At 67.6% G+C, this 115343-nt stretch carries 84 protein-coding genes and 2 pseudogenes (1 of these 86 only partly in view); 53 read left to right on the plus strand and 33 right to left on the minus strand.

All coding sequences use genetic code 11. The annotated features are described in order from the left end of the window. Positions 1 to 17: 17 nt before the first annotated feature. The 5 genes from SOM39_RS10325 (at position 18) to SOM39_RS10345 (ending at position 5569) form a co-directional block, all read left to right on the plus strand. A complete protein-coding gene (locus tag SOM39_RS10325) occupies positions 18 to 1076 on the plus strand; it encodes a LacI family DNA-binding transcriptional regulator (RefSeq protein WP_093535383.1) in 1059 nt (352 codons plus the stop codon). A gap of 219 nt (positions 1077 to 1295) precedes the next feature. Further along, positions 1296 to 2144 (plus strand): 5-dehydro-4-deoxy-D-glucuronate isomerase, encoded by an 849-nt coding sequence (kduI, locus tag SOM39_RS10330; RefSeq protein ID WP_184126326.1) that lies wholly within the window; start codon positions 1296 to 1298, stop codon positions 2142 to 2144. 33 nt (positions 2145 to 2177) lie between these two features. Continuing rightward, positions 2178 to 2933 (plus strand): 2-dehydro-3-deoxy-D-gluconate 5-dehydrogenase KduD, encoded by a 756-nt coding sequence (gene kduD, locus SOM39_RS10335; protein ID WP_320458270.1) that lies wholly within the window; start codon positions 2178 to 2180, stop codon positions 2931 to 2933. A gap of 157 nt (positions 2934 to 3090) precedes the next feature. After that, positions 3091 to 4197 carry a GDSL-type esterase/lipase family protein gene (locus tag SOM39_RS10340; RefSeq protein ID WP_320458271.1) on the plus strand — a complete coding sequence of 369 codons (1107 nt, stop codon included), beginning with the start codon at positions 3091 to 3093 and terminating at the stop codon, positions 4195 to 4197. A 169-nt stretch (positions 4198 to 4366) separates the two neighbouring features. Continuing rightward, on the plus strand, positions 4367 to 5569 hold the full coding sequence (locus SOM39_RS10345) for a Fic family protein (protein ID WP_320458272.1): 1203 nt from the start codon (positions 4367 to 4369) through the stop codon (positions 5567 to 5569). 29 nt (positions 5570 to 5598) lie between these two features. Here the strand turns inward: SOM39_RS10345 and phhA are convergent, their stop codons facing one another. Continuing rightward, a complete protein-coding gene (gene phhA, locus SOM39_RS10350) occupies positions 5599 to 6495 on the minus strand; it encodes a phenylalanine 4-monooxygenase (protein WP_068848113.1) in 897 nt (298 codons plus the stop codon). 128 nt (positions 6496 to 6623) lie between these two features. Between phhA and SOM39_RS10355 the strand changes: the two genes are divergently transcribed. Further along, positions 6624 to 7106: an Lrp/AsnC family transcriptional regulator gene (locus SOM39_RS10355; RefSeq protein WP_068848115.1), complete on the plus strand. Its 483-nt coding sequence runs from the start codon at positions 6624 to 6626 to the stop codon at positions 7104 to 7106. A gap of 129 nt (positions 7107 to 7235) precedes the next feature. Here SOM39_RS10355 and SOM39_RS10360 read toward each other — a convergent pair whose 3' ends face one another. Both SOM39_RS10360 and SOM39_RS10365 read right to left on the minus strand, forming a co-directional pair. Further along, entirely contained in the window at positions 7236 to 8237 is a 1002-nt protein-coding gene (locus tag SOM39_RS10360; RefSeq protein WP_320458478.1) for a patatin-like phospholipase family protein, read from the minus strand. Between the two features lie 74 nt (positions 8238 to 8311). After that, positions 8312 to 8728 (minus strand): hypothetical protein, encoded by a 417-nt coding sequence (locus tag SOM39_RS10365; RefSeq protein ID WP_320458273.1) that lies wholly within the window; start codon positions 8726 to 8728, stop codon positions 8312 to 8314. Between the two features lie 243 nt (positions 8729 to 8971). On the opposite strand from SOM39_RS10365, the gene SOM39_RS10370 reads away from it, so the two are divergent. After that, positions 8972 to 11239: a TonB-dependent receptor gene (locus SOM39_RS10370; RefSeq protein WP_320458274.1), complete on the plus strand. Its 2268-nt coding sequence runs from the start codon at positions 8972 to 8974 to the stop codon at positions 11237 to 11239. 366 nt (positions 11240 to 11605) lie between these two features. Here the strand turns inward: SOM39_RS10370 and SOM39_RS10375 are convergent, their stop codons facing one another. Then, positions 11606 to 12451, minus strand: coding sequence for a phosphatase PAP2 family protein (locus SOM39_RS10375; protein ID WP_320458275.1), 846 nt, complete (start codon positions 12449 to 12451; stop codon positions 11606 to 11608). Positions 12452 to 12670: 219 nt separating this feature from the next. Between SOM39_RS10375 and SOM39_RS10380 the strand changes: the two genes are divergently transcribed. Continuing rightward, positions 12671 to 13552: a hypothetical protein gene (locus SOM39_RS10380; protein ID WP_320458276.1), complete on the plus strand. Its 882-nt coding sequence runs from the start codon at positions 12671 to 12673 to the stop codon at positions 13550 to 13552. 10 nt (positions 13553 to 13562) lie between these two features. Then, positions 13563 to 14771 (plus strand): DUF4785 domain-containing protein, encoded by a 1209-nt coding sequence (locus tag SOM39_RS10385; protein WP_320458277.1) that lies wholly within the window; start codon positions 13563 to 13565, stop codon positions 14769 to 14771. Positions 14772 to 14805: 34 nt separating this feature from the next. Here SOM39_RS10385 and SOM39_RS10390 read toward each other — a convergent pair whose 3' ends face one another. Continuing rightward, on the minus strand, positions 14806 to 15636 hold the full coding sequence (locus tag SOM39_RS10390; protein WP_217537837.1) for an ABC transporter ATP-binding protein: 831 nt from the start codon (positions 15634 to 15636) through the stop codon (positions 14806 to 14808). 149 nt (positions 15637 to 15785) lie between these two features. Between SOM39_RS10390 and SOM39_RS10395 the strand changes: the two genes are divergently transcribed. The 6 genes from SOM39_RS10395 (at position 15786) to SOM39_RS10420 (ending at position 23435) form a co-directional block, all read left to right on the plus strand. Further along, a complete protein-coding gene (locus SOM39_RS10395; protein WP_320458278.1) occupies positions 15786 to 16988 on the plus strand; it encodes a DesA family fatty acid desaturase in 1203 nt (400 codons plus the stop codon). 42 nt (positions 16989 to 17030) lie between these two features. Further along, positions 17031 to 17360 carry an EF-hand domain-containing protein gene (locus SOM39_RS10400; RefSeq protein WP_068848130.1) on the plus strand — a complete coding sequence of 110 codons (330 nt, stop codon included), beginning with the start codon at positions 17031 to 17033 and terminating at the stop codon, positions 17358 to 17360. A 27-nt stretch (positions 17361 to 17387) separates the two neighbouring features. Continuing rightward, entirely contained in the window at positions 17388 to 18200 is an 813-nt protein-coding gene (gene mutM / locus SOM39_RS10405) for a bifunctional DNA-formamidopyrimidine glycosylase/DNA-(apurinic or apyrimidinic site) lyase (RefSeq protein ID WP_320458279.1), read from the plus strand. A 65-nt stretch (positions 18201 to 18265) separates the two neighbouring features. Further along, positions 18266 to 18832, plus strand: a complete 567-nt coding sequence (locus SOM39_RS10410; RefSeq protein ID WP_217537838.1) for an ECF-type sigma factor — start codon at positions 18266 to 18268, stop codon at positions 18830 to 18832. 78 nt (positions 18833 to 18910) lie between these two features. After that, entirely contained in the window at positions 18911 to 21784 is a 2874-nt protein-coding gene (locus SOM39_RS10415; protein WP_320458280.1) for a protein kinase domain-containing protein, read from the plus strand. A 49-nt stretch (positions 21785 to 21833) separates the two neighbouring features. Beyond that, positions 21834 to 23435, plus strand: coding sequence for a glucan biosynthesis protein (locus tag SOM39_RS10420; protein WP_093535567.1), 1602 nt, complete (start codon positions 21834 to 21836; stop codon positions 23433 to 23435). Between the two features lie 39 nt (positions 23436 to 23474). Here SOM39_RS10420 and SOM39_RS10425 read toward each other — a convergent pair whose 3' ends face one another. Both SOM39_RS10425 and SOM39_RS10430 read right to left on the minus strand, forming a co-directional pair. Continuing rightward, the gene (locus SOM39_RS10425; protein WP_068848139.1) at positions 23475 to 24095 is read right to left on the minus strand and encodes a thymidine kinase; all 621 of its coding nucleotides are present in this window, start codon (positions 24093 to 24095) and stop codon (positions 23475 to 23477) included. A gap of 21 nt (positions 24096 to 24116) precedes the next feature. Next, positions 24117 to 24866: a sel1 repeat family protein gene (locus tag SOM39_RS10430; protein ID WP_320458281.1), complete on the minus strand. Its 750-nt coding sequence runs from the start codon at positions 24864 to 24866 to the stop codon at positions 24117 to 24119. Positions 24867 to 24973: 107 nt separating this feature from the next. On the opposite strand from SOM39_RS10430, the gene SOM39_RS10435 reads away from it, so the two are divergent. Next, positions 24974 to 26950, plus strand: a complete 1977-nt coding sequence (locus tag SOM39_RS10435) for a UvrD-helicase domain-containing protein (RefSeq protein WP_068848141.1) — start codon at positions 24974 to 24976, stop codon at positions 26948 to 26950. Positions 26951 to 27123: 173 nt separating this feature from the next. Then, positions 27124 to 27657 carry a GNAT family N-acetyltransferase gene (locus SOM39_RS10440; RefSeq protein WP_320458282.1) on the plus strand — a complete coding sequence of 178 codons (534 nt, stop codon included), beginning with the start codon at positions 27124 to 27126 and terminating at the stop codon, positions 27655 to 27657. Here the strand turns inward: SOM39_RS10440 and SOM39_RS10445 are convergent. Further along, entirely contained in the window at positions 27654 to 28313 is a 660-nt protein-coding gene (locus SOM39_RS10445; RefSeq protein WP_320458283.1) for a YceH family protein, read from the minus strand. The two genes, SOM39_RS10440 and SOM39_RS10445, sit on opposite strands and share 4 nt — an antisense overlap. Before the next feature lie 109 nt (positions 28314 to 28422). On the opposite strand from SOM39_RS10445, the gene SOM39_RS10450 reads away from it, so the two are divergent. The 5 genes from SOM39_RS10450 (at position 28423) to plsB (ending at position 34864) form a co-directional block, all read left to right on the plus strand. Next, the gene (locus tag SOM39_RS10450) at positions 28423 to 29346 is read left to right on the plus strand and encodes a 5'-nucleotidase, lipoprotein e(P4) family (protein WP_184126310.1); all 924 of its coding nucleotides are present in this window, start codon (positions 28423 to 28425) and stop codon (positions 29344 to 29346) included. Next, entirely contained in the window at positions 29343 to 30062 is a 720-nt protein-coding gene (gene pyrF / locus SOM39_RS10455) for an orotidine-5'-phosphate decarboxylase (RefSeq protein WP_320458284.1), read from the plus strand. The genes SOM39_RS10450 and pyrF overlap by 4 nt, the downstream gene beginning before the upstream one ends. Before the next feature lie 204 nt (positions 30063 to 30266). After that, positions 30267 to 31088: a serine protease gene (locus tag SOM39_RS10460; RefSeq protein ID WP_320458285.1), complete on the plus strand. Its 822-nt coding sequence runs from the start codon at positions 30267 to 30269 to the stop codon at positions 31086 to 31088. A 114-nt stretch (positions 31089 to 31202) separates the two neighbouring features. Further along, positions 31203 to 32189, plus strand: a complete 987-nt coding sequence (locus SOM39_RS10465; protein ID WP_414715869.1) for a hypothetical protein — start codon at positions 31203 to 31205, stop codon at positions 32187 to 32189. Next, positions 32189 to 34864, plus strand: coding sequence for a glycerol-3-phosphate 1-O-acyltransferase PlsB (gene plsB, locus SOM39_RS10470; protein ID WP_320458287.1), 2676 nt, complete (start codon positions 32189 to 32191; stop codon positions 34862 to 34864). The genes SOM39_RS10465 and plsB overlap by 1 nt, the downstream gene beginning before the upstream one ends. Positions 34865 to 34955: 91 nt before the next feature. Here the strand turns inward: plsB and SOM39_RS10475 are convergent, their stop codons facing one another. Then, entirely contained in the window at positions 34956 to 35159 is a 204-nt protein-coding gene (locus tag SOM39_RS10475) for a YdcH family protein (protein WP_068848155.1), read from the minus strand. A 96-nt stretch (positions 35160 to 35255) separates the two neighbouring features. Here SOM39_RS10475 and ttcA point away from each other — a divergent pair, with 96 nt between their 5' ends. From ttcA to SOM39_RS10495, 4 genes are all read left to right on the plus strand, one after another. Continuing rightward, the gene (ttcA, locus tag SOM39_RS10480; RefSeq protein ID WP_320458288.1) at positions 35256 to 36128 is read left to right on the plus strand and encodes a tRNA 2-thiocytidine(32) synthetase TtcA; all 873 of its coding nucleotides are present in this window, start codon (positions 35256 to 35258) and stop codon (positions 36126 to 36128) included. Positions 36129 to 36161: 33 nt separating this feature from the next. Next, positions 36162 to 37067, plus strand: coding sequence for a recombination-associated protein RdgC (locus SOM39_RS10485; RefSeq protein ID WP_068848158.1), 906 nt, complete (start codon positions 36162 to 36164; stop codon positions 37065 to 37067). A 78-nt stretch (positions 37068 to 37145) separates the two neighbouring features. Beyond that, on the plus strand, positions 37146 to 37925 hold the full coding sequence (locus SOM39_RS10490; RefSeq protein WP_320458289.1) for a SprT family zinc-dependent metalloprotease: 780 nt from the start codon (positions 37146 to 37148) through the stop codon (positions 37923 to 37925). A gap of 151 nt (positions 37926 to 38076) precedes the next feature. Next, positions 38077 to 38679, plus strand: a complete 603-nt coding sequence (locus SOM39_RS10495; RefSeq protein WP_320458290.1) for a hypothetical protein — start codon at positions 38077 to 38079, stop codon at positions 38677 to 38679. Here SOM39_RS10495 and SOM39_RS10500 read toward each other — a convergent pair. Further along, positions 38598 to 39476 carry a methylglyoxal synthase gene (locus SOM39_RS10500; RefSeq protein ID WP_320458291.1) on the minus strand — a complete coding sequence of 293 codons (879 nt, stop codon included), beginning with the start codon at positions 39474 to 39476 and terminating at the stop codon, positions 38598 to 38600. The genes SOM39_RS10495 and SOM39_RS10500 overlap by 82 nt on opposite strands. Positions 39477 to 39610: 134 nt before the next feature. On the opposite strand from SOM39_RS10500, the gene SOM39_RS10505 reads away from it, so the two are divergent. Next, positions 39611 to 39883, plus strand: a complete 273-nt coding sequence (locus SOM39_RS10505) for a hypothetical protein (RefSeq protein ID WP_095362439.1) — start codon at positions 39611 to 39613, stop codon at positions 39881 to 39883. A gap of 56 nt (positions 39884 to 39939) precedes the next feature. Here the strand turns inward: SOM39_RS10505 and SOM39_RS10510 are convergent, their stop codons facing one another. The 3 genes from SOM39_RS10510 to SOM39_RS10520 form a co-directional block, all read right to left on the minus strand. Next, positions 39940 to 41385, minus strand: a complete 1446-nt coding sequence (locus SOM39_RS10510) for an FAD-dependent oxidoreductase (RefSeq protein WP_095362440.1) — start codon at positions 41383 to 41385, stop codon at positions 39940 to 39942. An 18-nt stretch (positions 41386 to 41403) separates the two neighbouring features. Beyond that, positions 41404 to 45858 carry a glutamate synthase large subunit gene (gltB, locus tag SOM39_RS10515; protein WP_320458292.1) on the minus strand — a complete coding sequence of 1485 codons (4455 nt, stop codon included), beginning with the start codon at positions 45856 to 45858 and terminating at the stop codon, positions 41404 to 41406. A 165-nt stretch (positions 45859 to 46023) separates the two neighbouring features. After that, positions 46024 to 46431 (minus strand): I78 family peptidase inhibitor, encoded by a 408-nt coding sequence (locus SOM39_RS10520; RefSeq protein WP_068848170.1) that lies wholly within the window; start codon positions 46429 to 46431, stop codon positions 46024 to 46026. Positions 46432 to 46566: 135 nt separating this feature from the next. Between SOM39_RS10520 and SOM39_RS10525 the strand changes: the two genes are divergently transcribed. Beyond that, a complete protein-coding gene (locus SOM39_RS10525; protein WP_184126301.1) occupies positions 46567 to 47637 on the plus strand; it encodes a DNA topoisomerase IB in 1071 nt (356 codons plus the stop codon). A gap of 22 nt (positions 47638 to 47659) precedes the next feature. Here SOM39_RS10525 and SOM39_RS10530 read toward each other — a convergent pair whose 3' ends face one another. Then, positions 47660 to 48001, minus strand: coding sequence for a hypothetical protein (locus SOM39_RS10530; protein ID WP_093535333.1), 342 nt, complete (start codon positions 47999 to 48001; stop codon positions 47660 to 47662). A 176-nt stretch (positions 48002 to 48177) separates the two neighbouring features. On the opposite strand from SOM39_RS10530, the gene SOM39_RS10535 reads away from it, so the two are divergent. The 3 genes from SOM39_RS10535 to SOM39_RS10545 all read left to right on the plus strand — a co-directional run bounded on the left by SOM39_RS10535 (position 48178) and on the right by SOM39_RS10545 (position 51660). Beyond that, positions 48178 to 49278: an SDR family oxidoreductase gene (locus tag SOM39_RS10535; protein WP_320458293.1), complete on the plus strand. Its 1101-nt coding sequence runs from the start codon at positions 48178 to 48180 to the stop codon at positions 49276 to 49278. A 132-nt stretch (positions 49279 to 49410) separates the two neighbouring features. After that, a complete protein-coding gene (locus SOM39_RS10540; RefSeq protein WP_093535329.1) occupies positions 49411 to 49797 on the plus strand; it encodes a BlaI/MecI/CopY family transcriptional regulator in 387 nt (128 codons plus the stop codon). Between the two features lie 3 nt (positions 49798 to 49800). Then, the gene (locus tag SOM39_RS10545) at positions 49801 to 51660 is read left to right on the plus strand and encodes a M56 family metallopeptidase (protein ID WP_320458294.1); all 1860 of its coding nucleotides are present in this window, start codon (positions 49801 to 49803) and stop codon (positions 51658 to 51660) included. Positions 51661 to 51748: 88 nt separating this feature from the next. Here the strand turns inward: SOM39_RS10545 and SOM39_RS10550 are convergent, their stop codons facing one another. Beyond that, entirely contained in the window at positions 51749 to 52081 is a 333-nt protein-coding gene (locus SOM39_RS10550) for an I78 family peptidase inhibitor (protein WP_320458295.1), read from the minus strand. A gap of 186 nt (positions 52082 to 52267) precedes the next feature. Between SOM39_RS10550 and SOM39_RS10555 the strand changes: the two genes are divergently transcribed. Together SOM39_RS10555 and SOM39_RS10560 are read left to right on the plus strand one after the other, a co-directional pair. After that, entirely contained in the window at positions 52268 to 52642 is a 375-nt protein-coding gene (locus tag SOM39_RS10555; protein ID WP_320458296.1) for a DUF6508 domain-containing protein, read from the plus strand. After that, complete coding sequence (locus SOM39_RS10560) at positions 52639 to 53817, plus strand: ADP-ribosyltransferase domain-containing protein (protein WP_320458297.1); 1179 nt, start codon at positions 52639 to 52641, stop codon at positions 53815 to 53817. The genes SOM39_RS10555 and SOM39_RS10560 overlap by 4 nt, the downstream gene beginning before the upstream one ends. Before the next feature lie 8 nt (positions 53818 to 53825). Here the strand turns inward: SOM39_RS10560 and SOM39_RS10565 are convergent. Both SOM39_RS10565 and SOM39_RS10570 read right to left on the minus strand, forming a co-directional pair. After that, positions 53826 to 54650 (minus strand): annotated as a pseudogene (locus tag SOM39_RS10565) (ribonuclease H-like domain-containing protein); the annotation flags it as partial. A 200-nt stretch (positions 54651 to 54850) separates the two neighbouring features. Beyond that, positions 54851 to 57331, minus strand: a complete 2481-nt coding sequence (locus SOM39_RS10570) for a DEAD/DEAH box helicase (RefSeq protein WP_320458299.1) — start codon at positions 57329 to 57331, stop codon at positions 54851 to 54853. A gap of 207 nt (positions 57332 to 57538) precedes the next feature. On the opposite strand from SOM39_RS10570, the gene SOM39_RS10575 reads away from it, so the two are divergent. Then, entirely contained in the window at positions 57539 to 57964 is a 426-nt protein-coding gene (locus SOM39_RS10575; RefSeq protein WP_320458300.1) for a hypothetical protein, read from the plus strand. Positions 57965 to 57979: 15 nt separating this feature from the next. Here the strand turns inward: SOM39_RS10575 and SOM39_RS10580 are convergent, their stop codons facing one another. The 9 genes from SOM39_RS10580 to SOM39_RS10620 form a co-directional block, all read right to left on the minus strand. Beyond that, a complete protein-coding gene (locus tag SOM39_RS10580; RefSeq protein WP_320458301.1) occupies positions 57980 to 59809 on the minus strand; it encodes a hypothetical protein in 1830 nt (609 codons plus the stop codon). Beyond that, a complete protein-coding gene (locus SOM39_RS10585; RefSeq protein WP_320458302.1) occupies positions 59806 to 61962 on the minus strand; it encodes a hypothetical protein in 2157 nt (718 codons plus the stop codon). Before SOM39_RS10585 ends, SOM39_RS10580 begins: the two co-directional genes overlap by 4 nt. Continuing rightward, complete coding sequence (locus SOM39_RS10590; RefSeq protein ID WP_320458303.1) at positions 61959 to 63080, minus strand: BatA domain-containing protein; 1122 nt, start codon at positions 63078 to 63080, stop codon at positions 61959 to 61961. The genes SOM39_RS10585 and SOM39_RS10590 overlap by 4 nt, the downstream gene beginning before the upstream one ends. After that, positions 63077 to 63967, minus strand: coding sequence for a DUF58 domain-containing protein (locus SOM39_RS10595; RefSeq protein ID WP_320458304.1), 891 nt, complete (start codon positions 63965 to 63967; stop codon positions 63077 to 63079). The genes SOM39_RS10590 and SOM39_RS10595 overlap by 4 nt, the downstream gene beginning before the upstream one ends. Positions 63968 to 63974: 7 nt before the next feature. After that, complete coding sequence (locus SOM39_RS10600; RefSeq protein WP_068848196.1) at positions 63975 to 64961, minus strand: AAA family ATPase; 987 nt, start codon at positions 64959 to 64961, stop codon at positions 63975 to 63977. A gap of 61 nt (positions 64962 to 65022) precedes the next feature. Continuing rightward, positions 65023 to 65724, minus strand: a complete 702-nt coding sequence (locus SOM39_RS10605) for a DUF4159 domain-containing protein (protein WP_320458305.1) — start codon at positions 65722 to 65724, stop codon at positions 65023 to 65025. 16 nt (positions 65725 to 65740) lie between these two features. Beyond that, positions 65741 to 67075 carry a TldD/PmbA family protein gene (locus SOM39_RS10610; RefSeq protein WP_249833429.1) on the minus strand — a complete coding sequence of 445 codons (1335 nt, stop codon included), beginning with the start codon at positions 67073 to 67075 and terminating at the stop codon, positions 65741 to 65743. Positions 67076 to 67096: 21 nt separating this feature from the next. Beyond that, positions 67097 to 68731, minus strand: coding sequence for a TldD/PmbA family protein (locus SOM39_RS10615; RefSeq protein WP_068848202.1), 1635 nt, complete (start codon positions 68729 to 68731; stop codon positions 67097 to 67099). Positions 68732 to 68855: 124 nt separating this feature from the next. Further along, entirely contained in the window at positions 68856 to 70484 is a 1629-nt protein-coding gene (locus SOM39_RS10620) for a TldD/PmbA family protein (RefSeq protein WP_320458306.1), read from the minus strand. A 113-nt stretch (positions 70485 to 70597) separates the two neighbouring features. Here SOM39_RS10620 and SOM39_RS10625 point away from each other — a divergent pair, with 113 nt between their 5' ends. Continuing rightward, positions 70598 to 71215 (plus strand): DUF938 domain-containing protein, encoded by a 618-nt coding sequence (locus SOM39_RS10625; protein ID WP_320458307.1) that lies wholly within the window; start codon positions 70598 to 70600, stop codon positions 71213 to 71215. Between the two features lie 48 nt (positions 71216 to 71263). Here the strand turns inward: SOM39_RS10625 and SOM39_RS10630 are convergent, their stop codons facing one another. The 3 genes from SOM39_RS10630 to SOM39_RS10640 all read right to left on the minus strand — a co-directional run bounded on the left by SOM39_RS10630 (position 71264) and on the right by SOM39_RS10640 (position 77706). After that, on the minus strand, positions 71264 to 72838 hold the full coding sequence (locus SOM39_RS10630) for a phospholipase effector Tle1 domain-containing protein (protein WP_320458308.1): 1575 nt from the start codon (positions 72836 to 72838) through the stop codon (positions 71264 to 71266). 74 nt (positions 72839 to 72912) lie between these two features. After that, positions 72913 to 73608, minus strand: coding sequence for a hypothetical protein (locus SOM39_RS10635; RefSeq protein ID WP_320458309.1), 696 nt, complete (start codon positions 73606 to 73608; stop codon positions 72913 to 72915). A 399-nt stretch (positions 73609 to 74007) separates the two neighbouring features. After that, positions 74008 to 77706 (minus strand): indolepyruvate ferredoxin oxidoreductase family protein, encoded by a 3699-nt coding sequence (locus SOM39_RS10640; protein WP_320458310.1) that lies wholly within the window; start codon positions 77704 to 77706, stop codon positions 74008 to 74010. 160 nt (positions 77707 to 77866) lie between these two features. On the opposite strand from SOM39_RS10640, the gene SOM39_RS10645 reads away from it, so the two are divergent. Next, a complete protein-coding gene (locus tag SOM39_RS10645) occupies positions 77867 to 78505 on the plus strand; it encodes a tetratricopeptide repeat protein (RefSeq protein ID WP_320458311.1) in 639 nt (212 codons plus the stop codon). A gap of 66 nt (positions 78506 to 78571) precedes the next feature. On the opposite strand, the gene SOM39_RS10650 is transcribed toward SOM39_RS10645, so the two are convergent. Next, positions 78572 to 80056, minus strand: coding sequence for an AAA family ATPase (locus SOM39_RS10650; protein WP_068848215.1), 1485 nt, complete (start codon positions 80054 to 80056; stop codon positions 78572 to 78574). Positions 80057 to 80187: 131 nt separating this feature from the next. Here SOM39_RS10650 and SOM39_RS10655 point away from each other — a divergent pair, with 131 nt between their 5' ends. The 9 genes from SOM39_RS10655 to SOM39_RS10695 all read left to right on the plus strand — a co-directional run bounded on the left by SOM39_RS10655 (position 80188) and on the right by SOM39_RS10695 (position 89101). Beyond that, positions 80188 to 80817 carry a ParA family protein gene (locus SOM39_RS10655; RefSeq protein WP_217538716.1) on the plus strand — a complete coding sequence of 210 codons (630 nt, stop codon included), beginning with the start codon at positions 80188 to 80190 and terminating at the stop codon, positions 80815 to 80817. A gap of 16 nt (positions 80818 to 80833) precedes the next feature. After that, the gene (locus SOM39_RS10660) at positions 80834 to 81310 is read left to right on the plus strand and encodes a SixA phosphatase family protein (protein ID WP_068848219.1); all 477 of its coding nucleotides are present in this window, start codon (positions 80834 to 80836) and stop codon (positions 81308 to 81310) included. Between the two features lie 117 nt (positions 81311 to 81427). Beyond that, complete coding sequence (locus SOM39_RS10665) at positions 81428 to 81925, plus strand: YceI family protein (RefSeq protein WP_083214025.1); 498 nt, start codon at positions 81428 to 81430, stop codon at positions 81923 to 81925. Further along, entirely contained in the window at positions 81922 to 84015 is a 2094-nt protein-coding gene (locus tag SOM39_RS10670) for a phospholipase D family protein (protein ID WP_320458312.1), read from the plus strand. The genes SOM39_RS10665 and SOM39_RS10670 overlap by 4 nt, the downstream gene beginning before the upstream one ends. Positions 84016 to 84042: 27 nt before the next feature. Next, on the plus strand, positions 84043 to 84480 hold the full coding sequence (locus SOM39_RS10675; RefSeq protein ID WP_217538713.1) for a hotdog fold thioesterase: 438 nt from the start codon (positions 84043 to 84045) through the stop codon (positions 84478 to 84480). A 73-nt stretch (positions 84481 to 84553) separates the two neighbouring features. Beyond that, the gene (locus SOM39_RS10680) at positions 84554 to 85345 is read left to right on the plus strand and encodes a lysophospholipid acyltransferase family protein (protein WP_095362459.1); all 792 of its coding nucleotides are present in this window, start codon (positions 84554 to 84556) and stop codon (positions 85343 to 85345) included. Between the two features lie 4 nt (positions 85346 to 85349). Further along, positions 85350 to 86342 carry a YheT family hydrolase gene (locus SOM39_RS10685; protein WP_068848229.1) on the plus strand — a complete coding sequence of 331 codons (993 nt, stop codon included), beginning with the start codon at positions 85350 to 85352 and terminating at the stop codon, positions 86340 to 86342. A 64-nt stretch (positions 86343 to 86406) separates the two neighbouring features. Further along, complete coding sequence (locus SOM39_RS10690; RefSeq protein WP_320458313.1) at positions 86407 to 88476, plus strand: tetratricopeptide repeat protein; 2070 nt, start codon at positions 86407 to 86409, stop codon at positions 88474 to 88476. 13 nt (positions 88477 to 88489) lie between these two features. Beyond that, positions 88490 to 89101: a YbhB/YbcL family Raf kinase inhibitor-like protein gene (locus tag SOM39_RS10695; RefSeq protein WP_249833439.1), complete on the plus strand. Its 612-nt coding sequence runs from the start codon at positions 88490 to 88492 to the stop codon at positions 89099 to 89101. Positions 89102 to 89178: 77 nt separating this feature from the next. Here the strand turns inward: SOM39_RS10695 and SOM39_RS10700 are convergent, their stop codons facing one another. Then, positions 89179 to 90015, minus strand: a complete 837-nt coding sequence (locus SOM39_RS10700) for an META and DUF4377 domain-containing protein (RefSeq protein WP_320458314.1) — start codon at positions 90013 to 90015, stop codon at positions 89179 to 89181. Between the two features lie 71 nt (positions 90016 to 90086). Next, entirely contained in the window at positions 90087 to 90881 is a 795-nt protein-coding gene (locus SOM39_RS10705) for an undecaprenyl-diphosphate phosphatase (protein WP_249833440.1), read from the minus strand. A 246-nt stretch (positions 90882 to 91127) separates the two neighbouring features. On the opposite strand from SOM39_RS10705, the gene glnA reads away from it, so the two are divergent. The 6 genes from glnA to SOM39_RS19280 all read left to right on the plus strand — a co-directional run bounded on the left by glnA (position 91128) and on the right by SOM39_RS19280 (position 112555). Next, entirely contained in the window at positions 91128 to 92537 is a 1410-nt protein-coding gene (gene glnA / locus SOM39_RS10710; RefSeq protein WP_184126272.1) for a type I glutamate--ammonia ligase, read from the plus strand. A gap of 362 nt (positions 92538 to 92899) precedes the next feature. Next, complete coding sequence (locus SOM39_RS10715) at positions 92900 to 93238, plus strand: P-II family nitrogen regulator (RefSeq protein WP_068854487.1); 339 nt, start codon at positions 92900 to 92902, stop codon at positions 93236 to 93238. A gap of 18 nt (positions 93239 to 93256) precedes the next feature. After that, positions 93257 to 94690, plus strand: coding sequence for an ammonium transporter (locus tag SOM39_RS10720; RefSeq protein ID WP_320458315.1), 1434 nt, complete (start codon positions 93257 to 93259; stop codon positions 94688 to 94690). Between the two features lie 270 nt (positions 94691 to 94960). Beyond that, on the plus strand, positions 94961 to 96685 hold the full coding sequence (locus SOM39_RS10725; RefSeq protein WP_414715870.1) for a ShlB/FhaC/HecB family hemolysin secretion/activation protein: 1725 nt from the start codon (positions 94961 to 94963) through the stop codon (positions 96683 to 96685). 70 nt (positions 96686 to 96755) lie between these two features. Next, positions 96756 to 112100, plus strand: a complete 15345-nt coding sequence (locus tag SOM39_RS10730; protein ID WP_320458317.1) for a hemagglutinin repeat-containing protein — start codon at positions 96756 to 96758, stop codon at positions 112098 to 112100. Next, positions 112097 to 112555, plus strand: a complete 459-nt coding sequence (locus SOM39_RS19280; protein WP_399638617.1) for a DUF6911 family protein — start codon at positions 112097 to 112099, stop codon at positions 112553 to 112555. Before SOM39_RS10730 ends, SOM39_RS19280 begins: the two co-directional genes overlap by 4 nt. Positions 112556 to 112590: 35 nt before the next feature. On the opposite strand, the pseudogene SOM39_RS10735 reads toward SOM39_RS19280, so the two are convergent. Next, positions 112591 to 112779 (minus strand): annotated as a pseudogene (locus tag SOM39_RS10735) (integrase core domain-containing protein); the annotation flags it as partial. 144 nt (positions 112780 to 112923) lie between these two features. On the opposite strand from SOM39_RS10735, the gene SOM39_RS10740 reads away from it, so the two are divergent. Together SOM39_RS10740 and SOM39_RS10745 are read left to right on the plus strand one after the other, a co-directional pair. After that, positions 112924 to 114255: a hemagglutinin repeat-containing protein gene (locus tag SOM39_RS10740; RefSeq protein ID WP_249833442.1), complete on the plus strand. Its 1332-nt coding sequence runs from the start codon at positions 112924 to 112926 to the stop codon at positions 114253 to 114255. A gap of 22 nt (positions 114256 to 114277) precedes the next feature. After that, positions 114278 to 115343: the 5' portion of a cytidine deaminase-like fold-containing protein gene (locus tag SOM39_RS10745; RefSeq protein ID WP_249833443.1), read on the plus strand. It continues 230 nt past the right edge of the window; only the first 1066 of its 1296 coding nucleotides appear in the window; the start codon lies at positions 114278 to 114280; its stop codon lies beyond the right edge, outside the window.

Consider the following 115343-nt stretch of genomic DNA (forward strand, 5'->3'; position numbering starts at 1 on the left):
TCTCATGGTTTGAACACATGTCACTGCGCAGCAAGACCGACCCGTCACCGCACGGGTTGACCAAGGGCAAGGCCGCCACGATCAATGACATCGCGCGGCTGTCGGGTGTATCCAAGAAAACGGTTTCGCGGATCATCAACAACTCGCCACTGGTGCGCAAGGACACCCGTGAGAAGGTGGAAACGCTGATGCGCGAGGTGGGCTACACGCCCGATCCGCTGGCGCGCGGGCTGGCCTTCCGCCGCTCGTTCCTGATCGGCATGGTCTACGACAACCCCACCGCGCAGTACATCGTGGACATGCAGTACGGCGCGCTGGACGCGCTGCGTGGGTCCAGCTTCGAACTGGTGGTGCACCCGTGCGATTCGCGCAGCCCCGGCTACATCGAAGGCGTGCGCCGCTTCGTGCAGCAGCAGAAGCTGCACGGCGTCATCCTGGTGCCGCGTGCCTCGGAAGACCAGGCGCTGGTGGACATGCTCGATGAGATCGGCTGCCGCTTCACCCGCATCGCCGCGCTGCCGCTGGATGACACCTCGCAGATGGTGGTGACCCATGACCGCGACGGCGCCGCCGAAGCGGCCGATTACCTGCTGTCGCTGGGCCACCGCGACATCGCGCTGGTCACCGGCCCCAGCGCCTACCGGTCGGCGCACGAGCGCACCGCCGGCTTCATCGATGCCCTCGCCCAGCGCGGTATCGAGCTGCCGCCCGGGCGCATCGTGGAAGCCGGCTATACCTTCGAATCCGGTGTGGCCGCCGCCGAAAAGCTGCTGCTGGGCAAGCAGCGCCCCACCGCGATCTTCACCGGTAACGATGAAATGGCGGCCGGTATCTACAAGGTGGCGCTGCGCGCGGGCATCAACATTCCGCGCCAGCTGTCCATCATCGGCTACGACGACAGCCCGCTGGCCTCGCGCCTGTGGCCGTCGCTGACCTCGGTGCGCCGCCACACCCGCGACACCGGCCGCACCGCCGCCGCGATGCTGGTCCAGCCCGACGGCCAGGCCGCGCTGCAGATCGCCAGCGTGCGCCCGCACCTGATCGTGCGCGATTCGTGCCAACCGCCGGAGGACTGACGGGACGGTGAGGGTCACGACCAACGGTCGTGACCTACCGGCAAGGCAGCCCATCCGGCCGAACGCCCCACGAGATGATTCCACGCGGTAGGTCACGACCGTTGGTCGTGACTTCCCACCGATCCCGCAATGCAAAATGACACCGGTTTCCTCCTTGGCTAGAATGGGGGAAATCGCGCCGGGGCCGCCCCGTCGGCCCACCCCTGCTCTGGAGACGCCATGTACTGCAAGACCCACTACGCCACCCATCCCGACGCCATCAAGGGCGCCAGCAACGACGACCTGCGCGAGCTGTACCTGCTCGACGGCCTGTTCAATGCCGACGCGGTGACCCTGAAGTACACCCACTACGAGCGCTTCGTGCTCGGCGGTGCCGCCCCGGTGAAGGGCCCGGTGTCGCTGCCGAAGCAGACCGAACCGGCCTCCGCCGCCGGCCACGCGTTCCTGGAGCGCCGCGAGCTGGGCATCATCAACGTCGGCGCCGGAAGCGGCACCGTCACCGTCGACGGCACCGTGTTCACGCTGGGCCCGAAGGACGGCCTGTACGTGGCCATGGGCAGCGAAGAGGTGGTATTCGCCTCCGACGACGCGGCCAACCCCGCGCAGTTCTACCTGGCCTCGACCCCGGCGCATGCGCGCTTCGAGACCAAGCAGCTGTCCATCAAGGATGCGGTTGCGCTGGAGCGCGGCGCGCTGGAAACCAGCAACGAGCGCACCATCTACCAGTACATCGTGCCGGCCACCTGCCAGTCCTCGCAGCTGCTGCTGGGCCTGACCGTGCTGAAGCCGGGCAGCGTCTGGAACACCATGCCGCCGCACCTGCATGACCGCCGCAGCGAGGTCTATTTCTACTTCGACCTGGGCCAGAACGACCGTGTCTACCACTTCATGGGCGAGCCGGACGCGCAGCGCCACATCGTGATCCAGAACAACGAAGCGGTGGTGTCCCCGCCGTGGTCGATCCACATGGGTGCCGGCACCAGCAACTACGCCTTCATCTGGGCGATGGGCGGCGAAAACCTGGATTACACCGACATGCACGTGCTGGACATCTGCCAGCTCAAGTAACCCACACCGCATTGGATAAGGACCGTAACTGCAATGGCTAATCCGTTCAGTCTGGAAGGCAAGGTCGCCCTCGTTACCGGTGGCAACACCGGCCTGGGGCAGGGCATCGCCGTGGCGCTGGCCCAGGCCGGCGCCGATGTGGCCGTGGCCGGCATCGCGCCGCCCACCGACACCATCGCAAAGATCACCGCGCTCGGCCGCCGCTGCCTGGCGGTGGAAGCAAACCTGATCAGCATCGAGCCGGTGGAGCGGGTGATCCGCGAAACCATCGAAGGGTTGGGTGGCCTGGATATCCTGGTCAACAACGCCGGCCTGATCCGTCGCGCCGATGCGGTGGACTTCAGCGAGCAGGACTGGGACGACGTGATGAACGTCAACATCAAGTCCGCGTTCTTCATCTCGCAGGCCGCCGGCCGTCATTTCATCGCGCAGGGCCGCGGCAAGATCATCAACATCGCCTCGATGCTGTCCTTCCAGGGCGGAATCCGGGTGCCGTCGTACACCGCCAGCAAGAGCGGCATCGCCGGCATCACCCGCCTGTTGGCCAATGAGTGGGCCAACAAGGGCATCAACGTCAACGCGATCGCCCCGGGCTACATGGCCACCGACAACACCGCCGCGCTGCGCGCCGACCAGGACCGCAACAAGTCCATCCTCGACCGCATTCCGGCCGGACGTTGGGGTACCCCGGAAGATCTCGCAGGTACGGCGGTGTTCCTGGCGTCGAGCGCGTCAGACTACGTCAACGGTTCGATAATTCCCGTTGACGGTGGTTGGCTGGCTCGGTGATGCATGGGTATCGACCAACGGTCGATACCTACCGGGATCAGATCGTCGGCCGCGAACCCGCGGCGCAAGACCGGTAGGTACCGACCGTTGGTCGGTACCCCCGCCAAACGTCCTGACGGTAGCGCCGGCCGTTGGCCGGCCCTCCTGGAGCCCGAACATGCACCGCTTCCTGCTCCCGATGCTTTTGTTGTTCGCGGCGGTCACCACACACGGGGCGCCGCACCGTGTTTTCATTGCCGGCGATTCCACCGCTGCCGACTACGGCCCCGAGCGCGCGCCGCTGATGGGCTGGGGCCAGGCCCTGCCGAGTTATCTGGACCCCGCGGTCTGGCAGGTCCGCAACCACGCCAAGGCGGGCCGCAGCGCGCGCAGTTTCATCGAGGAAAAACGTCTTGACGCGATCGCGGCCGAGATCCAGCCCGGCGATGTGCTGCTGATCCAGTTCGGCCACAACGACGCAAAATTCGAAGACCCCACCCGTTACGACGACCCGGACACCGCCTACCCGCAGTACCTGATGCGCTACGTGCAGCTGGCCCGCGACAAGCGCGCCACGCCGGTGTTGATCACTCCGGTGGCGCGGTTGCTGTACGACTTCGGTTCGCTGCTGGACACGCACGGGCTGTACACCCAGGCGATGAAACAACTGGCCGCGCGCGAACAGGTGGCGCTGATCGACCTCAACGCCAGCTCCACCCGCTGGATCCGCGCGCTGGGCGAGCAGGGCGCCAAGCCATACTTCATGTTCGTACCCGAACAGAACAAGGCCGACGGCACCCATTTCAGCACCGCCGGTGCCACGGCCGTGGCCTGCCTGGTGCTGCGTGACTGGGTGGCGTTGCAGCCAACGCTGAAGCCGGCGTTGAAGCGCGACATCGATTGCGATGTCAGCCAGGCCGCAGGGCAGGGCGCTGACCCGGCCAAGCCGTCGAAGGTTGTCCATGAGCGCGATATCGCCATTACCCAGCCCGGTCCGCATGGCGGTGCCGGCCCGACCACGGCGTATCCGTTCTTCGCCGACGACAAGGACCTGCCGTTCGTGCTGCGCAAGCGCGTGCTGCACAAGGGCGCCGGCATCGGCCTGCACCCGCAGCACAAGGACGAGATCTATTACATCGTCAGCGGGCAGGGCAGCTACGTACTGGATGGCAAACAGTACGACGTGGCAGCCGGCGACGCGCTGCTTACCCGGGTGGGCAGCCTGCACGCGCTGCAGCAGCGGGGTGAGCAGGATCTGGTGGTGCTGCTGGCGTACCCGCGGTGAAGGCGCAGCCGGGCAGGGCGCGGCTCTACAGACGCTAACCTTCAAAAGCGCCTGGAGCTTTTGAAGGTTAAACGACTAAACTTCAAAAGTATCCAATGCTTTTGAAGGATGGCGCGTTAAACTTCAAAAGACTAAAGTGCATTTGAAGTTTAGGCCTTCGGAGGATTCCGTGCGACGGGAAGACATAGCGGTGCCGCTCCGCCAATACCTGGTGCCGGTGGAAGGCCGCCCGAATCTGGTGGCCATGACCGCTCCGCCCACGCCGCGCAGGCTGCCCCCAGGCCAGTCAGGCAACCGACAGTTGTTCGCCGACGCCAACGCAGGCCTGGCCCGGCTGGAACAAGCCATGCGGCAGTGGCCGACCCCTGATCTGGTCACCCGCACCCTGGCCCGACGCGAAGCCGTGCAGAGTTCCCAGATCGAAGGGACACAGACCGATCTGGACCAGTTGCTGGTGTACGAAGCCACCCTTGGCCTCGACGGCCTGCCCGCCGACGTCGTTGTCACCGAGCGCTACGTGCAGGCGCTGCAGGACGGATTGGAAGCGGTCAGAGTGCGGGGTAGATCCGCCATCGACCTTGCACTCGTCAACCACTTGCACTCGGTTCTTATGCAGGACACGCCGGAGGACTTCCCGAAGGGCCGCTACAGGCAGGAACAGGCGGTCATCGGACCGTTGGGAGGACGCCCTGAAGACGCGCGCTTCGTTCCTTCGCCGCCGGATCGGATCGGCGAGGCGATGCAGGAACTGGAACGTCAGATGCTGCAGTACCAGGCGGCGGAAGACGAACAGTTCGAACTGAACATCCTTGCGCAGCTCGCCATCGCGCACGCCCAGTTCGAAACCATCCATCCGTACAAGGATGGCAATGGACGCACCGGTCGGCTGCTGATGCCGCTGATACTGGCGGCAGAAGGGTATCCACCGCTGTACCTGTCCGGCGCATTGCTCCGAAGCAAGGACACCTACTACGACGCGCTCAGCCAGGTGCAGATCAAAGGCAACTGGGTACCGTGGATGGACATGGTCTCCCGGGCCGTGGTGGAGTCAGCGAACGATGCGATCGCCATCGCCGAGGACATGCAGCGCCTCGTGGCGGAGTGGTCGGTGAAGGTCAGCCGCTATCGCGGCGACTCTGTCGCGCGTCGACTTCCGGCGCTGCTGGTGGGCCATCCGGTGGTCACGGCATCACAGGTTGCTTCGTTGCTGGAGGTATCTGACCGGTCAGCGCTTACCGGGATCTATGCGCTCGAGGAAGCCGGAATCCTGTCGAAGGGCAATGAGAAGAAGTGGGGCAGGACTTACCACGCCCACGCCGTCGTCAAGCGACTCAACCAGCTACCGGTGCGCGTGGCCCAGCGACCGCGGTGAACGCAGCCGGGCAGCGCCCGGCGCTACGATCACACGTCGCCGCCTTCCGCCCAGCCCTCGCCGGTGCCCTTCTGGAACACGCGGTCGCCGTCCTGCACATCACCGGCCGGCAGGTGCTCCTGCGTTTCCAGCGCGGCGTAGATCGGGGTGAAGTCCGGCGCAGTCGCTTCCATCAGCTGCTCGTAGCTGTCGATGACGAAGTAGGTCTTCTGGAACGTGTCGATGCGGTAGCGGGTGCGCATGATGCGCTCCAGGTCGAACCCGATCCGGTTCGGCGCAGCCGATTCCAGCGAGTACAGCGATTCGCCCTTGGACGAGACGATGCCCGCGCCGTAAATGCGCAGCCCTTCGGGCGTGTTGATCAGGCCGAACTCCACCGTGTACCAGTACAGGCGGGTGAGGTGCTGCAGTGCTTCGGGGCCGATCGCGTGCGCCTTGACGCCGCCGCGGCCGTAGGCGGCCATGTAATCGGCGAACACCGGGTTCATCAGCAACGGCACGTGCCCGAACAGGTCGTGGAACATGTCCGGTTCGGCGATGTAGTCGATCTGGTCCGGGCGGCGGATCCACCAGGTGACCGGGAAGCGGCGGTTGGCCAGGTGGTCGAAGAAATCCAGTTCCGGCAGCAGGCCTTCCACGCCAACCAGGGTCCAGCCGGTGGCGGCGCCCAGCACTTCGTTGAGCTGGTCGAAGCGCGGAATCATGTGCGCGTTCATGCCCATCTCGTCCTGCGCCTGCAGGAACTCCTTGCTGGCCCGGCCCACCAGCAGCTCACGCTGGCGCTGGTACAGGGTGCTCCAGGTGGCGTGGTCGTCGGCGGTGTAGCTTTCCCACGGCTGTTCCACCACGGCGGTGGTGTACACCGGCACGTAGCCCTTGTCGGTCTGCTGGTGTTCGACGCGGCGGGGGGCAGTGGCGGTTTCCATCGAGGTGGGCTCCTGGGAAGTGACCCCCTTGATGCTAGGGCAGGGCGCGCGCAAGAGGATTGCAAAGTTGCGCGGATCTGGCGACCTGGCGCAATATCGTTGCGTCCAATCAATGTTGCGGAGCAGCAATGTCCGGAGATGCCCAGTTCGACCGCACGGATCTGCGTCTTCTGGCGGAGATCCAACAACATGGCCGCGCCACCAACGCCGAACTGGCGGCGCGGGTGAACCTGTCCCCGTCGGCCTGCCTGCGGCGGGTGCAACGGCTGGAAAGCGAAGGGGTGATCGCCGGCTACGGCGCGCGACTGGAACCGCGCCGGATCGGGCTGGGACTACAGGCCTTCGTGCGCGTGCAGCTGGAAAAGCACGACCAGCACGCCATCGGCGTGTTCGCTGACAGCGTGGTGGACTGGGATGAAGTGGTGGCCTGCCATGCGCTGACCGGCGACATGGATTACCTGCTGCACATCTACGTGCGCGACCTGGAGCACTTTTCCAGCTTCCTGCTGGACAAGCTGCTCAATGCAGCGGGCGTGGCCGATGTGAACTCCAGTTTCGTGCTGCGCACGGTGAAGGATTTCAGGGCGTTGCCGTTGTCGCAGCTGGAATGACGCAATTCGTCATCCAGCGGTAGAGCCGACTGTTAGTCGGCTGCCCTTTGCGCAGACTCCGCCGCCCGTGCGGAGAGCAGCCGACTAACAGTCGGCTCTACCGCGGGCGGCGACCAGAGATGACGCGGTTTACCCCTCGCACTTTTCCTTGCGGCCCATCAGCTTGCCCACGCGCGAGGGTTCGTCGCACTTCGGCTTGGGCGGGGGCGGCGCCGCTGCCGCCGCGCGTGCCTTCTGCAACTGCTGGATCTTGGCGCGGATCTGCGGCATTGCCGTCATCGCGGCCTTTTCGCCCTCCAGGATCGCGTAACCGCGCTGGCTGAAATCGGCCGCACCGATGTCCAGCACCTTCGGGCGGATGATGATGTCGGCGCGCGCCAGTTCCTGTTCGCCCAGGCGCTGGCCCATGATCGAGATGGACTGGTTGACGATGCCCAGCATCCCGGTCGGCGATTTGCCGCTGGCCTTGCTGGAGATATCCACCGCGATGACGAAGTCCGCGCCCAGTTGGCGCGCGGCATCCACCGGCACCGGGCTGACCACGCCGCCGTCGACGAACAGGTTGCTGCCGATCTTCACCGGTTCGAACACACCCGGGATGCTGCTCGATGCACGCACCGCCTGGCCGACGTTGCCACGCACGAACACCGCGCGATCGCCCGTATCCAGGTTGGTAGCCACGGCCGCGAAGGGCTTCTTCAGCTTTTCGGCCGGCTTGTTGTTCACCTGCGCGTTGACGTAATCCTGCAGCTTCTGGCCCTGCACCAGGCCGCCGGAGAACAGGCGCACGTCGCGGATGCTGGCCTCATCCAGGGCCACGGCCTTGGACTGCATCTGGAACGCGTCCATGCCGCTGGCATACAGCGCGCCAACCACGCTGCCGGCGCTGGTGCCGGACACCACGACCGGCTCGAAGCCATTGGCTTCCAGCATCTTGATCACGCCGATGTGCGCGAAGCCCTTGGCCGCACCGCCGCCGAGTGCGATGCCGATCTTCACCGGCTTGGCCGGTGCGGCAGGCACCGCCACCGGGGTAACCGGGGTGGGGCGGGCGTTTTCGCCGCCGCAGCCAGCCAGCAGGCCGAGCAGGGCAACGGACAGCGTGAGACGGGTGCGGCGGAAGGCGGTCATGGCGTCGGCGGAAAGTGAATGGGCAATAGCATAGCGGTAGCGCCGGCCCATGGCCGGCAGTGTGCATTGCGTGGTCATGCAGGGTTGCCCGTCGGCCGCCGCGCCTGGCGGAGGTGCCAGACACACAGGTAGAGCGCCAGAAGAACGCCGGGCAGGACAAACAGCGCCGCAACGAAATGGGTTCCCAGCAGTATCGGTAGTGTCACCGCAGTGCCTCCCAACGGCCACGCCCAGTGCACCGGTCGGTCCTGGATCCACGCGAGGCTCATCCAGGCCAGGGCGAGCCAGGACAACGTGCTGAGCAGGATGAGCAGCATCACCCCCAGTTCCGGCAGGTCCAAGGGAGCCAGCCATTCGCCCGAAAACAGACCCACCAGCGCGACCGACCCAAAGACCACCACGTGGTAAAGCAAGCCCGGGAGACAGAGAACCCAGGCCATCACCGTCATCCAGACCCGCCACCCGCTTACGGACACGGCGTCGTCGTCCATGGGCCTCCCTCTGGTGTCCTCTGACAGCATTGCATCATCCGCGTGGCGTCAGCAGTCTTTGGCTGAAGACGTTCATCCTGCCATATCGGGCGAGATCCATGAAGCGATGCCCGGGGCCATGCCTTCACATCTGGGGGCGCGGATCTTGGTAATGAAAGATCCGTATTTGCGACGCTGTTGTTGTACTGCAACAATTGTCTGGTAGCGCCGGTCCACCACCCTTCCCAACACAGCCTAATCGCCATGTTCCCGAACCGCACTGCCCACGGCCGTACTCCGTCCGTGCATCCCCTCGTCGTCGCGCTTGCCGCCCTGCTGCCATTGACGGCCGCAGCCCAGGACGCCCCCGCCACCAAGGATCCGGTAGCACTCGACACCCTGCAGGTCACGGCCCAGCGCCGCGTCGAAAACGCCAAGGACGTGCCGGTTTCGATCTCGGCCATCCAGGGTGAAAAGCTCGACGTGCTCGGTTCGGCCGGCGACGACATCCGCTTCCTGTCGGCCCGCGTGCCGAGCCTGAACATTGAATCGTCCTATGGTCGTGCCTTCCCGCGCTTCTACATCCGCGGCCTGGGCAACACCGATTTCGATCTCAATGCCTCGCAGCCGGTGTCGCTGGTGTATGACGATGTGGTGCAGGAAAGCCCGCTGCTGAAGGGCTTCCCGCTGTTCGACCTGGCCGGCGTGGAAGTACTGCGCGGCCCGCAGGGCACGCTGTTCGGGCGCAACACGCCGGCCGGCGTCGTGAAGTTCGATTCGGCGCGCCCGTCGCAGGACGCCGATGGTTACGTCAAAGTTTCCTACGGCACCTATGACACCTGGAACACCCAGGCTGCCTACGGTGGCCCGCTGACCGACCGCTGGTCCGCGCGCGTGTCGGCGCTGTACCAGCGCCGCGACAACTACGTGGACAACACCCGCCCGAACGCACCGGCCGAAGGCTTTGAAGGCTACGACGAAGCCGCCGGCCGCGTGCAGTTCCTGTACGAAGGCGACGAGTTCGAAGCGCTGTTCAACCTGCACAAGCGCAAGCTCAACGGCACCGCGCGCCTGTTCCGCGCCAACATCATCCAGCCGGGCAGCAACGCGCTGGTGGAAAACTTCGACCGCGACAAGGTCTCCAACGACGGCGAGAACTTCTCGGAACTGGAAACCTGGGGCGGCAGCGCGCGCCTGCAGTGGAACCTGGGCAGCGTGACGCTGCACTCGATCACCGGCTATGAAACCGCCGAATCGCTCAATCATGGCGACATCGACGGCGGCTACGGCGCCAGCTTCCTCGGCGCCGGCAACTACGGCCCGGGCTTCATTCCGTTCCCGTCCGAATCGGCCGACGGCCTGCCGCACCACCGCCAGTGGACCCAGGAATTCCGCGTGGAATCCAACGAGTGGGGCCGCTTCGACTGGCAGGCGGGCGTGTTCTACTTCGATGAAGACGTCACCATCGACAGCTTCAACTACGATTCGCTGACCCCGGGCAACCCGCAGACCGGCCATGCCGTGCAGAGCCAGCGCAACAAGGCGTGGGCAGCGTTCGCGTCCGGCGATTTCGACGTGACCGACAAGTTCAAGCTGCGCGGCGGCGTGCGCTACACGCAGGACAAGAAGGACTTCACCGCCAGCGTGCTCCAGGCGGTGCCGGGTGGCACGCCGGTGAGCGGTCCGTACATCGCCAACACCGATGTCGACGATGTCAGCTGGGACCTGAGCGGTGTGTACCAGGTCACCGACAACTTCAACGCATATGCACGCGTGGCCAAGGGTTTCCGCGCGCCGTCCATCCAGGGCCGCCTGGCCTTTGGTGGCGTGTCGCAGGCCGATTCGGAGAAGGTGATTTCGTATGAGATCGGCGTCAAGGCCGACCTGTTCGACCGCCGCGCGCGCCTGGGCTTCAACATCTTCCGCTACAACGTCGATGGCCAGCAGTTGATCGCGGTGGGCGGCAGCAACAACACCGCCACCCTGCTCAATGCCGACAAGACCATCGGCCAGGGCGCGGAGCTGGACTTCGAAGCCTACCTGACCGACCACGTGCTGCTGACCCTGGGCAGCAGCTACAACGACACCGAGATCAAGGACCGCGACCTGGCGGTAGCGATCTGCGGTGGCGGCTGCACCATCACCGACCCGACCACCGTGATCAATGGTGGCACCTACGCGCTGGTCAACGGCAACCCGTTGCCGCAGGCGCCGAAGTGGATCCACAACCTGACGCTGCGCGCCGGCTTCCCGATCAACGATGCCAGCGAGCTTTACGTCTACACCGACTGGGCCTACCGCAGCCCGGTGAACTTCTTCCTGTACGAGTCGCCGGAATTCCGCAGCCGCTCGTCGCTGGAAGGCGGCCTGCGCCTGGGCTACAACTGGGATTACGGCCAGTACGACGTGGCCGTGTTTGGTCGCAACCTGACCAACCAGACCCGCGTGGTGGGTGCGATCGACTTCAACAACCTGACCGGCTTCCTCAACGAGCCGCGTACGTTTGGCGTGGAGTTCACGGCGAAGTTCTGATCGGGGTGCGCAGCATGTAGACGAAAACGGCGCGGAGCAATCCGCGCCGTTTTTTTTGTCGATCACAAACCGGTAACGCCGACGTTAACGCCGACGGTGGCGCCGACGGTAGTGCCGACTGTTAGTCGGCAGCTCTCCCTTCCGAGGTCATGAACGCCGGACGGGTGGCTTCGGCCGGGCGTAAACGTCGGTGCCGCTTCCACAATGGCAGTCATTCGACTTCGGATGCTTGCGCCGCGCTGCGCGCGGTCGCCGACTAACAGTCGGCGCTACGAATTGCTGGCGAACGTCCGCGGATCTGGATACGTCGCGAATTGCTGGCGAACGCGATCAGATCCGGATGCGTCACCATCGGGCGACCCAACGTCACAGCGCGCTGGCGGGTCGGACCTTCAGTATCGTTTCCTCGGCCGCGCAATCGCGGCTCACGGTTGCGCCTGCCTTTCGAGCTGCTGCGATTTCCTTTCGGGCGGCCAGCAGGTCGCGGTTGAAGTCGGCGTTGTCGTGCAGCCTTGCCACCGCCGCCGCGCCCATGAAGCGCCCTTCGAGAATGTCGCTCTGCCAGTGCACGTTGCACACCAGGCGGCTTTCGCCGTAGTTGCGGCCGCGGGCCTGGATGGCGTCGGCGCGCTCGGGGACGATTTCCGACAGGATCAGCGCCCACGCCCAGCCGATCGAGGTGTGGCCGGACGGGTAGGAGCCATTCTTGCGCAGGCCTTCTTCATCCTCCGGCGTGCAGGTCGGTTCGCCATTGACCATGAACGGGCGCGCGCGCTGGTAGTGGTGCTTGGCGGCGCGGGTGGCGGCGCTGGCATCGATGCGGCTGCGCTCGAGCAGGCGGTACAGCGCGGGGGTCTTCTGTGCATCCACGTCCAGCCCGATCGCGCAGGCGAACTGGTTCGCCCCTTCCGGGAAGCCCAGTTCGGCATCGCGGTGGGCCTGGGCGAAACGCGGGCTGTCGCGCAGGGCGCGCGCTTCGCGGCTGACCTGCTCGTCCAGCGCGAACCCGGCCGAGCCGGCCGCCGGCGGGGCCGGCACCAGCGCCAGGCTGTCCGGTACCGCGTCGGCCGCCAGGTAACCCACCGCCTTGGTCACCACCGAGGCCTCCACCGGCGTGGCCGGCGCGGCCACCGTGGTACAGCCGGCCAGGGCCGCAATCAGGGCGGTGGCCAGAAGGGGGCGCAGGAACGGGGCGGAAGCGGCAGCGTGCATCGGCAGGTCTCAAAAGCGTGAAGCCCGCATGATCGCAGCTTCCCAGGCCCCTGCCAGCGGCCACTGGTCATGCCGCCAGACCCGGCATGGCGCAGTGAAGGGCCGCGTTGGGAGTCGTTTCAAATGATAGGAATCCTCTACTGGTTCACGGAAACCGATTCGCAGGCGGAATAGCTTCTGTCGGCAATCAGGGGGATCACCGGAAAAGGGAGTCACAGGATGCAAAGCACTGCAGTGGGGAAGGGCGCGGGCCTGGCCCTGGGAATGATGCTGGCCTGCGCCAGCGCGCACGCCGCCGACGTGGTGGGCGTGGCGTTCGTGCACGGCACCGGCAAGCAGACCGATGCGCGCGCCGATTACTGGCAGCCGGGCATCATCGACACGGTACGCCAGGGCCTGCCCAACAGCGCCAACTACACCGTGGTCAACTGCGATTTCGAGCAGTACATGTGGAAGCCTGAAGCGGCCGGTTGCCTGGCCGGGCAGCTCACCACCTTCATCAACACCCGTGGCATCACCAAGCTGGTGGTGATCACCCATTCCAACGGCGGCAACGTGGTGCGCTGGATCCTGTCCAACCCCACCTACGACAGCCGCTATCCGAAGCTTATCCAGACCATCAGCAAGGTCACTGCGCTGGCGCCCTCGTCGGCCGGCACGCCGCTGGCCGACGCGGTGCTCAACGGCAACGCCTTCGAAGCGTCGGTCGGCTGGCTGCTGGGTTACCAGAACGATGCGGTGCGCATGCAGCAGGTGGGCTGGATGGCCACCTACAACGCGCAGAACCTGTACGGCACTTCCGGTCGCCCGGCGCTGCCCAAGCCGTTCCGCGCGGTGGTGGGTTCGGATGTGGAATCGGCGGTGTGGGACAGCAACAGCTACTGCGGTGGCTATGCGCAGAACGTGGGGCTGGAGCTCACCCAGAACTGGCTCGACAGCTGTTCCGATGGCTTCCTGGAATGCAGCAGCCAGAAGGCGGCCGGCAGCGTGCTGTTCACCGACAAGGCGCGTACCAACGGCGCCGAACCGCTCAGCCACAACCAGAGCCGGCGCGAATGCTTCGGCCTGGGCGCGATCCTGCGCAACGACCTGACCCTCTGAGGAGCACGCCATGACGTCACGATTGATGCTTGCCATGGCCGTCGCGTCGGCGCTGTTCGCGCTGCCGCTGCACGCCGCCCAACCGCTGCAGGCCGCGCGCGGCACCGACCAGGTGGCCCCACGCGTGGACCGCGCGCCGATGCCCGATGCCACGGTGGAACGCGCCCCCGTGCGCTTTGCCTGGGCGCTGGACCCGACCCGGGCGCTGAGCGCGCCGGCCCCGTTCGTTGCACTGAGCCGCAGCTACTGGGACACCGTGGATGCGGCCACGCTGCAGCGCGGCCTGGAGCTGCCGCTCACCGCGCCGGATGCGGTGATCCAGGTCAGCCCGGTGCAGGGCGCCCGCGCGCTGGAGGTGGAGCAACTGCAGGTGCGCGACCCCTCCGGGGCGGTGGCGCTGGACAAGGTGGTCGATGCCCAGCAGCTGCGCGCCGCAGGCATGGGCGTGGGCGAGGGCAGCGCGATGGCGCGGACCGGCGCCAGCACGGCGGTGGGCACCTACCGCCTGCAGGCCGCCCAGGCCCAAGGCCGCTACGTGGTGCAGGTGTTGGAGCCCAACAGCCCGATCGCGCTGACCCTGCAGGCCGACCGCCAGCAGGTGCTGGCCGGTGGCAGCGTGCTGTTGAACGCACGCCTGCAGCACGACGGTGGCAACGCGGCGCGGGCGGCGGGGCGATCGGCAGCGCGCACGCTGCCGGCGGGCGGCGAAGCATTGCTGGTGGCACCGGACGGGCGCAGCTGGCCGGTGCCGCTGGTGGCCGGCAAGGATGGCCTGCGCGCGCAGGTGACCATTCCCGAGGATGTGGGGCAGGCACAGGGGCTGTGGGAACTGCAGGCCTTCGTCACCGCGCAGGGCGTGCAGCGCGACGCCAAGGTGGCGTTCGCCGTGGCCCGGCCGACGGCGCGCTTCAGCGGCCAGGTCGAGGTGGATGCCGCCCGGCGCCAGGTGCGGCTGCCGCTGCAGATCGGCGCGCCGGGTCGTTACGAGGCACGCGGCACACTGCACGCCACCGGGCCCGACGGCAGGCTGCACCCGGTGGCGCAGGCGCATAGCGCGGCGTGGTTTGATGCGGCCGGTGCCGGCGAACTGCTGCTGGCGTTCGACACGGTGGCATTACCGGGTGGCTACGGCGCCCCCTTCGAACTGCGTGACCTGCAGTTGCAGGACCAGGGCCGGATGGCCCCGATCGAAAGCCGCGCAGTAGCGGTGCGGTTCTGATGGAGGCCGGGGGCGGCAACGCCGCCCCCGGCTGTCACCCCGCGAAGGCGGTCAACCGGCCCTCGTGCTCGACGACCTGGATCGGCCCGCCGAATACCTCCGACAGCGGCCCATCCCGCAGCAATTCCGCCCGTGTGCCATCGGCCGCGATCCGGCCACCGCGCAGCAGCACCACGCGTTCGATTTCCGGAATCACTTCTTCGATGTGGTGGGTCACCAGCACCAGGGTGATGCCCTGCGCGGCCAGTGTGCGCATGGTGGCGATCAGGTGCTGGCGCGCCACCAGGTCCAGCCCGGTGGACGGCTCGTCCAGCAGCAGCGCCTGCGGCCGGTTCACCAGCGCACGGGCGATCAGCACGCGCCGGGTTTCACCGGCGGACAATTCGGCATAGCCGCGGTGCAGCAATGGCAACGCCCCGGTCAGTGCCAGCGTCTCGCGCACCCGCGCGCGCATGTCGTCGGTGACCTCGCGGAACGCGGGCACCACGAAGCTGGCGAAGAACCCCGACAGCACCGCTTCTTCCACGGTCAGCCCGGGCATGTCGGCCAGGTTGCTGCTCAGGTCACCGGTGACGATGCCCAGCTGCGAGCGCAGCCGGTCCACCTGCCAGCGGTTCTGCCCGAGCACGCGCACGGCGACGGTGCCGTCCGCGTGCGCCAGCGGGTACAGCTCACGGGTGATGAGCTTGATGAAGGAGGATTTGCCGCAGCCATTGGGGCCGAGCAGCGCGGTGTGCTGGCCCTGGGCGATGCGCAGGCTCAGGTCATGCAGCACGCGGACCTGCCCCCGGATCACACAGGCGCGGTCGAGTTCGATCAGGGGAGCGGCGGCGGCGATGGCCGGCGGTGGGGTGGCAACGGTCATGAATGCGGGGGCAATGCTCACGAAGGGGGAAAACAACTGAATGACTGCGCAAAAATCGCATCAGACGGATGAAGTTTGCAACGTCTGGCCCCATGATGGACCCACCTGTCACCGTTTCCCTGCTGGCCATCACGGCCCGGAGTCCTGCGATGCTCGATACCCTCATCAACTTCCTGACCGGCGGTGTCGTCGGCCTCGGCTGGTGGGGCATGGGCCTGGTGCTGCTGGTGTTCACCCAGCTCACCATCTTTGCCGTCACGCTCTACCTGCATCGCAGCCAGGCGCACCGCGGCGTCGATTTCCACCCGGTCATCGCGCACTTCTTCCGCTTCTGGACCTGGCTCACCACCTCCATGATCACCAAGGAGTGGGTGGCCATCCACCGCAAGCACCACGCCAAGGTGGAAACCGACGAAGACCCGCACAGCCCGGTGACCAAGGGCATCGGCACGGTGTTCTGGCGCGGCGTGGAGCTGTACCGCGAAGCCCGTGGCATGCGCGCGGACATCGAACAGTACGGCCGCGGCGCCCCGGAAGACTGGATCGAGCGCCACCTGTATACCCCGCACGCCAACCTGGGCCCGGTGGCCCTGTTGGCGGTGAATTTGGTGCTGTTCGGCCTGCCCGGCGTGGCCCTGTGGGCGATCCAGATGGCGTGGATTCCGTTCTGGGCCGCCGGCGTGGTCAACGGCTTGGGCCACTGGTGGGGCTACCGCAACTTCGAGTCGGCCGATACCTCCACCAACCTCACCCCGTGGGCCTTCTGGATCGGCGGCGAAGAGCTGCACAACAACCACCATGCCTTCCCCAGCTCGGCCCGCTTCTCGATGCGCCGCTGGGAGTTCGATATCGGCTGGGCGGCGATCCGTGGCCTGCAGGCCGTGGGCCTGGCCAAGGTGCTGCGCGTGGCGCCCAGCATGGACGTGCGCCCGAACATCGCCGTGCCCGATGCCGAAACCCTGAAGGCCCTGCTCTCGCACCGCTTCCAGGCCATGACCGATTACCAGCGCAATGTGTTCGTGCCGGCCCTGCGCGAAGAAGCCGCGTTTGCCGGCGCCAAGCTGCGCAAGCTGCTGCCGCGCCGCATGCGCCGGGGCCTGGTCAACGACGGCCGCTGGCTCAAGCCCGATTGCCGCGCCGAACTCAGCAGCTGGGTCGAACAGCGCCCGCGCATCCGCGTGCTGGTCGAACACCGCGCGCGCCTGGCCGCCCTGCTGGAAGCCCGTGGCAACGATGCCGCCGAACGCCTGAAGCTGCTCCAGGCCTGGTGCCATGAAGCCGAGGCCAGTGGCATCGCCGCGCTGCAGAACTACGCCGCGCGCCTGAAAGGCTACGCGCTGACGGCGCACTGACCGGTGTGGCCTGCCCCTGGCACCACCGGAAAGCGCCGCCTTGTGCGGCGTTTTTCCTGCGCGTCCCTGTTGCTGCTCGCCGCCGCCGCGCAGGCCCAGGTCACCGACACCGGCAGTTACCTGCAACGCATGGATGCCGATGGCGACGGCAAGGTCAGCGTCGAGGAGTATGTGCAATGGATGATGTACGCCTTCGACCGCATGGACCGCAACGCCGACGGCGTGCTCAGCGCCGATGAACTGCCCGGCGGCAAAGGCAGGCCGATCACCCGCGAGCAGCAACGGCAGACGATCATCGAACGCTTCCACAAGCAGGACGCCAACGGTGACGGCTTCCTGAGCGCGAAAGAACTCGCCGCCCCACCCCGATGACACCGCGCACCCGCCTGCCAGTCGCCCATGCCTGAACTTCCCGAAGTAGAAACCACCCGCCGCGGCCTGGCCCCGCACCTGGAAGGCCGCCGCGTGCACGGCGTGATCCTGCGCCGGCCGGACCTGCGTTGGCCGATTCCCGACGAAATCAGCGCGCTGCTGCCCGGCCAGGCGATTGAAGGCGTGCGCCGCCGCGCCAAGTATCTGCTGCTGGACACCGCCATCGGCAGCGCGGTGCTGCACCTGGGCATGTCCGGCAGCCTGCGTGTACTCCCGGGGGATACCCCGGTCCGCGCGCACGATCACGTCGATATCAGCCTGGACAACGGCCGCCTGCTGCGTTTCAACGACCCGCGCCGGTTCGGCAGCCTGCTCTGGCAGCCGGCGGGGGAAATCCATGAGCTGCTGGCCACGCTGGGCCCGGAACCGCTGGATGACGCGTTCGACGGTGACTACCTGTTCCAGCGCAGCCGCGGCCGCAGCGCCTCGGTGAAGACCTTCCTGATGGACCAGGCCATCGTGGTCGGGGTGGGCAACATCTACGCCGCTGAAAGCCTGTTCATGGCCGGGATCACTCCGCTGCGTGAAGCCGGGAAGATCTCGCGTGAGCGCTACCAGCGCCTGGCCACGGCGGTGAAGCAGATCCTGGCCTATGCCATCACCCGTGGCGGCACCACCCTGCGCGATTTCATCAACCCCGACGGTGCCCCGGGCTATTTCGAGCAGGAACTGCTGGTCTACGGCCGTGAAGGCGAACCCTGCCGGCAGTGCGGGCGCGCCCTGCGCCACGCCACCATCGGCCAGCGCGCCAGCGTCTGGTGCGGCCACTGCCAGCGCTGAACTCTCCTACGCATCTGCAGGAAGCGGCGCTATAGTCGGCCAAACGTCACCGGCGGGGGTGTGCGATGGACGAAAGCCCGGATATCACCGTATGGCTCGATTCGGCCCGGTCGGGCGACCGCGCCTCGCTGGACCGGGTGCTGACCCTGCTCTACCAGGAACTGCACAGCATGGCCCGGCGCCAGCTGGCCGGGCAGCAGGGCCGCACGCTGGATGCCACCTCGCTGGTGCACGAGTCCTACCTCAAGCTGCTGGGGGCACGCGGCGCGGCGCGCTTTGAAGACCGCGCGCACTTCTTTGCCTACGCGGCCTCGGCCATGCGCAGCGTGGTAGTGGATTACGCGCGCAACCGGCTGGCGCGCAAGCGCGGCGGCGATCTCAAGCGCGTGGCGGAAATACCCGAAAACAGCAGCAGCGGCGTGCGTCTGGATGAGGACCTGCTGGCGCTGGACGTGGCACTGGCACGGCTGCAGGCGGTGGACAACCACCTGGCCAAGGTCGTGGAGCTGCGCTACTTCGCGGGGTTGTCGGAACAGGAAATCGCCGATCTGTGCCAGCGCTCGGAGCGCAGCATCCGGCGCGATTGGCAGAAGGCACGGATGTTCCTGCTGGCGTCGGTCCGCGAGGACTGAGCACGGCGGCAGTCGGGTTCCCGCGCGAGGGCGCGGGCGGATGTGCACGGTGGCAACACAGCGCCCGGGGAAGGGACGATGGACGCAGTGCGCTGGCGGCAGTTGTCGACGCTGCTGGATCAGTTGCTGGAACTACCCCACGACCGGCGCGCCGCACGCCTGGCGCAGCTGCGCTTGGCCGATGCGACGCTGGCCGACGACCTGGAGCGGTTGCTGGAGCACGAGCAGGAAAGCCAGGAATTCCTGGCCCAGCCGCTGTGGACCGCCGCACCGGAAGACAGCCGCGCCGGCACCCACATCGGTCCATACCGGTTGCTGCGACAGCTGGGCGAAGGCGGCATGGGCGAAGTCTGGCTGGCCGAACGGGCCGATGGGCTGTACCAGCGCCAGGTAGCGCTGAAGCTGCTGCGCAGCGGCTACGCCGACCCCGGCCTGCGCCAGCGCTTCAGTCGCGAACGCGAAATCCTGGCGCGGCTGCAGCACCCGCACCTGGCGCAGCTGCTGGATGCCGGCGTGGACCTGCAGGGCCAGCCGTACCTGGCGCTGGCCTATGTGGAAGGCGAGCCGATCACCGATTACTGCCAGCGCCTGCAGCTGCCGCTGGAACGCCGGCTGCAGCTGATGCTGCAGGTATGCGCGGTGGTCAGCCACGCCCATGCCAACCTGATCGTGCACCGTGACCTCAAGCCATCCAACATCCTGGTCACCGCCAACGGTGAGGTGAAGCTGCTGGATTTCGGCATCGCCAAACTGCTGGACGATGAGCAGGCGCGCACCAACGCCGCGCACCCGCCCACCGAAGCGCGCGCCTTCACCCTGCATTACGCCGCACCGGAACAGGTACGCGGCGAACCGGTGACCACGCTGACCGATGTGTATTCGCTGGGCGTGGTCCTGTTCGAGGTGATCACCGGGCGCAAACCTTACCGCCTGCGCCGGCACAGCGATGCCGAATGGGAGCGCTCGATCCTGGAAGTGGATGCGCCGCGCGCCTCCACCGTGCTGCTGCGTGGCGACATTACCGATGCTGCCGCTACCCCAGCGGCGCGGCGGCTTGCCCGGCGCCTGCGCGGTGACCTCGACACGATCCTGCTCAAGGCGCTGCAGAAGGACCCTGCGCAGCGCTATGCCTCGGTGGAAGCGCTGGCGCAGGACCTGCAGCGCTTCCTGGAAGGCCGCCCGATCCACGCGCGCCCGCAGCGTTCGCTGTACCGCCTGCGCAAGTACCTGGGGCGGCACCGCTGGGGCGTGGCGCTGGCTGCGGTGGCGATCCTGGCACTGGCGGTGCTGGCGGCACTGGCGGTGTGGCAGATGCAGCAGGCGCGGCGTGAGATCGCGCGTGCGCAGGCCATGCAGGATTTCACCATCGGCCTGTTCGACCGCGCCGCCAGCGTGCGCCACGGCAGCTTCGATGTGCGCCAGCTGCTGGCCACCGGGCAGCAGCGCGGCGAGGCGGAGCTGGCCGACCAGCCATTGCCGCTGGCCGACCTGGAAGGGGTGATCGGCCGGCTGCGGATCGGCATGGGCGACTACGCGTTGGCGCTGGAAACGCTGGACCGGCAGCGCGCGCTGCTGGACCAGGTCAAGCAGGTGCCGCCCGGGCTGCAGCTGGAAGCGGTCACCCAGCGCGGCCGCGCGCTGCGCATGCTGGGCCGCTCGCGCGAGTGCGTGGCGCACATGACGCCGATGCAGGCGCTGGCGGCCGAGCAGCGTCAGGCGCTGCCGTCGGTGGTGGCCGAGTTCCACGCCCAGCTGGGCCGCTGCCAGCAGCTGCTGGGCTACCGCGATGAAGCCCGCGAAGGGTTCGAGCGTGCGCTGGCACTGCGCCGCGACATCACCCACGACGCCACCGCAATGGCCGAGAGTCTGTCCGACCTGGCCGCACTGGAGAGTGACGACGGCAACGCACAGGCCGCGCTGGCCGGCTACCGCCAGGCCCTGCAGCTGCTGCAGGCGCGCACCACCGACCGCCATCCGCAGCTGGTCACCCTGCGCCGCCACCTCGGCGAAATGATGGCCGCGCAGGGCGACCTGGACGGTGCCGACCGCAGCCTGCGCGCGGCGTGGACCGACGCGGTCAGCCTGTACGGCAATGACCATCCCGAAACGCTGGCCATCCGCCGCCTGCGCGCGACCCTGGCCCTGCAGCGGGGCGATCTGGCCGAAGCCGAGGCCGCCCTGCAGCAGGTGCACCGGCTGACCCGCCAGGCGCTGGGCGAGCAGCACCGCGACACCGGCCAGACCTGGCATGCGCTCGGCCGCTCGGCGCTGGAGCGCGGCGACAACGCGGCGGCGGTGGAGGCCTTCGGCCGCGCAGTGGCGATCTGGCGCCAGCCCGACTGCATCGGGCTGCTGCCGCAGGGCTTGTACGACTATGGCAACGCGCTGGCCGAGCTCGGCCGCTGGCAGGATGCGCTGGCCGCCTTCCACGAGGGCCGCCAGTGGCAGGCCGCGCAGCGCGGCGACGACGACCCGGAGGTGCAGCGGGGCGACCGCCGGATGGCCGAGATCATCGGCGAGCATGTCGACCCCTGGCAGGCCGGCGAGCGCCTGGCAAAACTGATGCGGCAATCCGCGCGGGGTGGCCCGGAGGCCCGCCTCCAGCTGCAGGCGGTACAGCTGGCGTGGGGACGCAACCTGCTCCGCATGGACCAACCGGTGGAGGCCCAGCGCGCGCTGCGGCCGCTGACCGAGGGCGAGGCGATGGATCCGCGCAGCGTCAACCTGCGCTGGCTGGCACGGACCGCGCTGGGCCAGCTGGACTGCGCGCAGGCGCCGGCACGGGGGCGCGAGGCACTGGTGCGGCTGCAGGCCGAAGTACGCGCGCAGCGGCCACAGGGCGGCCGCATTCCCCGGCAGATCGAGCAGGCGCTGCAGGCCTGTGGCAGCAAGCGCCTGCAGGCGCGCACCGGCCAGCCTGAACGCAGGCCCGGGGCCACGGCGGCGAATTAACGTTCACGTGCCTATGATGGCCGACCCTTTCCTGCCCATCGCTGCCTGCATGCAACGACGCGACTTCATCCGCAACGCCTCCCTGGCCCTGGCCGCCATTGGTTTTCCCGCGCTGCCGGCCTGCGCCGCGCAGGGCAGCCAGGTAGGCCTGCGCCGGCTGGGCCAGCCGCAGCCGTTCGATTTCGCCACCCTCAAGGGCCAGGCACGCGCGCTGTCCGAGGCGGCTTACAAGAGTCATCGCCGGACCCTGCCGGGGCCGCTGGAGGCGCTGGACTGGGACCAGTACCAGTCGATCCGCTACCGCCAGGACCATGCGCTGTGGGCTGACCAGCCCGGCCGCTTCCAGGCCAAGTTCTTCCACCTGGGGCTGTATTTCCATTCGCCGGTGCGCATGTTCGACATCGTCGACGGCAAGGCGCAGGAACTGGCCTATGACCCGGCCGCGTTCGATTACGGCAAGAGCGGCCTGAAGAACGGCCACCTGCCGGCCGACCTGGGCTTTGCCGGGTTCCGGCTCAATACCCGCGCCGACACCGACCGCGATTTCGCCGCCTTCCTGGGCGCCAGCTACTTCCGCGCGGTAGGCAAGGAAGGCCAGTACGGCCAGTCCGCCCGTGGCCTGGCGATCGACACCGGCATGGACCGCCCGGAGGAATTCCCCGATTTCATTGCCTACTTCCTGGAACAGCCGGCCGCCGACTCCAATACGCTGGTGGTGTACGCGCTGCTGGATTCGCCCAGCGTGGCCGGCGCCTACCGCTTCGCCATCACCAACGGCGATGTGCTGCTGATGGACGTGGACGTGGCGCTGTACCCGCGCAAGGCCATCGAACGGCTTGGCATCGCGCCGTGCACCAGCATGTACCAGGTGGGCGAGAACGACCGCCGGATGGCCTGGGACTGGCGCCCGGAGATCCACGACACCGACGGCCTGTCGATGTGGAACGGTGCGGGCGAGTGGATCTGGCGCCCGCTGTCCAACCCGCGCCAGCTGCGCTTCAACATGTTCGTGGACAACAACCCGAAGGGCTTTGGCCTGCTGCAGCGCGACCGCAGCTTCGACCACTACCAGGACGATGGCGTGTTCTACGAGAAGCGCCCTTGCCTGTGGGTGGAACCGAAGGGTCAGTGGGGCAGGGGCTCGGTCCAGCTGGTGGAAATTCCCACCGTGGACGAGACCTTCGACAACATCGTGGCGTTCTGGAACCCCGAAGCCAAGCCGCAGCCGGGCCAGGAAATGCTGCTGGGCTACCGCCTGTACTGGGGCGCCGAGCCGCCCGCGCGGCCGCCGCTGGCGCAGGCCGTGGCCACCCGCACCGGCCTGGGCGGGGTGATCGGCAAGAAGCGCGAGTATTTCTCGTGGCGTTTCGCCGTGGACTTCCAGGGCGGCGAACTGGCCGCGCTGATCGACAAGGGCGAGGTGGAAGCGGTGGTGCAGGCCAGCCGCGGCCGCACCGAGATCGTCTCGGCGCGCCCGCTGCGCGAGATCAAGGGTTACCGCGCCATGTTCGACCTGGTGCCGCCCGATGACAGCACCGAACAGATCGACATCCGCCTGTACCTGCGCAGCGGTGGCAAGACCCTGACGGAAACCTGGCTGTACCAGTACAGCCCGCCGCCGGCGGGGGCGCCGGAACGTACGTTGTATTGAGAAGGTTTACCGACCAACGGTCGGTACCTACCGGCATGTCTACAGGGGTAGCCGTGCCTGGGCAGGGTCGATCCTGCCTTCGCCGCGCGTGATCTTCTTGAACTCCGCGCGGCTGACCGAGACGTAGCGTTCGTTGCCACCGATCTCCACCTGCGGACCGTCCTGCACCGCGTGGCCGTGTTCGTCCACGCGCACGGTCATGGTGGCCTTCTTGCCGCTGTGGCAGATGGTCTTGATCTCCTGCATCTCGTCGGCCCACGCCAGCAGGTACTGGCTGCCCTCGAACAGCTCGCCGCGGAAATCGGTGCGCAGCCCGTAGCACAGCACCGGAATGCGCAGCTGGTCGACCACTTCGCTGAGCTGCCAGACCTGGCTGCGGCTGAGGAACTGTGCCTCGTCCACCAGAACGCAGCCCAACGGCCCGTCGCTGGCGATGTCGGCGCGGATCAGCTGCTCCAGGTCGGTATCGCGGTCGAAGGCAATGCCATCGGCCTTCAGGCCGATCCGCGAGGCCACCACGCCGCGCCCGGCACGGTCGTCCAGGCGCGGGGTGAGGATGGCCACGCGCATGCCGCGCTCGCGGTAGTTGTGCGCCGACTGCAGCAGCGTGGTGGTCTTGCCGGCGTTCATCGCCGAATAGTAGAAATAGAGCTTGGCCATCGGCCAATTCTAGACGGCACGCTACTTCCCGTCGCCCTCTCCGCCGTGGACGGTTTCCGGCCGCCCCACGTCGATCTGCTGCTGGCGCAGCGGGGCCATCCAGTAGGTGTCGTGCAGACACCAGTACAGCTCGGGCTTCCAGTACTCCGGGTCGTAGTAGTCGGCACCGGACTGAACCTCGCCCGCGGTGGCGCCGGTGTGCTGTACAACCTGCAGGCCGCTGTGCACGTGCCCGACCCGGCTGCCGGTGATCTTCGACAGCCTTCCGCGCATGGCGCTTTCCAGCCGCGGCTTGGCGACCTGGTCGCCGTACTGGGCGAACACGTCCTGCCTGCGCTGCAGCGCCCGCTCGCGCTGCCCCGCGTCCAGCTCGGCCCACCAGGCGTCGCGCAGGCGCACGAAGTCGTGATAGCCGCGCTCGGCGGCCAGGTCCATCCACGCGTACGCCAGCTCCGGATCGGCCGGCACCCCACTGCCCTCGCGGTACATGATCGCCACCCGCAGCTGCGAGTACTTGTCGGCGTACTCGGCGGCCTTGCGGAACCGCGACAACGCGCGTGGCAGGTTGCCCTTGTCGAACTCCTTCAGCCCATAACGGCGCCAGCGCAGATCCGGATGGCCATCCAGGAAGCCATCGGTCATCAGCGAGGCGGGAATGGTCCGGGGGACCTGCCGCGCACAGCCAGGGGTGCTTGCGCCAGCGACCCCGGTGGCCAGCCAGAGGGCCGCGCCGACCGCGCTGCCGGCCATCCAATGCATGAATCCATTCATGTGATTGCTCCGATCCGATCGCTCTCTGGATATCCCACCGCCCGGCGCAGGTCAAGCCAGGTCCGGTGGCCCGCCGCCCGTTACAATGCGGCACCCACGGAGAAGGCATGCACGGTCTCAATCCCCCCCAACGCGCGGCAGTGCTGCACTGCGAAGGTCCCCTGCTGGTACTGGCCGGCGCGGGCAGCGGCAAGACGCGCGTGATCGTGGAAAAGATCGCCCAGCTGATCAGCACCCGCCGTTACCCGGCCAAGCGCATCGCGGCGATCACCTTCACCAACAAGTCCGCCAAGGAAATGCGCGAGCGCGTGGCCAAGCGCCTGCAGGGCGGCGACGCCGAAGATGTCACCATCTGCACCTTCCATGCGCTGGGCCTCAAGTTCCTGCAGATCGAACATGCCGCGGTCGGCCTCAAGCGCGGCTTCTCGATCTTCGACGCCGACGATTCCACCTCGCAGGTGAAAGACCTGATGTACGGCGCCAAGCCGGACGACATCGAGGACGTGAAGAACCTCATCTCGCGTGCGAAGAACGCCGGCCTGTCGCCCGAACAGGCGATGGCCGAAGCGCGCAGCAACCGCGAGAAGGAAGCGGCCAGCGTCTACGAGCGCTACCAGCTGCGCCTGACCGCGTTCAACGCGGTCGATTTCGACGACCTGATCCGGCTGCCGGTGCAGGTGCTGGAGGAGAACCCGGAGATCGCGCTGGCCTGGCGCGAACGCATCGGCTACCTGCTGGTCGACGAATGCCAGGACACCAACGATGCGCAGTACCGGCTGCTCAAGCAGCTGGCCGGCACTGCCGGCAACTTCACCTGCGTGGGCGACGATGACCAGTCCATCTACGCCTGGCGCGGGGCCAACCCGGAAAACCTGCAGCAGATGGCGCGCGATTACCCGGCGCTGGAAATCATCAAGCTTGAGCAGAATTACCGTTGCTCCAATCGCGTGCTGCGCGCGGCCAACGCGCTGATCGCCAACAACCCGCACGAACACCTGAAGAAGCTGTGGAGCGACCAGGCCGACGGCGAACGCATCCGCGTGTGGGAGTGCCGCAACAGCGAACACGAGGCGGAGAAGGTCGCCGCCGAGATCTCCTACCTGGCCACCTCCAAGCAGATTCCGTGGAGCGACTTCTGCATCCTGTTCCGCGGCAACTTCCAGTCGCGGCCGCTGGAAAAGGCGCTGCAGCTGGTGCGCGCGCCGTACCACATCACCGGCGGCACCGCGTTCCTGGAACGCCAGGAAGTGAAGGACACGCTGTCGTGGCTGCGCCTGCTGGTGAACCCCGATGACGATACGGCGTTCATGCGCGCGGTGCAGTCGCCCAAGCGTGAGGTGGGCGCCGGCACGCTGGCCAAGCTCGCCGAGCTGGCCTCGGACAAGGAACTGCCGATGGCGCATGCGGCCGAGGCGATCGGCGCGCTCGCCCAGCTGCCGCCGCGCGCGGCCAACAGCCTGAGCCGCTTCACCGACATCCTGCGCGACCTGCGCGCGGAAATGCCCAAGCTGAGCTCGGGCGACCTGGTACGGAAGCTGGTGAAGGATTCGGGGCTGGTGTCCGAACTGCGCAGCACCTGCAAGGAAGAGTCGGTGTACCAGCGCCGGCTGGCCAACCTGGAAGAGCTGGCGCAGTGGTTCGAAGGCGGTCCGCGTGGCGCTTCTACCGCCGACCTGGCCGCGCAGCTGGCGTTGTTGTCGCGCAACGACAAGGACGACGGTGGCAACCAGGTGCGGATGATGACCCTGCACGCGTCCAAGGGCCTGGAGTTCCCGTATGTGTTCATCGTCGGCTGCGAGGACGGCGTGCTGCCGCACCAGGTCAGCCTGGACGAGGGCAACCTGCAGGAAGAACGCCGGCTGCTGTACGTGGGCATCACCCGCGCCAAGGTGCAGCTGTGGATGAGCCACAGCAAGCTGACCCGCAAGTTCGGTGAGCATGTGCGGCTCAAGCCGAGCCGTTTCTTCGACGAGATCCCGGCCGAGGAAATGCAGCGCGACGGTGCCGACCCGGTGGCGGACGCGGCGCGCAAGAAGGAGCGCGCCAGCGCCGGCCTGGCGGCGATCGAGGCCTTGTTCGACTGACGTTGTAGAGCCGACTGTTAGTCGGCTGCCGTTCGCACGGCGCCTGCAGAAGGCAGCCGACAGAAGGCAGCCGACAGAAGGCAGCCGACAGAAGGCAGCCGACTAACAGTCGGCTCTACCCACGTGTTCCCGTAGCCTGCACAATCGGCCAATTCCTGCCAGCGAGCGACGCGATGTCCGCCGTGATCCAGACCGAACGCCTGCACCTGCGCCTGATCGATCCCGACCATGACGCGGCTGACATGCTGGCGCTGCTCAACGAGCCGGGCTTCATCCGGCATATCGCCGACCGTGGCGTGCGCACCCTGGCGCAGGCGCGCGACTACACCGCCGAACGCGTGCTCGGCAGTTACACGCTCAACGGGTTCGGCATGTACGCCATCATCCGCCGCAGCGACGGTGCATGGATGGGCAACGCCGGGCTGGTGCGCCGCGATGGGCTGCCCGCGCCGGACGTGGGCTATGCGCTGCTGTCGCAGTACGAAGGCCATGGCTACGCGTTCGAGGCCGCGCGCGGGGTGATGCACTACGCGCGTGACGTACTGGGCTACCCGGACCTGTACGGCATCGTCGCCCCGGAGAACCTGCGCTCGGCTGCACTACTGCGCAAGCTGGGCATGGAAGACCGTGGCGATGTGCGCCTGCCGGCACCACGCGATGAAGAAGTGCTGCTCCTGTTCGCCACGCCCGGCGCGCCGGCGGTCTAGCCGCCCAGCTGGGCGCGCAACTCGGCCAACTGTTCCTGCAGCGCAGCCACCGTGGTTTCCAGCGCCTGCACGCGCGCTTCCAGCGCGGCATTGCCGCCGCCGCTGGACGGTGCGGATCTGTACTGCTCGGCCAACGCCTGCACATCCACCGGGCCGGCCAGCAGGTGCATGTAACGGTCTTCGCGCTGGCCGCCAGAGCGCGGCAGCAGCACGGCCAGGCCGCGCTGGATCATGCGCTCCACGTGGTGGCGCAGCTCGTCGGCGTCCTGGAACTGGAACAGGCGCTCGCTGCGGGTGAGCAGCTCGTTCACCGTCTGCGGGCCGCGCAGCAGCAGCAGGCCCAGGATGGCCAGCTGCTGCCGGGTCAGGTCCAGCGCGCTGCCGGCGCGGTGCTCGTAGCGCTCGGCGCGCGAGGAAAACTGCTGCCGGGCCAGGCCCAGGGTTTCCAGCTGGCGCAGGGCGTGGTGCACATCGCCGGCCGACAGCTGCAGCACCGGCTCGCGGGCGGTCTTCTGGTTGGCCGCCACCTGGGTGGCGTTGACCGTGAGCGGGTAGGCGTCCGGGGTGGTCGCTTCCTTCTCGATCAGGCAGCCCAGGGCACGGGCCTGGGCCGCGTTGAGCACGGGCAGGGCAGGGGTCTGGGTGTCGTCGGTCATCTCGCGCTCCGGGTGTTACTGGGCCGTGCAGCATAGCCGAGCCCTGCGGCCGGCATGAACCGCAGCGGCCAAGCCGGTAAACTGGCGCCACTCAGTACTGGTGATTGCCATGCGTCGTACCGCTGTTTCCCTGTCCGTGCTTGCCTGCGCCGTGATGGCGCTGGGGGCGTGCAAGCGCACCGAGACCCCCGCCGAAGCTGCTGCCCCGGCCCCTGCTGCCGCCGCTGCCGCGCCTGCCGCAAAGGGCGATGCCGCCGTGGCCGCCAACGACAACCTCAACGCCGTGCTGTGGATGCAGCGTTCGCAGGAATACCGGGCAATCACCGAGCAGACCTACCGCGCCGCTGCCGACCACCTGGACAAGGCGCTCAAGGAAGCCAACTGGGATGCGCTGGTGCCTGAAGAGCGCGGCAACGCCGCCAAGGGCCTGAAGCCGGCCGTGGTGCTGGACGTGGACGAAACCGTGCTGGACAACTCGCCCTACCAGGCCCGCCTGGTCCGCGACGGCGGCGAGTACGACGAACTGAGCTGGGACCAGTGGGTGGCCGAAAAGAAGGCCAAGGCCATTCCGGGCGTGGTCGATTTCGCCAAGGCGGCCAACGCCAAGGGAGTGACCCTGCTGTACATCTCCAACCGCGCCGTGCACCTCAAGGAGGCCACCCTGGCCAACCTGCGTGCCGAAGGCCTGCCGGTGGCCGATGACAGCGTGTTCCTGGGCCTGGGCACGGTGGTGAAGGACTGCGAGCAGGCCGGCAGCGAAAAGAACTGCCGACGCCGCCTGGCCGGGCAGAACTACCGCGTGCTGATGCAGTTCGGCGACCAGCTGGGCGACTTCGTGGAAGTGACCGCCAACACCAACGACGGCCGCGACGCGCTGCTGCAGCAGTACCACGACTGGTTCGGCGAGCGCTGGTGGATGCTGCCCAACCCGACCTACGGCGGCTTCGAACCGGCCCAGTTCAACAACGACTACAGCCAGTCGCGCCAGGCCCGCCACGACGCCAAGCGGGCCGCGCTGGACTACGCGCCGTGAGCCGCGCCCCGCTGCCGCTGCGCGATGACGAACGCCTGATCTTCGCGCTCGATGTGCCGGGCCGCGAGGATGCGCTGGCCTGGGTGGACCGGCTGGGCGATGCGGTCTCCTTCTACAAGATCGGCATGGAGCTGCTGGCCTCGGGCGAGTACTTCGAAGTGCTCGATGCGCTGGCCGCGCGCGACAAGCGCGTGTTCGTCGACCTGAAGTTCTTCGACATCCCGGCCACCGCTGCGGCGGTGATCCGCCGGCTGTCGCAGTGGCCGGTGAGCTACGCCACCATCCATGGTTGGCACCCGGCGATGATGGAGGCCTGCGCGGCGGCCAACAGCAGCGACATGCGCCTGCTGGCGGTGACCGTGCTGACCTCGATGGGGCGTGACGACCTGCGTGGCATGGGCATCGACCGCGAGCCGGTCGACGTGGTGGTGGAACGCGCGCTGGCCGCGCAGGCGGCCGGCATCGACGGCGTGATCGCCTCGGGCCAGGAAGCCGGCCCGATCCGCGCCGCCACCGGCGCCGGGTTCTCGATCGTGTGCCCGGGCATCCGCCCCGGTGGCCCGGTGGGCGATGACCAGAAGCGCACCGTGGGCGTGGCCCAGGCGTTCGCCGACGGCGCCGATGCCATCGTGGTCGGTCGCCCGATCCGCTTGGCGGCCGATCCGCGCGCGGCTGCGCGGGCGATCCAGGACGAGATCCGCGCCGCTCGTCGCTGACTGATGTAGGGGTTGCACGCACCGGGAGGGAACTGCATCCCGGTGCCAGGTAGCGCCTGTTCGCAGAAATGGATCCATCAATCGTTGGTGCCGCTGAAACGCGACCGACCACGCAGTTGTTCCGTCTTCTTTGCCGTCGAATCGACCCGGCACACGCCCCGGCGCTGTGCCTGTCGTTTCCACTTTCCGCAAAGGAGTTGCTGCATGCGTATCTGTTCCCGGCCGGCCTGGATGTTCGGCCTGATTTTTTCTGCTGTTTCGGTTCCCGCGCTGGCCCAGCCCGGGCCGGACACCGTGCCCCACATCATCGGCGGGGTCGACGCCGAACCCGGCCAGTACCCGTTCATGGCCAGCCTGCAGCGGCTGGGCCGCGGCGATTCGGACCACGCCCGCCACAACTGCGGTGCCACCTTGATCTCGCCCTCCTGGGTGCTCACCGCCGCGCACTGTGTTGACGGGCTGCCGCCGGCGCAGCTGGCGGTGCTGGTCGGGGAGACCACGCTGAAGACCACGCCGCGCCGCCGCGCCTCCAACGTCAAGGCCATCCACGTCCATCCGGCCTACGACGAAGGCAACCTGCTCAACGACGTGGCGCTGATCCAGCTCAAGCGGGCGGTGCCCAAGGCCGAGCCGGCCGAGCTGTTGCTGGGCCGGGACAGTGCCTACCTGCGGCCCGGGCGCGCCTTCACGGTGATCGGCTGGGGGGTGACCGACTTCCCCGGGGAGCAGGATCTGCCGACCACCCTGCAGACAGTGCAGACCCCGTTCGTGACCTTCGCCGCGTGCCAGCAGGCCTACCCGGACCTGCAGGCCGGCGCGGTGATCTGCGCCGGCGCCGAGGGCATCGACAGCTGCAGCGGCGACTCCGGCGGGCCGCTGCTGGTGCGCCGCAAGGGCGCCTGGACGGTGCTGGGCACGGTCAGCTGGGGCGAGGGCTGCGCGCTGCCGGATCGCCCTGGGGTGTACGCGCGGTTATCGCAGGGCTATGTGCGCGATTTCATCCAGGCCACATGGATGCGTGACTGATATCCAATAGAAACAGAGGGTTGCGCCCATCCTGCCGGTCCGGCGGGCAGGATGGGTTGCCGCTGTGGGGGCGCAGGCCGCAAGATGCGGACCGGTCCGGGGAAGTCCGAATTCATGTCCATGCCGTTGATGACAGGGCGCTACCGACCCTGGGTGATGTCGCTGTCGCTGTGCGGGCTGCTGCTGGTGGGGGCGTGCAAGCGCGACACGATCGACCCGGATGCACCGGCCGCCGAGCCGGTGGCCGCGTTGCGGCAGATAGCCCGCCAGCTGGCCGACAACGACCTGGTGGGCTACGCCCGCGCCTCGGTGCCGCCGGCCCAGTACACCCGCCTGCAGGCGGCCTGGGAAGAGGGTCACAGCCGCTGGCCGCTCACCGACCTGCCGCTGGATGGCCAGCTGCTGCCGATGCTGGCGGCGCTGTCCGCGCCGGACGCGCCCAAGCGCCTGCAGCGCTCGTTCGACACCCAGATTGCCGGCCAGGCCACCGGGGTGCGCCAGGCGGCCCATTCGATGGGGCTGTTCGGCGTGCAGTACCTGCGCAACCAGACCGACTACAGCGAGGCCGAGCGCGCCCACTACAGCCAAGTAGTGGATGTGCTGAGCCGCTGGGCGGCCGCCGCGCCGCTGACCGACAAGCAGCGCGCCAAGACCACCATCACCCTGTTGACCGCCACCGCACGCAATGCCGGGTTGTCCACCGACGCCGAGCTGCAGGCGGCCGGCATGGAAGGCAGCCTGCGCCGGCTGGGACCGTTCGCCAAGGCGCTGAAGACCGCGCTGGCCAGTTACGGGCTGTCGCTGGACGCGGCAATGACCGACCTGCGCGGCGAACTGGTGTCGCAGGAGGGCGACACCGCCGTGCTGCGGATCCAGTACCCGCTGGCCGGCGAACAGATCGAAGCCCAGGTGCGCATGACCCGCCGCGAGGGCCACTGGTACCTGGCGCGCACCCTGGAAGAGACCGACGCATTGCTCAAGGCGGCTGACGAAGCGAAGGCCGCCATGGCCGCGCAAGCTGAACATGACGCTCAGCTGGCCGCAGAAGCAGAGGCCGCCGCGCAGGTCAAGGACGGTGCTTCTGCACCGGCTAAGCCATAATGAAGCCGATGCCGAACCAGAATCCCCTGCCTTTCCCCGGCGAAGAGCCGCCCAAGACGCCGGACGCCCCGTCCGCGTCGCCCGACATTTTGCCCGGCGCGGACGCCCCGACCGCGGGCGCGACCGACCCGGCGGCGATCGTGCCCAGCCCGGTCAGCGCGGCAGCGCGCACCTCGTTCGGGCGCCGCCCGTGGTGGGCCCGCCTGCTGGGCCGCCTGGTCGAACCGTGGCTGTCGCTGAAGATCGAACCCGAACACCCCGGCCAGTACGACGACGGCCGCCCGGTGGTCTACGTGCTGGAAGACTACGGTCTGTCCAACGCGCTGATCCTGGACAAGGCCTGCCGTGAAGCCGGGCTGCCCTCGCCGCTGGTGCCCATTGCCGGCGACCCGACCGGGCGCAGGCGGGCCTATCTGGCGCTGTCGCGGCGGAGCAGCAGCAACTCGCTGATTCCCGAACAGCGCGGCGCCAAGACCCATTCCGATTCGCTGGCCAAGGTGCTGCAGGCCCATCGTGCCCGCGGCGAGCTGGACGTGAACCTGGTGCCGGTGTCGATCTTCGTCGGCCGCGCGCCGGACAAGCAGAGCGGTTGGTTCGCGGTGCTGTTCTCGGAAAACTGGGCGCTGGTGGGCCGCTTCCGCCGCCTGCTGGCGGTGCTGCTCAACGGCCGCAGCACCATCGTGCGGTTCGCCCCGCCGATCTCGTTGCGCGCCACCGTGGACGAAGGGCTGGACCCCGAGCGCACGGTGCGCAAGCTGCAGCGCGTGCTGCGCACCCACTTCCGCCGCATCCGCGAATCGGTGATCGGGCCGGACCTGTCCACCCGTCGCCTGCTGGTGGACAAGGTGCTGGAGGCCGACACGGTGCGCGAGGCGATCGCGTCGCAGGCCAAGCGCGACAACACCAAGCCGGCCGACGCCTGGAAGAAGGCGCACGCCTACGCCTGGGAAATCGCCGCGGACTACTCCAGCCCGGTGGTGCGCTCGGCCAGCTTCATGCTCAGCCATGTGTGGAACCGCATCTACGCCGGCGTGCTGGTGCACCACCTGGACAAGTTCAAGGCCGCCGCGCCGGGCCATGAAGTGGTGTACGTGCCCAGCCACCGCAGCCACATGGATTACCTGCTGCTGTCCTACCTGTTGTACGACCGCGGCATCGTGCCGCCGCACATCGTGGCGGGCATCAACCTGAACCTGCCGGTGGTGGGCACGCTGCTGCGCAAGGGCGGTGCGTTCTTCATCCGCCGCTCGATCCGCGGCAACGCGCTGTATTCGGCGGTGCTGAGCGAATACGTGGCGCAGCTGGTGGCCGGCGGCTATTCGATCGAATACTTCGTCGAAGGCGGCCGTTCGCGTACCGGGCGCCTGCTGCAGCCCAAGGGCGGCATGATCTCGATGACGCTGCGTGCGTTCCTGCGCCAGCCGCGCAAGCCGGTGCTGTTCCAGCCGGTGTACATCGGCTATGAAAAGCTGATGGAAGGCGGCAGTTACCTGGACGAGCTGTCCGGGCGACCGAAGGAAAAGGAATCGATCTGGCAGCTGCTGTGGTCGATCCCCAAGGTGCTCAAGCAGAACTACGGCCAGGTGGTGGTGAACTTCGGCGAGCCGATCGCGCTCAACGACGTACTGGCCCGCCAGGCACCGGAGTGGGATGGCGCGCCGGTTGGCGAGGACGAGAAGCCGTCGTGGCTGTCGGGCACGGTGGACCACCTGGCCGAACGCATCCAGGTGCACATCAACGGCGCGGCCGACGTCAATCCGATCAACCTGCTGGCGCTGGCGCTGTTGTCCACGCCCAAGCATGCGATGGGCGAAGCCGACCTGATCGCGCAGATCGAGCTGTGCAAGACCCTGCTGGTGGAAATGCCGTATTCGGACCGGGTCACGGTCACGCCGCATTCGCCGGAGCGGATCATCGCGCACGCCGAGGAAATCAACGTGCTGACCCGGATCAAGCACCCGCTGGGCGATGTGCTCAGCGTCAGTGGCGATACCGCGGTGCTGCTCAGCTACTTCCGCAACAACGTCATCCACCTGTTCACCGCGTCGTCGTGGGTGGCGTGCTGCTTCCAGAACAACCGCCGCATGAGCCGCACCGGGCTGGTGCAGCTGGGCCGCACCGTGTACCCGTTCCTGCAGGCCGAGCTGTTCCTGCCGTGGACCGAAGACGAATTCGCCCAGCGCATCGAGCAGACCATCGCGGTGTTCGTGCGCGAGGGCCTGCTGCAGAACGTCAATGACGACGATGGCGGCATCCTGGCGCGCAACACCGGGCAGACCGACGAGGTGTTCCGCCTGCGTGCGATCGGCCACTCGCTGCAGCAGGCGTTCGAGCGGTATTACATCGCCATTTCGGTGCTGGTGAAGAACGGCCCGGGCACGCTGGGCGCAGCCGAGCTGGAAAGCCTGTGCCAGCAGGCCGCGCAGCGCCTGAGCCTGCTCTACGCCCCGGCCGCGCCGGAGTTCTTCGACCGCACCCTGTTCCGCGGCTTCATCCAGAAGCTGCGCGAGCTGCGCCTGGTGTGGCCGGACGAGAACAGCAAGCTGCTGTTCGACGAACGCCTGGACATGTGGGCCAAGGACGCCAAGTTCATCCTGGGCCGCGAGCTGCGCCACACCATCGAGCGGGTGAGCCCCGAAGCCGCGAAGCCAGAGGAACCGGTAACGCAGGATTGACGACCGCGTCGACAATCCTGCGTATCCCGAGGTATCCGGATTTCACCGCGTTCGCCAGCAATTCGTAGCGCCGGCCGTTGGCCGGCATTCCTTACGCCGGCTCGTCCGGAATCAACATGTCTTCCAGCTTCGCAATGCGGTCCTTGAGCTGGAGCTTGCGGCGCTTCAGGCGCTTGAACTCCAGCTCATCCTCGCCATTGGCGGCCATGCGCTGGATCTTGTCATCCAGGTCACGATGCTCCTGCCGGAGGTTGGCAAGCAGGTCGGTGATCTGTTCGGGCGTCAGGGTATCCACAGTCGTCGAGCATACACATCCGGCATGACGCCCGGGAGTGAACGCAGTCACTTCCCCACACCGATGGCAACCAGTGCGAGCCGGTAGAATGACCGGATGCCTGCCGTGCTGCCCCTGCCCGATCCGCTCCCCCGCGCCCCGCGCACGGACGCGGCCGCGCAGGACAAACTGGCGCGCAGGCTGCGCCGCCAGGTGGGCCAGGCGATCGCCGACTTCGGCATGATCGAGGACGGCGACCGCATCATGGTCTGCCTGTCCGGTGGCAAGGACAGCTACACCCTGCTGGACGTGCTGCTGCAGCTGCAGAAAAAGGCCCCGGTGGCCTTCGAACTGGTGGCGGTGAACCTGGATCAGAAACAGCCGGGCTTCCCCGGACACGTGCTGCCGGAGTACCTGGCCTCGATCGGCGTGGCTTACCAGATCATCGAACAGGACACCTATTCGGTGGTGAGCCGGGTCATTCCCGAAGGCCGCACGATGTGCTCGCTGTGCTCGCGGCTGCGTCGCGGCGCCCTGTACCGGCATGCGGCGGAACATGGCTTCAGCAAGATCGCACTCGGCCACCACCGCGACGACAGCGTGGCCACGTTCTTCCTCAACCTGTTCCACCACGCCAAGCTCTCCGCGATGCCGCCCAAGCTGCGCAGCGACGATGGCCAGCACGTGGTGATCCGCCCGCTGGCCTATGTCAGCGAGCGCGACATCGCACAGCATGCGCAGGCGCGCGGTTTCCCGATCATTCCGTGCACGCTGTGCGGCAGCCAGGACAACCTGCAGCGCCGCCAGGTGGCGCAGATGCTGCAGCAGTGGGAGGATCAACACCCCGGGCGGATCGACCAGATCGCGCGTGCGCTGGGCAACATCCACCCGTCGCAGCTGGCCGACCCGGCCCTGTTCGATTTCATGGCGCTGGGCCGCACCGCGGTCGCGCCCAGCCCGCCGTCGGCCTGGACCGACGGCACCCCCTGACCTTCCCTTTCACGCCTTCCTATCCGGATTTCCATGTTCTTTCGCAACCTGACGCTGTTCCGCTTCCCGACCGCCACTGATTTCTCTGAAGTCGATACCCTGCTGCCGCAGGTGCTGCTCAAGCCGGTCGGCCCGCTTGAAATGAGTTCGCGCGGTTTCATCTCCCCGTTCGGTCGTGAGGAAAAGGCCGTGTTCTCGCACCGCGTCGGCGACGCGCTGTGGCTGACCGTGGGCGGTGAGGACAAGATCCTGCCGGGCGCGGTGGTCAACGACCTGCTGGCCCGCAAGCTGGAAGAGATCGAAGAGAAGGAGGGGCGCAAGCCCGGCGGGCGCGAGCGCAAGCGCCTGAAGGACGACCTGCTGCATGAGCTGATGCCGCGTGCCTTCGTGAAGAGCTCGCGCACTGACGCGCTGATCGACCTGACCCACGGCTACGTGGCGGTGGACTGCTCGAGCAGCAAGAAAGGCGAGAACATGATGTCCGACATCCGTGGCCTGCTCGGCAGCTTCCCGGCCATGCCGCTGAACGCGGAAGTGGCGCCACGCTCGATCCTGACCGGCTGGATCGCCGGTGAGCCGCTCCCCACCGGGCTGAGCCTGGGCGAAGAGTGCGAGATGAAGGACCCGGCCGAGGGCGGCGCGGTGGTCAAGTGCCAGCACCAGGAACTGCGCTGCGACGAGATCGACAAGCACCTGGACGCCGGCAAGCAGGTGACCAAGCTGGCCCTGGTGTTCGAGGACAACCTGTCCTTCGTGCTGGGCGACGACCTGATCGTGCGCAAGCTGAAGTTCCTGGACGGCGCCCTGGACCAGCTCGAGCACGCCGACGAAGACGGCCGCCGCGCCGAGCTGGATGCCCGTTTCGCCCTGCAGAGCGGCGAAGTGCGGCGCCTGTTCCTGCTGCTGGAAGAGGCCTTCAAGCTGAGCAAAGCCGACTGAGGCACCGGGCGGGGTCCTGCCCCGCCCCTTTACACCCCGCAGTCATATCCCGCGCACCACGGGCGTTATGCTGTACCCATGCCCGGATTCCTCCGCCGCCTGATCTCCCCGGCCGTTGCCCCCACCCTGCAGCGCGACACCGTGCGCCTGCGCCTGGAGGATGCCGAGATCGACGTGCTGCGCGTGCGCGATCCGCGTGCCCGCCGGATCAAACTGAGTGTCGACGAACGCGGCGTGCGGCTGACCCTGCCGCCGCGCGCCAGCCTGGTGATGGGCGAACGTTTCCTCGAACAGCACCGCGGTTGGTTGTCCACGCAGCTGCGCAGTTACCAGGCGCAGAACCTGCCACCGCCGCTGGTGATCGGCGAACCCGGCGTGCTGCCGCTGCGTGGCGAACTGCTGCCATTGCGGTGGGATACCGGGCGCTATGCGCACCTGGAGCTGGACGGCACCGGCGTGTGCATGCACCTGCCGGCCCGCGGTACTGATGCCACGGTGAAGCGCGCGCTGCACGAGTTCTACGAAGCGCAGACCCGCGCCGATGTCGGCCAGTGGCTGCCGCGCTACCTGCCCAGCCTGCCGCGCGCACCAGCGCGCCTGCGGCTGAAGGTGATGTCCTCGCAATGGGGCTCGCTGGCCCCCGATGGCAGCATGGCGTTGGACCTGGCGCTGGTGCTGGGGCGGCCGTCGGCGTTCGAGTACGTGCTGGTGCATGAGCTCTGCCATCTGATCCAGGCCAATCATTCGCCTGCGTTCTGGGACGAAGTGGAACAGCGCTTCCCGGCGTGGCGTGAGGAACGGGATTACTTCCAACTGGAAGGGCGGCGGCTCAAGGCGATGCTGCGGCAGCTGCTTTAATCACGCTTTCGGTGGGGGTTGCCACGCACGGCGTGGCACTACGCATACGGTGGCGGAACCGCGCCGGGCGTGCCCAGATTCGACCTTGTTGCATGGGATCACTGCTGGGTACGCGGGAATCTGGCGGCTTCTGCCGCCACCCGGAATGCCCATGTCGACGATGGCCTCGGTTGCCTTCGATGTGCTCACCAATGTGCTGGCGGCCGCCGTGCTGGGCACGGCGGCGATGCTGCGTGCGCGCGTACCGGATGTCTCCGGGGTGTGGACGCTGACCCGTTACGGCCAGGGACCTGAGCGCCACGCCGAGGCCGTGTACCTGGTGATGCTGTCGCAGAACGGGGTGCGCGTGGAAGGCGTGGCCGAGTGCGTGCAGTGCCGCGTTGGAAACGGACCGTTACGGTTGCTGCCCGGCCGCGAACGGCCACGGGTGGAAGTCAGTGGTGGCCTGTACGGCAGCGTGTTCCATCGCAAGCGCTTCCGCCTGCTGTTCCGCGAAAGCGCGCGGCGCCAGGGCAGCATCGCCACCCACGGCATGGACCGCCGTGAAAGCGACGACCACTGGCGCGGCAGCTACATCCTCAGTGCCGGCGGCCGCAGTGGCCCCAGTGAGTGGCGACGGGGGCAGGGCGCGCATGATTTCGCCGTGGCCAGCGATGCATACGCACCCCGTGATCAGGGCGAAGCGCGTGCGCGCAGTGTGGCCGCCTGCGCCCAGCGTGCGGCCACGCGCGGGGCGGTGATGCACACCGCCTGATCGGTCACGGTGGTGACGGCGCGCTCCAGCAGCTGGATGTCGGCTTCGTGCTGGCGCGCCACGTGCGGGTCTTCGAAGAAGATCGCGCGCTGGCAGCGGCCTTCCAGCACCTGGTCGGCGATCTGCGCGTCGCCGCCCATCGGGCCGCTCTGGTAGCGGGTCACCCACTCCTGGTCCCTGGCCCAGCCCCGGCTCCAGGCCAGTTCATTCAGGCGCTGGCCGGTGGTGCCGGTACCCACGCGGCTGCGGAAGCGCGAGAGCAGCGCGAAGTGTTCGTCGGCGAAGGCCAGCATGGCCGGCTTCATCGCATCGTGCGCGATCAGCGCCAGCGTGTGCTGCTCGAATGCATGCAGGTCATCGGCGCCGGGATCGGCGGCCAGGCCGGCGTGCACGCGTTCCACTTCGATCCAGTCGCGCGCGGTGGCCACGGTGGAGATGAAGGGCTTGCCGTGGATCACGCACTGGCGCTTGAGGGCGGTGGCTTCGGGGAACACCGAGGACGGGTCGACCGGGTCCATCAGGTAGATCGCGCCGTCGAGGGTGCGCTCGGGCGTGCCCATGCCCACCACCTCGGCGACCAGCTTCATCAGGCCGCCCTCGCGGCCGTTCGGGTAGCGGCGCAGGGTGGCGAAATCGGGCAGGAAGCCCAGCCGCTGGATGGCGTCATAGGTGCGGCCGACCGCATGCAGCTCCACGCCCAGCTCGCGCAGCCCGGTGTCGCTGGCGCGCAGCCAGCGGAACAGTGCAGCGTGCTTGTCGTGGTGGTGCAGCCGATTGGCGGCCAGGCCGATGCGCATGGGAATCATCCGGGAGAGTGGGGCATCCGCGACATTACCAGCCCTTCACGACAATTCGTAAAAGTTGCATAGCCGCATACCGGGGCCATAACCGACATTGGCCGCCATCAGCCGGTCAATCAGGACAAGCCCCCATGCCTCTCTCCGCTCCCCGCAACGCGCCGTCGGTGCAGACGCTGGCCCACGACCGTGGCGCCCGTATCCGCGCGCTGGGTCGCCTGCTGCGCCATGCGGCTCACGGCGATGCCGACGTCCTGCTGGTCGGGCTGGCGCGCATGCTGGATGCGCATATCGAATGCGACCACGCCGACGATGCGGGCAATGCCCGCATCCGCGACCAGCTGGATGAGATCCAGCTGTTGTTGGCCTTGGAAATCGAGCGCGCCGGGGTCCGGGCCGCCGCTTGAATCCGGCACTGCGTGGGCCGGCCAACGGCCGGCGCCAGCGTGCCCGGTGACCGCTGTCAGGCGGTGATCAGCGCCACGATTGCCGCCGCCGCATCGCGGCCTTCGGCCACGGCGGTCACCACCAGGTCCGCACCGCGCACCGCGTCGCCACCGGCGAACAGGCGCGGGTGGGCGGTCTGGAACGGCAGCCGGCCCTGGCCGCCGGCCAGGATACGGCCGTTGTTGCCCGCCTCCACGCCCTGCGCGGTCAGCCATGCCGGCGCGGTCGGCGAGAAGCCGAACGCGATGATCACCACGTCCGCTTCCAGCAGCGATTCGCTGCCCTCGATCGGCACCGCGTTGCGCCGGCCCTGTGCATCGGGCTCGCCCAGGTGGGTTTCCACCACGGTCACGCCGATCGCTTCGTCATCGGCACCGGCCTCGATCGACAGCGGCTGGCGGTTGAACAGGAAGCGCACGCCTTCTTCGCGGGCGTTGGCTACCTCGCGCGCCGAGCCCGGCATGCTGGCCTCGTCGCGGCGGTACGCGCAGGTCACCCGCGCCGCACCCAGCCGCACCGCGCTGCGCACGCAGTCCATGCCGGTATCGCCGCCACCCAGTACCACCACGCGCTTGCCCTCCAGGTCGGGCAGGGCAAGCGTGTCTTCCCAGCCGGCAATCGGCCGGCCGTGGGCATCGCTGCCGCTGACGATGCGGCTGTTCTGCACCAGGAACGGCAGCGCCGGCAGCACGTTCTTCAGGTCCTGCCCGGGCAGCCCGCCATCGGTATAGCGGTAGGCACCGGTGCCGACGAACACCGCGTCGTAGTCGGCCAGCAGGGTTTCCAGGGTCACGTCGCGGCCGATCTCCACGCCCAGCCGGAACTGCACGCCCATGCCTTCCAGCACGTTGCGGCGGCGGCTGATCACCGACTTGTCCAGCTTGAAGCTGGGAATGCCGAACTGCAGCAGGCCCCCGATCTGTTCGTAGCGGTCGTACACCACCGCCTGCACGCCGGCATGCGCCAGGCGGTCGGCACAGGCCAGGCCGGCCGGGCCGGCGCCGATCACCGCTACGCGCTTGCCGGTGCTTTCCACCGCCGCCATGTCTGGCCGCCAGCCGGTGGCCAGCGCGGTATCGACGATGTATTTCTCCACCGCGCCAATGGTGACCGCGCCGAATTCCTCCAGCGTGCAGCTGCCTTCGCACAGGCGGTCCTGCGGGCACACCCGGCCGCACACTTCCGGCAGCGGGTTGGTGGAATGGCACAGCGTGGCCGCTTCGTGGATGCGGTTTTCCTGCACCAGCTGCAGCCACTGCGGAATGGCGTTGTGCACCGGGCACTTCCAGCTGCAGTAGGGGTTGCCGCAGTCCAGGCAGCGACCGGCCTGGTACTGGGCATCTTCCTTGCCGAACTTTCCGTACAGCTCACCCCAGTCGCCGGAGGTGCGCAGTTCCACCGGAATGCGCTGCGGCATGGTCCGGGGCAGGTCGAGGAACTGGAAGGCGTGCTTGCGGCTCATGTATGGGAATCCAGGAAATCAGGCGGCGCGGCGCAGCGATTCGGTCAGCGATTCAATGCTGGCGGCCTTGGGTTTGACCAGCCAGAACTTGCCCACGTAATCGCGGAATTCGTCCAGGATCTGCTGGGCCCAGATGCTGCCGGTGAGCTCGCGGTGGCGGCTGATCAGCGTGTGCAGGTGCTGGCGGTGGTTCTCGAAGCCTTCGGCCGAAATGCGGTGAATGTCGATCAGTTCGTGGTTGTAGCGGTCCACGAAGTCGCGGTCGATATCCAGCACGTAGGCCAGCCCGCCGGTGAAGCCGGCACCGAAGTTCAGCCCCACCTTGCCCAGCACCAGCACGATGCCGTCGGTCATGTACTCGCAGCAGTGGTCGCCGGCGCCTTCGATGACCGCCAGCGCGCCGGAGTTGCGCACGCCGAAGCGTTCGCCCGCGCGGCCGGCGGCGAACAGCTCACCGCCGGTGGCGCCGTACAGGCAGGTGTTGCCGATGATGGCGGTGTTGCGCGCTTCGAAGCGTGCGCCGCGCGGCGGGCGTACCACCAGGCGGCCACCGGCCATGCCCTTGCCCACGTAATCGTTGGCTTCGCCTTCCACTTCCAGCTGCAGGCCGCCCACGTTGAATGCGCCGAAGCTCTGCCCGGCGGTGCCACGGAAGCGCAGGGTCAGCGGCGCATCGCTCATGCCCTGGTTGCCATGCGCGCGCGCGATGGCGCCGGACAGGCGGGTGCCGATGGAGCGGTCGGTGTTGTGGATCAGGAAGCGGTGTTCGCCGCCCAGCTTGCCGGCAATGGCCGGGGCCAGCAGGCCATCCATCTGCGTGGCCAGGCTGTCCGGCGATTCGTACAGGCGCTGCGCGGCGCAGTGGCTGCCGCCGTACTGGGCCGGGTTGAGCAGGCGCGACAGATCCACCTTGACGCCCGGGCGCGGGGCGACGTCCAGCTGCTGCAGCAGGTCGGTGCGGCCCACGATCTCGTCCAGCGAGCGCACGCCCAGGTAGGACAGCCAGCCGCGCACTTCCTCGGCCAGCAGCCGGAAGAAATTCTCCACGCGCTCGGGCAGGCCGGTGAAATACTGCGCGCGCAGGCGCTCGTCCTGGGTGGCTACGCCGGTGGCGCAGTTGTTGAGGTGGCAGATGCGCAGGTACTTGCAGCCCAGCACGATCATCGGCGCGGTGCCGAAGCCGAAACTGTCCGCGCCCAGCAGCGCGGCCTTGATCACGTCCAGGCCGGTCTTCAGGCCGCCGTCGGTCTGCAGCAGGGTGCGCCCGCGCAGGTCGTTGGCCACCAGCGCCTGGTGCGATTCGGCCACGCCCAGTTCCCACGGCACGCCGGCGTAGCGGATCGAGCTGACCGGGCTGGCACCGGTGCCGCCATCATGGCCGGACACGGTGATCAGGTCCGCACCGGCCTTCACCACGCCGGCGGCGATGGTGCCCACGCCGGCATGCGAGACCAGCTTCACCGACACCAGTGCATCGGGGTTGACCTGCTTGAGGTCGTAGATGAGCTGGGCCAGGTCTTCGATCGAATAGATGTCGTGGTGCGGCGGCGGCGAGATCAGGCCGATGCCCGGCTTGGCATAACGCAGCCGCGCGATCAGTTCGTTGACCTTGTGCCCGGGCAGCTGCCCGCCTTCGCCGGGCTTGGCGCCCTGGGCCACCTTGATCTGCAGTACTTCGGCATTTACCAGGTATTCGGCGGTGACGCCGAAGCGGCCCGAGGCCACCTGCTTGATCTTGCTGCGCTTGTTGGTGCCATAGCGCACCGGGTCTTCGCCACCCTCACCGGAATTGCTGCGCCCACCCAGCCGGTTCATGGCGATGGCCAGCGCTTCATGCGCTTCGGGCGACAACGCACCCAGGCTGATCGCGGCGGTGTCGAAACGGCGGAACAGGTCTTCGGCCGGCGCCACCTCATCCAGCGGGGTCGGCGTGGGGGCGGCCTTGAGCTGCAGCAGGTCGCGCAGCGCCGACACCGGCCGGCCATGCACCGCATCGCAGTAGCGCTGCCAGTCGGCGGCATCCCCGCTGCGCGCGGCGCGCTGCAGGGTCATGACCACGTCGGGGTTGTACATGTGGTATTCGCCACCGTGCACGTACTTGAGCACGCCGCCCACGTCCGGGCGCAGCAGGTCGTTCCAGGCGCGCACGGTGAGCTCGCGCGCCTCATCGTCCAGCCGCGCGAAGCCTACGCCGGCCACGCGCGAGGGCGTTTCCGGGAAGCACAGGTCGACCACTTCGTCGTCCAGGCCGACGATCTCGAACAGCTGCGCGCCGCGGTAACTGGCCACGGTACAGATGCCCATCTTGGAGATGATCTTGGACAGGCCCTTGTAGATGCCCTTGCGGTAGCTGCGACCGATCTGCGACTGCTCGCCGCCCTTCTTCAGCTGCAGGATGCCGCGCCGGCCCAAATCGAACAGGGTCTGGTAGGCCAGGTACGGGTACACCGCGGTGGCGCCGAAGCCGAGCAGGCAGGCCATGTGGTGCGGGTCGCGCGCGGTGCCGGTTTCCAGGATCAGGTTGACGTCGCAGCGCAGCCCGGCGTTGGACAGGTGGTGGTGCACCGCACTGGTGGCCAGCAGCGCATGCACCATCGGTCGGTCGGCCACCGGGTAGCGGTCGCTGAGCAGCAGCATGACGATGCCTTCGCGCGCGGCCGCTTCGGCTTCGGCGCAGATGCGCTCGATGCCCGCCTTCAGCCCTTCGTCCAGGCTGTAGGAGAGGTCGATGAGCCGGTTGCGGTCCACGTACTGCGGCATCTTGATCAGCTGGCGCAGCTTGCGCTGGCTGAGCACCGGCGAATTGAGGATGACGTGGTTCACCGTCTCCGCGCCGGCATGGAAGATGTTGGTCTCCTTGCCGAGCTGGGTGGTGAGCGACATCACGCAGTCTTCCCGCAACGGATCGATCGGCGGGTTGGTGACCTGCGCGAAGGCCTGGCGGAAGTAATCGTAGAGCGGCCGGCTCTGCTGGCTGAGCACGGCCATCGGGGTGTCATCGCCCATCGACCCGGTGGCTTCCTGCTCGGTCTCGGCCAGTGGGCGCAGGATCTGCTCCACTTCCTCGGTGCTGAGCTGGAACAGCTTGTGGTAACTGCGCAGGGTGCGTTCGTCGAACGGCTCTTCCACCAGCGACGGGTCGATCAGCTCGGTCTGCAGGTAGGTCACGCCCTGCTGCAGCCATTGCTTGTACGGCGCGCGGCCACGGTTGATGCGGTCGATGGCATCCGAATCCAGCAGGTCGCCGCGCTTGAGGTCGATGGCCATCATCTCGCCCGGGCCCAGCTTGCCCTTGCGCACCACGCGTTCGGCCGGCACTTCCCACACGCCCGCTTCGGACGCCACCAGGAAGTGGCGGTCGGAGGTGAGCATCCAGCGCGCGGGGCGAAGCCCGTTGCGGTCCAACGTGCAGGCGGCATAGCGGCCATCGCAGGCGACGATGCCGGCCGGGCCGTCCCAGGGTTCGCTGTTGAGGCCGTAGAACTCGTAGAACGCGGCCAGATCGGCGTCCTTGAACTCCAGCGACTGGGTCGCCGGCGGCACCAGGATGCGCAGCGCCTGGATCAGTTCCATGCCGGCGCTGACCATCAGCTCCAGCATGTTGTCCAGGCTCTGCGAATCCGAGCCGTGCATGGAGATCACCGGGTTGAATTCGCCGATGTCGAAGCGCGGGGTCTTCCACACCTTGCTGCGCGCCTGCGCCCAGCGCCGGTTGCCTTCGATGGTGTTGATCTCGCCGTTATGGGCGAGCATGCGGAACGGGTGCGCCAGCGGCCAGCGCGGCAGCGTGTTGGTGGAGAAGCGCTGGTGGAAGACGATGGCGCTGGAGGCCAGGTCGTTGCGCTGCAGGTCCGGGTAGAACCGGCTCAGCTTGTCCGGCAGCACCATCCCCTTGTAGCTGATCGCGTTGGGGCTGAGCGTGGTGACGTAATAATCGGCATGTTCGCGCAGCTGCTGTTCGCTGCGGCGGCGGGCCAGGAACAGCGCCAGGGTGAAGGCGGCTTCGTCCTGGCCATGGCCGGCATCGACGAATACCTGTTCGATGTGGGGCAGGGTATCGCGGGCCAGCTGGCCGCACACGCTGGGATCGGTCGGCACCACGCGCCAGCCAAGCGGCTGGCAGCCGGCGTCGCGCAGTTGCTGTTCGAGGGTGTCGCGGCAGGCCTGGGCGGCGGCATCGTCGTGCGGCAGGAACACCACGCCGGCCGCATGCAGTTTGCCGAGGGTGATGCCGGCTTCGGCGGCCAGTGCCTGCAGGAACGCTTCGGGGCGGCGCAGCAACAGGCCGCAGCCGTCACCGGTGACACCGTCGGCGGCAACACCGCCGCGGTGGGTCATGCGCGACAGCGCCGCAATCGCGGTGTCGACCAGCAGCCGTGACGGCTGGTCATCCAGTTGCGCCACCATGCCGAAACCACAGGCATCGCGTTCGTCTTGTGGGTCGTAAAGCCCTTGGCGGTTGCGGGGGGCCATCTCTGCCTCAAAGTCGGGTGAGCGGCGACACTCGTCCCCGCTCAATCCGTTGAGCGCATCTGGAGGCACCGGATGCTTCGACTAGATCACAGTTGCTGCAACGCCGCAATACACGGTTGCACGCGCAACCAAACCCCTCGAAAACCCGCTTCCGGTACCCCCAATTCAGCCGCAGCGCAGGCCGGTGACCACGCCCTTTTCATCGACTTCAATGTTCAGCCGCTCGCCGACGAATTCCATGGTGGTCATGTCGTCCGGCTTGAGCACGCGCAGCTGGCGCGCGCTGGCATCCTGCTGCGCCTGCGCGCCGATGGCGTCGCTGTAGGGCTGGCCGACCAGGCTCTGCACCTGGTTGGCATCGCAGTTGCCGACCGGCGGTGCCTCGGTGGCTTTGGCCGTGGTGTCGGCGGGCGCCGCAGCGACTTCTTCGGCGGCCTTCTGCGCGTGGGTACCCGCTGCTTCCTGTTCGTCCATCGGCGGGGCCTTGCAGGCGCCCAGCAACAGCAGGGTGGGGACCAGGGCGGCAGCCAGGATCGTGGGGCCAAACGGGCGGCGGAAGGAGAAGGACGACATCGAGACTCCGGAGTTCCAGGCGGTAAACCGTGGAGCATATCGTCAAGGCGGGTGTGAGGTGTTTGTGTTGCGTTATTGACGCGGTGCCGTCGCGCCACCCACCACACTGCAGGCCCGTTCCGCCGCACCGCTTCCATGCCCGCACGCCTTGCCACCCCCGAAGCCACCGCAGCCCGCGACGCCGGCCTGCGGTATGTCACCGACGAGCTGCCCGGCATCGCCCGCCGCCGCGCCGGCAAGGGCTTCAGCTACCGCGACGCCGACGGTCACGCGGTCCGCGACGCTGCCACCCTGGCCCGGATCCGCTCGCTGGCGATCCCCCCCGCATACACCGATGTGTGGATCTGCGCGCTGGCCAACGGCCACCTGCAGGCGACCGGGCGCGATGCCCGCCGGCGCAAGCAGTACCGCTACCACCCGGACTGGGCGCGGGTGCGCGGCGATGGCAAGTTCGACCGGGTCATCGCCTTCGGCGAGGCGCTTCCGGCGCTGCGCCGCCGCCTTCGCCGCGATCTCAAGCTGCCCGGCTTCCCGCAGGACAAGGTGCTGGCGATCGTGGTCGCGCTGCTGGCCGAAACCCTGGTCCGCGTAGGCAACCCCGAGTACGCCCGCGACAACCGCTCCTACGGCCTGACCACCCTGCGCAACCGCCACCTCGAACTGGTCAAGGGCGGGCGTGCGCGCATGCGCTTCCGTGGCAAGTCGGGCCAGCAGCATGAGGTCGACATCGACGACACGCGGCTGGTGGGCCTGATCAAGGGCTGCCAGCAGCTGCCGGGGCAGGCCCTGTTCCAGTACCGGGATGATGACGGCGCGCTGCAGCCGGTCGATTCGGGGCAGGTCAACGCTTACCTGCGCGATGCGATGGGCACCGATTTCAGTGCCAAGGACTTCCGCACCTGGGGTGGCACGGTGGCCGCGCTGCGCCACTTCGCCGCCACGGCGCTGCCGGAGTCGCCCAGCGAGCGCGCGCTGGCCGCGCTGCAGAAGGAAGTGGTGTGCGAGGTGGCCACGCTGCTGGGCAACACCCCCTCGGTGTGCCGCAAGGCCTATATCGATCCCAGCGTGTTCGACGGCTGGCGCAGCGGGTCGCTGGCCCGGTTGGCCGGCCTGCGCGGCGAGCGGCAATGGGAGCAGGCGACGCTGAAGTTCCTGCGCAGCGCGCGGCGCACGGTGAAGAAGGCCAAGGCCGGGACCGCGCGCTGAGGGCGCGGTCCCGGCCAGGACATCAGCCGCAGTAGATGGCGGTGATGTTGTTGGTGCGGCCGGTCTCGATGGTCAGGCGTTCGCCACCGCTCTCCGCGCCCGGGCTGGGATTTGCCGCACCGCTGGCGGTGGGGCCACTCTCGGTGCGCTGGCCACGCAGCACGTTGACCTGCAGGCTGTCGCTGTCCACGCGGGCGCGCTCGATGGTGGCGGCCGACGCGGCCAGGCCCACGGCGCCACGCACCTTGTCGACATGGCACTGGCCGGAGATGACGCCGTCGATCGGCTGCACCTGCGCCACCGGTGTGCTGCTGCAGGCGGAAAGAAGGGTCACGGCGGCAACGGCAAGCAGGGGACGAAACATGGGGCGGCTCCAGCGGGGATTCTGGTGCCCACGATGCCGCTGCGTGCGTATGCGGCGGATGAAGCCGTACACGTCATGGCGACATGTCATTCACCGGATGCGACCGGCCCGGCCGCCACACTGCCCTTGCCTCGCCCTCCACCCGCATCGAGGCAAGTGCTACGAAGGAGTTGACCATGGCCACGGCCAAGAAAACCCGTAAACGTACGACCCCCGCCGCGACCTCCGCCGAGCCCAAGGCAACGCGCACCCGCACCCCCGTGGTGAAGACCGCTACCCGCAAGGCCGCCGCCACCGATCCGCGCGCCGCGCGCGTGGCCGCCCGCCAGCGCCGCCTTCAGGACCAGGAAAAGGCCAAGGACGCGCGCGCCGCGGCGAAGAAGGCCAGCAAGAAAGCTACCAAGAAGGCCACCCAGGCCGGCAGCCGCAAGCAGCCTGAAACCATGCCGGCGCAGCACATCGCCAAGCCGGGCAACGAACACGAACTGGATCTGGCGCCGCGCTTCCTGGCGCCGGATTACGTCGGCAGCGGCAAGCTCAAGGGCAAGCGCGCCATCATCACCGGCGCCGATTCTGGTATCGGCCGCGCGGTGGCCGTGCTGTTCGCCCGCGAAGGCGCCGATGTGGCCGTCCTGCATCTGGACGAACACGACGACGCTGAGGTCACCCGCCAGCACGTGGACGCCGAAGGCACCCGCTGCGTGGTGATCGCCGGTGACGTGCGTGATCCCAAATTCTGCAACAAGGCTGTCAAGCAGGTAGCCAAGGCGTTCGGCGGCATTGACATCCTGGTCAACAACGCCGCGTTCCAGCTCCACTGCGAACGCCTGGAAGACCTGGAAGACGAACACCTGCAGGAAACCCTGCAGACCAACATCGGCGGCTACATCCAGATGGCGCGCGCGGTACTGCCGCACCTGGAAGAGGGCGACTGCATCATCAACACCGGTTCGGAAACCGGGTTGTTCGGCAGCAAGGCGCTGATCGACTATTCGTCCACCAAGGGCGCCATCCATGCGTTCACCAAGGCGCTGGCCAGCCAGTTGCTGCCGCGCGGCATCCGCGTCAACGCGGTGGCCCCCGGCCCGGTGTGGACCCCGCTCAACCCGGCCGACAAGCAGGCGCCGGACGTGGCCGAATTCGGCAAGCACAGCGACATGGGCCGGCCGGCACAGCCGGAAGAACTGTCGCCGGCGTATGTGTTCCTGGCCTCGCCGATCACCGCCAGCTACATCAGCGGGGTGGTCCTGCCAGTCATGGGCGGCCCGAAGGGGTAAAGGCAGGCCGAAGGGGACGACATGCGACGCGGCGGCTTCCGCATTACCGTTCGTCGGCCGCCGCCGTCCGGCACTTGACGACATCTGTAGTCACGGGCATGGTGACGACACGTGTAGTCAACGGAGTGTGCCATGCGCGGCAAGACCATCGGGGACCAGGAACTGGCCCTGCTGCAGTACATAGCGGAACAGGACGACGCCAGCGTCGGCGAAGTGGCGGCCGGCTTCGGCGAGGAGCGTGGCCTGGCCCGCTCCACCGTGCTGACCATGATGGAGCGCCTGCGGGGCAAGGCGTATCTCCAGCGCCAGCAGGTCGAGGGCGTGTACCGCTACTCCGCCACCGGCGAGCAGGACAGCGTGGTGCAGGGCGCGGTGGCGAGTTTCGTGGAAAAGACGCTGCAGGGCTCGGTGTCGCCCTTCGTCGCCTTCATGTCGCACAAGGCCGAGGTCAGCGACAGCGAACTGGCCGAACTGGAAGCGCTGGTCGCACAGCTGCAATCACGCAAGCGGGAGGGCTGAGCCATGGACACCCTGATGATGGAACTGCTGACCCGCCTGGTCTGGACTTCCGTGCAGAGTGGCGTGCTGGTGGCACTGGTGTGGGGCGTGTGCCGGCTGCTGCCGCGGCTGCCCGCCGCCACGCGCTGCCGCCTGTGGTGGCTGGTGGCCCTGCAGGCCGTGCTGGGTCTGGTCTGGAGCAGCCCGCTCGAACTGGCGGTACTGCCGGCCCCGGGCATCGACAACGCCACCTTGGTGGCCCAGCCGATGGTGCAGGCGCCGACGACGCTGGCGCCGATGGCAATCGATACCGTGACCGCCGCGCCGACCGCTGCGTCGCTGTCCTGGCAGAGCGTGGTGTTCGCGCTGTGGGCGGCAGGCGTGATGCTGATGGTGGTGCACAGCCTGCGTGCCTACCGGCAGAGCCGCGCGCTGGTCCGCCATGCGGTGCCCTGCATCGACGCCGGGCTGCAGCAGGCGCTGCAGCTGGCCGCCGAAGCGCATGGGCTTGCCCGCGCGCCACAGCTGAAGCTGTCCGCGCAGATCCGTTCGCCGCAGCTGATCGGCCCGTGGAACCCGGTGCTGCTGCTGCCCGCACGTGAACTGCCGGCGATGGCCGCCGATGACCTGGACATGGCGCTGACCCATGAGCTGGTCCACCTGCAGCGCCGCGACCTGTGGTTCGGGCTGCTGCCCGCGCTGGCGCAGCACCTGCTGTTCTTCCACCCGCTGCTGCACGTGGCCGTGCGCGAATACGCGCTGGCCCGGGAAGAGGCGTGCGACAGCGCGGTGGTGGCCGGGCACGGGCATTGCCGCCACGACTACGGCCGCCTGCTGGTGCAGCTGGGCGTGGCGCCGCGGCCGGCGGTGGGCGTGGCCAGTGCCTCGCCCAACTTCCGCAGCCTCAAGCGCCGCCTGCTGACCCTGCAGCAGACCGGCAGTTTCCCGCGCGTGGCCTCGCTGGCGATCACCGCGCTGTTCGTGGTGATCGGGGTGGCGCCGATGCGGTTGGTGGCTGCGGTTCCGCCCCCGCCGCCAGCACCACCGGTGCTGACCGCTCCCGCTGCCCCTGCTGCCCCTGCGGTTCCGGCCGCACCGGCTGTGCCGGCGGCCGTCGCCGCGCCAGCGGCCCCGGCGGTGCCACGTCCGGCATCGGCACCGCGCCCGGTCACTGCACCGCGTGCACCGGCGCCCCCGGCCGCACCCGCACCGCCGCCGCACCCGGACAGTGTGAGCAGCAGCACCAGCACCAGTACCACCACCATCACCCACGGTCGTCTGGACCTCTCGCACCAGCCGCGCCAGGCCTTCGTGCTGATGGGCGGCGGCGACAACTTCGTCGATGCCTCGATGGCCGACCTCAAGCAGGCACAGCGTGATGTACAGGGTCGCGACCCGGCGCTGTGGGTGCGCGTCGGCAACGAGCGTTACCTCGTGCGCGATCCCGCGCTGCTGAAGTCGCTGTCCCAGGCGCAGCAGCAGGTGGCCAGGTTGGGCGAGCAGCAGGGCGCGCTGGGCGACCGCATGGGCGCATTGGGCGAGCAGCAGGGTGAGCTGGGCGAGCGCATTGCCGAGGTGGCGATGCGCGCCAGCCGCGATGCGATGGAGTCGATGGATGCGGCGGAAATGGCCAACAATGCCGCGCGTACGCGCAAGGGCGATGCCGCACTGGCCGAACGCGCGGCGCAGCGCGCCAAGGCGGACGCCGCGGCAGCGGTGGACCACCGCCGGATTGCCGAGATTTCCCGCCAGCAGGCCGAACTGGCCCGCCAGCAGTCAGGCCTGGCGCAGCAGCAGAGCATCGCTTCGGCCCAGATCGCCCGCGACGTGCGCAAGGCGTTCGACAAAGCGCTGGCCGACGGCACCGCGCAGCGTCTGCGCTGAACCAGCCGATCAACGCAACGTAGAGCCACCCTGGGTGGCTAGACGCGGCCCCACACCGTCCAACACACGTTGAACGGTGGAGGCGGGCTTAACTGCAGCCGATGCGCTCGATCTCGTTCTTGTCGTTGACGTTGATGGTCAACCGGTCTTCGCGGAAATCCATCGTGACCGCCATGCCCGGTTTCACCACGCGGACATGCTTGGCCCCGCTCTTGGCAACGGCCTGCTTGACCAGCGCTTCGTCAGCGCGCTTTCCATTGAACTGCGCAAGCACATCCGGATTGCATTTCACGGTGCCGCCATCCGCAACCTGCGGAACCGGATCGACCACTGCCTTGGATTCTTCAGTGCTTTTCGGCGGTGTACTGCACGCGGTGAGAGGCAGTACGCAGCCGATCAACAACAGCAGGGGCAGGCGCATGGCGGACTCCAGGAAGGCGGGTGAACGCATAGCATGCACGCGTCCGGCTGCACCGCATGTCAACGGGAAGGTGGGATGAAGGCGGCGTGAGAATGCCGTCCGGCCTACGGCGCTAGGATCGCGGCTGCGGGGGTACCACTGACATACACCACGGCGCACCGCGCCGCTGGGTTGCAGGAGTACGCCATGACATTGGAACCTCACCTCACCCGTGAGCAGTTGGACTGCTTCATCGAGTACGCGACGAGCGTGCTGCGAAGTCGTGAAGCCGGGCAGGACGTCAGCCCGGCACTTGAAGAGTTCCTTGCAGCAGTCTATGCCAAGGGGTTCGTCGTTCCCTACGACTGGATCAGCGCCTACGCGCTTCACGCGCGTGACCTGGAGGACGCCGCGTTACTGCAGTCCATGGACCTGGACGCATTCCGCCGCGCCGCGATCACGCATCTGCGGATGGATCGCTTCAGCGAAGGTCACTTGAAGCATCTGCTCCAGACCGGGTATTTCGCCGCGATGGCGGAACGCGCCCGCCAACTGCGCACCACGCTCAGGGGAACGCCATGAACTACATTGACACCCATTACGTTGACCACCCGGGTACCGATCCGCGCGTGCTGACGCTGTGCAGTGGAAGCATCGCGACCCTGCCGCAGGACCTCGACCTGCAGTTCCTTGCCATTTCAAGCGCACCGCATGACTACACACCTGCACAGAACCCGTTCATTGCCGAGCTGGAGACGCTTGGCATCTCCGTGGCCGCGCTGGAGGAGAACTACCGCCTGCGGGATTTCCGTCCGTCGTTGCCGTGCTGGGCATCCCAACGGCTTACGCAGTCCAACGCTCGCTTTGGCCACCTGCTGGTCTGGGAGCCGGACGTGGGCGATCTGGACAATACGTTGCGGGCCATCCCCGAAGCGTTCGTGGCCCTGCACCGGGTCGCCGGTCACCTGGGCGCAGGCACGGCCATGTTCCTTGCCTGGCCAGCGGACGGGAATGCAACGGCCGAAGATGTATTCCGCATGCAGTTCTTCGCGGCTGCCGCGCTGGCAGCCAGGGCCCGATGGAGCACGTTGTACCTGATGGTGCCGGACAGCCTCGCTGCCGAGGCGGCAACGTGGTTTTCATCGCTGAAGGCAGCGTACGACGATCCACCGGTACAGATTCCAGGGCATCTTTCGGCGCGCGCACGCGCCGAACTGCCGTTGCACCTGAGCGCAGTCCCGTCACGTCACCACGATGTTCCGCATGTCACCGAACGCCAAGCGGCCGCAATCCATGCGTACACGGCTGCGGCGTACATGCCCATCAACCGCGCGCTCCGGCAGAGAGATGCCCGGCATCCGGATTTCATCGTCATGCAGCCGATCATCGAAGCCATTGCCAGCGGCCTGGCGCAACTGGCGCCGCACGATTTCCATGAGCCGACAAGAAGAAAAGTCGTTCCTTTCGAAGGCATCGAAGATCTGTACGGCGATGGCATCGTCACCCGTGAGCTGGCCTTCACCAGCACCACGACGCGCAACCCGGCGTACGACGATGGGTGGATCTTTGCGATGCGCAGCATCCTTGGCCGCTACATCGCCGAGCTGTCGATCATTCCCGAGGAGGCCGAAGTCCTGTTCGACAGCGGCATGGACCAGTTGGTGACTTCCGTGGAACCGTCAGGCGACCACCTCGTCCACCTGGCCAGCCATCAGGTCATTCCGGGGGCAGCGGGGGTCGGCGAAACACATCTGTAGCGACCCGCTCAGCCCTGCAGCGCGAGCGTTTCCCGCTCTCGCTGCTCCTCGGCAACCAACCGCTGCATCAGCAGCGACAGCGTCACCACGTCCTGGTGGTTGTGCTCGGCCACCCGGCGCAGGTTCACCGCGCTGCCGCCGCGCAGGTAGTTCAGCCACGCGGCGGGGGCTTCGGATCCGGGCAGGTCGTCTTCGCGCACGATCTGCAGCAGCTGGCGCTCGATGGTGGCCAGCCGGCAGTTCTCCCAGGTGCCGCGGTAGCGGCGGCGGGTGGGGAACAGCAGGTCCACGTGGTCCAGGGGGGTTATCGGGCAGCGCTGGCGGGCCAGCCGGTAGCGGGTCTTCAGCAGCGGTGCGTCGTAGCAGCGGCCGTTGTAGCTGGAAAACACCGTGGTGGGTTGCAGCCAGCGCGCGAACTCGGCCAGCATCGCGGTCTCGGCGGCCATGGTGGTCATCAGCAGCTGGCGGATGCGCAGGCCGTCGCCGCGCGCGGCATCGCGGTGCCAGTCGGCCGCGCCGATCATGAAGGCGCGGGTGCCGGTGCCGCCGGCCAGGCCGGTGGTTTCGGTATCGAAGAACATCAGGTCCTGCGGCTGCACCTGTTCGCCGTCGCGTTTTGCGAAGGCCAACGACAGCGGCTGGGTCGGGATGGCCTGCGGCAGGAACGATTCGATCAGGAACAGGCCCGGTGCGATCTCCTCACCCGGCACATGCCGATCCTGTGCGCTCGCGCGCGGTCGTGCCGCCGCCTTACCGCGATCACGCAGCCCCAGCAGCCGGTGCAGGCCACCTACATCGGGCCTGCGCAGCGGTGGTGGTGCCGGCACGGGGGCGCTCGCACCGGTCGGCTTGTGGCGGATTTCCTGCTCCACCCAGGCGAACACCGAATCCGGCGCGGGCCGGCGCGCCTGCGCATCGTTGGCCGCCACCGGCGCTGCGGGTGCAGGCGCGGCAGCGGGCTCGGCCGCCGCCGGGCGCGGCGTGGCATCACCGGCCTGGCGCCGCAGCAGGCGCAGCTTGTCCAGGCTCAGGCTCAAAACGGCACTACCTCGGCCTCGTGCTGCGCACGTGCGCTGGCAGGTGGCAGCGCCTGTTCGTCAAACAGCGCCAGTACCTTCAACGCCAGCGCCTTGGGCGTGGTGGCATCGTCTTCCTGGCCGGCCAGCACCGGGCCCACGCAGGCCGGGCAACCGGCCTTGCAGTCGCAGCGCTGCACCAGTTCCTGCGCGCGCTGCAGCAGCTCGGCCTGGCGCAGCCACAGCGGCTCGCTCAAGCCCACGCCGCCGGGGAAGTTGTCATAGAGGTACACGGTGGGTACGAACTGCTGCTGCAGTTCGATGGCGCTGGCATCGAACTCGGCGCCACGCAGCTGGCCACGGCCGCTCTGGTCGGCCACCGCGAACCACGCGCCGTCGCCATTGCCCACCGCCTTCTGCAGGTCGCGCGCATCGGCCATCACCGCCACCGTGGCAACGATGTGCAGCGCGTAGGCCGCGCCCAGGAAGCCATCCAGTGCCTCCTGTTTCGAATCGAACGCGGTCAGCAGCAGCCCCTGCGGCAGCTGCCACCACACCGCGGTGGTGTGCAGTTCCTGGTCGGGCAGGTTGACCGGCCCATAGCCGATGTTTTCGTGGGTGTAGTAGCGGATCTTCTTGTAGCCGGCCACGCGCCGCACCACGTGCACTTCGCCGTGGTGCGAATCGCCCTGGCCGGCCATGCAGCCGTCGAAGCGGTCCAGTACCTTGAGCTTGGTGAAGTCGATGCTGTCGGTGTAGTAGTCCACGTGGGTGCGCGTGACGTAGGCCTTGCGGCCTTCCCAGTCCAGCCGCTCCACCTGGTACGGGGTGGACTGCACCATGTGGATGGCGCCTTCGTACAGGGTCAGCGCGGCGGCGGAGTAATCCACCTCGGCAATGATCTGCTGCTTGCCGTCGCTGCGGTCGACCACCACGAAGTTGCCGTCGGCCACCGAACGCAGGCTCACCGCGTTGGCCGGGTAGCTGTCGGCGATCCACTCCCAGCGGTCGCCTTCGCGGTGCACCACCTCGGTTTCGGCCAGCGCTTCGAGGAACACCAGCGGGTCGATCGGCCCGAACGGGTCGCCGGCCAGGAACGGCAGCTCGAAGGCGGCACAGCGGATGTGGTCGAACAGGATCAACGGCTGGTCCGGGGCGGTGCGCGCGTGTTCGGGCGAGGCCTCGGCGAAGAAGTCCGGGTGCCGCACCACGTACTGGTCCAGCGGCTGCGAGCTGGCCACCAGCACGCCAAGGGCGGGCTGCTGGCGTCGGCCGGCGCGGCCGAAGCGCTGCCAGGTGGCGGCCACGCTGCCGGGATAGCCGTTGAGCACCACCACGTCCAGGCTGCCGATATCCACGCCCAGTTCCAGCGCCGAGGTGCTGACGATGCCGTCGATGTTGCCGGCGCGCATGGCGCGTTCGGTCTCGCGGCGTTCGGTGGGCAGGTAGCCGCCGCGGTAGGCGCGGATGCGTGGCGGCTTGCGCGGGTCGTGGTCGAAGATGTCCTTCAGGTACTTGGTGAGCACTTCGACCATCAACCGGCTCTGCGCGAAGATCAGCGTCTTCAGCCCGGATTTGATCGCGATGCGGGCGATGCGGTTGCTCTGCGAGCGCGCCGAGGCACGCAGCCCCAGGTCGGCGTTGACCACCGGTGGGTTCCACAGCAGCACGTGCTTGGGCCCGGTCGGCGCGCCGGATTCGGTGACGGCGGTGACCGGTGCCTCGATCAGCGCTTCGGCATGCGCCTGCGGGTTGCCGATGGTGGCCGAGCACAGGATGAACTGCGGCGACACGCCGTAGAAGGCGCAGATCCGCTTGAGCCGGCGCAGCACGTTGGTGACATGGCTGCCGAACACGCCCCGGTAGGTGTGCACCTCATCGATCACCACATAGCGCAGGTTCTCGAAGAACTGCGCCCACTTGGTGTGATGCGGCAGGATGGCCTGGTGCAGCATGTCCGGATTGGAGACCACGATGTCGCCGTGCAGGCGGATGGCCTGGCGCGCGTCACCGGGGGTGTCGCCGTCGAACGTGAACGCCTTGACCCCCAGGTCGCCGGCGCGGTTGAGCTCCAGCAGTTCGGCCACCTGGTCCTGGGCCAACGCCTTGGTCGGGAACAGGTACAGCGCCTTGGCCTTGCCCTGCATGGCGGCGCTGACCACCGGCAGGGTGTAGCACAGCGACTTGCCGCTGGCGGTGGGGGTGACGATGGCCACGTGCTCGCCCCGCTGGGTAGCCTCCCATGCTTCGGCCTGGTGGCTGTACAGCTGCTCGATGCCCCGCGCCTTCAGCGCGGCGGTCAGCGCGGCGGGCACATCGGCCGGGATCGGCGCGTAGCGGCCTTCGCGGCCGGGAATCGTGAAACTGCCGGTGATGCGGTCGGCGTAGCGCTGCTGCAGCCGCGCGGTGAGCAGGGCACCGTTGCGCGAGGGCAGCCCGTCGGTGGTCGCGAGGCGGCGCTCGGCATCTTCGGTGCGCTTGGCGAGTTCGTAGGCCATGGGTACAACGGTCTGCAAAGGACGCCATGGAAGCACAATCGCGTCTCAGCGGTTGAGACATCGCCGGCCGGCCGGGTGAATGATTCAGCGCCTGCGCTGCTGTCGGGCACGGGCAACGAAATCTGAAGGCGGTCTTCGTATGCTGCGCGCTGGACGCTGCTGACAGGACGACACGTGGCATTACGCACAGGGATGGCAACAACGACGATGATCGCCGGGCTGCTGCTGGCGAACGGGGCCCAGGCCCAGCAGGATCGCGGCGAACCCGTCGACAGCGCGGACGCCCGCGTCACCACGCTGGGCGAGGTGCGCGCGCTCAAGCCCGAGGACGACGTGCAAGTGGACCTGTACCGCTTCAAATCCCCGGTGCAGCCCGAACCCAACGCGTTCAACCGCGTCTGGCACGAACCCCCCTCGCTGGAGGAGGTGGGCATGCGCGGCGGCTATTTGATGATGGGCATCAACTACGGCATCGCAAAAACCGCCCAGGGGCTGCATACCCTGACCCGCGCCCCGGACCCGATCCAGTCCGCCATCGCGCGCCCGCCGCCGGGGCTGGATGCAGCCCAGCAGCGCCGCGCGCTGCAGTTCTGTGATCCGCAGCAGGGCTGCGCGGTGCCGACGGGGGACTGAGCCGCTGCTGCGCCGCTACGCCACCGGTGGCGAAGGACGCCGACGCTCCAGCCACCACAGCAGGCCGGCAACGGCGATGAAGGCGAGGAGCCACGGCCAGCGCGGGCCGGGCACGCTGTCGGGCGTTCCGCTCGAGGCGGCATTGGATTCAGCCAGGCGATCCGCAGTAGCGGCGCGCAGCTGCTGGCGGTGCAGCGGTTGCGCGCTGGCCGGGTCGAATACATAGAACGCCTGCACGGTGTCGCCGTGCTGGAGCTGGTGCCACCCGGGCTGCTGCGGCCAGTAGCCGGCGCACTGCTGGCTGCCGCTGGCCGGATCGACCTGCAGGGCGACCGTATGGCCTTCGGCGTCGCGGACGCGGGTGCCGTTGGGTACCTCGCACAGGGTCACGCGCTCGCCCGACCAGGGCGTCGCTGTCTGCAGGCGGATGGCAGGCGCACCCGGCAGCGCGCGCGCGACCTTGGACAACACGCCCGACCACAGCTCGGCGTAACGGTCGTCGCGGCCGGACAGGACCAGCCGGTAGCTGTCGGTAACCGGGAGCAGGGCGATGCGGCCGCGACCGACGCTGCGCCAGCCGCCCACGGCGTTGCCCTTGGCGTCGAGCAGCAACGCATCCGAATCGGTCACCCCCGCGTCGAACCGCTCCAGCGCGGGCGGCGTGGCGCTATGTGATGCGGCGTCGGCTTCGTCCATCCACGCGGTGCTGTCGGTGGAGGGGCGCTGCGGGCCGCGCCGTGCCTGTAGCAGTGCGGACTCCGGATCGGCCGGCAGCTGCAGCGGTGCTGCGCGGGTGCCGGCGCTCACCGGCAGGCCCCAATTGCGCAGTGTCTGCCGGGAGGCATCGTTGAGCGGGCCGCTGCTGCGCACCACCACGCCCAGCCCATCGCGCAGTGCCTGCTGCACCAGCGTGCGTTGCGCCGCGCCGAGTGCCGCCAGGCTGCGTTCGTCGAGCACCAGCACGTCGGTGGCGGCCAGGCGTGCCGTGCTCAGGGCGACCGGCGCATCGCCGAGCATCACCCCACCACCGGCGCTGGCCTGGGCCTGCACGGCCAGGCCGGTATCGGTGGCCCAGCGGCGCAGGTACTTCAGTTCCGGGCCGGGTGCGCCGGCGAGGATCAGCACCCGCGGTGGCGGGGCGGCCACGGTCTGCAGCGGCACCGGAAGGCTGTCAACGACGTGCTGCTGCGCGTCGAGCAGGCGCAGGGTGAACTCGCTGCGCCCTGCGGCGCGTGCGCTGCCGTGCAGGCGCACGGTGCCCTGCGCGTCCAGCGGTGCGCGGTCCACCACCATGCCAGCCGGGTCGAGCAGTTCGGCGCGCGCCCCGTCGACACCGCCGGCGCGGGCGGCAACCTCGAACAGCGCGCCGGGTGCGGTGACCGACGGCGGCTGGAGATCCAGCCAACCGCGGGGCGCGGCAGGGGACTGCACGGTTACCCGCAGCGGCAACGCGGTATCGCGATCGCGCGCGCGCAGTCCATCACCGACCAGCAGCAGCGAGGTACTGCCCGGATGCTGGCGCAGCGCGGTGGCCAGGTCGGGGGCGCGTACGGCGCCTGCATTGGGCGTTGCCTCGGGGAGCGCAATCACGGTTGCACCGGCGGGCACGCCGCCTGCGGATGCGGCGTTGCCGGTCAGTACGGTCAGCTGGCCCGCTTCCACGCTGCGCTGTGGTGGTACGAGGGTGAAGTAGAGCAACAGGGCGGACAGGGCCTGCAACGCGAGCAATGCGGCGGGTCCGGGTGAAGGCAGCCACGCACGGCGTGGCCCTACGCGGAGGATGCGTACGCTGCCTGCGATGGTGATCAGGATCAGGGCGATGGCGATCCATGGGGCCATGCTCATCGCGCGCCCTCCAGGGCATCCAGGTAGCGCTGCGCCATCGGGTCCGGTGCGCTGCGGCGTTCCAACTGCGGCAATGGTCGCTGCAACGCGCGCCACAGTTGTGCGCGCAATGTGGTGCGGCAGGATGCACAGTCTGGTGCGAGGCGCAGTTCTTCGACTGCCGCCGCAAGACTGAGGGGGTCGGTCAGTCGCGATTGATGGCGGCCCAGCCACTGGCTCAGCGCGTCGAGGTCCGGTGGGCTGCGGGTGTCGGCCAACTGCTGCCAGACCGCCACGATGGCGGGATCGGGTGCGTCCACGGGGGTAATGGTGGAGGAGCGGCTGCCCAGATCCGTGCGGTCGCCAGTCATGCGGCGGCCTTCGTCGATGGGCGGCAGCTCGGGCCCGACCCGGGCCAGATAGATGCGCTCGGCCTGCTGCACCTGCTTGATGAAGGCCAGTGCCTTGTTGGCGAACGGCAGTGCGCGCTCGGGGCGGCCCTGGCGCAGTTCACCTTCCGACGACCACATCTGGTCCAGCGCGGCCTTCAGGATCGCGCGGGTCTGCGGATCGAGCAGGGTGGCTGCTTCGGCATGGTCGTGGGTGTGGCCGTACTCGGAGAGCACGTCGGTGGCGGCGCCGAAGACCGGGGCGCTGTCGGCCCTGGTTGCGCCGTGCTCGTGATCGTCGTGGCCGCCCTGTGCACTGGCGGTGTCGTGCGCGTGGTCCTCATCGTGATCAGCGGCCGGAACATCGCTGGTGGGCAGGCTGTCACTGGTCGGCGGCGGCTTGGCGCCGCCTTCGCTCTCCTCACCCAGGAACTGCCCGTAGCGCAGGCGCAGGATGCGCTGGTCCACGCCGATCGCATCGGAGCGCTTCACGAACTCCTCGGCGGGCAGCTGGCGGCGAAGTTTGATCAACGCTTCGGCGTCGATGATGATCTGGCGCTGGCTGCGGAAGTACGCCGGCAGGGTTTTCTTGACCATGCCCTCCATATCCGTGCCCAGCACCTGTTCTTCGCTGGGCAGGCGCAGGATCAGGCTGGTGCTTTGCGCGGTCTGCGCGGTGGGCGTGCGGTTGTCGCGCACCTGCAGCTGCGCGATCACATCGTTGCCCGGGCCGGCGCCGAGTGCAGCCAGGTCCAGCGTGCGCGCGAAGCGGCGCTGGGTGGCCGGGCCGGTGCCGTTCAGCGCGATGCGCTGCTCACGGAAGGTGATGTTTTCCCCGCTGCCCTGGGCCAGGGTCAGGTGCAGTTCGGCGCTGGCCGCCACGCCGAAGTCATCGCTGGCCTCGAACTGCAGGCTCCATTGGCGCTGGCCGGGCGTGGCCAGGACCAGGGTGCGATCCGGTGCGATCACGCGAACACTCGGCGGGCGGTCAGGCACCACATCCAGGCGATACAGCTTGGGTGCGGTCAGCGCCGGCTCGGTCACGATGCGGTACAGCGTGGGCCTGGCCGCCTTCCACTGCGCCACCCACGCCTCACCATCGCGGCGCAGCGCGATGCGGGTGCCATCGTGCAGCTGCAATCCGGCCTGCGTGGGCTGTGCGCTGAAACGCAGCGACCAGTCCAGTGCACTGCCCTGCACTACCTTGGCGTCCAGTGCGGTCTGGGTGCGCAGGGCTTGGCCGGTGTAGGCCGGTGCCTGGATCTGCAGCCGGGAGGACTGCAGGCTGGGCGGTTGGGCCGGGCTGGCGGGAGGCGTGGCACGGCCGGGAAGGCCCGGCACCGGTACGCCCGGTGCAGGCCAGCCTGCGGCGAGCACGGCCACCAGCATTCCGCCACACCACGACACGGCCAGCCAGCGCTTCGGCCAGGCCGCGCGCAGGTCCGGCGGCGCGGCCTGCAGCGCGGCGGTGACGCGTGCCTGCTGGCGTTGCTGCAGGGGATTGAGTGCGGCGGTATCGGTGAACAGCAGATCGGCGCTGTCCTGCGCGATGGCATGCGTGTCCAGCTGGCGCACCAGCCAGTGCTGGTCCAGCCGCCGCGCGCGCCAGGTTGCGGCACCTGCGACGACCAGCAGGGTTGCCAGCAGCATGATGGAGCCGATGTTGATGCCCGCCACGCGCGCGGCGATGGCGGTAAGGGCCAGCGCCAGTGGCACCAGCAGCAATGCGGTGATCCACCACCGCCGGCGACGCGCGCGCTGCCATGCCTGATTGACGCGGTTCATGCGCTTGCCCCGCGTCGCGGTGCGGTGGCCATCCAACGCTCCAGGGCGAACAGCAGCACGATCACCGCCAGCAGCCAGGTCGCCAGATCACGCGGCTGTGCCAGCGGCGGGCTGGCACCGGTCAGCGGCGCCTGTACGGCAGCCGGCGCCAGTTGCGGCGACGGCAGCGGCCGCACCTGCTCCAGCAGGCGGCGCGGGAACGACGGTTCGCGCAGGATCGGCAGTGCATCGGGTGACAGCGCGGCTGTAAAGCGCAGCACTTGTCCGCGACCGAGGGCATGGCGCATGACCGCCGCCTTGCCGCTGGCATCCTGCAGCACCGTCGTACCGGTACCGGTGGCCGCTTTGGTCGACACAGCCAACACGCTGCCGCCATCGTGCACCCAGGCCTGCCAAGCGGGCGGCAGTGGCGCATCGGCCAGCCACACGCCGACCTGACCTTGTTCCGGCACGGCATCGGTGGCGAGCGGCGCTGACAGCGGCTGCCCGCTCCACGCGCGCTGCAGGGCATCGAGCACAGCCCGTTCGGACGGTTCCGGGTCGTTGCCGCTGACGCGCAGCTGCGGCGCGCTGTCCTGCACCGGCGCGCCCACCGGCATCGCAACCGGCCGCCAGTTCACCGCACGCGACAACCGTGGCCGCTCGCCGTCGAGCCCGCGCATGGGATCGGGGACGTACACCGTTAGTTCCGTGCCCTCAGGCAGGGTTTGATCCAGCTCGCGCAGCAGACTTGAAAGCGGCTGCTGGCCGGCCGGCGCCGCATCCCGCAGCGGCGGGAATCCGGGCGCCAACCAGCGACCCTCGCTGCCTGCAGGCAATGTAGGAGGGCTCAGTCCCGGTGCCACCACCACCCATGCCGGCGTCTGCACCGGCGCGCCGTGCAGCAGCGGCCGGGCCAGCAGTACGGCCAGCGCGGCAAGCAGCAACAGGCGCACCAGCAGCAGCGGCCATTCGTCGAAGCGGATCCGCTGGCGCGGGCGGGCCTTCGCGCGCAGCCAGCGCAGCGCGGCGAACTCCAGCGGCGCGTAGTGGTGGCGGCGCGCCAGATGGATCAGCAACGGCACCAGCAGTGACGCCAACGCCAGCAGGCCCAGCGGGAACAGCAGCGACAGGCTCATCGCGCGCTCCCCGCCAGCAGCCGCAGCGGCGCGTCCAGCGGCTGGTCGGTATGGGTCACCACATGGGCAACGCCGCCGCGCTGCAACCGTGCCTGCAGCACGCGCTGCGCCTCGGCGAAGCGGGCCAGGTACGCGTCGCGGATCGCGCGGCCATCACCCAGCAGCTCTTCACCCGTTTCCGGATCGCGAAAGCGGTGGCCGTCCTGGAACGGGAAATCACGCTCGTCGGCGGTCAGGATCTGCAGTTGCACCACATCGCGGCGGGCGGCGGCCAACCGCTCCAGCAGCACGGTGCCGGCGTCGTCGAAGCCATCCCCCAGCGCCACCAGCATGTCGTTGGCCTGTACGCGTTCCCAGACCGGGCGCAGTGCGTCCGCAGCGGGCCATGCGCCACGCGCACGCAGGCGGTGCAGCAGCAGGTGGATGCGGTCGCGCTGGCGCGCACCACTACCGGCTGGCACCAGCTGCACGCCGTCGCCGTTGATGGCGACCAGGCCGAAGCGGTCCCCCTGCTGCAGCGCCAGTTCCACGATGCAGGCCGCGGTGGCGCAGGCATGGTCCAGCCGCGACACCGCGGGGCGTGCACGGTCGGCCTGCCCGGCCGATGCCGTGGCATCGATGAGGATCCAGATCGTGACCGGACTTTCGCGCTCGGACTCGCGCACGAAGAAGCGGTCCGAGCGGGCGTAGAGCTTCCAGTCGATCTGGCGCAGTTCGTCACCGGGCTCGTAGGCACGGTACTGCGCGAATTCCAAACCAGCGCCACGGCTGCGGCTGGCATGCTGGCCGATGCCCTGCGCGCCAATCGCACGCCGCGGCAACAGCCGCAGCGCCTTCAGGCGGCTGCGGACATCGGCGGGGATGGCGATCGGGGCGTGCGGGCTCACGGCAGGCTCAGGCGGGGAAGGGCACGGCCTGCAGCAGCGCGGCGATCACATCGTCGGCGCCCTTCTGCTCGGCTTCGGCGGCGAACGAGAGCAGCAGGCGATGGCGCATCACCGGCGCGATCAGCGCCTGCACGTCGTCGCGGGTGGCCGCGAAACGCCCCTGCAGCAACGCGCGGGCCTTGGCCGCCAGCACCAGCGACTGCCCGGCACGCGGGCCGGCGCCCCACTTGATCCAATGGTTCACCGCATCCGGCGCACCGGCCCCCGGGCGGCTGGCACGCACCAGACGGGTGATCCAGCCCAGGACGTCATCGCTCACATGCACCTGCCGTACCGCCGCCTGCAGGGCCAGCACATCCTCGGCGTGCATCACCTTGGGAACGGTGCCACTGCTGCTGCCGGTGGTCTGCACCAGGATGTCGCGTTCTTCCTGCTCGGTGGGGTAGTCCACCCGCACGTGCAGCAGGAACCGGTCCAGCTGGGCTTCCGGCAGCGGGTAGGTGCCGGCCTGCTCGATCGGGTTCTGCGTGGCCAGCACGAAGAACGGCGCCGGCAACGGGTAGGTGGTGCCGGCGTAGCTGACAGTGCGTTCCTGCATGGCTTCCAGCAGCGCCGCCTGGGTCTTGGGCGGGGTGCGGTTGAGCTCGTCGGCCAGCAGCAAGTGGGTGAAGATCGGCCCCTGCTGGAAGCGGAAATGGCGGTGGCCGGTGCCGTGGTCTTCCTCCAGCAGCTCGGTGCCCAGGATGTCGCTGGGCATCAGGTCCGGGGTGAACTGCACGCGCCGGAACTGCAACTCCAGCGCCTGCCCGAGCGAACGCACCAGCAGGGTCTTGCCCAGCCCTGGCGCGCCTTCCAGCAGCACATGGCCACCGGCCAGCAGGCCGATCAGCAGCTGCTCCACCACCTCATGCTGGCCGACAACGGCCGTGCCCAGCGCATCGCGCAGGGGCTGCAGCTTGGAGAGAAGGGCGTCAATGGGGCTATCGTTTTGCATGGCACGCTCGCAGCAATGAATGTAGAGCCACGCCCTGCGTGGCTGAAGAAATCAGCGAAACCTAGTTGTTCAACGCATACATCACGATGTTCACCCCGAACCGGGTGTTGTCCTCGGCCAGGAAGCGCTTGTTGCGCCAGTCGTAGTCCCACTCGCAGCCATAGTCTTTATTGCTGTAAAGCACGCCCAGCCGGCCATCGACCTCGATGCCCTTGAGGTAATCGTGCACGAGGTCATCGCCCCAGCCATTGAGCTCGAAGCCGGTGGCTGGTGGCCCGTCCGGGAACTTGAAAAAGCTTCGATACAGCGCATGCGTGTTGGGCAGCTTCTTCAGCGCGGCCGGCCCGAACAGCTTGGCCATCTGCGCTTCGAACGACTTGGCGAAGAGCCCGTCGATGTCGTGGTTGCAGTCATCCACGACCACGAACCCGCCGTTGCGCACATAGCGCACGAAGTTCTGCCGCTCGGCGGCGTTGAACTCCACCAGCTTGTGCCCGGCCAGGTAGCAGAACGGAGCCTCCAGCATGCGCGGGTCGGACAGCGCCACCACATGCTCGGTCGGGTCGACCCGCAGCGTGGTGTAGTCGATCAGCGAGGTGATCAGGTTGGACGGCATGCGCGCGTCCACGTCCCAGTCGCCGGAGTCGTACTTGAGCCGGGTGAACCAGAAGTCGTAACGCCCGGCCTGCGCGCGGGCGAACGAGGGCAGGGCCGCCAGGGCGGCCCCGCCAAGCATCAACCGCAGGAACTGCGCGCGGTTCATTGCCGCACGCGCGCCATCAGACCGCGTCGGACAGCGAGGTGAAGGTGAAATCGCGCAACTTCATCGGCGGGATCATCATCACGAAGCTGGATTCGTCACCGGCCACGCGTACCGGCTTGCCCAGCTCTTCGATGTTGTTGAGCATGATCACCGGCGATTCGTTGAAGCGGAAGTTCTTCACCGGGTACTTGATCTGGCCGTTTTCGATATAGAAGGTGCCGTCGCGGGTCAGGCCAGTGAGCAGCACGGTCTGCGGATCGACCATGCGGATGTACCAGGTACGGGTGACCAGGATGCCCTTCTGGGTGCCGCGCACCAGCTCGGCGGTGCTCTTGTCGCCGCCGCTCATCAGCAGGTTGCCCGGGGTGGCATTGGCGGTCTTGCCCTGCTTCTGCGCCCAGAAGCGCGAGTAATCCAGGTTGGCGACCTTGCCGTTCTCGATGATGGCCAGCTTGTTGCGCGGCAGGCCCTGCTGGTCCCACGGCAGCACCGGCGCCTCGGGGTGCCACGGGTCCGCGTACATGTTCACGCGCGGGTCGTAGACCTGCTCGCCCAGCTTGTTGCCGCCACCCTTCTTGGACAGGAAGCTGCGGCCTTCATCGGCAGAGCGCGCATCGAAGAAGTTCATCATGAAGCTGATCAGGCCGGCAGCGGCCGCCGGTTCCAGGATCACGGTGTACTTGCCCGGCTCCAGCGCCTTGGCTTCGGACGATTCGGTGGCCTTGCGCATGGCGATGCGCACGTCCTGGTCGGCCTTGAAGTCGGCGGCGTCCTTCAGGTTGCGGCCCACCCAGCCCGAGCCGCGCCCGTCTTCGGTGCGCACCGTGCAGGTGTAGTCGAAGTTGGTGGTGCGCTGGTAGCCGAAGTTGCCGTTGCTGTTGGCGGTGGCCTGGAAACCCTGGCCATCTTCCAGGAAGCCGGCGGCGATCAGGCCGTTGCCACGGCAGGGCGCGATCGAATCGGCGGCGACCTTGGCGCGGAACGCCGGGTCGATGGCGGCGGTGGATTCGCTGAAGGTCGGGCTGGCGGTGTAGGCCTGCTTGCCGATGGCCGGCAGGAACTCCGGGTTTTCCGGGGCCAGGCGGGCCAGGTCCTCGGCACGGCGGACCACGCGCTCCAGCGCGGCGTCGTCGAACTCGTTGATCGAGGCGGTACCAACGCGCTTGCCGAAGGCCACGGTGACGGCCAGTTCGGTGTTGTCGACGATGCCGCTGGTGGAGACGTTGTTGAGCGCGAAACGGATGTTGCCGTTGATCGAGCCGGCCAGCACCGCGGTGGTCTCATCGGCCTTGGACAGCGCGATGACCTTGTCGAGGATGGCCTTGGCCTGGGCTTCGGTGAAGATACTCATGGAATAAGGGCTCCTGACCGGTCAGCCGAGGCTGCGCGCGGTGTTGATGACGTTGATGCCGTTGAAGCGCGCGGTGGACGAACCGTGCGAGACCGCCGAAACCTGGCCCGGCTGGCCCTTGCCGTCGAAGAACGAACCGCCCAGGCGGTAATCGCGTTCGTCGGCCACGGCGCTGCACGCGTTCCAGAACTCCGGCGTGCGGATCTGGTAGGCCACGTCTTCGAGCATGCGGGTGATCTGGCCGTTCTTGATTTCATAGAACAGCTGGCCGCCGAACTGCGCGTTGTAGCGCTGCTGGTCGATGGAGAACGAACCGTCGCCGATGATGTAGATGCCGTTCTCGACGTCCTTGACCAGGTCGCTCACGCTCAGCGGGGTCTTGCCCGGCGCCATCGACACGTTGGCCATGCGCTGGAACTGCACGCTGGACCAGGAATCGGCATAGCAGCAGCCGTCCGATTCGGTCTTGCCCAGGATGTGGGCCTGGTCGCGGATGGTCTGGTAATCCACCAGCTTGCCGTTGCTGATCAGGTCCCAGCGCTTGGTCTTGACGCCTTCATCGTCGTAGGCCACCGCACCGAGGCTGCCCGGCTGGGTCTTGTCGGCGAAGATGTTGACCAGGTCGCTGCCGTACTGGAAGTGCTGTTCGCGCTTGTCCAGGGTGGCGAAGCTGGTGCCGGCGTAGTTGGCCTCGTAGCCGAGCACGCGGTCCAGTTCCAGCGGGTGGCCGACCGATTCGTGGATGGTCAGCCAGGTGTGCGAGGGGTCCAGCACCAGGTCGTACTTGCCCGGCTTGACCGACGGCGCCTTCAGCTTCTCCTGCGCCTGCTTGGCCGCCGCGATGGCGTCTTCCTTCATGTCGTACGACGAGCCGTAGTTGACCACGCCGTTCGGCGTGAGCACCTTGCCGCTCGCGGCGCCATCGAGGTATTCGTAACCCATGCCCATCGGCGCGGACAGGCCTTCGCGGGTGCGGAACTTGCCACTGGCCTTGTCGATGGCGGTGACCGTCATCGGCGCCCAGATGCGGTGCACGTCCTGGTCGATGTAGGAGCCATCGGTGGACGCGAAGTACTTCTGCTCGTTGACCAGGAACAGCATCGAATTGACGAAGCTGGCCCCCGCACCCATCGCGGCGGCGTTGACGTCCAGCAGCAGGTCGACCTTCTCCTTGATCGGCACTTCCATCGCGTTCTTGCGGATCGGCGTCTTCCAGCTCACCTCGCCCACACCCGGCGCAGCGGCCAGCTGCACCTTGGCGGTCTGTACGCCGGCGTTGGCCTTGGCGATGGCCACCGCCTGCTGGGCGGCACGCGCCACATCGGTCGGGTTGAGCTGGTTGGTGGCGGCAAAGCCCCAGGCACCATTGACGATCACGCGGATGCCCACACCGGTGGACTCGGTGTTCACCACGTTCTGCACCTTGTCTTCGCGGGTGATCACGAACTGGCGCAGGTAGCGGCCGATACGCACATCGGAGTAGGTGGCGCCGCCCTGGCGGGCGGCGGCCAGCGCGGCGTCGGCCAAGCGCTTCTTCAGCGCCGGGTCCAGGGTGCTGTGCAGTTGCTCGGCGGCAATCACCTTGCCGAAGAACGCCGGCACGATCAGGCCGCCAGCAGTAAGCCCGGTCAGGGCAAGAAAGTCACGTCTTTGCAAGGCAGCTCTCCACGTCGGTGTGGGGGTGGCAGGAACAAGGCGGGATCAGCGGTACAGCGGTGCATCGATTCTTGCGGGCGCGGCGGTCCAACGGTAGTGACGTTTGGCACGGTGGCCGGGCGGCTCAGCCCAGGCTGCGTGCGGTGTTGATGATGTTGATGCCGTCGAAACGCGTGGTCGCCGAGCCATGCGACACCGCCGAGACCTGGCCGGGCTGGCCCTTGCCATCGAAGAACGAACCGCCGAAGCGGAAATCGCGCTCGTCGCAGATCGCGCTGCAGGCGTTCCAGAACTCCGGCGTGCGGATCTGGTACGCGGCGTCTTCGACCATGCCGGCGATCTGCCCGTTCTTGATCTGGAAGTACAGCTGCCCGCCGAACTGCGCGTTGAAGCGCTGCTGGTCGATGGAATACGAGCCGCGACCGTGGATGTAGATGCCGTTCTCCACGTCCTTGATCATGTCGGCCACGCTCAGCGGGGTCTTGCCCGGTGCCAGCGACACGTTGGCCATGCGCTGGAACTGCACGCTGGACCAGGAATCGGCGTAGCTGCAGCCGTGCGATTCGGTTTCGCCCAGCAGGTGCACTTCATCGCGGGTGGCCTGGTAGTTGACGAGGATGCCGTCCTTGACCAGGTCCCAGCGCTTGGTCTTGACCCCTTCGTCGTCGTAGCCCACCGCACCCAGGCTGCCCGGGGCGGTCTTGTCGGCAAAGAAGTTGACCCGCTCGCTGCCCCAGCGGTAGCCGGCGTCGCGCTTGTCCAGCGTGGCGAAGCTGGTGCCGGCGTAGTTGGCCTCGTAGCCGAGCACCCGGTCCAGTTCCAGCGGGTGGCCGACGTTCTCGTGGATGGTCAGGAACAGGTTGGACGGGTCCAGTACCAGGTCGTACTTGCCCGGCTTGACCGACGGTGCCTTGAGCTTCTCGCGGGCGTGGCGGGCGGCGGCGATGGCATCCTCCACCGGATCGTACGAGTCACGGTAGGCGGTGATCCCGCCGGGCAGCTGGATCTTGCCGCTGGCATCGCCATCCAGGAATTCATAGCCCATGCCCATTGGCGAGGACAGCCCGGCGCGGGTACGGAACTTGCCGGTGCCCTTGTCGATGGCGGTGGCGGTGAACGGCAGCCAGATGCGGTGCACGTCCTGGTCGATGAACGAGCCATCGCTGGAGGCGAAGTACTTCTGCTCGTTGACCAGGAACAGGGTGGAGTTGATGAAGTCGGCGCCGGCATTGGTCGCGGCCGCATTCAGGCTCAGCAGCAGGTCGACCTTCTCCTTGATCGGCACCGCCATGGCGTTCTTGCGGATCGGCGTCTTCCAGTTCACATCGCCCACCCCCTTGACCGGCGCCAGCTGTACCGGGCGGGTCTGGATGGTGGCGTTGGCACGGGCGATGGCGGCGGCCTGCTCCACCGCGGCCAGGATCGCGGCCGGGGTCTGCTGGTGGGTGGCGGCAAAGCCCCACGCCCCATTGACGATGACCCGGATGCCGATCCCGGACGATTCGCTGTTGGTGACGTTCTGCACCCGCGCCTCGCGGGTGATCACCGCCTGGTTGAGGTAGCGGCCGATGCGGACGTCGCAGTAGCTGGCCCCGGCCCGTTTGGCGGCAGCCAGTGCGGCCTCGGCCAGCGCCTTGTTGCGGACCGCGTTGGCCGGCTCGAGCAGCTGCTCGGCGGCGATCAGGCGGGCGTGCGGCACCATCAGGCCCGCCAGACCCATGCCAGACAGCGTCAAAAACTCACGGCGTTGCACAGCGTTCGATTCCCCGGGAACGATCAGCCTTCGACTGTCGTTTGCGACCCGGTGCTGGCACAAGTGACTGCGGTCATGGTTGGATGTGCGCTGATCCGACATTTCCGAACGTCATGAGCCAACAACGCTGGTCCGAGGCCTGCGAGCGCAACCGCGACCCGATCCTGGCGGTGCTGCGCCGCCTGCTGCAGGACCGCCACCGCGTGCTGGAGATCGGCAGCGGCACCGGCCAGCACGCAGAGTACTTCGCCGCCCAGCTGCCGCACCTGCAGTGGCAGGCCAGCGACCATCCGGACTACCTGCCGGGTATCGCCGAGCGCCTGGCCGAGGCGGGGCTGCCCAACGCACCGGCGCCGTGGCCGCTGCAGGCGGTACTTGCGCCGGTGCCGGGCCTGGCCCCACTGCCGGCGGCCCCGCTGGGCTTCGATGCGGTGTTCAGCGCCAACACCCTGCACATCATGAGCTGGCCGCACGTGCAGGCACTCTTCGCCGGGCTGCCGGCGGTGATGGCCGCCGATGCGCTGCTGTGCGTGTATGGTCCATTCAATTACAACGGTAACTACAGCAGCGACAGCAACCGGCAGTTCGATGGGTGGCTGAAGGCGCGGGACCCGGCGTCGGGCATCCGGGATGCCGAGGCGGTGGATGCGCTGGCCGCAGCGCAGGGCTTGCGGCTGGTTGACGATGTGGCGATGCCGGCCAACAACCGGCTGCGTGTCTGGCGGCGGTGACACGCAGGCCGGGCCGGCGCGGACACGCATGGCGTGTCCCTACGTTGGTTACCGCGCAAACCCGCCCAGCGCTGGCTCCGGGGCCTGCTGCGGGGCGGCGTGCTGCAACTGAAATGCCTGCTGCTGCTCGATCTCACTGGCGGCAGCCTCCAGTTTCTGGTCCGACACCGCTACCGGCGTCTGCTTGGCCAGTTCGATATCAAACGGCACCCGCTGCTGGTCATGCGGTCCGCTGCCATGCTGGACAAGGAAGGCGTAGCCCTTCGATCCGAACACAACCTCATCGACGCGGGAGATCTCGCTCCCCTGCAGCGGGCCGTCGTTGCTGCCGGGATACAGCGCCTGGCGCGTCTCCCGGTTGTCCATCGCGCAGGCCAGCGCCGAGCGGCAGAACTGTTCCCTTTCCAGCCCGTTCGCGAAGCTGACCTGCCCCTTGTCCTCGGCGGCCTGCACGCCTTCCCGGATGCGGGCCAGCGTGGGATTGTCCACGTGACCGGGGGCGTCCGGCGCCTTCCGCTGATCGCGCTGCGCGGCCAGCTCCACCAGGGCCTGCAGCTGCGCCTGTTCCGCCGGATCGGGCTGGATGGAACGGTGTTCGAACCGCGCCGCCAGCGCCTGGTCAATCGGCTCGGAGTCGTTGCACGGATCGACGATCTTGCAGTTGGCCAGTGCATCACGCAGATTGCGCTCGCCGTCGCGGTCGATCTTCAACCCGTACAGCGCGGTCGCGCCGCCGGCCTGGTACAGCGTCATCGTATCGAGGTCCATCGGCACGGCGCGCTTCTCGAACAGTGGCTGGTCGCGCAACGTGTTCAGATAGTCGATGGCGGCGTTGCCGGTCAGGATCTCCAGGCCAGCATCACGGTTCCCGCCGCCCACGTTGGAATGGCCACCTGGCGCGGCGACGTTGATCGCGCGCCCATCCGGCGTCATCCCGGGATCGTTGATGGCCTGGTGCGGAAACAGCTCGCGCTGCTCATGGGCGGCCATGATCGCCACGCGCGATATAGCGCTGGGCGGCAAACGCGCGTCGTAGTTTCTCGGCATGTTGGTCGCCACCGGGTCGAACAGCAGCGCGGCCTGGGCGATCTTGCCTGGACCGATCAACGGCGGAGAGCTACTGAGGACACTGATGTTGCCGTTCTGATCATTGCCAAACTTGAGATCCGCAGGATCGGCAATCCCGTACTGGTCGATCAAACGAAGCAAGCCCGCAGTCTGCACTGCGCCGCGGCTGTAGCCAGTTCCAATGACGCGGACCTCGGCCTCGGGATCGCTTCTTACCCAAAGACTGGTCTTACGAGCCAGCTCAACGTAAGCATCCTTGATGTTGTCATCCCACGAGTACGCGAGCATTCCATCGAGCGTGCGACCCACGGCGTTCGGCTGGGTGCCTATGCCTCTTGAGTAATGCGCAGCCATTCGATTGTCGGGCTCGGCGGAGTGAGCCAGAGCCTGTTCAAACAGCAGCCCGACAGTTGTACTGGGGCCGAGCTTCGGATTGTCGAGGTCTTGGCCCGTTCCATCCAGGAATGCGAAGAAAAGATGCTCATGAGCACTTCCTTGACGCTGGAGCACAGGGACTGATAGCTGCCCCAACTGTTCCCGCATGTCCTGCTCCATGCGGAGATCCCCAGCTGCAACTGCTCTGCTGCCTCGACTGGAACTTCCCTTTCCCATTGCGGCGCTCCTTGTGATCAGTACTCGTAGGTCTTCGCCAGATAGAGGTCATCGCGGAACCCGCTGCGCCGATTTCCTGGTATCTGCATGTGCTTGGTCGGCACGAATGCGTTCATGTAAACCCGGATGGTGCGGTCGTTCACTTCAAGCAAGATAGAGGGACTGACGACAATCTTGCCGTCTGGCGCGTCGGAAACTTCTTCTCGCGGAACGAAGTGACGAACCAGTCCGTCCTTGAAGATTTCCCCGATATCAATCTCGGCCTCGTGTGAAGTGCCATCCTTCGAACGCCAGATCACCTTGGCGGCAGACGGAAAGTTGGGAACCGCGCCGTAGCTGCCGTTCCAACCCTTGAGGTAATCTGGGCCATAGGACGCTGATGACCTCGTAGGCTTGTCCCCGCCAAACTTGAAGTTGTCGTAGATCACATGGCATTCAAGCGTGTCGTAGCAGCGCGGGCCGAAGCTGTGCTTCTCAAACCGCAGCGGCCATTCCACCGGCTTGTAGTTCATCTTCGCCGAGATGGCGGGATCGCCCTCGGACACCAGCTCACCGCTGGTCACGACCGGAGGGTCGGGGTAGGTATAGCGTGCACCGTGCATTGGCTTGCTCTCCTGAATCTCCGTGGGCTGGGACGTTGCCGCCCCGGGCGTTGCACAAGCAGCCAGCGCGAGGCTTGCGACAGCGGCGACCTGCAGGGGCATCTTCGGCATGTCAGCTTCCTTGTCTTTGCGCCCTTAGGGCATCGGTGTTTCCCGCAACAGGGCGTGCGGCTTGCGCTTGTGCAGCGTCGGCGGGTCACCTGGCAGGCGTGATGCAAGTGTAGCCTCAGTGTATGCCGTGACAGGAGCGGCATTGCGCCGCCGTGGCGCAACGTGGAATGAGTGGCACACTTTCGGTGTGCCGGACCCGTGCGACACAGCGGCGGCGGACGGTAGAGCGGACCGTTGGTCCGCTGCCTTTCGCGGGATGCCGGAAGCTGCGAACGCGGGCGGCAGCGCGCTTCGCGCGCAGCGGACCAACGGTCCGCTCTACCCTGGGGGTGCGCGTGCGTTCCGGGTGTCAGGGCGGTGCGTTCGAAAACGCATCGCCCTGATACGCAGGGGCAGCGATTACGCCACCTGCACGATATGCAGTGCCTTCGGGTTGCGCCACTGCGCCAGCAGCACCGCTTCACGCGCCTTGGCCTTGTGCAGGTGCGCTTCCTTTACATGCCCATAGCCGCGGATATGTTCCGGAATGCTGGCAATCTCCACCGCCAACGCAACGCGGTCATCGCTCAACCCTTCCAGCAGCAGTGCCACGGTCTGTTCGTAATCGGCAATCAGCTGGCGCTCGCCCCGGCGCTCTTCGGTGCGGCCAAAGATGTCGAACGTGCCACCGCGCAGGAACTTCAACTTCGCAAGCAGGCCGAACGCCTTGAGCATCCACGGCCCGTATTCCTGCTTGATCAGGCGGCCCTGTTCGTCCTTCTTCGCGAACAGCGGCGGGGCCAGGTGGAAGTGCACCTGGAAATCGCCCTCGAACTGCTGCTGCAGGCGGCGCTGGAATTCGCCGCTGGTGTACAGGCGCGCCACTTCGTACTCGTCCTTGTAGGCCATGAGCTTGAAGTAGTAACGCGCCACGGTTTCGGTCAGCGCCGTGCTGCCGGCCTTGTCCCACTCCGCCGTGCGCACGCGGTCGACCAGCGCGCGGTAGCGCGCGGCATAGGCCGCGTCCTGGTACTCGGTGAGGAAGCGCACGCGGCGTTCCACCAGCTCATCCAGCGAACGCGACAGGCGCTCGTCATCCAGCGGCAGGAATGCCACGTCGCTGCCGCCGCCATGCCCGGGCAGGCCACGCAGTTCGCGCTCGTCGCCGGTTTCGCGCGGCGCGGCGGTGGCGCCCCACTCATTGCCTTCCCATTCGCCCGGCGGCAGGTCGTGCAGCGGGCCCGGGGTGCGCTCGGCATCGGTATGGCCGTTGCGGACCAGACCGGCGGCCTGCTGCACCGCCTGAGGATCCACGGCGGCCAGCCGGCCCCACGCGAATGCCTGCTGGTTCATCGCCACCGCTGCGCCATTGAGCTCGACCGCGCGCATCAGCGCCTCGAACGAGATCGGCACCAGCCCCTGCTGCCAGGCGTAGCCCAGGATGAACAGGTTGGAGGCAATCGCATCTCCAAGCAGCGCGGTGGCCAGCTGGGTGGCATCCAGCAGCAGCGGGTCGCGGCCGCCCAGCGCCACGCGGATGCCGGCAATGATGTCGGCCGCCGGGAACTGCATGTCCGGGCGGGTGGTGAAGGTGCCCGGCATGGCTTCATAGGTGTTGAGCACCACCTGCGAGCGCTCGGCGCGCACCTTCGACAGCGCCCAGTAATCGTTGACCACCACCATGTCGCAGCCCACCACCAGGTCGGCTTCGCCGGCGGCGATGCGCACCGCATGGATGTCTTCCGGACGCTTGGCGATGCGGATATGCGTGGTGACCGCGCCGCCCTTCTGGGCCAGTCCGGTCTGGTCGAGCACGCTGGCACCCTTGCCTTCCAGGTGCCCGGCCATGCCCAGCAGCGCGCCGATGGTCACCACGCCGGTGCCACCCACGCCGGTGATCAGGATGTTCCAGGGCTGCTCGAGCGTGCTGCGGAAGGTCGGCACGGGCAGGTTGTCGAGCAGGCTGCTGCGCTCGCTGCGCGAGCCCTTGCGCAGCGTGCCGCCGTGCACGGTGACGAAGCTGGGGCAGAAACCGGTGGTGCAGGAATAATCCTTGTTGCAGTTGGACTGGTCGATATCGCGCTTGCGCCCGAATTCGGTTTCCTTCGGCAGCACCGACACGCAGAAGCTCTTCTGGCCGCAGTCGCCGCAGCCCTCGCACACCAGTGAATTGACCACCACGCGCTTGGGCGGGTCCACCAGCTTGCCGCGCTTGCGGCGGCGGCGCTTTTCGGTGGCGCAGGTCTGTTCGTAGATCAGGATGCTGGTGCCCTTCACTTCGCGCAGCTGCTTCTGCACCGCATCCAGCTCGGCGCGGTCATGGAATTCCACGCCCTCGGGGAACAGCTCGCGCTTGTTCCACTTGCCGATCTCATCGCTCACCAGCACGATCGTCTGCACGCCTTCGGCGCGCATCTGGTGGGCGATCTGCGGCACGGTCAGGGTGCCGTCCACCGGCTGGCCGCCGGTCATCGCCACCGCGTCGTTGTAGAGGATCTTGTAGGTGATGTTGACCCCGGCGGCGATCGCCTGGCGGATCGCCAGCGAGCCACTGTGGAAATAGGTGCCATCGCCCAGGTTCTGGAACACGTGTTCGGTATCGGTGAACGCGGCCTGGCCGGCCCACGTCACGCCTTCCCCGCCCATGTGGGTGAAGGTGTCGGTGCTGCGGTCCATCCAGGTGACCATGTAGTGGCAGCCGATGCCGCCCAGCGCACGCGAGCCTTCCGGCACGCGGGTGGAGGTGTTGTGCGGGCAGCCCGAGCAGTAATGCGGCACGCGCGGGAAACTGGCGCGCGGCAATGCCAGTTCGGCCTCCTTGGCATCCATCCAGCGCAGGCGCTGTTCAATGGAGTCATTGGTGAAGAAGCGCTGGATGCGGCGGCCGATCACGCCGGCAATGGTGGCCGGGGTGAGTTCGTTGGTGGACGGCAGGATCCACTGGCCGGCTTCGTCGTACTTGCCGACGATGGACGGGCGCTGGCCCCAGCTGGACGGCCAGTTGTAGAACTGCTCCTTCATCTGGCGCTCGATGAAGGCCCGCTTCTCCTCCACCACCACGATGTCCTCCAGCCCCTGGGCGAAGCGCGCGATGCCTTCCGGTTCCAGCGGCCAGGTCATGCCGACCTTGTACACGCGGATGCCGATGTCGGCGCAGGCGCGCTCGTCCAGGCCCAGGTACTCCAGCGCCTGCAGCACGTCCAGGTAGCTCTTGCCGGTGGTGACGATACCCAGCCGCGCACGCGGCGAATCCATCACCACCCGGTCGATGCCATTGGCCCGCGCGAACGCCTGGGCGGCCTTGACCGCATAGCGGTGCAGGCGCATTTCCTGGTCCAGCGGCGGGTCCGGCCAGCGGATGTTGAGCCCGCCGGCGGGCATTTCGAAGTCTTCCGGCAGCACGATCCGGCGCGCGAACGGGTCCACCTGCACCGACGCGGACGATTCCACCGTCTCGGCGATGGTCTTGAAGCCGATCCAGCGCCCGGTGTAACGGCTCATGGCCCAGCCGAGGAGGCCCATGTCCAGGATGTCCTGCACGCCGGCCGGGTTGAGCACCGGCATCATCGCGCTGACGAATTCATCTTCGCTGCCGTGGGGCAGGGTGGAGCTGCGGCAGGCGTGGTCGTCGGCGGCCAGCGCCAGCACCCCACCGTGCACGGACGTACCCGCCGCATTGGCGTGCTTGAACACATCGCCGCAGCGGTCCACGCCGGGGCCCTTGCCGTACCACATGCCGTACACGCCCTGGACCTTGGCCCCGGGGAACAGGTTGGTCTGCTGGGTGCCCCAGACCATGGTCGCGCCCAGATCCTCGTTGAGGCCGGGGGTGAACTTCACCTTCGCCGCCTCCAGGTGCTGGCGGGCGCGCCACAGTTCCAGGTCGAAGCCGCCCAACGGGCTGCCGCGGTAGCCGCTGATGAAGCCGGCGGTGTCCAGCCCGGCGGCTTGGTCGCGCAGCCGCTGCATCAGCGGCAGGCGTACCAGAGCCTGCACCCCGCTCAGGTAAATGCGGCCATCGGTACGGGTGTACTTGTGGTCCAGCGTGTAGCTGTCGTCCAGCGGCCCGGCAGGCAGGTTGGCGGACGAAGGCGAGGTGAGTTCGGCGGTACTGGTCATGGCTGGCCCGTGCTGACGGCTGGCACGGCCACCGCGAGGGCGGCCGGAAAGGGCGGAATTGTATCAGCCGGGCATTTTCTGGCCTTCGGGACTCGCACCGCGGGCGAGCTGCGGTTAGGATCGGGGAGGGAGGTTGTTGTGACAACCTGGGGGAGTTTGTATGGCAGTGGCAAGAAAGATGCTGGCCGGCATGGTGCTGGCGGCGGGGATGAATGTGTTCGGGGCGGCAGCGCAATCGTTGCCGGCATTGCAGGAGTTCTACTTCGATGACGACGTGGCTGCGGTCACGCCCGTGGTCGTGCCGGCCGACAGCAGCGATGTCGTCGACCAGCTGATGAAACAACGCGAACGTGGCCGCAAGGCGCTGGAAGCCACCGTGCAGCTGGCCAGCGTGGCCTATGCACAGGGCCGCCCGGAGCTGGGCCGCGAGCTGTACGCCGATGCGGAAAAGAATGCGCCGGGTACCTCGGTGCCGGGCCGCATGGTGCGCTGGAACCATGGCTGGGATCTGTTCCGCCAGGGTGACGCCGAGGCGGCCCTGGTGCAGTGGCACAGCGCCCAGCAGGGTCTGCGCGGCAACGCATCGTGGGTGCCGCAGACCTACGCGCTGGCGTTGTGGACGCTGGGTCGCAAGGACGAAGCGGTGAAGTGGTACGCCGCCGCCGTGCGCACCGAGCCGCAGCGTTGGAGCACCAGCGACGGCTACGCGCAGGCACTGCCGGGCTGGCGCGACAGTGAACGTGCCACCTTGGCCGAAGTGCAGCAGGCCTGGGCGGCGCAGCCGCCGGCTTGGCCGTAACACCCGCAGGTTACGCCGGCTTCGACCCTGCTCGAAGCCGGTGGCCGCACCGTGCTGGAGCGTGGTCTATTCGTCCGCGCTGACGGTACGCCCGCGTGCCCAGTCGCGCAGGCCGTTGACCTGTTCGGCCATCAGCACCGACAGCGGGCGGCTGCCGCGGATCTCGGTCATCAGCAGTTCGGTGTCCAGCGCACGTTGTTCGGCATGTGCCGCGTACAGCCCGGCCACCACGGCCTGTTCGATTTCCGCGCCAGAGAAACCATCGCTGGCCGCCGCCAGCGCCGGCAGCGCGAAATCGTCGGCATTGAGCGTGCGCCGGCCCAGGTGCAGCCGCAGCAGCTCCACCCGGGTATTGGCATCGGGCAGGTCGACGAAGAAGATCTCGTCGAAGCGGCCTTTGCGCAGCAGCTCCGGCGGCAGCTCATGCACCTGGTTGGCGGTGGCCACGATGAACACCTGGCTCTTGCGCTCGGCCAGCCAGGTCAACAGGTGACCCAGCACGCGCCGGGACACGCCGCCGTCCTCGCCACCACTGGCCAGCCCCTTCTCGATCTCGTCGATCCACAGCACGCACGGCGCCAGCTGCTCGGCCGAGGCCAGCGCCTCGCGCAGGTTCTTCTCGGTTTCGCCGTGGAACTTGTCGTACAGGCTGCCGAAGTCCAGGCGCAGCAGCGGCACCCCGAAGCCGGCGGCGGTGGCTTTGGCCAGCATCGATTTGCCGCAGCCCTGCACGCCCAGCAGCAGCATGCCCTTGGGCGGGTCCAGCCCGGCCGGGCCCTGGCCGCCCAGGAACACCGGGCGACGCTGGTTGACCCAGCGCTTGAGCCGGTTGGCCCCGGCCACGTCGGCGAAGCGGGTGGTGTCGTATTCGTAATGCAGGTGCCCGGCGCGGTTGAGCAGCTCGAACTTCAGCTTCGCCAGCTGCGGCAGGTCGTCCTGGCTGATGGCACCGTCGGCGAAGATCAGCTGGCGGGCGATCCGCCGTGCATCCACCAGGCTCAGCCCACGCAGGTTGTGCAGGATCTTCTTGACCGCATCGTTGTCCACTTCGACCCGGCGGCCACCGTTCTCGCGCGCATAGGCGGCCACTTCCTCGCGCAGCATCTTGAGCAGCGCGTTGGGGTCGGGCAGGCGCGGGTTGAAGCGGGTGGCCAGCGCCTCCAGCTCGGCCGGCAGCTCCACCTTGGCGCCGATCAGCACCAGTACGTGGGCCTCGCAGTGGCGGCGCTGGATCAGGTCGCGCAGCGCGCGCTGGTGGCTGGCATAGCCCAGGTAAGGGTGGAAATCGAGCAGCAGGTAGATGCCGCGCTGGTCGGCCTGGCGGATCATCTGCAGGGCCGAACTGGCATCGGGCGGGCCGACCGCGTCGTCCTCGCGGTCCATGTCGATCCGGCGCAGGCCTTCGGTGATGGACCAGCGGTGCAGGGCCCGCCAGACATGCATCAGGGTCTGCCGGAACAGCTCCACCACACGACCCTCGTCCTGGGTCTCGATCACGATCAGCGGGGTATTGGCGCGGATCAACGCGCTGAGGTCCTGTAACTCGCTCATGCCGGCTTGCAGTCCATTGGATCGCGCACGATAGCAAAGCGGCGCGGGATGCAGGAGGTTCAGCCGCGCGACTATCTCCATCACGGAGGGCGGTGTACGCTCGGGTCACGTTCCCCGGAAGCGAGGCTGGCATGAAGACGATCCTGGTAGCCGGTTCCAAGGGTGGGGTGGGTAAATCCACCATTGCCACCCACCTGGCGGCGCAGGCCGCCCTGGCCGGCAAACGGACCGTACTGGCCGACGCCGACCCGCAAGGCTCCAGCACCCGCTGGGCAGAACGCCGTGCCGGGCTGGAAAGCGCGGTGCTGCCCATTGATGCCAGCGGCAAGCACCCGCTCAAGCACGTGCCTGACGACACCGAGGTATTGGTCATCGATGCCCCCGCCGGCGCCCGCGCCGGTGAGCTGGACGCCTTCCTGGACGTGGCCGACGCGGTGGTGGTGCCGGTGCTGCCCTCGGCGCTGGACATCGAAGCCATCGTCGGCTTCCTGAACACCCTGTCCAAGGTGCCGCGCGTGCACAAGCGCAAGCTGCCGGTGGGGCTGGTGCTCAACCGCACCAAACCGTGGACCCAGACCTCCCGCCAGGCCGAGCAGATGCTGGAGGAGTGGCCGTACCCGGTCGTTGCCAAGCTGCGCGATACCCAGGGCTACGTGGTCATGACCGGCCTGGGCCGAAGCCTGTTCGATTACCGCTCCGCGCAGGTGCGCGAGCACCAGAGTGACTGGGAGCCACTGTTGAAGTGGTTGAAGATTGCCTGAGCCAGAAGAGAGCCTTATGCGAGAACTGATCCTGCTGCGCCACGCCCATGCCGAACCTGCGGGTACCGGCCAGGCCGACCTTGACCGGCCGTTGTCGTCGACCGGGCTGGCCGAAGCCGAAGCCGCCGGCAAATGGCTGAAAGAAAACAACCTGCTGCCCGACTGCGTGCTGTATTCACCCGCGCGGCGTACCCGCGAGACCCTTGAAGCGGTGCTGGGCGTCATCGGCAACGTCGAAAAGCGCTTGGACGACGGGATTTACGAGGCGACGCCCGGTGCATTGGCTGCCCTGGTCGATGACCGCAGGGACGTGGATCGGCTGCTGGTGGTCGGGCACAACCCCGCACTGGAACAACTGGTGGCGCTGATGAGCGACGGCAGCAGCAGCGAATACCGCGGCATGGCCCCGGGCGGAATAGCGGTACTGCAGATTCCCAGGGACACTGCCATCGAGCCCGGCGTTGCGAGCCTGACCGCGTTCTGGTGGCCGTAAGCCGTGACAGCAGTACGAACCCTGTTGTGCTGTCTGCTCGGGCTGGCGGCGGGGGCGGCGCGTGCCGAACCCCCGGTGACGGCCCTGCCCCCGGCCCAGGCCGCACCCAGGCACGTGATGGAGCTGGATACGGCGCGTTCGCGCCTGGGCTTCGAGATCCGCACCCGGCTGGGCCAGCGTATCGAAGGGGTGTTCCCGCGCTTTGAAGGCCGCATTGACGTGCTGGCCGACGGCCGCCACCAGGTCCACCTGCGCATGTTCACCGGCTACGTGGAGATTCCCGGCAAGGACCGCTACACCGGCTGGATGCGGGGCGAGGAGTTCTTCGACGCCGGGCGCTACCCGGTGGTCGAATTCGATTCAGTGCCCTACGACCCGCAGCTGGTCGAGAAGGGCGGCGGCATCCATGGCCGGCTGATCCTGCGCGGGGTATCCCACCCCGAGACCCTGCAGGTGGAACCGGCGTCCTGCCCCCGGGCCGGGTATGATTGCGATGTGGTCAGCCGCGGTACCGTCCAGCGTGGCCGGTATGGGATGGACAGCTGGCAGCTAGCCCTGAGTGATCGAGTGACCTTCGTCCTGCGTGCGCGTCTCAACGAGGCGCTGAAACCGTGAATCCCCTGCTGCGGGTGATCGTGCTGGCAATCCTGTTGCTGGGCAGCGGCTGTGCGTCGCTGTCCAACGCGCAGCGCGAGCGCGCGGCCGGCATTGCGGCGCAGGCGCGTTCCCATGTGGTGGACTGCGACAAGCCCGACCGCTGCGCGCTCGATTCGCCATTGCGCGCCTTGGGCGGGCAGGCCTTCAGCGAATCCACCGAAGCGGCGCCTCGCCATTACGCCACCATCCTGGACGAGGGCGAAACCGCGCTGGTGGCGCGCATCAACCTGATCCGCAGCGCCACCCGCAGCATCGACCTGCAGACCTATATCTTCGACAAGGACGACAGCGCCCGGCTGGTGCTGGACGAACTGCTGGCCGCCGCGCGGCGCGGGGTGAAGGTGCGGGTGCTGATCGACCAGCTCTCGGCGATCTCCGACCTGGAGATCCTGGCCGCGCTGGCCAGCAGCCACCAGAATTTCGAAATACGCGTCTACAACCCGACGTTCGGCAAGGCGCGGCTGAACTACGCCGATTATGCCGGCAGCGTGATCTGCTGCTTCCGCCGCTTCAACCAGCGCATGCACAACAAGCTGCTGGTGATCGACGATGCGCTGGGCGTGGTGGGCGGGCGCAATTACCAGGACGACTATTACGACTGGGACAGCGAATACAACTTCCGCGACCGCGACGTACTGCTGGCCGGCCCCGAAGCGCGCGGCATGGCAGCCAACTTCGATGCGTTCTGGCGCGCCCAGCGCAGCGTGCCGGCCGAGCGCCTGAACGATGTGGGCAATACCCTGCTCAAGCAGGGCGCCCCGGCCATGCCGCCGGCCGACTACCGCCGCCCGGCGCGGGTGGAACAGGTGATCGATGAGGCGATCGACCCGGCCTACATCCAGCGCATGTTCGTCGATACCGCACTGCCGGTGCGCTCGGTCCGCTATGTGGCCGACCTGCCGCGCAAGCACCGCCGCGAGCGTGCCAGCCAGCCGGCCAACGGCCAGCACGTGACTGAGCCGCAGCTGGATTCGTTGATTGCCGGCGCGCAGAGCGAAGTGCTGCTGCAGACCCCGTACCTGGTGCTGTCCAAGCCGGCGCGCAAGTTGTTCGAGGCACTGCGCAAGCGCGAACAACCGCCGCGCATCGTGGTCTCCACCAACAGCCTGGCCGCCACCGACAACCCGATCGTCTACGCGCTGTCCTACAAGTACAAGCGCCGCAACATGCGCGAGCTGGGCTTCAACATCTACGAGTTCAAGCCGTTCCCGCTGGATGCGCCGGTCGACTACCGCAACCTGGTGCCGGCCCCGCTGGGCACCACGCCCAGCACCGACAGTGGGCGCAGCAGTCTGCTGGGTGGCAGCGCGGCCGGCAGCAACGCGCGCAGCAGCGGCAGCAACCGGCGCAGCGCGGACACCACGGGCGCAACCGCACCGCCCGTGGCGCAGGAAGACGCCGGCACCGTGCCAGCCACCGACGACGCCGGCGACCGCCCGCAGCCGACCCCCGGCCCCGCCGCGCGCCGCCGTACCGACGGCAGCGTGGTGGAACGCCGCGTGCTGCGCGCCGAAACCCGGCCTTCGTTCCTGGGCACCAAGGCGGTGAACAAGCCGCTGCCGGTGACCCGCAGCGGTGCGCGCATGGGCCTGCACGCCAAATCACTGGTGGTGGACCGCCGCATCGGTGTGATCGGCACCCACAACTTCGACCCGCGCAGCGAGAACTACAACACCGAAGGCGCGGTGATCATCGATGACCCGGCGTTTGCCGAAGCGCTGGCGCAGAGCATCCTGCGCGACATCCACCCCAAGAACTCCTGGGTGGTGGCGCCGCGGACCAAGCCGCCGGTGCTGTCGGGCCTGAACTACAGCGTGGGCAAGGCCTCCGAAGCACTGCCGGTGCTCGATTTCTGGCCGTGGCGTTACGCCACCGATTACGAATTCCAGCCCGGCCCGGACTGCCCGGAGCCGCTGCGCCGCCAGGACCCGGACTTCCACCGCTGCTATGTGGCCGTGGGCGATTTCCCCGAGGTCAACGTCGGCCCGAAGTGGCTGCTGGTGCGCATGCTCACCGCGTTCGGCGCCGGCCTGGTGCCCATCCTGTAATTACTCTTCGTTCCAAGGAAGCAGCGCATGTCCCAGGTATTCCGCGAGCCGGTTTCGATCGAGGCGCTCAACGCGCTCAGCCGCAACACCCTGATCGAACACCTTGGCATCGTCTTTACTGCCGCCGGTGACGACTGGGTCCAGGCCACCATGCCGGTCGACGCGCGCACCCGCCAGCCTTACGGCATCCTGCACGGGGGCGCCTCGGTGGTGCTGGCCGAAACCCTGGGCAGCAGCGCCGGCAACCTGTGCGTGGATACCCGCGAACAGGTCTGCGTGGGCTTGGAGATCAACGCCAACCACATCCGCGCCCAGCGCGGTGGCACCGTCACCGGTACTGCGCGGGCCGTGCACGTGGGCCGCAGCACCCACGTGTGGGACATCCGCATCGAAGACGAGGCCGGCAAGCTGGTCTGCACCTCGCGGCTGACCCTGGCCGTGGTCCCGGCGGCCCGCCCGGGCTGAGCCCGGCTTGACCTGCTGTGGCGGATGGCCCGCCACGCTGGCAGACCCCGCAGCGCTCGGGTATCGTTCGCGGATGACTTCCCCCCCTTCGGCCTCGCGTGGCGGCGTGGCGCGTGTGTGCCGTTACCTGTACCGCGTTCCCCTGCTGCTGGTCCACCTGCTGCTGTTCCTTCCGCTGCTCCTGGTCGGCATGCTGCCGCCGTGGGGCAACCTGCGCGTGGGCGGGCGTACGCTGGAGCACCTGCTGGTCAATGCCTGGTCGGGCGGGTTGATGTGGATCTTCGGCTTCCGCCTGCACCGCATCGGCACGCCGTTGCCGGGCGCGGTGCTGTTCGTGGCCAACCACGTCAGCTGGGTGGACATCTCCATGCTGCACAGCCAGCGCATGATGGGCTTCGTGGCCAAGCGCGAAATCGCCGGCTGGCCGGTGGTCGGCTGGCTGGCCGCACGTGGGCAGACCATCTTCCACCAGCGCGGCAGCACCGAATCGCTCGGCGGGGTGATGCAGCTGATGGTCGAGCGCCTGCAGCAAGGCAAGGCCGTGGGCGTGTTCCCGGAAGGGCGCACCCGCGGTGGCCATGAAGTGGGCCCGTTCCACGCCCGCATCTTCCAGGCCGCGGTGGAAACCCAGGTGCCGGTACAGCCGGTGGCGCTGCGCTACGGCGTGCGCGGCGACGCGCAGACGGTGGTCGCGTTCGGCGAGCGCGAAAGCTTCTTCGCCAACTTCCTGCGCCTGCTGGGGGAACCGGCACGGCGGGCCGAGGTGCATTTCCTCGCGCCCATTGGCACCCATGACCTGGAAGGCCGCCGCCGCATCGCGGAAACCTCGCGTGCGCGCATCGTGGCGGCCATGAACGCCCAATAGCGCGATGCTGACCGCTGCCGACTACTGTCCGCCGCGTTGGCTGCGCAACCCGCACCTGCAGTCGATGCTCAGCTCCAGCCGCATGCGCATGCAGCGCGGCCTGGTGCTGCTGGCCGCAACGGGCGCGCTCACCGAAGAGCTGATCCTGGACGGCGGCGAAGGCGTGCGCCTGCAGGGCTGGCACAGCCGCATCGAAGGCCGTGAGCCGGTCGGCATGGCGCTGCTGCTGCATGGCTGGGAAGGCAGTTCCGAATCCAGCTACATGCGCATGACCGCCGCGCGCATGCTCGAGGCCGGCTACGACGTGGTGCGCCTGAACTTCCGCGACCACGGCAACACCCACCACCTCAACCCTGGCATCTTCCACTCCAACCGCATCGACGAAGTGGTACACGCCGCCGGCGACATCGCCCGGCGCTGGCCGCAGCTGCCGCTGGTGGCCGCCGGCTACTCGCTGGGCGGCAATTTCGTGCTGCGGCTGGCGCTGCGCGCGCCGTCGGCCGGGGTACCGCTGCGGCGGGTGGCCTCGGTCTGCCCGGTGCTGGACCCGGCGATCACCATGGAAAGCATCGAAAACGGCCCGGCGATGTACGACTGGTACTTCCGCCGCAAATGGGCCGGCTCGCTGCGCCGCAAGCGCGACCTGTTCCCCGAGCTGAGCGACTGGGACGACCGCGTGCTGAAGCTGGACATCCGCGCGCTGACCGCCTGGCTGGTGGAACACCACACCGAATTCGGCACCCTGCAGGCTTACTTCGACGGCTATTCCATCGCCGGCGACCGCCTGGCCGGGCTGGAAGTGCCGGCCGACATCCTGATGGCCCAGGACGACCCGGTCATTCCCTACGCCACCTTCCACGGCTGGCGCCTGCCGGCCCATGCCCGGCTGGAAATCGCCCCGTGGGGCGGCCACTGCGGGTTCCTGGAAAACTGGCGTGGCGATGGCTTCTCCGAACGCTGGGTGGCCCAGCGGCTGAGCCTGGAAGCGCTGCGCTGAGGCCCGGCCCGGCGCGCCGGCGCCGGTGTTCTACAATCGGGGTTTGACCCCAAGCCGGACCGTCATGCAAGACACTATTCTCCAAGCCCTGCGCCGCAACGCAGTGGAAGAAGCCGCGCAGCTGGCGCGCGAATGGATCCAGGCCGAGCCGGAGCAGCCGCAGGCGCACCGCTGGCTGGCCCTGGCGCTGCAGCAGCAGGGCCAGCACGACGCAGCACTGGCCAGCCTGCAGCGCGGGCTGGAGCTGGCCCCGGACAATGCCGAACTGCATCTGCAGCACGCCGGCCTGCTGCTGGCGCTGCGCCAGTTCGACGCCGCCAACAGCGCGCTGGACCGCACCGCAGAACTCAATCCCAACGAACTGTCGGCCTACCTGATGCAGGCCCACCTGGCGTTGTCGCGCAACGATGTGGACGAGGCCGAGCGGATCACCCGCACCGCCGCGCGCGTCGAGGAAGACAACGCCGAAGTGGTGGCGCTGCAGGGCATGATCGCGCTGCGCCGCAATGATGCCGACCGTGCGCTGGCGCTGCTCTCGGCCGCCAGCCAGGCGCTGCCCAACGATGCACGCATCCTCTATGCGCTGGGCTTTGCCTATCTGGGCAAGGACCTGCTGGCGTTTGCCGAACAGGCCTTCCGCCGCGTGCTGGAGATCAACCCGGCCATCACTTCGCTGCAGGGCCTGCTGGTGCAGCTGGCCCTGCGCCAGGGCAATACCGAAAACGCCGCCGCCATCGTGGGCCAGGTGCTGGCCCAGCCCGAGACCGACACCCCGGCGATGCACCGCCTGGCCGGCGAGCTGGCGCTGCAGTCGGGCCAGCCGCTGCAGGCGCTGGAACACCTGCTGCCGGTGCTGGAACAGTGGCCGGCCGACCGCCAGACCCTGCAGCTGCTGCTGATGGCCTGGCAGCGCCTGGGCCGCGAGCAGCAGGCCCGCGACACCCTGGATGCCACGCTGGAAACGCACCCGCAGGAACACAACCTGTGGATGGCCCGCCTGGCCATCGAAGTGGTTGGCAGTGCCGAGGCCGCCGCCGTGGCCGATCGCTGGATCGCGGCCGTGCCGGATCACCTGCCGGCGCTGGAAGCGCGCCTGCGCCTGCACGACATGGCCGGCGATGCCGCCGCTGCCGAAGCGGTGGCACGGCAGATCATCGCCATTGAACCCGGCCGTGCCAGCGGCGAAACCCGCCTGGTGGATGCCCTGCTGGCGCGCGATCCGGCCGCCGCGGTCGCCCACGTACAGGCACTGGTCGACGCCCAGCCCGAAGCCGACCGCGGTGCGCTGCGTGCGTGGCTGGGCAGCGTGCAGGACCGCGCCGGCCAGTTTGATGCGGCCCTGTCGACCTGGGCCGCCCTGCATGCCTCCGAATCCTCGCAGCGTCTGCCGTTGCCGCCGCAGGCCAAGGCACCGCTGACCTGGCCGGACTCCGGCAGCATTCCCGAGACGATCAGCGCGCGCCCGATGTTCGTCTGGGGCGCGCCGGGCTCGGGCGTGGAGCGGGTCATCGCGGCCATCGCCGCCGGCAGCAAGGTGCTGCGCGGCGACCGTTTCGGTCCCAACCCGCCCAACGATGCCTTCCAGAGCTACCACACGCTGCAGGACCTCTCCACCGGCAAGCTGGCGCCGGAACAGCTGGTCGAACAGTGGCGCGCGCAGCTGCCCGAGCGCGGCCTGGCCGACGCCAACGTCATCGACTGGCTGCTGTGGTGGGACAACGCGCTGCTGTGGTCGCTGCGTCCGCAGCTGCCGGAAGGCCGCCTGCTGCTGGTGCTGCGCGATCCGCGCGACATGCTGCTGCAGTGGCTGGCGCATGGCGCGCCGACGCCGTTCGCGGTGAACTCGGTGAACGAAGCGGCCGAATGGCTGACCCGTTCGCTGACCCAGATCGCCACGCTGCACGAGCAGGACCTGTACCCGCACGCCCTCGTGCGCGTCGATGACATCGGCAACGACCCCGAGGCCATGGCCGCGCAGCTGGGCAGCCTGTTCGGCGTGCAGCTGCCGCCGGCGCGGACGCTGGGCCCGGCACGCCTGCCTGCCGGTCACTGGCGCCACTACCGCGAGGTGCTGGGGTCCGCGTTCGCCCAGCTCACCCCGGTCGCGGTGCGGCTTGGCTACCCGGAAGCGTAAGGAGGACCTTGCAATGAAACTGACCAGTTCCGCCCTGCGCAACGGCGCACCGATCCCCGCCACGTTCGCCGCGGGCGATGCCAACGGCTTCGCCGCCAACCGCAACCCGCCGCTGGCCTGGAGCGAGGTGCCCGAGGGCACCCGTTCGTTCGCCCTGCTGTGCATCGACCCGGACGTGCCCACCGTGCCGGAAACGGTGGGCCGCAGCGACTGCAGCGTGCCCGTCGACCAGCCACGTGCCGACTTCACCCACTGGGCGATGGCCGACATTCCGGCCGACCTGCGCGAGATCGCCGAAGGCAGCTGCAGCGATGGCTTCACCGCCAAGGGCAAGCCGCAGCCTGCCGGCCCGGCCGGTGCGCGCCAGGGCCTGAACGATTTCACCGGCTGGTTCGCCGGCAACCCGGACATGGCCGGCCAGTACCTGGGCTACGACGGCCCGTACCCGCCGTTCAACGACGCGCGCGTGCACCGTTACTTCTTCCGCCTGTTCGCGCTGGACGTGGCCACGCTCGAGCTGCCCACCCCGTTCACCGCCGCCGACGTGCACAAGGCCATGCACGGCCACGTGCTGGCCGAAGCCGCATTGCACGGCACCTACACGCTCAACCCGGCGTTGGCGTAAAAAAAGCCGCCCGATCGATCATCGGGCGGCACAGTGCATCGGTAGCGCCGGCCGTTGGCCGGCCCACGCAATGCTGGTCACTTCTCGGTCGCAGACTCCACGACCATATCCAGCACATACGCCTTAGACGACGCATCGGCCGGCGGGTTGGCCACGTTGAAGCGCTTCACCCGCAGCACGTTGCGCGTGCCGGCTTCGTGGGTATAGCCCTCGATCACGTCGTAGAAGTTCTCGAACGCGCCCGGCGTGCCCTGCTTGATCCCCTTGTCGTCGAAGTGGATCTCACGGGTCTGCAGACACTGCTTGTCGCGGATCATCGGGTGCGGGCACGGCTTGGTCTGCGCGGCCACCTCGATGAAGATCGTCTCGCCCGGGCCGCCGAAGCGGGTTTCGGCGGTGGGCTGCGGGCTGAACACCAGCACGTCACCGCTGGCGGTGCGCAGGGTGAGCTGGCCTTCGCCGCCCAGCTCGGTCTTCAGCGCGCCTTCCAGCCGCGAACCCACCGCCTGGTCCAGCGCCATCAGCGCCTTGTCGGTGCAGGCCATCATGGTCGAGGCCATCGGCGAGACGGTCAGCGTGCCGTCGGCCAGGGTGTAGCCGCCACCCATGCGGTTGCAGGTATTGCTCACGGCCAGGCGGCCATCGATGAAGTCCAGCGTGACCGGCTTGTCGGCGCGCGCGAACAGCGCATCGATGCGCTTGCCGGCGCTGTCGGTGGCGCTGTCGAGCACCCAGTGGTTGCCCTGCAGGCGCTGCACGTCCAGCTGCACGGCGGCCTTCTGGTCGGCGGCGGCGGTCGGGGCCGGGGCGAGGTCGTCGCGGCCGGGGTCGGCGGGGGCCTGGCTGGAGGGGTTGCTGCACGCAGCCAGCAGGGCCAGCGGCAGGATCAGCATCAGGTTGCGGGTGGTTTTCATGGACATCTCCTTGGGAACCCGGGGAATAACGCTGGAGCACCCCGGGTGGGGTTGCGGCGGCGCGGCGCTGTTCAGTTCCCGGCAGGCAGGAACAGCAGCAGGCCCGCGCCGAGTGCGATCCGGTAGAACGCAAACGCCGTGAAGCGGTGGGCCTTGATGTAGCCCAGCAGCCACTTCACTACGACGAAGCCGGTGATGACGGCGGCAACGAAGGCTACGGCCACGTCGGCCCAGTTCTCGCTGGCCAGCTTGCCGTCCTTGGCCAGCTCCAGGAATGCGTAGCCACTGGCGGCGAACATGGTGGGAATACCCACCAGGAACACGAATTCAGTGGCGGCCGCGCGCCTGCTCAGGCCGAACAGCATGGCGATGAAGATTGCCGCCGCCGACCGCGAGGTGCCCGGGAACACGCCGGCCACCACCTGCGCCAGGCCAACCAGCACCGCCACCTTCCAGGTCACCTCGTCGCGGTCGGGCAGGCGCGCGGTGCGCGCTTCCACCAGGATCATCCAGATACCGCCGATGATCAGCGCCCACGCCACCGGGGTCACCGTTTCGGGCAGCTCCCAGCCGGCCAGCCGGACCGGCAGGCCTACGATCGCGGTCACCAGGAACGCGGTGCCCAGCTTGAGCACGTAATCGCGGTTGGCGCGGTCGTGCAGGCCCGTGGCCAGCGTCCACAACCGCTGGCGGAACACCAGGGTGATCGCCAGGATCGCACCGGCCTGGATCACGATGTTGAAGAAGTCCGAGCGTGCGCCCAGCCAGTGCTGGGCGATCAGCAGGTGGCCGGTGCTGGAAATCGGCAGGAATTCGGTGAGGCCTTCAAGGATGCCCAACAGCAGGGCGGAGAACAGATCGGACATCGGCGGGCAATTGCTCGAAAAATGAAGGGGTAGAGCCGGGCCGTGCCCGGCTGGTGCGGTGAAATCATAAAACATCACAACCCGCACCAAATGTGTGCATGGTGCGGCCATTGCACCGCAATGGTGCGCCGCGTTCAGCGTCCATCCGGGTGCACGCCGTGTGAAATCAACCACTTGTGCGCCACGAAAAGTTGGCACGGGGATTGCTCTATCCACACAGGCAATCACCCATCTGAGGTTTCACCGATGTCCGTGGAAAATGTTGAGAAGCTGATCAAGGACAACCAGATCGAGTTCATCGACCTGCGTTTTGTCGACATGCGCGGTGTGGAACAGCACGTCACCTTCCCGGTCAGCATCGTGGAACCGTCGCTGTTCGAAGAAGGCAAGATGTTCGACGGCAGCTCCATCGCCGGCTGGAAGGGCATCAACGAGTCCGACATGGTCCTGCTGCCGGACCCAGCCAGCGCCTACGTCGACCCGTTCTACCAGCACCCGACCCTGGTGATCAGCTGCGACATCCTCGACCCGGCCACCATGCAGCCGTACGGCCGCTGCCCGCGCGGCATCGCCAAGCGCGCCGAGGCCTACCTGAAGTCCTCCGGCATCGCCGAACAGGCCTTCTTCGGCCCGGAGCCGGAGTTCTTCATCTTCGACTCCGTCCAGTTCGCCAACGACATGGGCAACACCTTCTTCAAGATCTCCTCCGAAGAAGCCGCGTGGAGCACCGGCGACAAGTTCGACGGCGCCAACAGCGGCTACCGTCCGGCGGTCAAGGGCGGCTACTTCCCGGTCCCGCCGACCGATTCGCTGCACGACCTGCGCGCTGAAATGTGCAAGACGCTGGAACAGGTCGGCATTGAAGTCGAAGTGCAGCACCATGAAGTGGCCACCGCCGGCCAGTGCGAAATCGGCACCAAGTTCAGCACCCTGGTGCAGAAGGCCGACGAACTGCTGCGCATGAAGCACGTCATCAAGAACGTCGCCCACCGCAATGGCAAGACCGCCACCTTCATGCCCAAGCCGATCGTCGGCGACAACGGCAGCGGCATGCACGTGCACCAGTCGCTGTCCAAGGGCGGCACCAACCTGTTCTCCGGCGACGGCTACGGCGGCCTGAGCCAGCTGGCGCTGTGGTACATCGGCGGCATCTTCAAGCACGCCAAGGCCATCAACGCCTTCGCCAACTCCGGCACCAACAGCTACAAGCGCCTGGTGCCGGGCTTCGAAGCCCCGGTCATGCTGGCCTACTCGGCCCGCAACCGCTCGGCCTCGTGTCGCATTCCGTGGGTGTCCAACCCGAAGGCGCGCCGCATTGAAATGCGCTTCCCCGATCCGATCCAGTCCGGCTACCTGACCTTCACCGTGCTGATGATGGCCGGCCTGGACGGCATCAAGAACCAGATCGACCCGGGCGCACCGAGCGACAAGGACCTGTACGACCTGCCGCCGGAAGAAGAGAAGCTGATTCCGCAGGTGTGCTCCAGCCTGGACCAGGCCCTGGAAGCGCTGGACAAGGACCGCGAGTTCCTCAAGGCCGGCGGCGTGATGACCGACGACTTCATCGATGGCTACATCGCGCTGAAGATGCAGGAAGTGACCCGCTTCCGCGCCGCCACGCATCCGCTCGAATACCAGATGTACTACGCCAACTGAGCAACAGGTGGCGATGCCGAAGGACTTCCCTCCCACCTTCGTCATCGCCACCGCTTCTGCACCAACGCGCCATGGCTGGGGAGCCAAAACGCGGCAACACGCACTACGCGGCATTCCGCACGCACCACGCGGCAATCCGCACGCACCACCCGGTAGAGCCGACTGTTAGTCGGCTGCTTCTGCCGCACCACCAGGGGAAAAGAGAGACCGGACGCGCAGCATGGGCCACACCTCCCTCCCGCGTCATCGCGGTCCATGCAACGTTCGGCGCAACGACCGGCGGCCATGTGCAAGTGGTCGCCGGTTGACCTGACATCGGCCTGCGTCTTCGGGCCGGTTCCATCCACCATCGGGACATGCGCATGAAACTGATCTCCGCCATCATCCGGCCGTTCAAGCTCGACGAGGTCCGCGAGGCCCTCTCCGATGCGGGCGTATCGGGCATTACCGTGACTGAAGTAAAAGGCTTCGGTCGCCAGAAGGGACACACCGAGTTGTATCGCGGCGCCGAATACGTCGTGGATTTCCTGCCCAAGATCAAGATCGAAACCGTGGTCACCGACGAACGCCTGGACGCGGTGGTTGAAGCGATCCAGAACGCGGCCGGCACCGGCAAGATCGGCGACGGCAAGATCTTCGTCACCGCGGTTGAACAGGTCATCCGCATCCGCACCGGCGAAATCGGCGCGGACGCGCTCTAACCCCACTCGGAGCCCACAATGAAGACTTCCTTGTTCACCGGGTGGCAAGCCCGGTTCCACGCGGTGTGCCTGTTGATGCTGTTCAGCGCGCTGGCGGTGGGTGCTTTCTCCGGCACCGCGCATGCCCAGGCCCAGGTCAGCCCCGCACCATCGGAAGCTGTTGCCGTCGAACCGCTGCCCGGCCCGGAAGCCGCGGCACCGGCCGCCGCCGCGGAAGCTGCCGCAGCGCCCACCTTCGACCATGGCGACGTCGCCTGGATGCTCACCTCCACCCTGCTGGTGCTGCTGATGGGGGTGCCTGGCCTGGCCCTGTTCTACGGCGGCCTGGTCCGCTCCAAGAACGTACTGTCCGTCCTCAGCCAGATCCTGGTGGTGTTCTCGCTGGTGCTGATCCTGTGGGTGGCCTATGGCTACAGCGCGGTGTTCAGCGAAGGCAACGCCTTCTTCGGCTCGTTCACCCAGTTCGCCTTCCTCAAGGGCTTTGCGCCCGATTCGGTGGGTAACACCCCGATCAAGGGCCTGCCGGATTACCTGTTCGTTGCCTTCCAGTCCACCTTCGCCGGCATCACCACCGCGCTGATCGTCGGTGCGTTCGCCGAGCGCATCAAGTTCAAGGCGGTGCTGCTGTTCTCGGCACTGTGGTTCACCCTGAGCTACATCCCGATGGCCCACATCGTGTGGGGTGGCGGTTACCTCGGCGCAATGGGCGCGATCGACTTCGCCGGCGGCACCGTGGTGCACATCAACGCGGGCGTGGCCGGCCTGGTCGCCGCGTACTTCGTCGGCAAGCGCATCGGCTACGGCCAGACCGCCCTGAAGCCGCACAACGTGCCGTTCACCTACATCGGCGCGATGCTGCTGTGGGTGGGCTGGTTCGGCTTCAACGCCGGCTCGGCTGCTGCTGCCGACACCGTGGCATCGCTGGCGTTCATCAACACCATCCTCGCCACCGCCGCTGCGGTGCTGGGCTGGACCCTGGTCGAAGCGGTCAGCAAGGGCAAGCCGTCCGCGCTGGGCGCGGCGTCCGGCGCGGTCGCCGGCCTGGTCGGCATCACCCCGGCCTGCGGCACCGTGGGTCCGCTGGGTGCGATCGTGATCGGCCTGGTCACCGGCGTGGTCTGCGTGTGGGGCGTCACCGGCCTCAAGCGCCTGCTCAAGGTTGATGACACCGCCGACGTGTTCGGCGTGCACGGCGTCGGCGGCATCGTCGGCGCGCTGCTCACCGGTGTGTTCAGCGCGCAGTCGCTGGGCGGCACCAAGGCCGACCTCGACATCGGCCACCAGGTCTGGGTGCAGCTGGTCAGCGTGGGCTTCACCATCGCCTGGTGCGCGGTCGTCACCGTCGCCATCCTGCTGGTAGTGCGCCTGGTCTTCGGCCTGCGCGTCACCGAGGAAGCCGAGCGCACCGGTCTGGACGTCACCTCGCACGGTGAATCCGCTTACGAGGTCTGATAGAGGTCACAGTTTCTTCGGGGTTACACCATTGCGGTAATGCACGTTGACCATTGACGTTGCTACCGGCGGTCTTCGGGCCGCCGGTTTTTTTATGCCCGCGCACGCCCCGGGCGATGTCTCACTTTCACGCGCGATGCGTAGTTTTCCTACAAACGAAAGGGAGGATCCAGAGCTGTTTCGGATCGCAGGATTGCTTTAAAGTTCGCCGCCCGCCGGCCGTTTCAGGATCGGAGGCTTCAGAATTTTCTGCCAGGGAAGCGCGTGAACGTGGATCAGGGACGTATCGAACGCAGCCGTGCGCTGCGCTGGCCGTTGGCCGTGGCCGTGGCAATCGCCTGCCTGCCGGCTGCCGCCGTTGCACAGGTGGCCGGGCCGTCAGACCAGGAACTGCTGCGCCAGCAGGAGCGTGAGCGGGTGCTGCGCGAGCAGCAGGAAACCACGCCTGACGTGCGCCTGCAGGCAGCCCCGGAAGAAGCCGTCGGTCGCCTGCCGGTCGACGAATCGCCCTGTTTCACCATCAACCACATCGTGCTCGACGGTGAACTGGCTGATCGCTTCGGCTGGGCGCTCAAGGCCGCCGATCCGCGCAACGATCGCGCCACCGGGCGCTGCCTCGGCACCGGTGGCGTGGACATCGTGATGAAGCGGGTACAGAACGCGATCATCGCCCGCGGCTTCGTCACCACCCGCATCCTTGCCGCACCGCAGGACCTGAAGACCGGCACGCTCACGCTCACGGTGGTGCCCGGCCGCATCCACGCGGTCCGTTTCGCCAGCGGTGAAGGACGCACCCCGGCGCTGTGGAACGCACTGGCGGTCGGCCCCGGTGACCTGCTCAACCTGCGCGACATCGAACAGGCGCTGGAAAACCTGCAGCGCGTGCCGACCGCCACCGTGGACATCCAGATCGCACCGCCGCAGGAAGGCGAGCAGGCCCGGCCCGGTGAGAGCGACCTGGTCATCAGCTGGAGCCAGCGCGCGCCCGTGCGCCTCAACCTGACCCTGGACGACGCCGGCAGCACCTCCACCGGCAAGCTGCAGGCCGGTGCCACGGTATCGCTGGACAACCTGGCCGGGATCAGCGACCTGTTCTATTTCAACGCAGGCAAGTCCGTGTTCAACGGCAGCGCACGCGGCACCGACAGCTGGGCCGCGCACTACAGCGTGCCCATGGGGTGGTGGCTGCTGGGTGCCAACGCCAGCGAGTACGACTACCAGCAGACCGTGGCCGGCGCGTTCGAGACCTACGAATACAGCGGCTCCAGCCGCAACGCCGAACTGCGCCTTACCCGCATGCTGTTCCGCAACGCGCGCGCAAAGACCAGCATGCACGCGCGCGGCTGGTACCGCGAATCGGACAACTTCATCGACGACACCGAAATCCTGGTGCAGCGCCGGCGCATGGCCGGCTGGGAACTCGGGCTCGCCCACCGCCAGTTCATCGGCAAGGCCACCCTGGACGGCAACCTGGCATACCGACGTGGTACCGGCGCGTTCGATGCGCTGCACGCACCGGAGGAGGGGTTCGGCGAGGGCACCGCGCGCGGCAAGGTGGTCACCGCCGATGCGCAGCTCACCGTGCCGATGCAGTGGGGCAGCCAGGCCGTGCGCTACACCGGCAGCTGGCGCGCGCAGTGGAACCGCTCGCGGCTGGTCCCGCAGGACCGCTTCTCCATCGGCGGCCGCTACACCGTGCGTGGCTTCGACGGTGAAGTCTCGCTCACCGGCGAGCGCGGCTGGCTGCTGCGCAATGAGCTGGCGTTCGCGCTCGGCGGCGCAGTGGAGAGCTACGTGGCGATCGACCACGGCCAGGTCAGCGGCCCGTCCACCGAATGGCTGCTCGGCGACCGCCTCACCGGCTTGGCGCTGGGCCTGCGCGGTGGCACCCGCCACGTGCAATGGGAAGGCTTCGTGGGCAGCCCGCTGGACAAGCCCGCCGGTTTCCAGACCGCCTACACCACCTTTGGCATGAATCTCGGCGTCTCGTTCTGACGTCCGTCGTACGGTACTGCGCACCGTGCCGGTGCGCGCCCCTACCACCGCATTGAAAGGAAGCAACGCCGTGAATCGAGTCTACCGTCTGGTCTTCAACCGCACGCTGGGTGTCATGCAGGTCGCCTCCGAGCTGGTCACCGCACCGCGCGGTGGCTGCGACGCGCGCGGTGGCAACACGGTGGCCACGCTGCGCCCGGTGAGCTTCGCCCTTTGGCTGGCGCTGGGCTGGGTGGGCGTGGTGCAGCCGCTCTCGGCGCAGCAGTCACCCAGCGCCGGCCGCATCATCGCCGACCCCAACGCGCCGGCCGACCAGCGCCCCACCGTGGTCAGCTCGGCCAACGGCACCCCGCAGGTCAACATCACCACGCCCAGTGCGGCGGGTGTCTCGCGCAACCAGTACCAGCAGTTCGACGTTGGCGCGCAGGGCGTGATCCTCAACAACTCGCGTGGCGATACCCAGACCCAGATCGGCGGTTGGGTGCAGGGCAACCCGTGGCTGGCCACCGGCACCGCGCGCGTCATCCTCAATGAAATCAACAGCAGCAGTCCCAGTCAGCTCAACGGCTACATCGAGGTGGCCGGCGCCCGCGCGCAGGTGATCATCGCCAATCCGGCCGGCATCCAGATCGACGGCGCCGGCTTCCTCAACGCCAGCCGCGTCACCCTGACCACCGGCACGCCCATCGTCAGCAACGGTGCGCTGGAAGGCTACCGGGTTGCCGGGGGCGCCATCCGCATTGCCGGTGCCGGCCTGGATGCCAGCCGCACCGATTACACCGACATCATCACCCGCTCGCTGCAGGTCAACGCCGGCATCTGGGCCAACCAGCTGCAGGCCAGCCTGGGCAACAACGTGGTCAGCGCGGACAACACCGCCGTGACCCCGCAGGCCGTCGACAGCGGCGCCCCGGCGTTCGCCCTGGACGTGGGCGCGCTGGGCGGCATGTATGCCAACCGCATCTGGCTGGTCGGCAACGAGCAGGGCGTGGGCATGCGCAACGCCGGCAAGATCGGTGCGCAGGCCGGCGAACTGGTGGTCACCGCCGAAGGACGGCTGGAAAACACCGGCGCGCTGCACGCCCAGCAGGACACCCGCATCAAAGCCGCAGACGGCGTGGCCAACGCCGGCACGCTCAGCGCCGAGCGCGAGCTGCGCGTGGACACCCCCGCCGACATCGACAACAGCGGCGGCACGCTCAACGCACGCCGGCTCGAACTCAACGCCGACGCGCTGCGCAACCGCGCCGGCAGCATCGAACAGGTGGGCGCGCAGGCGCTGCAGTTGAAGGGGGCCGACGTCCGCAACCTGCAGGGGCAGATCGGCACCGTTGCCACCACCACGCCAGGCGACGGCACCGGCAACACCGGCGGTACCGCACCTGGCAGCGGCAGCACACCCGGCACCGGCACGGGCATCCCGACGCCCGGCACAGGCACCGGCACAGGCACCACCCCGCCGCCCGCCACGACGGTTCCCCTGGCGGCCGGCATGCTCAACATCGCGCGCACGCTGGACAACGACGGCGGCGCCATCGACGCCACCGGCGTGCTGCAGCTGGACGCGCGCAGCAGCCTGGACAACAGCGGCGGCACGCTCGGTGTAGACACCCTGAAGGTGCAGGGCCAGGGCCTGCGCAACGTCGGCGGCACCCTGGAAGTGCAGGGCGCCACCACCGCCCGGGTAGCCACGCTGGACAACAGCGACGGGCACATGACCCTGGCCCAGGGCGCGGAGCTGCACACGCAGACACTGCTCAACCGGGGCGGCACCTTGGCGCACGGCGGCAGCGCCGCCAGCGCCTGGACGATCGGCACGCTCGACAACCGCGATGGCAGCATCGCCAGCAACGCGGCCAGCTTCGGCCTGGGCATCGGCACCCTGGTCAACACGCGGGGCAGCATCAGCCACGCCGGCAGCGACGGCCTGCGCCTGCGCGCCGATCGCCTGGATGGCGTGGGCGGTACCCTCGCCACCGCAGGCGACCTGCTCCTGCAGCTGGGCACTGCCGACCACCGCAATGCGCAGCTGATCGCCAACCAGGTCAGCCTGACCGCCGCGTCCTTCGACAACCGCGGCGGCCGCGTGCTCGCCACCGGGCAGCAGGCCAGCAGCCTGGACGTACAGGGCACCCTGGACAACGGCGACGGCGGCACCGTGGCCAGCAACGGCGACCTGCAGATCAGCGCAGCGCAACTGGGCAACGCCGGCGGCACCGTGCAGCAGGCCGGCAGCGGCAGCCTGCGCATCGATGCGGCTACCCTCCAGGGCCAGGGCGGCAGCGTGCTCAGCAACGGCAGCCTGCTGCTGCAGGGCGGCACCACCAACCTGCGCGACGGCACCACCGCTGCCCAGCGCATCGACATCCATACCAACGATCTGGTCACCGCCGGCGGCTCGCTCACCTCGGCTGGCCCCGATGCGCTGAACCTGCAGGTAAGCCGCACCCTGGACAACACCGGTGGCCTGCTCGGCAGCAACGGTGCGCTGGCCATCGAGGCCACCACGCTCATCAACAACGGCGGCAAGATGGTCGCCGCCGGCACCGGGGCAAGCACGCTGCGCGCCGGCGGCCTGCTGCAGAACCAGGGTGGCACGCTGTCCAGCAATGGCGACCTGCGCATCGACGCCGACGGCCTGCTCAACGCCGGCGGCAGCATCGATCACGCCGGCGACGGCACCCTGCAGATCACCGCCAATACCGTGCAGGGCAGCGCGGGCAGCATCGCCAGCAACGGCCTGCTGCAGCTGCAGGCGCAGGCGCTGGATGTCCGCAAGGGCAGCACCCGCGCACGCCAGGTTGACATCCGCGCCGGGTCGCTGGACAACAGCAACGGCACGCTGCTGTCGCTGGGCGAGCAGGCCCTGCAGCTGAGCGTCAGCGGCGCCCTGCTCAACGATGGTGGCACCCTCAGTGCCAACGGTGCACAGCAGATCGAGGCAGGCTCGCTGAGCAACCGCAGCGGCGAGCTCACCTCGGCCGGCACCGCCGACACCCGCATCGTGGTGGCGGGCACCCTGGACAACCACGCCGGCAGCGTGGCCAGCAATGCCACAGCGCTGCAGCTGCAGACCGGCACGCTGGTCAACGCCGACGGCGCCATCAGCCACGCTGGCAGCGGCGGGCTGTCGATCACCACCGGCCGCCTGGACGGACAGGACGGCCGCATCGGCACCGCCGGCGCGGTAACCCTCAGCGCCGGTGCGGTGGACCATCGCGGCGCCTCGCTGGCCGCCGCGCAGCTCGACCTCACCGCGCAGTCGCTGGACAACCGGGGCGGCAGCATCGTCGCCACCGGCACCGCCGCCAACACGTTGCAGGTGGCCGACACGCTGGACAACGGTGACGGCGGCAGCCTGGCCAGCAACGGCGACCTGTCGATCACCGCCCAGACCCTGGGCAACGCGGGCGGTTCCATCCAGCAGGCCGGCAACGGCACACTCGCCATTGAGGTGGCGCGCCTGGACGGTACGGCCGGCAGCCTGCTCAGCAACGGCGCCCTGCAGCTTCGCGGCGACAGCCTGGACCTGAGCCGGGGTACCACCTCGGCGCAGCAGATCCAGATCGACAGCGAGCGCCTGGTCACCGCCGGTGGCCAGCTCAGCGCGATCGGCACCGGCGTGCTGCAGGTGCAGGCCCGCACCCTGCTGGACAACAGCGGCGGCACCTTCGGCAGCAACGGCGCGGTCAACATCGCGGCCGGCACCTTCACCAACGACCACGGCAGGTTGATCGCGGCCGGTGAAGCGGCCTCACAGATCCGCGTGGCCAACCTGCTCGACAACAGCGGCGGCGCCATCTCCGGCAACGGCAGTCTCCACATCGACACCGCCACCCTGCGTAACGCGGGCGGAAGCGTGGTCGCCAGCGACGCGCTGCAGCTGCAGGGCGAGGAACTGGACCTGCGCGATGGCGCGGTCGGCGCCACCCAGGTCACGGTGCAGGCCGGCAGCCTGGACAACAGCGGTGGCTCGCTCAATGCCGCCGGCACGGCCGACATGCTGCTGCAGGTACGCGACCGCCTCGGCAACGACGATGGCACCATTGCGTCCAACGGTGCCCAGCGCATCGAGGCCGGCACGCTGTCCAACCGCGACGGCACGTTGAGCTCGGCCGGTACGGCCAACAGCCAGATCACCGTCAGCGGCGAACTGGACAACAGCCAGGGCCTGATCGCCAGCAATGCTGGCGCGCTGGCAGTAAGCGCCGGCAGCCTGCGCAATGAGAAAGGCACGCTCAACCACGCCGGCACCGCGGGTCTCACGGTGGACACGCGCACGCTGGACGGCCGCGACGGCGCCATCGTCACCGCAGGCGACCTGGCCCTGTCGGCCACCACCGTGGATCATCGCGGTGCCACGCTGCAGGCGGCGCAGATCGCACTGGACGCGCGCTCCTTCGACAATCGCGGCGGCAAGCTGGTGGCCACCGGCACCGGGGCCAACCGCCTCACCGTGCAGGACACGCTGGACAATGGCGGGCAGGGCCTGATCGCCAGCAACGGCGACCTGGCCATCAACGCGGCCACCTTCGGCAATGCCGGCGGCACCGTGCAGCAGGCCGGCAGCGGCCTGCTCGACATCACGGCGGTCCGCGTCCTCGGTGCCGATGGCTCGCTGGTGAGCAATGGCAGCCTGACCGTGCAGGCCGACGACATCGACCTGCGTGACGGCACCACCTCCGCGCAGCGCATCCGCATCGACGGCGGCACCGTGACCACCGCCGGTGGCACGCTCACCGCCACAAGCACCGATGCCCTTGTGCTGCACGCGCGCGGCCAGCTCGACAACAGCGGCGGCACCGTTGCCGGCAACGGCACGCTGGACCTTCGCGCCGGTGCGCTGCTCAACAACGCCGGTACGGTGCAGGCCGCCGGTACCGGTGCCAGCCAGCTGCAGATCGACCAGGCGCTGCACAACCGCAGCGGCAAGATCTTCACCAGTGGCGATCTCGCCATTACCGCGTCCAGCCTCGACAACCAAGGCGGCACCCTGCACAGCGCAGCCGACCTTCGCGTGGGCGTGGACGGGCTGCTGGACAACAGCAACGCCGGCCTGGTCGCCAGTGCGGGCGACGCCGACATCAGCGCCGGAACCCTGGACAACCGCAGCGGCGCCATCGAGCAGGCAGGCGACGGCCAGCTGCAGATCAACGTGCAGACCCTGCAGGGCGCGGCTGGCCGCATCGTCAGCAATGGCGCGCTGAACCTTGAAGGCGAGACCCTGGACATCAGCGGCGGTACCACCGCCGCGCGCGACATCAAGGTCATTGCCGGCAGCCTGCAGAATGCAGGCGGTACCCTCAGCGCCACCGGCGAACAGGCCATGGTCCTGCAGGTACGCGATGCGCTCGGCAACAATGGCGGCACCATCGCCGCCAATGGCGCGCAGCAGATCAGCGCCGGCGCGCTCTCAAACGTTGGCGGCACGCTCAGCTCGGCCGGCAGCGCCGACACCCGCATCGACGTCACCGGTCAGTTCGACAACAGCCGCGGCACCGTGGCCAGCAATGCCAACGCCCTGCAGGTAAACGCAGGCAGCCTGATCAATGAGGCAGGCCGCATCGCCCACGCAGGCGACGGTGGCCTCACCCTGCACACCGGCAGCCTGCTCGGCCAGCAGGGCAGCATCGCCACCACCGGGGCACTGACCCTGCGTGCGGGGGAAGTCGATCATCGCAACGCTACCCTCAGCGCCAACCAGCTGGACATCGTGGCCACCGGCTTCGACAACCGCGGCGGCACCGTGGTGTCCGGTGGCACGGGCCCCAGCACCGTGTCGGTGCAGGGCAGCCTGGACAACGGCAACAACGGCACCCTGGCCAGCAATGGCGACCTGCAGATCACCGCAGCGACCTTTGGCAATGCCGGCGGTACCGTGCAGCACGCCGGCAGCGGCACGCTTGCGATCAACGCGCACACGCTCAATGGCCAGGGCGGCAAGCTGCTCAGCAATGGCACCCTGCAGTTGCTGGGCGAAAGCACCGACCTGCGCAACGGCACCACCGCCGCGCAGCGCATCCGCATCCAGACCGGTGACCTGATCACGGCGGGCGGCACGCTCACCGCCGCCGGTACCGAGGCCCTGGCGCTGGACGTGCGCGGCCGCCTCGACAACACTGCCGGTACGCTGGCCACCAATGGCACCCTGGACCTGCGCGCCGCGCACCTGTTCAACAACCAGGGCACCGTGCAGGCGGCCGGCACCGGCGGCCACCAGCTCACCCTCGGCGGGGCGCTCGAAAACCGGGGTGGCCGCATCCTCACCGGCGGTGCCACCACGGTCACCGCTGGCAGCGTCGACAACCGCGCCGGCATCCTGCACACCGACGGCAGTGCACCGCTCACCCTCACCGTGGACGGCCTGCTCGACAACAGCGCGCAGGGCACGATCAATGCCGGCGGCAGCGCCGACATCCGCGCACAGTCGCTCAACAACACCGCCGGCATCCTCGCCGCCGGCGCGGTGCTGCAGCTTGATACGGCTACCCGGCTGGCCAACGCCGGCGGGCTGATCCAGGCCGGTACCGACCTGCACCTGGGCGCGGCCGGCATCGACAACCAAGCCGGCCGGATCATTGCCGGTACGCTGGAGCTGGACACCCGCGGGCAGGCGCTGGACAACCGGGGCGGCACCATCGCCAGCCTCACCGGTGGCGGCGTGCTGCGCACCGGCCTGCTCGACAACACGGGCGGCCTGCTGCAGACCGCCGGCAACCTGCGCATCGACACCGCCGGGCAGGCACTGATCAACGCCAACGCAAACGGCAATGGCATCAACAGCAGCGGCACGCTGGACATCACCAGCGGTGCGTTCGACAACCGCGCCGGTGCGGTGTTCGGCCAGGGCGCCATCACGCTCAACGCCAGCAGCGTGGATAATGCCGGTGGCTCGCTCCAGGGGGCGGGTGACCTCACCCTCCGCGTGCAGGCGCTGAACAATGCCGGCGGCGCCATCAGCGTCGGCGGCAACGCCGATATCGCGTTGCCAGGCGCGCTCGACAACCGCAGCGGGCTGGTCGCCGCCGCCGGCACCTTGACCGTGCAGGCCGCCAGCGTCGACAACCGCAACACGCTCAGCGCGCCCAATGGCCCGGCGCTGGGATTGCAGGGCAAGCAGCTGCAGCTGACCAGCGGCAGCCTGGTCAACCAGCAGGGCCAGGTCCTGGCCGACAAGCTGACGCTGCAGCTCGGCGGCCTGTTGGACAACACCGGCGGGCAGGTGTCCGCGTCGGAGACCTCCGACATCAGTGCAGACAGCATCGCCAACGGGGGTGGCACCCTGGTGGCCGGTACCCACCAGATCATCCGCACCCGCGAGATCACCGGCGACGGCAGGGTGCTCTCGCAGGGCGACATGACCCTGGAGCTGCGCCAGAGCTACACCAACACCAGCGAGCTGGCCGCCAACGGCACGCTCACCCTGGCCATCCAGGGCAACCTGGACAACCTGGGCAAGCTGCAGGGTGCCAACGTCAACATCAGCGCCGGCAACGTCTACAACGCAGCTACCGGTGAGATCAGTTCTGTCGGCCTCACCCGGCTGGTCGCCGCCGGCGAACTGGTCAACCGCGGCCTGCTGGATGGGCGTACCACCCATGTCGACGCCGGGACGCTGGTCAACATCGGCACCGGCCGCATCTATGGCGATCACATCGCCATCAACGCCGGAACGCTCAACAACCAGGCGGAAAACGTGGGCGGCGTGCAGCGATCGGCGACCATTGCCGCACGCCAGCGCCTGGACCTGGGCGTGGGCGTGCTGAGCAACACCGGCCAGAGCCTGGTCTTCAGCGATGGCGACGCCGCCATCGGCGGTGGCCTGAACGGACTGAACGCGGTGGGCACTGCCCAGCGCATCGACAACCTCAGCTCCACCATCGAAATCGCCGGCAACCTGGACATCAACGCGCTAGCGGTGAACAACATCCGCGAGAACGTGGTGGTGCAGCAGCAGACCACCCGGCATGCCCCCGTTACCCTGAACCAGCCGGGGTGGTTCAAGAACGGCAACAACACCGGCAGCCTGCGCAACACCTCCAACTTCCAGCCCTACGAGGTGTATTACCTAAACCCGGCTGACATCCTGGAGGACTCGGCCTACATCACGCCGGACGGTCAGCAGATCCGCAGGGCGGTGGTCAAGATGACCCCCAATACCAGTGCGTACTACTTCGCGCGCGGCGGGCTGTACGGCGCGCGCGGCGAACGCGCGCGTCTGGACGTGCAGGGCGGCACGATGGTGATCTACTACGTGCTCCGCGCGGACAACCGCAATAATCCCGACCAGCTCGGGGCCGGCGCTGAAGACCCCTTCCGCGACCTGTCGACGTCGCAGCCGGGCAGCCCAGCGTTCCATTATGAATCGGACAACCTGACCTACAGCAACGCCTACGGTACCTGCACCACCACGTGCGTGCAGCTGATCACTTATCCGGACTACGACAATCCGGACGCGATGCTGATCAACATGCAGCGCCATCCGGAAAACACCAGCGGCAATGAAGAGCGCCGCGTGGCCACGCGCACCACGGTGGAAGACGTGGTGGTGTCGGCCGGTTCTGATGCGGTGATCAATGCGGGCGGCAACATGCGCATCACCACCGATGCACTACGCAACGAGTACGCCAGCATTGCCGCCGGTGGCGACTTCGCCACCTTCGGCATTACCCAGGACGCGTCGGTCACCAACATTGCCAAGACGCTGTACCGGACCCATTCCTTCTTCAATGAGTCCTATACGTACAACAAGTCGAAGACCACATGGAGCGCCGCACCGATCTCCGAACAGACCGGTGTCTTGGGCTCGGGCATCGTCGCCGGTGGCAAGCTCACCATCGACGTAGGCAACCTGCGCAATGAAAACACCGGCCGCGACGCACCCAACGTGCGCGACGGTGACAGCATGGCCAATCTCAATACCGGCGGGCCCGGTGCGGGTTCGGTAGGCCCCGGTGCCGGCGCGGTACAGGGACCGGGACAGAGTGCCGGGCAGGGCGCGGGACCGGTCTCCGCGCAGGGCCCGAATGCCGCCGCCGCAGCGCAGGGCCAGAACGGCACCGCCGTGCAGGGCCCGGGCAATGCCCACGCGCAGTTGGCCGACACCGCCACCGCGCAGGGACCAGGCCAGGTCGGCTCGGCAGGGCCGGGCGGCAGCGGCGTGCAGGACATCAGTGCCGTCCAGGCCGCACAGGCCACCGCCACCGGCCCGACGGCCGCGCAGGGCGGCAACCATGCCGGCAGTGGCGCCAACGCTGCACTCGACCGCAAGCAGGCCGTGGCCGCCGCCGGCAACGATCCGCACCTGGTGGTGACCACCGCACCGAACGCCAGCGCCCCCAGCGCCAGCCTGTTCAACGTGGATGCCAACCGCGGCAGCTACCTGGTCGAAACCGATCCGAAATTCGCCAACTACCGCAGCTGGCTCAGTTCCGATTACCTGCTGCAGCGCGCCGGCTACGAGCCCTCCCAGACCCAGAAGCGCCTGGGCGACGGTTTCTACGAGCAGAAGCTGGTGCGCGAACAGATCGGTGAACTCACCGGCCGCCGCTTCCTCGATGGCTACGCCAGCGATGAAGACCAGTACCGCGCGCTGCTGGAAGCCGGCGCCACCGTGGCCGGCGAATGGGGCCTGCGTCCGGGCGTGGCCCTGACCGCCGAGCAGATGGCACGGCTCACCAGCGACATCGTGTGGCTGGTGGAGGAGGACGTGACCCTGGCCGATGGCTCGGTCGCCCGCGCGCTGGTGCCGCAGGTCTACCTGCGCGTGATGCCGGGTGACCTCGACCACAACGGGGCACTGCTGGCCGGTGCCGGCGTGGACATCAAGCTGCGTGGCGACCTGGTCAGCAACGGCTCCATCGCCGGGCGCCAGCTGGTCAGCATCGACGCCGGCAACATCCGCAACATCGGCGGCGGGCAGATCAGTGGCCAGCAGGTGGGCCTGAAGGCCAGCGGCAACATCGACATCATCGGCAGCACCGTCACCGCCACCGACGTGCTGGCGCTCAAGGCTGGCGGTGACATCACCGTGGCCTCCACCACCCGCGACTGGCAGGACAACGGCGACCTGCTGACCCAGCGCACCACCACCCTGGACCGCGTGGCTGGCCTTTACGTGACCAACACCGACGGTGCCGGCGTGCTGAGCGTCAACGCCGGTGGCAACGTGGAACTGCGTGCCGCCCGGCTGGCCAACGCCGGTGCCGACGGCCTCACCGCCATCGTGGCCGGGGGTGACCTCAACCTGACCTCGGTCGTCGAGCAACGGAGCGTGTCGCTTACCCACGACGCCCGCAACTTCAGCAACCAGAGCCAGCTCACCCACACCGGCACCACCATCACCGGCGCCGGCGACGTGGTGTTGAACGCGGGCCGTGACCTGAACCTGGCGGCCGCCAATGTCTCGGCGGCCAACGCCCTGGTCGCCCAGGCCGGCCGTGACATCAACAGCGTCGCCGTGGTCGACACCCAGACCTTCGAGAGCGGCGCAAAGAGCCGGAACCACTCGCGCGAGGTGACCGCCGCCAGCGGTTGGGTGCTGGGCAACCAGCTCAGCGGCGGCGAAGGCGTCGCCCTGCAGGCCGGGCGCGACCTCACGCTGCAGTCCACCACCGTGGACAGCAGCGACGGTGGCGTGGTGCTTTCGGCCGGCCGCAACGTCGCCCTGACCACCGCCCAGGAAACCCACGACCTGGTGGTGGATGAAACCACCCGCAAGAAGAAGACGCTTTCCAGCACCACCACCACCACCCACGAGCAGAGCGCGGCCAGCTACGCGGTCGGCTCCAGCGTCGGCGGCAAGTCGGTGGACATCATCGCGGGCAACGACGTCTCCATCACCGGCTCCACCGTGCTGGCCGACAACGACCTGCGCATTGCGGCGGTGAACAACATCACCATCGAATCCGCGCAGGACACCCTGAGCGAAGCCAGCAGCTTCAGCCAGAAGAAGTCGGGCATTACCGGTGGCTTCGCCAATGGCGTGGCCTCGGTGGGGTACAGCAGCGCCAGGTCCAACAACGAGAGTGCCAGCCAGTCCACCACCCAGGTGGGATCGGCAGTGGGCTCGATGGACGGCAACGTGCAGCTCAACGCAGGCAACCAGCTCACCATCGCCGCCTCCGACGTGGCCGCCGGGCAGGACCTGACCCTGATCGGCAAGGACATCAACCTGGTGGCACGCCAGGACACGCTGGACACCCAGAACAGCCAGTCCAGCAAGTCCAGCGGCCTCTCGATGGGCGTCACCTACGACCCCACCAAGGCCTACCGCAGTGCCCGCGATTCCACCACCGACGGCATGGCCGACAGTGGTTCGATCATGGGCGACATCACCCGCAATGCCGAAGGCACCGCCTCCGGCGTGCGTGCGGCCACCACCTCGGTGGTGGTCACCGGCGGCAGCCAGCGCTCCAGCGGCAACCAGACCCACTCCACCAGCGACGCCCGCGTGGCCCAGCTGAGTGCGGGCGGCGACATGACCCTGATCGCCAATGGCGGCTCGATCACCAGCCAGGGCGCGCAGCTCTCGGCAGAAGGCGACGCGCTGCTGCTGGCCACCAAGGACATCGTCTTCGACGTGGCCCACAACACCGAATCCAGCACCAGCCAGAGCGCCGGCAAGGGCTGGGGCTTCGCCAACAACACCAGCGGCCTGCCGTTCGGCACCAACAACTCGCGCAGCGACGGCACCGGCCAGAGCGACACCATCACTGGCACCCAGCTGTCGGTGGGCGGCGGCGTGCGCATGGCCACCACCGAAGGCGACATCAGCCTCACCGCGGCGAACATCGCCGCCGAGAAGGACGTCACCATCCGCGCCGCGGGCAACCTCACCGTGCAGAGCGGCCAGGACACGGTGAGCAACGCCAACACCGCCGACAGCAAGGCCATCGGCACGGTGCAGATCTCCGACACCGAGAAGTTCGCCGGCTGGCACCGCCAGCAGCACGAGGACGACAGCGGCATGGTCTCCCAGGTCGCCAGCACCATCGGCAGCCTGGGCGGCAACGTCAACCTGGGTGCAGGCGGCAAGTACACCCAGATCGCCAGCAACGTGGTGGCCGCTCAGGATGTGAACATTACTGCCGCCGAGATCGAGCTGCTCACCGCAGATGAGAGCGGCCATAACTCGCAGAGCGACAAGGACCTGAAGATTGGCGTGTTCGCGCGGATCAAGTCGCCCTTCATCGACCTGATCAACAACGTGGATTCGGCACGCCAGTCGGACGGTCGCCTGCAGGCCATGCAAGGCATGGCGGCCGGTGCCAATGCCTACCAGGCGGCCAGCGCAATCTCGGCGGCCGCCGGCGGCGCTGGCAGCGGCTCGCTGTTCAGTGCCGAAGCGGGCATCGGCTTCAAGTCCTCCAGCAGCAGTGCCGAGGGCAGCAGCACCGTTTCGCGTGGCTCCACCATCCAGGGCGGCGGCAACGTCAACCTGACCAGCACCAGCGGCGACATCCACGTGGTGCAGGGCAACCTCAGCGCCGGCAACACGCTGGCGCTGGATTCGGCCGGCGATATCCTGCTCGAAGCAGGCAAGGCGCACCTGCAGGACAAGAGCAGGAGCAACAACGCAGGCGCCGAAGTGGGCGTGGGCGTATCGGTTGGCGCGCAGACCGGCGTGTACGTGTACGCCGAAGCCAGCGTGGGCAGCAGCAAGTCCAACGCCGACAGCAGCACCTGGCAGAACACCACCCTGACCGGCCAGAACATCTCGCTCAAGGCCGAGGGTGACACCACCCTGCGCGGCGCCACCGCAACCGCGGACCGCATCGACGTCAAGACTGGCGGCACGCTGACCATTGAATCGCTGCAGGACGTTGCCGAAAGCATGTCCAAGGACAGCCAGGTGGGCGGCCGCGTGCAGGTGTCGGTCGGCACCGCGTGGGACGCCAGCGGCTATGCCAGCGCGGGAAAAGCCAACGGCAGCTACAAGGGAGTCGGCCAGCAGTCCGGGTTGTTCGCGGGCGATGGCGGCTACCACGTCGACGCCGGACACGTGAACCTGGTGGGCGGCGCCATTGCCAGCACCAATGCCGCCAACAGCGAGCTGACCGCGCAGAGCTTGACCTTTACCGACCTCAAGAACGAGATGGACTACCGGGCGAGCTCGGCAAGCATCAGCGGTGGGTTTGGGAACAAGGGCACCGGTGAAGGCGCAGACAAGAATGCCGCCGGTCAGTTGAAGGACATCGGCACCAACGTGGCCGGCGGCAAGTTTGGCAGCGCGGACGGCACCAACTTCAGTGGTGGCGTGCCGATGACCAGCAGCGGCAGCGACAGCTCCACGACCTACGCAACCCTGACCGAAGGCAACATCACCATCGGGGGCAAGAAGGTCACGGCCGCCGAGCTGGGCGTCAATACGGATGCCAGCAAGGCGCATGAGGCGATCAGCACCCTGCCCGACCTGCAAAAGTTGATGCAGGAGCAGCAGGCGATGTCGTTGGCTGCGGGTACGGTGGTGGCTACCAGCAAGCAGGTGGCGGGGGACGTCTTCGCCTATAAGAGCGAGCAGGCAAAGCAGGCTTTTGAAGAAAACCTTAAAAATAACAATGCCGAAGAGTGGGCCAACTACTCAAAGCTGGACAGTAATGGCAAAGCGGGCTACCTGCAGAATGCCAGTCAAGAGTATCGCGAAGCTCTCAAGTGGGGCACGGGCGGAGAATACAGCCGCGCCTTGGATGCGGTCACGACGGCGATTGTGGGGAACGTTGCGGGCCAAGGTGGTGGACAGGTGGTATCGAACGCGTTGGCTCCGTATGCCGCCGCGCTGATCGGAGACCGATTCGACACCAACCACGGCAAGGATCCAGATGCCGTGCTGCAGCTCCTCTCCCATGCCGTGCTGGGTGCACTCCTGGCAGAGGCAAATGGCGGAAGCCCTGGCAATGGAGCACTTGCTGCTGGTGCTGGTGAAATCGCGGCACAGTACATCGCCGACTATCTTTACCCGGCGGGTCTCTCGAATCTCACCGAGCAACAAAAGCAGACCGTTCTCGCACTGTCACAGGCTGTAGGCGCGATTGCTGGCGGGGCCGGCGGCAACGGGCTTGCTGGCGCAGCGCTGGGATCAAACATTGCCCAGAACTCGGTGGAGAACAACCGGCTTCTGCACCCGTCCGAGGTCAAATTCCTGGCCAAGAAAGAGACGGTTGATAGCTACATTGCCTTCATGGCAAGTCACGGCGTCGTATTGACCGCGGAGGAGGCGCGTTCCAGCCTTAACCGGTTTGCCAGCTCAAAGGAAGACAATAGCTGGTCGGCGATACTTGGCCAAGATCCGCTCACCAGTGAGTTCCTTTCCAGCATGTCGAAAGGCCTCACGTACCAAGATTCCACCGGGAAAAGTCACGCGTTTTTTGTCAGCTCTGCCACTGAGCTGAAAGATCCAACGATCAACCTGAATGCGCTGTACGACGCAAGGTTTGACCCTGTCGTAGCCCAGTACCTTGACAGCATTGGGGCCAACAACCGCCAGCCCACTGACCTGAATCGCGAGTTGTTTGGGTATGGGCAGTTGGCCGGCTACTCCTACGCAGATGGGCAGGCATCTGCTTGGGGCGACATCAAGTTGATCGCAAACTCCATGGTGAGCTTCGGTCAGTCTGTGCTCTACAGCGGCACGAGCGACCAAGTCGGCCCGTACGACGAGCTCAAATTGAAAGCAAACCTCCAACTGCTTCTGAAAGATCAAGGGCGATGGGCGGAGGCGGGCTTTGTAGAAGGTGCAGAGTGGGCAACAACTCAAAGACTCATGTGGTCTGGGATGGCACTCGGCGAGGCGGGAGGCTTCCTCGGCGGTAATCTCATCAAGCTAGTGAAGCTGCCGGCGAAGGCAGCCACCGACCTTGCAAAGAACAAAAACACCCCTCCGATTGCTAGTTGGGTTGCCGACAGTGAAGCAGGCACGAGCATCCCTGTTTCAAAGGATCATCCAGCTACATCGACGGTAGCGAAGGATGGGCTGTTGAACGAGCTACTGGCTGCTCAGAGGTCAGATCCAAGAATTGGCACAACACTGCCGGGCGCAAACGCTTCGGTGGTAGTTACGGCGGAGAGCACGATAGGAGGGCGAACGCTATTTGACACAAATCAGACAGCCAGGCCGTCAGAGCTGGCCGACGGAAGTAAGCGAACCCTAATTTCAGATACTGTTCCGCCCGGTGATCCAAATTCCACGATGGCAAATGCACATGCGGAGATCGGGCTGATCCAGCAGGCTTTCGATGCAGGGCTGACGCGGGGGCAGAACATGAGCATAGTCGTTCGAGGCGAGGCAGTCTGTTCCTATTGCCAAAGCAACCTGTCGACGGCGGCAGAACGCTCTGGATTGAATAGCCTCCAGGTTGTTGATACGGTGCGCGGTCGGGTATTCCTGTGGATTCGAGGAAGGGGTTGGGTCGAATGACAACTAACGTGGTTGATTCTGGGTTTGTCGTACAGCTGTGCGCTTACGACAGATCTGCGGGTAACGGTGCTACGGTGACCGAGAGGCCAGTGTGGAGTCGCATCGAATCGGCATTGCACCTGACATTCGAAAAGGGCGGATTCGTAGACCTGCGTGTCCTCACACCAGGCGCCGGATTGGTAAAGCAACTTACGATGAACTCGATTGGTGGGAAGTACAGACTTGTCGCATTGACACGATCAGCCGATCCTAAGCTGGACTTGCTCGAATGGTGGGAGCCGGAAGACCGGCCGTTCAGCGGCACAGAAAGGTTCGGCGATGATGAGTGGGACGCGAGGACCGTTAGCTCAAACATCTCTCACGCGTTGAGCTTGTTCCAGGAATTGTTTCAGAGTGGTGATTTGTCCGTAGAACTGAACGGGTTGCGATCACGGTGGAACAGAAAGCCTCGGTAGTGCCGACGTCCCCCCGACTTCAGTAGCAGGCGGGTTTAGAGTCCGTTGCTGATGTTATCTTTCCTCGCCGCCAACTGCGCGGCGTACTGGGCGGGTCTTTGCCCGCCAAACGCTCGCTTGGGTCTTTCTTCGTTGTAGTCGCGCCGCCAGCTTTCGATGCTGGTACGGGCATGAAGCAATGTCGGAAACCAATGCTCGTTGAGGCATTCGTCGCGCAGCCGCCCGACTAGTCAGGGCGTGCAGTTGTCGGCCGAGGGCAGCGCGCTGCTGCTGGCTACCAAGGACATCGAGTTCGACGTCGCCCACTGCATCGAAACAAGCACCAGCCAGAGCGGCGGCAAGGGCTGGGACCTGGCCCCGAAGCCAGCGTGGGCAGCAGCAAGTCCAACGCCGACAGCAGCACTTGGCAGAACACCGCCCTGACCGGCCAGAACATCTCGCTCAAGGCCGAGGGTGACACCACCCTGCGCGGCGCCACCGCAACCGCGGACCGCATCGACGTCAAGACTGGCGGCACGCTGACCATTGAATCGCTGCAGGACGTTGCCGAAAGCATGTCCAAGGACAGCCAGGTGGGCGGGCGCGTGCAGGTGTCGGTCGGCACCGCGTGGGATGCCAGCGGCTATGCCAGTGCGGGCAAAGCCAACGGCAGCTACAAGGGCGTTGGCCAGCAGTCCGGGCTGTTCGCGGGCGACGGCGGCTACCACGTAGACGCCGGACACGTGAACCTGGTGGGCGGCGCCATTGCCAGCACCAATGGGGCCAACAGTGAGCTGACCGCCGAGAGTTTCACCTTCACCGATCTCAAGAATGAGATGGACTACCGGACGAGCTCGGCAAGCATCAGTGGTGGGTACGGTGGCAAGCTCGGCGAGGGGGGCGCAAGCCAGAACGCGCCCGGCCAGTTCAAGGAAATTGGCAGCAACGTAGAAAGCCAACTGGTTGGCAGCCCGGGAGGCCCCAACTTCGGCGGTGGAATGCCGATAATCAGCAGTGGCAGCGACAGCTCCACCACCTACGCCACACTGACCGAAGGCAACATCACCATCGGAGGCAAGAAGGTCACCCCTGCCGAGCTGGGCGTGAACACCGATGCCAGCAAGGCGCATGAGGCAATCAGCAATCTGCCGGACCTGCAGAAGTTGATGCAGGAACAGCAGGCGATGTCGTCGGCCGCGGGTACGGTGATGGTTACCAGTAAGCAGATTGCGGGCGACGTCCTTACCTACAAGAGCAAGCAGGCGGCAGTCGCGTACCTCTCGGATTTGGAGAAAAGCGATCCGGAAGCCCACGCCCGCTATTTGGGGTTGGATAATGCCGGCAAGGAGGCATTCCTGTCTAAGCATAGCGCCGCCTACATCGACGCCCAGAAGTGGGGCATTGGAGGGGACTACAGCCGCGCTTTGGAGGCAGTGACAACCGCCATCGTCGGTAGCGTGGCCGGGCAGGGCAGCGGGCAGGTGGCAGCTAATGCGCTGGCACCTTACGCAGCCGAGTTCATTGGCAGCAGGTTTGACCCCAACCACGGGAAAGATCCGAACGCCACGATGCAGTTGATCTCGCATGCGTTGCTGGGAGCTCTGCTTGCTGAGGCTAATGCTGGATCAGCGGGCAACGGTGCCGTGGCGGCGGTCGGTGGTGAGTTGGCCGCAAAGTATCTCGCCCACGCTCTCTACGATACAGAGCCCGGGGGCGCTTGATGAGCAGCAGAAGCAGACTGTCTTGGCGCTCTCACAAGCAGTCGGAGCGCTGGCCGGCGGCCTAGGTGACGGTGGACTGGCAGAAGCCTCGCTCGGCGCGATGCTTGCCGAGAACTCAGTGAAGAATAATATTCTTGGCCCGAAGGACAGGGATCGCTTGCGCGATCTTCGGGAGAGGCGTGCCCAAGGCGAAAATCTGAACCAGCAGGAGTGGACGGAGCTCGTCCGTCTTGATGCCGGTGATCAGATGAGCGCAGGACTGCTTCGTAAGATTCAAGCTGGTGTCGAGCTGACGCCTGTTGAGCAGGCAAACTGGGATATCTACTACAGCACCTACGTATCCCAGAACGGCGGAGGCTTGACGCCCGGCGGTCAGGTGACCGGACAGCTATCTGGAACGGGTCCGGACACCGTAATCGGCTTCCCCTACGCAGGACTCAGCGTAGACAAGCATGCGTATTCGGATACAAACCTGACCTGGTTTGAAAGGTACATATACAGAGAGAAGACCAGCAACGAGAGCACCTACATGGAAGGACTGCTCAGGTCAGGCTTGGAAAGCTTCCGGTCAGAAGACTACCTTCCGACCAACATGGCTTGGCGCAGCTTCTTTGCGGTCCAGGATGCTCAGATAAACAGTGCGCTCGCGAGCGCCGCTTACCTTGCTGCAAGTGCGTCCGACATGAGTGAAGAGCGTCGTCGATCACTCACTTTGACAGTAGGGGGACTGGCAAATCTACTGGAGAACGCTGCGACGGTGAAATCTGGAGTTGCCCCTGTAACGGGGTCACTTGGCATCCGAAAGCCGCCGGCGGCCACCCCCTCTGAGCTGGAGGTGCCTCAAACAAATGCTCTTAGCCTTCCGCCTCAGAACGGTGGCGGTCTGTCGGACCGAATTGTCGTTCCAACTGTCACTGCCACGACCACCATTGGAGGAAGAACCTTCGTAGACTACAATCAGACTGCGAGAGAATTTGACCAAGGAAATTCCGGCATACCAACGCTGATAGCGGATCGCGTCGCTGCTCGATCAGAGAGGTCAGGCAAGGTGTTGCCCAATGGCAACATGGCGACGGCTCATGCAGAGA

Origin of the sequence: Stenotrophomonas sp. CFBP8994 (assembly GCF_034044835.1) — a bacterium.
Lineage (GTDB): Bacteria > Pseudomonadota > Gammaproteobacteria > Xanthomonadales > Xanthomonadaceae > Stenotrophomonas > Stenotrophomonas rhizophila_A.

Bases quoted from the DNA above. Each gene is read 5' to 3' on its own strand.
- SOM39_RS10585 (WP_320458302.1), bottom strand. From the start codon at position 61,962: ATGAACCGCGTCAATCAGGCATGGCAGCGCGCGCGTCGCCGGCGGTGG.
- SOM39_RS10410 (WP_217537838.1), top strand. From the start codon at position 18,266: ATGGACGAAAGCCCGGATATCACCGTATGGCTCGATTCGGCCCGGTCG.
- kduI (WP_184126326.1), top strand. From the start codon at position 1,296: ATGTACTGCAAGACCCACTACGCCACCCATCCCGACGCCATCAAGGGC.
- SOM39_RS10465 (WP_414715869.1), top strand. From the start codon at position 31,203: ATGTCCATGCCGTTGATGACAGGGCGCTACCGACCCTGGGTGATGTCG.
- SOM39_RS10610 (WP_249833429.1), bottom strand. From the start codon at position 67,075: ATGAGTATCTTCACCGAAGCCCAGGCCAAGGCCATCCTCGACAAGGTC.
- SOM39_RS10420 (WP_093535567.1), top strand. From the start codon at position 21,834: ATGCAACGACGCGACTTCATCCGCAACGCCTCCCTGGCCCTGGCCGCC.
- SOM39_RS10660 (WP_068848219.1), top strand. From the start codon at position 80,834: ATGCGAGAACTGATCCTGCTGCGCCACGCCCATGCCGAACCTGCGGGT.
- SOM39_RS10520 (WP_068848170.1), bottom strand. From the start codon at position 46,431: ATGTCGTCCTTCTCCTTCCGCCGCCCGTTTGGCCCCACGATCCTGGCT.
- SOM39_RS10575 (WP_320458300.1), top strand. From the start codon at position 57,539: ATGATCGCCGGGCTGCTGCTGGCGAACGGGGCCCAGGCCCAGCAGGAT.
- ttcA (WP_320458288.1), top strand. From the start codon at position 35,256: ATGCCTGCCGTGCTGCCCCTGCCCGATCCGCTCCCCCGCGCCCCGCGC.
- SOM39_RS10375 (WP_320458275.1), bottom strand. From the start codon at position 12,451: ATGCACGCTGCCGCTTCCGCCCCGTTCCTGCGCCCCCTTCTGGCCACC.
- SOM39_RS10370 (WP_320458274.1), top strand. From the start codon at position 8,972: ATGTTCCCGAACCGCACTGCCCACGGCCGTACTCCGTCCGTGCATCCC.
- SOM39_RS10415 (WP_320458280.1), top strand. From the start codon at position 18,911: ATGGACGCAGTGCGCTGGCGGCAGTTGTCGACGCTGCTGGATCAGTTG.
- SOM39_RS10675 (WP_217538713.1), top strand. From the start codon at position 84,043: ATGTCCCAGGTATTCCGCGAGCCGGTTTCGATCGAGGCGCTCAACGCG.
- SOM39_RS10705 (WP_249833440.1), bottom strand. From the start codon at position 90,881: ATGTCCGATCTGTTCTCCGCCCTGCTGTTGGGCATCCTTGAAGGCCTC.
- SOM39_RS10365 (WP_320458273.1), bottom strand. From the start codon at position 8,728: ATGGACGACGACGCCGTGTCCGTAAGCGGGTGGCGGGTCTGGATGACG.
- plsB (WP_320458287.1), top strand. From the start codon at position 32,189: ATGAAGCCGATGCCGAACCAGAATCCCCTGCCTTTCCCCGGCGAAGAG.
- SOM39_RS10700 (WP_320458314.1), bottom strand. From the start codon at position 90,015: ATGAAAACCACCCGCAACCTGATGCTGATCCTGCCGCTGGCCCTGCTG.
- SOM39_RS10385 (WP_320458277.1), top strand. From the start codon at position 13,563: ATGACGTCACGATTGATGCTTGCCATGGCCGTCGCGTCGGCGCTGTTC.
- SOM39_RS10340 (WP_320458271.1), top strand. From the start codon at position 3,091: ATGCACCGCTTCCTGCTCCCGATGCTTTTGTTGTTCGCGGCGGTCACC.
- SOM39_RS10510 (WP_095362440.1), bottom strand. From the start codon at position 41,385: ATGAGCCGCAAGCACGCCTTCCAGTTCCTCGACCTGCCCCGGACCATG.
- SOM39_RS10425 (WP_068848139.1), bottom strand. From the start codon at position 24,095: ATGGCCAAGCTCTATTTCTACTATTCGGCGATGAACGCCGGCAAGACC.
- SOM39_RS10435 (WP_068848141.1), top strand. From the start codon at position 24,974: ATGCACGGTCTCAATCCCCCCCAACGCGCGGCAGTGCTGCACTGCGAA.
- SOM39_RS10360 (WP_320458478.1), bottom strand. From the start codon at position 8,237: ATGACCGCCTTCCGCCGCACCCGTCTCACGCTGTCCGTTGCCCTGCTC.
- SOM39_RS10380 (WP_320458276.1), top strand. From the start codon at position 12,671: ATGCAAAGCACTGCAGTGGGGAAGGGCGCGGGCCTGGCCCTGGGAATG.
- SOM39_RS10535 (WP_320458293.1), top strand. From the start codon at position 48,178: ATGGCCACGGCCAAGAAAACCCGTAAACGTACGACCCCCGCCGCGACC.
- SOM39_RS10395 (WP_320458278.1), top strand. From the start codon at position 15,786: ATGCTCGATACCCTCATCAACTTCCTGACCGGCGGTGTCGTCGGCCTC.
- SOM39_RS10430 (WP_320458281.1), bottom strand. From the start codon at position 24,866: ATGAATGGATTCATGCATTGGATGGCCGGCAGCGCGGTCGGCGCGGCC.
- mutM (WP_320458279.1), top strand. From the start codon at position 17,388: ATGCCTGAACTTCCCGAAGTAGAAACCACCCGCCGCGGCCTGGCCCCG.
- SOM39_RS10635 (WP_320458309.1), bottom strand. From the start codon at position 73,608: ATGCCGAAGATGCCCCTGCAGGTCGCCGCTGTCGCAAGCCTCGCGCTG.
- SOM39_RS10560 (WP_320458297.1), top strand. From the start codon at position 52,639: ATGAACTACATTGACACCCATTACGTTGACCACCCGGGTACCGATCCG.
- SOM39_RS10505 (WP_095362439.1), top strand. From the start codon at position 39,611: ATGCCTCTCTCCGCTCCCCGCAACGCGCCGTCGGTGCAGACGCTGGCC.
- SOM39_RS10445 (WP_320458283.1), bottom strand. From the start codon at position 28,313: ATGACCGACGACACCCAGACCCCTGCCCTGCCCGTGCTCAACGCGGCC.
- SOM39_RS10680 (WP_095362459.1), top strand. From the start codon at position 84,554: ATGACTTCCCCCCCTTCGGCCTCGCGTGGCGGCGTGGCGCGTGTGTGC.
- SOM39_RS10720 (WP_320458315.1), top strand. From the start codon at position 93,257: ATGAAGACTTCCTTGTTCACCGGGTGGCAAGCCCGGTTCCACGCGGTG.
- SOM39_RS10655 (WP_217538716.1), top strand. From the start codon at position 80,188: ATGAAGACGATCCTGGTAGCCGGTTCCAAGGGTGGGGTGGGTAAATCC.
- SOM39_RS10645 (WP_320458311.1), top strand. From the start codon at position 77,867: ATGGCAGTGGCAAGAAAGATGCTGGCCGGCATGGTGCTGGCGGCGGGG.
- SOM39_RS19280 (WP_399638617.1), top strand. From the start codon at position 112,097: ATGACAACTAACGTGGTTGATTCTGGGTTTGTCGTACAGCTGTGCGCT.
- SOM39_RS10460 (WP_320458285.1), top strand. From the start codon at position 30,267: ATGCGTATCTGTTCCCGGCCGGCCTGGATGTTCGGCCTGATTTTTTCT.
- SOM39_RS10715 (WP_068854487.1), top strand. From the start codon at position 92,900: ATGAAACTGATCTCCGCCATCATCCGGCCGTTCAAGCTCGACGAGGTC.
- SOM39_RS10570 (WP_320458299.1), bottom strand. From the start codon at position 57,331: ATGGCCTACGAACTCGCCAAGCGCACCGAAGATGCCGAGCGCCGCCTC.
- SOM39_RS10500 (WP_320458291.1), bottom strand. From the start codon at position 39,476: ATGCGCATCGGCCTGGCCGCCAATCGGCTGCACCACCACGACAAGCAC.
- SOM39_RS10650 (WP_068848215.1), bottom strand. From the start codon at position 80,056: ATGAGCGAGTTACAGGACCTCAGCGCGTTGATCCGCGCCAATACCCCG.
- SOM39_RS10605 (WP_320458305.1), bottom strand. From the start codon at position 65,724: ATGAACCGCGCGCAGTTCCTGCGGTTGATGCTTGGCGGGGCCGCCCTG.
- SOM39_RS10555 (WP_320458296.1), top strand. From the start codon at position 52,268: ATGACATTGGAACCTCACCTCACCCGTGAGCAGTTGGACTGCTTCATC.
- SOM39_RS10485 (WP_068848158.1), top strand. From the start codon at position 36,162: ATGTTCTTTCGCAACCTGACGCTGTTCCGCTTCCCGACCGCCACTGAT.
- SOM39_RS10600 (WP_068848196.1), bottom strand. From the start codon at position 64,961: ATGCAAAACGATAGCCCCATTGACGCCCTTCTCTCCAAGCTGCAGCCC.
- phhA (WP_068848113.1), bottom strand. From the start codon at position 6,495: ATGGAAACCGCCACTGCCCCCCGCCGCGTCGAACACCAGCAGACCGAC.
- SOM39_RS10665 (WP_083214025.1), top strand. From the start codon at position 81,428: ATGGAGCTGGATACGGCGCGTTCGCGCCTGGGCTTCGAGATCCGCACC.
- SOM39_RS10695 (WP_249833439.1), top strand. From the start codon at position 88,490: ATGAAACTGACCAGTTCCGCCCTGCGCAACGGCGCACCGATCCCCGCC.
- SOM39_RS10690 (WP_320458313.1), top strand. From the start codon at position 86,407: ATGCAAGACACTATTCTCCAAGCCCTGCGCCGCAACGCAGTGGAAGAA.
- SOM39_RS10450 (WP_184126310.1), top strand. From the start codon at position 28,423: ATGCGTCGTACCGCTGTTTCCCTGTCCGTGCTTGCCTGCGCCGTGATG.
- SOM39_RS10390 (WP_217537837.1), bottom strand. From the start codon at position 15,636: ATGACCGTTGCCACCCCACCGCCGGCCATCGCCGCCGCCGCTCCCCTG.
- SOM39_RS10325 (WP_093535383.1), top strand. From the start codon at position 18: ATGTCACTGCGCAGCAAGACCGACCCGTCACCGCACGGGTTGACCAAG.
- kduD (WP_320458270.1), top strand. From the start codon at position 2,178: ATGGCTAATCCGTTCAGTCTGGAAGGCAAGGTCGCCCTCGTTACCGGT.
- SOM39_RS10590 (WP_320458303.1), bottom strand. From the start codon at position 63,080: ATGAGCCTGTCGCTGCTGTTCCCGCTGGGCCTGCTGGCGTTGGCGTCA.
- SOM39_RS10630 (WP_320458308.1), bottom strand. From the start codon at position 72,838: ATGGAGCAGGACATGCGGGAACAGTTGGGGCAGCTATCAGTCCCTGTG.
- SOM39_RS10540 (WP_093535329.1), top strand. From the start codon at position 49,411: ATGCGCGGCAAGACCATCGGGGACCAGGAACTGGCCCTGCTGCAGTAC.
- SOM39_RS10640 (WP_320458310.1), bottom strand. From the start codon at position 77,706: ATGACCAGTACCGCCGAACTCACCTCGCCTTCGTCCGCCAACCTGCCT.
- SOM39_RS10685 (WP_068848229.1), top strand. From the start codon at position 85,350: ATGCTGACCGCTGCCGACTACTGTCCGCCGCGTTGGCTGCGCAACCCG.
- SOM39_RS10525 (WP_184126301.1), top strand. From the start codon at position 46,567: ATGCCCGCACGCCTTGCCACCCCCGAAGCCACCGCAGCCCGCGACGCC.
- SOM39_RS10545 (WP_320458294.1), top strand. From the start codon at position 49,801: ATGGACACCCTGATGATGGAACTGCTGACCCGCCTGGTCTGGACTTCC.
- SOM39_RS10625 (WP_320458307.1), top strand. From the start codon at position 70,598: ATGAGCCAACAACGCTGGTCCGAGGCCTGCGAGCGCAACCGCGACCCG.
- SOM39_RS10495 (WP_320458290.1), top strand. From the start codon at position 38,077: ATGTCGACGATGGCCTCGGTTGCCTTCGATGTGCTCACCAATGTGCTG.
- SOM39_RS10355 (WP_068848115.1), top strand. From the start codon at position 6,624: ATGTCCGGAGATGCCCAGTTCGACCGCACGGATCTGCGTCTTCTGGCG.
- SOM39_RS10490 (WP_320458289.1), top strand. From the start codon at position 37,146: ATGCCCGGATTCCTCCGCCGCCTGATCTCCCCGGCCGTTGCCCCCACC.
- gltB (WP_320458292.1), bottom strand. From the start codon at position 45,858: ATGGCCCCCCGCAACCGCCAAGGGCTTTACGACCCACAAGACGAACGC.
- SOM39_RS10530 (WP_093535333.1), bottom strand. From the start codon at position 48,001: ATGTTTCGTCCCCTGCTTGCCGTTGCCGCCGTGACCCTTCTTTCCGCC.
- glnA (WP_184126272.1), top strand. From the start codon at position 91,128: ATGTCCGTGGAAAATGTTGAGAAGCTGATCAAGGACAACCAGATCGAG.
- SOM39_RS10550 (WP_320458295.1), bottom strand. From the start codon at position 52,081: ATGCGCCTGCCCCTGCTGTTGTTGATCGGCTGCGTACTGCCTCTCACC.
- SOM39_RS10580 (WP_320458301.1), bottom strand. From the start codon at position 59,809: ATGAGCATGGCCCCATGGATCGCCATCGCCCTGATCCTGATCACCATC.
- SOM39_RS10440 (WP_320458282.1), top strand. From the start codon at position 27,124: ATGTCCGCCGTGATCCAGACCGAACGCCTGCACCTGCGCCTGATCGAT.